This is a genomic window from Marinobacterium sp. xm-a-152 (genome assembly GCF_013282965.1).
GTDB lineage: Bacteria > Pseudomonadota > Gammaproteobacteria > Pseudomonadales > Balneatricaceae > Marinobacterium_E.
The window spans coordinates 1-93,819 of record NZ_WBYI01000013.1; the positions used below are offsets into that span (position 1 = coordinate 1).

93 protein-coding genes are annotated in these 93,819 nt (G+C 48.7%); 37 read left to right on the forward strand and 56 right to left on the reverse strand.

The window, feature by feature from the left end; all coding sequences use genetic code 11:
• The first annotated feature begins 327 nt into the window (after positions 1 to 327).
• Positions 328 to 1,332 carry a 6-phosphofructokinase gene (pfkA, locus tag XMA152_RS11665; protein ID WP_173482135.1) on the forward strand — a complete coding sequence of 335 codons (1,005 nt, stop codon included), beginning with the start codon at positions 328 to 330 and terminating at the stop codon, positions 1,330 to 1,332.
• Positions 1,333 to 1,338: 6 nt separating this feature from the next.
• Here pfkA and XMA152_RS11670 read toward each other — a convergent pair whose 3' ends face one another.
• Positions 1,339 to 1,980, reverse strand: a complete 642-nt coding sequence (locus tag XMA152_RS11670; RefSeq protein ID WP_173482136.1) for an MBL fold metallo-hydrolase — start codon at positions 1,978 to 1,980, stop codon at positions 1,339 to 1,341.
• Between the two features lie 14 nt (positions 1,981 to 1,994).
• Positions 1,995 to 2,879 (reverse strand): D-alanyl-D-alanine endopeptidase, encoded by an 885-nt coding sequence (gene pbpG / locus XMA152_RS11675; RefSeq protein ID WP_173482137.1) that lies wholly within the window; start codon positions 2,877 to 2,879, stop codon positions 1,995 to 1,997.
• A gap of 104 nt (positions 2,880 to 2,983) precedes the next feature.
• Between pbpG and XMA152_RS11680 the strand changes: the two genes are divergently transcribed.
• Together XMA152_RS11680 and XMA152_RS11685 are read left to right on the forward strand one after the other, a co-directional pair.
• Positions 2,984 to 3,862 carry an SIS domain-containing protein gene (locus XMA152_RS11680; protein WP_173482138.1) on the forward strand — a complete coding sequence of 293 codons (879 nt, stop codon included), beginning with the start codon at positions 2,984 to 2,986 and terminating at the stop codon, positions 3,860 to 3,862.
• A gap of 143 nt (positions 3,863 to 4,005) precedes the next feature.
• On the forward strand, positions 4,006 to 4,209 hold the full coding sequence (locus XMA152_RS11685) for a PA3496 family putative envelope integrity protein (protein WP_173482139.1): 204 nt from the start codon (positions 4,006 to 4,008) through the stop codon (positions 4,207 to 4,209).
• A 63-nt stretch (positions 4,210 to 4,272) separates the two neighbouring features.
• On the opposite strand, the gene XMA152_RS11690 is transcribed toward XMA152_RS11685, so the two are convergent.
• The 7 genes from XMA152_RS11690 to XMA152_RS11720 all read right to left on the reverse strand — a co-directional run bounded on the left by XMA152_RS11690 (position 4,273) and on the right by XMA152_RS11720 (position 11,236).
• Positions 4,273 to 5,253, reverse strand: coding sequence for a GlxA family transcriptional regulator (locus tag XMA152_RS11690; protein WP_371731475.1), 981 nt, complete (start codon positions 5,251 to 5,253; stop codon positions 4,273 to 4,275).
• A 121-nt stretch (positions 5,254 to 5,374) separates the two neighbouring features.
• Positions 5,375 to 6,712: a branched-chain amino acid ABC transporter permease gene (locus XMA152_RS11695; protein WP_173482140.1), complete on the reverse strand. Its 1,338-nt coding sequence runs from the start codon at positions 6,710 to 6,712 to the stop codon at positions 5,375 to 5,377.
• Positions 6,712 to 7,725: a branched-chain amino acid ABC transporter permease gene (locus XMA152_RS11700; protein WP_173482141.1), complete on the reverse strand. Its 1,014-nt coding sequence runs from the start codon at positions 7,723 to 7,725 to the stop codon at positions 6,712 to 6,714. The genes XMA152_RS11695 and XMA152_RS11700 overlap by 1 nt, the downstream gene beginning before the upstream one ends.
• 3 nt (positions 7,726 to 7,728) lie before the next feature.
• A complete protein-coding gene (locus tag XMA152_RS11705) occupies positions 7,729 to 8,433 on the reverse strand; it encodes an ABC transporter ATP-binding protein (RefSeq protein ID WP_173482142.1) in 705 nt (234 codons plus the stop codon).
• 6 nt (positions 8,434 to 8,439) lie between these two features.
• Entirely contained in the window at positions 8,440 to 9,210 is a 771-nt protein-coding gene (locus XMA152_RS11710) for an ABC transporter ATP-binding protein (RefSeq protein WP_173482143.1), read from the reverse strand.
• A 64-nt stretch (positions 9,211 to 9,274) separates the two neighbouring features.
• Complete coding sequence (locus tag XMA152_RS11715; protein WP_173482144.1) at positions 9,275 to 10,474, reverse strand: ABC transporter substrate-binding protein; 1,200 nt, start codon at positions 10,472 to 10,474, stop codon at positions 9,275 to 9,277.
• A 291-nt stretch (positions 10,475 to 10,765) separates the two neighbouring features.
• A complete protein-coding gene (locus XMA152_RS11720; RefSeq protein ID WP_173482145.1) occupies positions 10,766 to 11,236 on the reverse strand; it encodes an Lrp/AsnC ligand binding domain-containing protein in 471 nt (156 codons plus the stop codon).
• Between the two features lie 146 nt (positions 11,237 to 11,382).
• Here XMA152_RS11720 and putA point away from each other — a divergent pair, with 146 nt between their 5' ends.
• Positions 11,383 to 14,814 (forward strand): bifunctional proline dehydrogenase/L-glutamate gamma-semialdehyde dehydrogenase PutA, encoded by a 3,432-nt coding sequence (gene putA, locus XMA152_RS11725; protein ID WP_173483704.1) that lies wholly within the window; start codon positions 11,383 to 11,385, stop codon positions 14,812 to 14,814.
• An 82-nt stretch (positions 14,815 to 14,896) separates the two neighbouring features.
• Positions 14,897 to 15,754, forward strand: coding sequence for a DMT family transporter (locus tag XMA152_RS11730; protein ID WP_173483705.1), 858 nt, complete (start codon positions 14,897 to 14,899; stop codon positions 15,752 to 15,754).
• A gap of 4 nt (positions 15,755 to 15,758) precedes the next feature.
• Here the strand turns inward: XMA152_RS11730 and glmS are convergent, their stop codons facing one another.
• Positions 15,759 to 17,582, reverse strand: coding sequence for a glutamine--fructose-6-phosphate transaminase (isomerizing) (gene glmS, locus XMA152_RS11735; RefSeq protein WP_173483706.1), 1,824 nt, complete (start codon positions 17,580 to 17,582; stop codon positions 15,759 to 15,761).
• A 5-nt stretch (positions 17,583 to 17,587) separates the two neighbouring features.
• Positions 17,588 to 18,952, reverse strand: coding sequence for a bifunctional UDP-N-acetylglucosamine diphosphorylase/glucosamine-1-phosphate N-acetyltransferase GlmU (glmU, locus tag XMA152_RS11740; protein WP_173483707.1), 1,365 nt, complete (start codon positions 18,950 to 18,952; stop codon positions 17,588 to 17,590).
• Positions 18,953 to 19,050: 98 nt separating this feature from the next.
• Between glmU and XMA152_RS11745 the strand changes: the two genes are divergently transcribed.
• On the forward strand, positions 19,051 to 19,791 hold the full coding sequence (locus XMA152_RS11745; RefSeq protein ID WP_173483708.1) for a TrmB family transcriptional regulator: 741 nt from the start codon (positions 19,051 to 19,053) through the stop codon (positions 19,789 to 19,791).
• On the opposite strand, the gene XMA152_RS11750 is transcribed toward XMA152_RS11745, so the two are convergent.
• The 19 genes from XMA152_RS11750 to XMA152_RS11840 form a co-directional block, all read right to left on the reverse strand.
• On the reverse strand, positions 19,788 to 20,075 hold the full coding sequence (locus tag XMA152_RS11750; RefSeq protein WP_173482151.1) for a TIGR03643 family protein: 288 nt from the start codon (positions 20,073 to 20,075) through the stop codon (positions 19,788 to 19,790). The genes XMA152_RS11745 and XMA152_RS11750 overlap by 4 nt on opposite strands.
• 289 nt (positions 20,076 to 20,364) lie before the next feature.
• Entirely contained in the window at positions 20,365 to 20,790 is a 426-nt protein-coding gene (locus XMA152_RS11755; RefSeq protein ID WP_173482152.1) for a F0F1 ATP synthase subunit epsilon, read from the reverse strand.
• Between the two features lie 32 nt (positions 20,791 to 20,822).
• Positions 20,823 to 22,220, reverse strand: coding sequence for a F0F1 ATP synthase subunit beta (atpD, locus tag XMA152_RS11760; protein ID WP_173482153.1), 1,398 nt, complete (start codon positions 22,218 to 22,220; stop codon positions 20,823 to 20,825).
• Between the two features lie 37 nt (positions 22,221 to 22,257).
• Positions 22,258 to 23,121, reverse strand: a complete 864-nt coding sequence (gene atpG / locus XMA152_RS11765; RefSeq protein WP_173482154.1) for a F0F1 ATP synthase subunit gamma — start codon at positions 23,119 to 23,121, stop codon at positions 22,258 to 22,260.
• 75 nt (positions 23,122 to 23,196) lie between these two features.
• Complete coding sequence (gene atpA, locus XMA152_RS11770) at positions 23,197 to 24,741, reverse strand: F0F1 ATP synthase subunit alpha (protein WP_173482155.1); 1,545 nt, start codon at positions 24,739 to 24,741, stop codon at positions 23,197 to 23,199.
• A 15-nt stretch (positions 24,742 to 24,756) separates the two neighbouring features.
• The gene (locus tag XMA152_RS11775) at positions 24,757 to 25,293 is read right to left on the reverse strand and encodes a F0F1 ATP synthase subunit delta (RefSeq protein ID WP_173482156.1); all 537 of its coding nucleotides are present in this window, start codon (positions 25,291 to 25,293) and stop codon (positions 24,757 to 24,759) included.
• A 12-nt stretch (positions 25,294 to 25,305) separates the two neighbouring features.
• A complete protein-coding gene (locus tag XMA152_RS11780; RefSeq protein WP_173482157.1) occupies positions 25,306 to 25,776 on the reverse strand; it encodes a F0F1 ATP synthase subunit B in 471 nt (156 codons plus the stop codon).
• Between the two features lie 70 nt (positions 25,777 to 25,846).
• Positions 25,847 to 26,080, reverse strand: a complete 234-nt coding sequence (gene atpE / locus XMA152_RS11785) for a F0F1 ATP synthase subunit C (protein ID WP_169451839.1) — start codon at positions 26,078 to 26,080, stop codon at positions 25,847 to 25,849.
• A gap of 61 nt (positions 26,081 to 26,141) precedes the next feature.
• A complete protein-coding gene (gene atpB / locus XMA152_RS11790) occupies positions 26,142 to 26,963 on the reverse strand; it encodes a F0F1 ATP synthase subunit A (protein ID WP_173483709.1) in 822 nt (273 codons plus the stop codon).
• Positions 26,964 to 26,988: 25 nt separating this feature from the next.
• Positions 26,989 to 27,390 (reverse strand): ATP synthase subunit I, encoded by a 402-nt coding sequence (locus tag XMA152_RS11795; RefSeq protein ID WP_173482159.1) that lies wholly within the window; start codon positions 27,388 to 27,390, stop codon positions 26,989 to 26,991.
• A gap of 112 nt (positions 27,391 to 27,502) precedes the next feature.
• Entirely contained in the window at positions 27,503 to 28,369 is an 867-nt protein-coding gene (locus XMA152_RS11800) for a ParB/RepB/Spo0J family partition protein (RefSeq protein ID WP_173482160.1), read from the reverse strand.
• A 9-nt stretch (positions 28,370 to 28,378) separates the two neighbouring features.
• Complete coding sequence (locus XMA152_RS11805; protein WP_173482161.1) at positions 28,379 to 29,167, reverse strand: ParA family protein; 789 nt, start codon at positions 29,165 to 29,167, stop codon at positions 28,379 to 28,381.
• Position 29,168: 1 nt separating this feature from the next.
• Complete coding sequence (gene rsmG / locus XMA152_RS11810; protein WP_173482162.1) at positions 29,169 to 29,795, reverse strand: 16S rRNA (guanine(527)-N(7))-methyltransferase RsmG; 627 nt, start codon at positions 29,793 to 29,795, stop codon at positions 29,169 to 29,171.
• Positions 29,795 to 31,684, reverse strand: coding sequence for a tRNA uridine-5-carboxymethylaminomethyl(34) synthesis enzyme MnmG (gene mnmG, locus XMA152_RS11815; protein WP_173482163.1), 1,890 nt, complete (start codon positions 31,682 to 31,684; stop codon positions 29,795 to 29,797). Before mnmG ends, rsmG begins: the two co-directional genes overlap by 1 nt.
• 500 nt (positions 31,685 to 32,184) lie before the next feature.
• The gene (gene mnmE, locus XMA152_RS11820) at positions 32,185 to 33,552 is read right to left on the reverse strand and encodes a tRNA uridine-5-carboxymethylaminomethyl(34) synthesis GTPase MnmE (RefSeq protein WP_173483710.1); all 1,368 of its coding nucleotides are present in this window, start codon (positions 33,550 to 33,552) and stop codon (positions 32,185 to 32,187) included.
• A 78-nt stretch (positions 33,553 to 33,630) separates the two neighbouring features.
• On the reverse strand, positions 33,631 to 35,292 hold the full coding sequence (yidC, locus tag XMA152_RS11825; protein WP_173482165.1) for a membrane protein insertase YidC: 1,662 nt from the start codon (positions 35,290 to 35,292) through the stop codon (positions 33,631 to 33,633).
• Positions 35,293 to 35,298: 6 nt separating this feature from the next.
• Positions 35,299 to 35,685, reverse strand: a complete 387-nt coding sequence (gene rnpA, locus XMA152_RS11830; protein ID WP_173482166.1) for a ribonuclease P protein component — start codon at positions 35,683 to 35,685, stop codon at positions 35,299 to 35,301.
• Positions 35,686 to 35,709: 24 nt separating this feature from the next.
• Entirely contained in the window at positions 35,710 to 35,844 is a 135-nt protein-coding gene (rpmH, locus tag XMA152_RS11835) for a 50S ribosomal protein L34 (protein ID WP_173482167.1), read from the reverse strand.
• A 170-nt stretch (positions 35,845 to 36,014) separates the two neighbouring features.
• Positions 36,015 to 37,091 carry a TRAP transporter substrate-binding protein gene (locus tag XMA152_RS11840; protein WP_173482168.1) on the reverse strand — a complete coding sequence of 359 codons (1,077 nt, stop codon included), beginning with the start codon at positions 37,089 to 37,091 and terminating at the stop codon, positions 36,015 to 36,017.
• 342 nt (positions 37,092 to 37,433) lie between these two features.
• Between XMA152_RS11840 and XMA152_RS11845 the strand changes: the two genes are divergently transcribed.
• From XMA152_RS11845 to gyrB, 6 genes are all read left to right on the forward strand, one after another.
• Positions 37,434 to 37,997: a TRAP transporter small permease subunit gene (locus XMA152_RS11845; protein ID WP_173482169.1), complete on the forward strand. Its 564-nt coding sequence runs from the start codon at positions 37,434 to 37,436 to the stop codon at positions 37,995 to 37,997.
• Complete coding sequence (locus tag XMA152_RS11850; protein ID WP_173482170.1) at positions 37,998 to 39,467, forward strand: TRAP transporter large permease subunit; 1,470 nt, start codon at positions 37,998 to 38,000, stop codon at positions 39,465 to 39,467. It begins immediately after the preceding gene.
• Between the two features lie 279 nt (positions 39,468 to 39,746).
• The gene (dnaA, locus tag XMA152_RS11855) at positions 39,747 to 41,207 is read left to right on the forward strand and encodes a chromosomal replication initiator protein DnaA (protein ID WP_173482171.1); all 1,461 of its coding nucleotides are present in this window, start codon (positions 39,747 to 39,749) and stop codon (positions 41,205 to 41,207) included.
• A 25-nt stretch (positions 41,208 to 41,232) separates the two neighbouring features.
• Positions 41,233 to 42,336, forward strand: coding sequence for a DNA polymerase III subunit beta (gene dnaN / locus XMA152_RS11860; protein WP_173482172.1), 1,104 nt, complete (start codon positions 41,233 to 41,235; stop codon positions 42,334 to 42,336).
• A 45-nt stretch (positions 42,337 to 42,381) separates the two neighbouring features.
• Complete coding sequence (recF, locus tag XMA152_RS11865; protein ID WP_173483711.1) at positions 42,382 to 43,488, forward strand: DNA replication/repair protein RecF; 1,107 nt, start codon at positions 42,382 to 42,384, stop codon at positions 43,486 to 43,488.
• Positions 43,481 to 45,904, forward strand: a complete 2,424-nt coding sequence (gene gyrB, locus XMA152_RS11870; RefSeq protein WP_173482174.1) for a DNA topoisomerase (ATP-hydrolyzing) subunit B — start codon at positions 43,481 to 43,483, stop codon at positions 45,902 to 45,904. Before recF ends, gyrB begins: the two co-directional genes overlap by 8 nt.
• 128 nt (positions 45,905 to 46,032) lie before the next feature.
• On the opposite strand, the gene XMA152_RS11875 is transcribed toward gyrB, so the two are convergent.
• From XMA152_RS11875 to def, 8 genes are all read right to left on the reverse strand, one after another.
• Positions 46,033 to 46,617 (reverse strand): hypothetical protein, encoded by a 585-nt coding sequence (locus XMA152_RS11875; protein WP_173482175.1) that lies wholly within the window; start codon positions 46,615 to 46,617, stop codon positions 46,033 to 46,035.
• 114 nt (positions 46,618 to 46,731) lie between these two features.
• A complete protein-coding gene (glyS, locus tag XMA152_RS11880) occupies positions 46,732 to 48,783 on the reverse strand; it encodes a glycine--tRNA ligase subunit beta (RefSeq protein WP_173483712.1) in 2,052 nt (683 codons plus the stop codon).
• Complete coding sequence (glyQ, locus tag XMA152_RS11885) at positions 48,783 to 49,736, reverse strand: glycine--tRNA ligase subunit alpha (RefSeq protein ID WP_173482177.1); 954 nt, start codon at positions 49,734 to 49,736, stop codon at positions 48,783 to 48,785. Before glyQ ends, glyS begins: the two co-directional genes overlap by 1 nt.
• A gap of 102 nt (positions 49,737 to 49,838) precedes the next feature.
• Positions 49,839 to 51,287 (reverse strand): TrkH family potassium uptake protein, encoded by a 1,449-nt coding sequence (locus tag XMA152_RS11890; RefSeq protein WP_173483713.1) that lies wholly within the window; start codon positions 51,285 to 51,287, stop codon positions 49,839 to 49,841.
• Between the two features lie 7 nt (positions 51,288 to 51,294).
• Positions 51,295 to 52,689, reverse strand: coding sequence for a Trk system potassium transporter TrkA (gene trkA, locus XMA152_RS11895; protein ID WP_173483714.1), 1,395 nt, complete (start codon positions 52,687 to 52,689; stop codon positions 51,295 to 51,297).
• 7 nt (positions 52,690 to 52,696) lie between these two features.
• Positions 52,697 to 54,007 carry a 16S rRNA (cytosine(967)-C(5))-methyltransferase RsmB gene (gene rsmB, locus XMA152_RS11900; RefSeq protein ID WP_173483715.1) on the reverse strand — a complete coding sequence of 437 codons (1,311 nt, stop codon included), beginning with the start codon at positions 54,005 to 54,007 and terminating at the stop codon, positions 52,697 to 52,699.
• On the reverse strand, positions 54,000 to 54,932 hold the full coding sequence (gene fmt, locus XMA152_RS11905) for a methionyl-tRNA formyltransferase (protein ID WP_217364040.1): 933 nt from the start codon (positions 54,930 to 54,932) through the stop codon (positions 54,000 to 54,002). The genes rsmB and fmt overlap by 8 nt, the downstream gene beginning before the upstream one ends.
• 57 nt (positions 54,933 to 54,989) lie before the next feature.
• Positions 54,990 to 55,505 carry a peptide deformylase gene (gene def, locus XMA152_RS11910; RefSeq protein ID WP_173482181.1) on the reverse strand — a complete coding sequence of 172 codons (516 nt, stop codon included), beginning with the start codon at positions 55,503 to 55,505 and terminating at the stop codon, positions 54,990 to 54,992.
• A gap of 139 nt (positions 55,506 to 55,644) precedes the next feature.
• On the opposite strand from def, the gene XMA152_RS11915 reads away from it, so the two are divergent.
• The 6 genes from XMA152_RS11915 to XMA152_RS11940 all read left to right on the forward strand — a co-directional run bounded on the left by XMA152_RS11915 (position 55,645) and on the right by XMA152_RS11940 (position 62,581).
• Entirely contained in the window at positions 55,645 to 56,667 is a 1,023-nt protein-coding gene (locus tag XMA152_RS11915; protein WP_254448315.1) for a LysM peptidoglycan-binding domain-containing protein, read from the forward strand.
• Positions 56,668 to 56,720: 53 nt separating this feature from the next.
• The gene (gene dprA, locus XMA152_RS11920; protein WP_173482182.1) at positions 56,721 to 57,794 is read left to right on the forward strand and encodes a DNA-processing protein DprA; all 1,074 of its coding nucleotides are present in this window, start codon (positions 56,721 to 56,723) and stop codon (positions 57,792 to 57,794) included.
• Between the two features lie 32 nt (positions 57,795 to 57,826).
• Positions 57,827 to 58,387: an L-threonylcarbamoyladenylate synthase gene (locus XMA152_RS11925; protein ID WP_173482183.1), complete on the forward strand. Its 561-nt coding sequence runs from the start codon at positions 57,827 to 57,829 to the stop codon at positions 58,385 to 58,387.
• A gap of 15 nt (positions 58,388 to 58,402) precedes the next feature.
• On the forward strand, positions 58,403 to 59,323 hold the full coding sequence (hemF, locus tag XMA152_RS11930; protein WP_173483716.1) for an oxygen-dependent coproporphyrinogen oxidase: 921 nt from the start codon (positions 58,403 to 58,405) through the stop codon (positions 59,321 to 59,323).
• Positions 59,320 to 60,147, forward strand: a complete 828-nt coding sequence (gene aroE / locus XMA152_RS11935; RefSeq protein WP_173482185.1) for a shikimate dehydrogenase — start codon at positions 59,320 to 59,322, stop codon at positions 60,145 to 60,147. Before hemF ends, aroE begins: the two co-directional genes overlap by 4 nt.
• 64 nt (positions 60,148 to 60,211) lie before the next feature.
• Complete coding sequence (locus XMA152_RS11940) at positions 60,212 to 62,581, forward strand: Lon protease family protein (RefSeq protein ID WP_173483717.1); 2,370 nt, start codon at positions 60,212 to 60,214, stop codon at positions 62,579 to 62,581.
• Between the two features lie 121 nt (positions 62,582 to 62,702).
• Here XMA152_RS11940 and XMA152_RS11945 read toward each other — a convergent pair whose 3' ends face one another.
• Positions 62,703 to 63,245 (reverse strand): gamma carbonic anhydrase family protein, encoded by a 543-nt coding sequence (locus XMA152_RS11945; protein ID WP_173483718.1) that lies wholly within the window; start codon positions 63,243 to 63,245, stop codon positions 62,703 to 62,705.
• Positions 63,246 to 63,323: 78 nt separating this feature from the next.
• Between XMA152_RS11945 and prlC the strand changes: the two genes are divergently transcribed.
• The 3 genes from prlC to XMA152_RS11960 are packed head-to-tail and all read left to right on the forward strand — an operon-like array spanning position 63,324 to position 66,237.
• On the forward strand, positions 63,324 to 65,354 hold the full coding sequence (gene prlC, locus XMA152_RS11950) for an oligopeptidase A (RefSeq protein ID WP_173483719.1): 2,031 nt from the start codon (positions 63,324 to 63,326) through the stop codon (positions 65,352 to 65,354).
• A gap of 18 nt (positions 65,355 to 65,372) precedes the next feature.
• Entirely contained in the window at positions 65,373 to 65,654 is a 282-nt protein-coding gene (locus XMA152_RS11955; RefSeq protein ID WP_173482188.1) for a YheV family putative zinc ribbon protein, read from the forward strand.
• A gap of 1 nt (position 65,655) precedes the next feature.
• A complete protein-coding gene (locus tag XMA152_RS11960) occupies positions 65,656 to 66,237 on the forward strand; it encodes a DNA-3-methyladenine glycosylase I (protein WP_371813304.1) in 582 nt (193 codons plus the stop codon).
• A gap of 143 nt (positions 66,238 to 66,380) precedes the next feature.
• Here the strand turns inward: XMA152_RS11960 and XMA152_RS11965 are convergent, their stop codons facing one another.
• The 4 genes from XMA152_RS11965 to XMA152_RS11980 are packed head-to-tail and all read right to left on the reverse strand — an operon-like array spanning position 66,381 to position 69,742.
• Positions 66,381 to 67,712, reverse strand: coding sequence for an MATE family efflux transporter (locus XMA152_RS11965; protein ID WP_173483720.1), 1,332 nt, complete (start codon positions 67,710 to 67,712; stop codon positions 66,381 to 66,383).
• The gene (gene znuB, locus XMA152_RS11970; RefSeq protein ID WP_173483721.1) at positions 67,709 to 68,497 is read right to left on the reverse strand and encodes a zinc ABC transporter permease subunit ZnuB; all 789 of its coding nucleotides are present in this window, start codon (positions 68,495 to 68,497) and stop codon (positions 67,709 to 67,711) included. The genes XMA152_RS11965 and znuB overlap by 4 nt, the downstream gene beginning before the upstream one ends.
• On the reverse strand, positions 68,490 to 69,257 hold the full coding sequence (gene znuC, locus XMA152_RS11975; protein WP_173483722.1) for a zinc ABC transporter ATP-binding protein ZnuC: 768 nt from the start codon (positions 69,255 to 69,257) through the stop codon (positions 68,490 to 68,492). Before znuC ends, znuB begins: the two co-directional genes overlap by 8 nt.
• A complete protein-coding gene (locus XMA152_RS11980) occupies positions 69,254 to 69,742 on the reverse strand; it encodes a Fur family transcriptional regulator (RefSeq protein WP_173483723.1) in 489 nt (162 codons plus the stop codon). Before XMA152_RS11980 ends, znuC begins: the two co-directional genes overlap by 4 nt.
• Before the next feature lie 63 nt (positions 69,743 to 69,805).
• Here XMA152_RS11980 and znuA point away from each other — a divergent pair, with 63 nt between their 5' ends.
• Positions 69,806 to 70,762 (forward strand): zinc ABC transporter substrate-binding protein ZnuA, encoded by a 957-nt coding sequence (znuA, locus tag XMA152_RS11985; protein WP_173483724.1) that lies wholly within the window; start codon positions 69,806 to 69,808, stop codon positions 70,760 to 70,762.
• Between the two features lies 1 nt (position 70,763).
• Here znuA and XMA152_RS11990 read toward each other — a convergent pair whose 3' ends face one another.
• Complete coding sequence (locus XMA152_RS11990) at positions 70,764 to 71,336, reverse strand: DUF3750 domain-containing protein (RefSeq protein WP_371739806.1); 573 nt, start codon at positions 71,334 to 71,336, stop codon at positions 70,764 to 70,766.
• Between the two features lie 121 nt (positions 71,337 to 71,457).
• The gene (locus tag XMA152_RS11995) at positions 71,458 to 72,462 is read right to left on the reverse strand and encodes a GTP-binding protein (RefSeq protein ID WP_173483725.1); all 1,005 of its coding nucleotides are present in this window, start codon (positions 72,460 to 72,462) and stop codon (positions 71,458 to 71,460) included.
• A 95-nt stretch (positions 72,463 to 72,557) separates the two neighbouring features.
• Here XMA152_RS11995 and XMA152_RS12000 point away from each other — a divergent pair, with 95 nt between their 5' ends.
• Complete coding sequence (locus XMA152_RS12000; RefSeq protein WP_173482199.1) at positions 72,558 to 72,728, forward strand: DUF6435 family protein; 171 nt, start codon at positions 72,558 to 72,560, stop codon at positions 72,726 to 72,728.
• Between the two features lie 14 nt (positions 72,729 to 72,742).
• Here XMA152_RS12000 and XMA152_RS12005 read toward each other — a convergent pair whose 3' ends face one another.
• The 3 genes from XMA152_RS12005 to XMA152_RS12015 all read right to left on the reverse strand — a co-directional run bounded on the left by XMA152_RS12005 (position 72,743) and on the right by XMA152_RS12015 (position 75,589).
• Positions 72,743 to 73,558, reverse strand: coding sequence for an EAL domain-containing protein (locus XMA152_RS12005; RefSeq protein WP_254448316.1), 816 nt, complete (start codon positions 73,556 to 73,558; stop codon positions 72,743 to 72,745).
• Between the two features lie 36 nt (positions 73,559 to 73,594).
• Positions 73,595 to 74,926 carry an AarF/ABC1/UbiB kinase family protein gene (locus XMA152_RS12010; RefSeq protein ID WP_173483726.1) on the reverse strand — a complete coding sequence of 444 codons (1,332 nt, stop codon included), beginning with the start codon at positions 74,924 to 74,926 and terminating at the stop codon, positions 73,595 to 73,597.
• Positions 74,927 to 74,992: 66 nt separating this feature from the next.
• Positions 74,993 to 75,589 carry a transglycosylase SLT domain-containing protein gene (locus tag XMA152_RS12015; protein ID WP_173482202.1) on the reverse strand — a complete coding sequence of 199 codons (597 nt, stop codon included), beginning with the start codon at positions 75,587 to 75,589 and terminating at the stop codon, positions 74,993 to 74,995.
• A gap of 163 nt (positions 75,590 to 75,752) precedes the next feature.
• On the opposite strand from XMA152_RS12015, the gene XMA152_RS12020 reads away from it, so the two are divergent.
• The 14 genes from XMA152_RS12020 to XMA152_RS12085 all read left to right on the forward strand — a co-directional run bounded on the left by XMA152_RS12020 (position 75,753) and on the right by XMA152_RS12085 (position 85,722).
• A complete protein-coding gene (locus tag XMA152_RS12020; RefSeq protein WP_173483727.1) occupies positions 75,753 to 76,190 on the forward strand; it encodes a hypothetical protein in 438 nt (145 codons plus the stop codon).
• 238 nt (positions 76,191 to 76,428) lie between these two features.
• Entirely contained in the window at positions 76,429 to 77,622 is a 1,194-nt protein-coding gene (locus tag XMA152_RS12025) for an integrase arm-type DNA-binding domain-containing protein (RefSeq protein WP_173483728.1), read from the forward strand.
• Entirely contained in the window at positions 77,612 to 78,289 is a 678-nt protein-coding gene (locus XMA152_RS12030) for a hypothetical protein (RefSeq protein ID WP_173483729.1), read from the forward strand. The genes XMA152_RS12025 and XMA152_RS12030 overlap by 11 nt, the downstream gene beginning before the upstream one ends.
• A gap of 122 nt (positions 78,290 to 78,411) precedes the next feature.
• On the forward strand, positions 78,412 to 78,606 hold the full coding sequence (locus tag XMA152_RS12035) for an AlpA family transcriptional regulator (protein ID WP_173483730.1): 195 nt from the start codon (positions 78,412 to 78,414) through the stop codon (positions 78,604 to 78,606).
• Complete coding sequence (locus tag XMA152_RS12040) at positions 78,606 to 79,607, forward strand: helicase RepA family protein (RefSeq protein WP_173483731.1); 1,002 nt, start codon at positions 78,606 to 78,608, stop codon at positions 79,605 to 79,607. Before XMA152_RS12035 ends, XMA152_RS12040 begins: the two co-directional genes overlap by 1 nt.
• A gap of 431 nt (positions 79,608 to 80,038) precedes the next feature.
• Positions 80,039 to 80,338: a hypothetical protein gene (locus XMA152_RS12045; protein WP_173483732.1), complete on the forward strand. Its 300-nt coding sequence runs from the start codon at positions 80,039 to 80,041 to the stop codon at positions 80,336 to 80,338.
• 430 nt (positions 80,339 to 80,768) lie between these two features.
• A complete protein-coding gene (locus XMA152_RS12050) occupies positions 80,769 to 81,092 on the forward strand; it encodes an SHOCT domain-containing protein (protein ID WP_217362119.1) in 324 nt (107 codons plus the stop codon).
• Between the two features lie 10 nt (positions 81,093 to 81,102).
• Positions 81,103 to 81,453, forward strand: a complete 351-nt coding sequence (locus XMA152_RS12055; RefSeq protein ID WP_173483733.1) for a hypothetical protein — start codon at positions 81,103 to 81,105, stop codon at positions 81,451 to 81,453.
• A gap of 24 nt (positions 81,454 to 81,477) precedes the next feature.
• A complete protein-coding gene (locus XMA152_RS12060) occupies positions 81,478 to 81,903 on the forward strand; it encodes a MerR family transcriptional regulator (RefSeq protein ID WP_173483734.1) in 426 nt (141 codons plus the stop codon).
• Positions 81,890 to 84,142 carry a heavy metal translocating P-type ATPase gene (locus XMA152_RS12065; protein ID WP_217364041.1) on the forward strand — a complete coding sequence of 751 codons (2,253 nt, stop codon included), beginning with the start codon at positions 81,890 to 81,892 and terminating at the stop codon, positions 84,140 to 84,142. Before XMA152_RS12060 ends, XMA152_RS12065 begins: the two co-directional genes overlap by 14 nt.
• A 35-nt stretch (positions 84,143 to 84,177) precedes the next feature.
• A complete protein-coding gene (locus XMA152_RS12070) occupies positions 84,178 to 84,528 on the forward strand; it encodes a cupredoxin domain-containing protein (RefSeq protein ID WP_173483736.1) in 351 nt (116 codons plus the stop codon).
• Positions 84,529 to 84,572: 44 nt separating this feature from the next.
• Positions 84,573 to 84,779, forward strand: coding sequence for a DUF2933 domain-containing protein (locus tag XMA152_RS12075; protein ID WP_173483750.1), 207 nt, complete (start codon positions 84,573 to 84,575; stop codon positions 84,777 to 84,779).
• Between the two features lie 32 nt (positions 84,780 to 84,811).
• Positions 84,812 to 85,162, forward strand: coding sequence for a hypothetical protein (locus XMA152_RS12080; protein WP_173483737.1), 351 nt, complete (start codon positions 84,812 to 84,814; stop codon positions 85,160 to 85,162).
• Positions 85,163 to 85,266: 104 nt separating this feature from the next.
• A complete protein-coding gene (locus XMA152_RS12085) occupies positions 85,267 to 85,722 on the forward strand; it encodes a cytochrome c (protein WP_173483738.1) in 456 nt (151 codons plus the stop codon).
• A gap of 140 nt (positions 85,723 to 85,862) precedes the next feature.
• On the opposite strand, the gene XMA152_RS12090 is transcribed toward XMA152_RS12085, so the two are convergent.
• The 8 genes from XMA152_RS12090 to XMA152_RS12125 all read right to left on the reverse strand — a co-directional run.
• Positions 85,863 to 86,947, reverse strand: a protein-coding gene (locus XMA152_RS12090; RefSeq protein WP_173483739.1) for an IS3 family transposase whose coding sequence is annotated in 2 segments (ribosomal slippage) — positions 85,863 to 86,686 and positions 86,686 to 86,947 — 1,086 coding nt in all. Because the reading frame shifts where the segments join, the coding sequence is not laid out codon by codon here.
• Between the two features lie 65 nt (positions 86,948 to 87,012).
• Complete coding sequence (locus tag XMA152_RS12095) at positions 87,013 to 87,906, reverse strand: copper resistance D family protein (protein ID WP_173483740.1); 894 nt, start codon at positions 87,904 to 87,906, stop codon at positions 87,013 to 87,015.
• Between the two features lie 49 nt (positions 87,907 to 87,955).
• A complete protein-coding gene (locus XMA152_RS12100; protein ID WP_217362121.1) occupies positions 87,956 to 88,303 on the reverse strand; it encodes a copper resistance CopC family protein in 348 nt (115 codons plus the stop codon).
• Positions 88,304 to 88,340: 37 nt separating this feature from the next.
• The gene (locus XMA152_RS12105) at positions 88,341 to 88,754 is read right to left on the reverse strand and encodes a cytochrome c (protein WP_173483741.1); all 414 of its coding nucleotides are present in this window, start codon (positions 88,752 to 88,754) and stop codon (positions 88,341 to 88,343) included.
• A gap of 42 nt (positions 88,755 to 88,796) precedes the next feature.
• Positions 88,797 to 89,522: a cytochrome c biogenesis CcdA family protein gene (locus XMA152_RS12110; protein WP_173483742.1), complete on the reverse strand. Its 726-nt coding sequence runs from the start codon at positions 89,520 to 89,522 to the stop codon at positions 88,797 to 88,799.
• A 10-nt stretch (positions 89,523 to 89,532) separates the two neighbouring features.
• A complete protein-coding gene (locus XMA152_RS12115; protein WP_254448318.1) occupies positions 89,533 to 90,924 on the reverse strand; it encodes a multicopper oxidase family protein in 1,392 nt (463 codons plus the stop codon).
• Positions 90,924 to 91,724, reverse strand: coding sequence for a DsbA family protein (locus tag XMA152_RS12120; RefSeq protein WP_173483743.1), 801 nt, complete (start codon positions 91,722 to 91,724; stop codon positions 90,924 to 90,926). Before XMA152_RS12120 ends, XMA152_RS12115 begins: the two co-directional genes overlap by 1 nt.
• A gap of 1,127 nt (positions 91,725 to 92,851) precedes the next feature.
• A partial coding sequence (locus tag XMA152_RS12125; protein ID WP_217364042.1) for an Ig-like domain-containing protein occupies positions 92,852 to 93,819 on the reverse strand: 968 nt, incomplete at its 5' end.

Below are 93,819 nucleotides of genomic sequence, written 5' to 3' on the forward strand. Positions count from 1 at the left end.
AAAAACATTACGCTAAATGAATTCACATATAGGTTGCTTGTCTTGTTAAGCTTTTGTGCTCAACCTCAACAAGCGCCCACACGCATTACCTGATTAATTGTTAAAGAGCGTGCCACCGATCTCTTGGTGGCTGCTTGAGTACTCGTCTCAAGCGAGGTGCGTATCTTACCGATATTAGACTTAGGGTCAACGCCTATTTTGTTTTTTTTTCACTTTTTTTAAAAAAAGATTAAAACTGATCATTAACTGTACAAAAGCCCCTATTTTTTGCTCATTTTTTACCCAAATTATCGCTAGTATTCAGGGATAAGCACTTTTGGACTCTTTATGTATCAGTTACCTCAGTACTCCCACATTACTTCCTTTTCTAAAGTTGCCATCTTAACCAGTGGCGGAGATTCACCTGGAATGAATCCTGCTATTCGGGCATTGGTTAGAACGGCGACCTCTTTTGGTATTGAGGTGATCGGTATTCATCGTGGATATGCAGGATTGCTGAATGAGGAGTTCGAAACACTTAATTCCAAAAGTGTCAGTGGACTCTGTCATAGAGGGGGAACCTATCTAAAGAGTGCTCGCTGTCTTGAGTTTCATGAACCGGCCACACGACAACGCGCTTTCGATATTCTCTCGAAGCACGGCATCGAAGCATTAATTGTCATTGGGGGTGACGGCTCACTTTCAGGTGCCCATGCACTCTATCAAGAGTTCTCCATTCCCGTTATTGGTCTACCAGGCACCATTGATAATGATATCTATGGTACTGATGACAGTATTGGGTTTGATACCGCTGTAACGACCGCCGTCGAAGGCATCGATAAAATCAGTGATACTGCCTATTCACATGATCGTCACTTCTTAGTTGAGGTAATGGGGCGTAACTACGGCCTGCTTGCCTGTCATGTTGCCATTGCCGCCGGCGCGGAAATGGTCATTGTTCCCGAACACCAGTCTGATATTACCGATATCAGCCAACAGCTGGCACAGCGACGCAAAGAGGGCATTGGCTCCAGTGGCATTATTGTCGTCGCTGAAGCTGGAAAGAGTGGCTGGTCTAATCAACTCTCTGAAGAGATGAGACAGCTAGGTGAAGACCCTAGAGTCTGTGTTTTAGGTCATCTGCAGCGTGGTGGAAAGCCAACAGCGCATGACCGCCTGCTTGCTGCTACGCTGGGTAACTGCGCCATTCATACACTGCTTGAAGGGAAAACGGATGTGATGGTGGGGGTAACAAAAGGTGCAGTGAGCACCACACCCCTAGAAGCCGTCATTACCCAGAAGAAGGGGTTGCCCGTTGAAGTGATGGACCTCATCAACGAGCTACAACACTAAGAATCACTAGCCCCAGCGATCGGCCACAAAGGGGTTGGTGAGTCGCTCATCACCAAAGGTCGATTCAGGACCGTGCCCCGGTATAAAGCGGATATCATCGCCAAGAGGAAACAGCTTCTCTTTAATAGAGCTGATTAACGTTGCATGATCACCCTGTGGGAAGTCGGTACGACCAATCGAACCCTTAAACAGGACATCGCCCACTTGAGCAATTTTTGCCTTACGATCAACAAACACCACATGCCCTGGGGTATGACCCGGACAGTGAATGACATCCAGTGTGATATTACCAACCATAACGGTGTCACCATCATTGAGCCACTGATCCGGCACAAAGCCCTGCACCTGCTGAAAACCAAACATCTGACTCTGCTGCTCTAACCCTTCGATCCAGAACAGATCAGCTTGCTGGGGGCCAATGATCTTAACATCCATCGATTTTGCTAGGGTGGCCGATGCACCGGCATGATCAATATGGCCGTGAGTCAGTAGAATCTTCGTCAGCGTCACGCCCTCTTCTTCGATTGCAGCCATGATTTTTTGCAGATCACCACCTGGGTCCACAACGGCCGCCTCTTTAGTCTCTGTACACCAGAAGAGAGTGCAGTTCTGTTCAAAAGGGGTGACGGGAATGACACGATAAGCCATAGCTACCTCTGGGATCAGCGCGATGCTGTCATCAATGATTTTAATTTCTGATCTCGGTAATTCGCAGCACCTCTTGGTACCTTGCCGCTGCTACCCTTTTCAAGCCAACGTTTGATGCGTTGCGCATCGGCTAGGTGGGTGCGTTTACCGTAGGAGTCCAATAGGACAATGCCTAGATTACGACCTTTGATGCGTGTTTTAAGAACCAAACACCGGCCTGCATCATCGGTATAACCGGTTTTACTGATCTGAATGGACCAACTCTTTTTATTAACCAAGGTATTGGTATTAAAAAACGCCATGGCCGTGCGTGGCCGTTTAAAGATCACATCACGTTTAGAAGAGGTCGTTACTTTGGAGAGAGTTGGATAGAGACTCACCGCCTCCAGCAGACGCATCAGATCACTTGCAGTAGAGACGTTCTTTTCGGAGAGTCCGGTAGGCTCCTGGAATCTCGTGTTGGTCATACTCAAGCCCTGTGCCGTCCAGTTCATATTATCGATGAACTGCTTAGCACCGCCAGGGTAAGCGTGAGCCAAAGTGGCCGCTGCGCGGTTTTCCGATGACATCAAAGCGATGTGTAGTACATCTGCTCGCGGAAGATTACTTCCAACACGAATGCGAGAGTGAACATTGCGCATCTCCGGTATCTGATTCACTTCAATCGTGATCCGCTCCTTCATCGGAAGGCGGCCATCTAAAGTTACTAATCCTGTCATCAACTTCGTCAACGACGCGATCGGTTGAACGCGATCGGCGTTGCGCTCATAGAGCACCTCTTGCGTGTCTAGGTCTTTGATCATAACACTGACAGAGGCAAGGTCTAGTTTAGCGGGGTCAGGGGCTGCCACAGCCGTCGCGCTAAATAGAACAAAAAATAGGGTAAAAATAGATCGCATGAACCAACAAATCCTAATATCTGTTATTAGGATACCGAAGCTACTGCAAGATTTGTATGCCTTGATATACTATCTCGCAACACTCTATAGAAATGGATCCTAGCGTGAACTCAGCTAACCTTCTTAAACAGATCAGCGATGCCAAAGCCAAGCTGCGTAAATCAGAACAGAAAGTGGCTGATTACGTTCTAGCACAGCCGAATGACATCATTCATATGCGTATTGTTGATCTGGCATCAGAAGCGATGGTCTCTGAGCCAACGGTGGTTCGTTTCTGTCGAGCGCTTCAATACGATGGGTTCCAAGATTTTAAGCTGACCTTAGCGCAAGCGCTGGCCAGTAACTCAACCTTCGAACAGTTCTCAATGAACCATGACGACACCGTTCTAGAGTTTAAGCACAAGATCTTTGACTCAATGATGGGTAATCTGGTCGAAGCACGAGAGCAGTTAGATGACCGAGCGCTAGAGGAGGCCATTCAGGCGATCGCTTCAGCGCGTCGAGTGGAGTTCTATGGCCTGGGTGCATCTGCGCCGGTCTGTGCCGATGCACAACACAAACTCTACCGCCTTAAGATCTCTGCAGCCGCCTATTCAGATCCTCACATGCAGACCATCTCAGCCGTCACACTTGGCGAAGGGGATGTGGTGGTTGCCATCTCACAAACGGGTACCACCAAGGACCTTCTACACAGTGTCAAGCTTGTTAGAGATACTGGCGCAACCGTTATCACGCTCTGCCCAGCCAACACCCCACTAGCTGAACTGGCAACCATACCGATCTTTATCGACGTAGAAGAGGACAAAGACCTAAGTACTCTGATGTCATCTCGCGTGGTCCACCTTGTTGTCATCGACGTAATAGCTGTTGGAGTTGCGATGCGGTTGGGACCTAATGCCGTCGAGCATCTTAAGACGATCAAACGCAGTCTTAGAAGTCTTCGTCAAAACGATCGTCGCCTGATGATGCGCCGACCTGACTAACGCATTTTACGTTTCACTTTTTCGTAACACTTTTTTACGACAATCGTCGCGGTTGCATTACTGAGACGCTTTCAGTAAAAAGAGATTAGAACAGTGTAGCCATGAGCGATCCGTTCATGGACGTTTGCTTAGGAGGTTGACCTATGCTGATTCGTGAAGAAGAACTAGATCCAGTAAAAACTCAAATTTTTGATCTGCTTGTGGGCTTCGAAGAGGAGAAGACGCAAGAGGAGCAAAAGTGTCAATCACAGCGACTGCTTAATGCTCGCAGAGCCATAGAGCAGCGTCGCGAAGAGCAAGAGCTCTCGACCTATTTCAATGAAGAGAGTTGGTTCGACGAAAAATAGTCGCAACCGCTCACAATAAAAAGAGAGATCGAGGCAGAGCCTATTGGAAATTTGATCTCTCTTTTACGCTTTTTCACCCAGTTCAATCATGCGGTGCACACCCGTTCTTGCCTCTCTTGGCGTCAATCCAAACTGCTTTTTGTAACAACGTGAAAAATAGCTAGTGGATGTAAATCCCGCTTTTTTCGCAACCGTTTGAATCGGAAGACGAGTCGCCTTCAACTGCTGACGTGCAAACTCAAGACGCAAACTCATGTAGTAGTTTGTCGGTGATGAGTTCAGGTGCTGTCTAAACAGTCGCTCCAACTGTCTGGTTGAGAGCCCAACTCGATCGGAGATCTGCTCACAACTTAGAACCGGTTGAATGTGCTCACGCATCAACTCCAGCGCTTGTGTCAGGCGAGGGTGACTGCCGTGTTGGCGAAGCTGCAGCTTCATACGCTGCTTATCATGAGCAGGACGGATGTTGGGGTGAATACAGTGCTCAGCGACTTGGTGGGCTAAAGATTCACCATGGCGAATCGTAATCAGCTGAAGAATCATATCCAAACCCGACAAACCACCAGAACAAGTCATCAGGTTGCCATCAATCTCATAAAGCTCTTCACTGACGTTAAGATCTGGGTAGAGCTCCGTCAGCTGATCACGCTCCTCCCAGTGGACCGTACAGGTTTTACCCTCTAACACACCGGCTTCAGCCAATAACAGAGAGCCCGTCGAGGTTGCACCTAAACTGATACCATTGCGAACCAAATTCTGTAGCCAATCGTTCAAGTAGGTTTCGGACTCTTGTTGAGCACCGATACCGCCAACCACCAACATACGATCAATCGATTCTGTATCGTTCATGCGACGTGTCGGTTGGAAACGCATACCTGTCGAGCAGGTAACGGTCTGATCGGCTGGACCATAAAAGTGCCACTCATAAAGAGTTTGACCACTTAACTGGTTCGCAAGACGCAGCGGATCAATCGTCGCCGCAAAGGAGATGATCGAGAAACCGGGCATTAGGAAAAAGCCGAAGTGTTCTGGTTTCTGCTGCACAATTGACCTACAAGTAATAAAAGTTATTACCCTAGTCTACGCTAGTTGAGAAAAGATAGGTCACAAAAATGAAAATGGGGCCGGACTAGAAGCCCAACCCCACTCATAGTAGTGCTATGAATCAGTGCTTACGAGCCGTTCGCTCGGGGATTAATCCCTCTGGGGCATATCGTAATGCAATCAGAAGCACGATACCGACCGTCATCAGACGCATGTGAGCGGCACTGTCCATCAAGTGCAGACGTAGCCAGTGAGTTGGCTCCATGAAAGAGGTTAGGGTATCCACTAACCAAAGACCAATCGGCTCCGCTTCGATCCAGAAGAACCAGATGAAGAAACCGCCCAAGACTGCACCCCAGTTATTGCCCGAGCCACCAATGATCACCATGACCCAAATGAGGAAGGTGAAACGCAATGGCTGGTAACCAACCGGTGTAAACTGACCATCCAGAGTCGTTAGCATTGCACCAGCAAGGCCAATAACCGCTGAGCCAATCACAAAGATCGTCAGGTGACGTTTAACAACATCCTTACCCATTGCGGCAGCGGCTACTTCGTTGTCACGAATAGCGCGCATCATACGACCCCAAGGTGACTTAAGTGCCGTCTCAGATAAGTACATCAAGATCGCAATGACAACGATAAACAGCCCTGCGTAACATACTTTAACGAATAGAGACGAGGCCTCTGCCACTTCCATACCCCAGTCTGCAGCAAATTGCTGGAACCAAGTTGCCTGTTGTAGATCCACCTCATAAGGAACCGGACGAGGTAGACCGTTGACGTTTTTAACACCGCGTGTCAGCCACTCTTCATTCTTAATGAAGTAGAGAACGATCTCAGAAATACCCAGCGTTGCAATCGCTAGGTAGTCAGAGCGAAGCCCCAAAGCAACTTTACCAATGACGTAAGCCGCACCGGCCGCAAACACCATACCCACAGGCCAAGAGAGGATGATTGGCAGACCTAAGCCACCAAGATATCCAGTCACTGAGGGGTTAACCGCTTCGATTGCTTCAACGGAAGGGAGGAAAAATAGACGCATCAGGGCATAACCCACAGCTATGATGACAAACAGCATCCAATAGCCAGTCTTCTTACTCTTAGCCCCAAACTGTTTCCACGCCAGGATCGACACGAAAATGGTCGCAATTAGAATCAACAGGCCGACTAAAATGCCCTGACCACCCGCAGCACGCGCCTCTTCAACCGGTGGCATAGAGACCAGAACCGCGGCCAAACCACCCAGTGCTGCAAAGCCCATCACACCAACGTTAAAGAGACCGGCATAACCCCACTGCATGTTGACACCCAGTGACATGATGGCACTGATCAAACAGAGGTTAAGAATGGTAAAGGCGACAGACCACCCCTGACCCACACCGACGATGACAAGCAGAAGCGCCATCACCGAGTAGAGAATCGGAGTGCGATATTGATTAAAAAATGTCTGATTCATTACAAGGTCTTCCCACTAAAAATACCGGTAGGTCGCACAATCAGTACGATAACCAAGATGATGAATGAAACCGCAATCTTGTAATCGGTGCCCAACAGCTGAACCAACGAATCAGGTTGGAAACTATCAGGCCCCAAGTAGGTTACGACTTTCTTGTAGGCGAAGGTGACGGCAATCTCTGAGAAGGCGATCACGTAACCACCCGCAATGGCACCCAATGGGTTACCAACCCCACCGACAATCGCTGCGGCAAAGATTGGTAAGAGCAGCTGCATAAAGCTGAATGGTTTAAAGCTCTTATCCAATCCGTATAGAGTACCGGCAATGGTCGCTAGCGCACCCACAAGGATCCAGGTAATCATCACGACACGATCTGGGTTGATACCCGACAGCAGTGCTAGATTTTCGTTGTCTGAAAAAGCACGCATCGATTTGCCGGTACGTGTTTTGTTCAGGAACCAGAACATGGCAGCTACCACAATAATCGCAGTAATAATGGTCACCGCTTGAGTCATCTTAAGAGCCAACCCTTCATCAAGGCCCGTCGCACGTTTGAAATCACGCGCCGAGAAGATGAAACGAGTTCCGTCAAAGAAGATCTGATCGCCAGGACCGATAATGAATCGCACCAGACCACCGATAAAGAACATCAAACCGATTGAGACAATCAGGAAGATCACCGGACTCGCCTTGCGCTGGCGGTGATATTTGTAAACGGTTTTATCAAGGATCAACGAGAGTGCGACAGCACCGGCAATACCCAAAGGTAGCGCCAGCAGGGCTGTTGGCAGCGGTGCAATAGAGACACCCAGCGCCTGTAAACCCCAGGTACCAAAGATGGTGATCATGGTACCAAAAGCCATCATTTCACCGTGTGCGAAGTTGGAGAAACGCAACACACCGTAGACCAGAGTGACACCCAGTGCACCGAGCGCCAACTGACTGCCGTAAGTCAGTGCAGGAACAAGAATAAAGTTAGCCAGAACAATTAGGGCATTAATAAAGTCAGTCATCGATTAACCCCCCAAGAACGAGCGACGAACATCAGGGTTAGCCAACAACGCTTCGCCTGTATCTGTGAATCGGTTAGAGCCTTGCACCAGCACGTAGCCTTTATCGGCAATCTCTAGCGCCTGTTTCGCATTCTGCTCAACCATCAAAATCGCTACACCTGTGCGAGCAATCTCTATGATGCGATCAAATAGCTCATCCATCACAATGGGTGATACACCGGCTGTGGGCTCATCCAGAAGCAGAACCTTAGGTTGCGTCATCATGGCACGACCCACCGCGACTTGCTGGCGCTGACCGCCTGAAAGCTCACCGGCTGGTTGGCGACGCTTCTCTTTCAAAATGGGGAAGAGTTCATAAACCTGTTCAATCGAATCGGAGATATCATCTTCACGTATGAAGGCGCCCATCTCAAGATTCTCTTCAACCGTCATCGAGGTGAATACGTTGTGGGTTTGAGGCACAAACCCCATCCCTTTAACCACACGCTCTTCAGGTTTAAGGTGGGTAATGTCCTCACCATCAAACATCACCTGGCCTTCTCGCAGCGGCAACATGCCAAAGGTAGCCTTCATTGCCGTCGACTTGCCAGCACCGTTAGGGCCAACGATAACCGCGATCTCACCTCGATCCACACCAATGGTGCACTCTTTGAGGATATCCGCAGCACCGTAGCCGCCGGTCATACTCTGACCTATTAAAAAACTCATGTACGCTTACCGCTTATGTTTCAAACCGGTACCGAGGTAAGCCTCGATCACCTGCTCATTGTTCTTAACTTCATCAACCGTACCCTCGGCTAAAACAGTACCTTCCGCCATACAGATAACCGGGTCACAAAGACGCGCTATGAAGTCCATATCATGCTCAATCAGGCAGAATGTGTAACCGCGCTCCTGATTCAGCTTTTTAATCGCATCGCCAATCTTGTAGAGCAGCGTACGGTTTACACCGGCACCGACCTCATCCAAGAAGACAATTTTAGGATCCACCATCATGGTGCGACCCAGTTCCAGAAGCTTCTTCTGGCCACCTGACAGGTTGCCAGCCAGTTCATCTGCAACGTGACCAATCTCTAGAAAATCGATCACCTCGTCCGCTTTCTCACGCACACGCTGCTCGTCAGCACGCACTAGATCTTTGCGGAACCAGGTATTCATTAAGCTTTCGCCAGCTTGATTAGGTGGTACCATCATCAAGTTTTCGCGAACCGTTAATGAAGAGAATTCGTGAGCCAACTGGAAGGTGCGCAATAGACCCTTACCAAACAGCTCATGTGGCTTAAGTCCGGTAATGTCTTCACCATCAAGGGTGATGCGACCTGAAGTGGGCGAGTGGTGGCCTGCGATCACGTTAAACAGCGTCGTTTTACCTGCACCGTTTGGACCGATTAGACCGGTAATTGAGCCCTTCTTAATGTGAAGGGACGCGTCATTCACGGCATGAACACCGCCAAAGCGCTTATGGAGATTTTCTACAACAATCATAATGCTCAAATGTAAAAACGGCTCGAGATTCAGTGAACCCCGAGCCTGTTTTATGCGCTATCGCTTAGCGGTAACGAACAGTTGTGTTCTGCTGGTCTTTAACCAGAATCTCACGGTAGCTACCTGCTGACTCACCGCCGCCGATCAACTCAACCGCAGTCGCACCAACGTAGTCAATCTGACCGCCGTTAGCTAGGATCTCAAGACCTTTCGCTAGCTCACCTGGGTAGATTTTCTCGCCTGGAGCGTTTGCGATTTCAAAGACGTGATCTTTAACGACTTTAGAATCTTTAGTGCCTGCTGCCTGCATCGCTAGAAGCGTCATAGCCGCTGCATCGTAAGAGTAGTCAGAGTATGGGCCAGGTGCCGCACCGGTAGCCGCAGTGAACATCTCTTTGTAAGAGTCTGATCCAGGGCTGTCAGTACCTGGAACCGTACCGATTGAACCGTTTAGATCCGGACCGATTGCAGCTGTTAGGCTGTCACCGATCATCGCATCAGGTAGGAAGAAGTGATCAAATGCACCCGCATCTAGAGATGACTGAATGATGCCTTTACCACCTTGGTCAAGGTAACCAGCAACCACTAGGATGTCACCACCTGCCTGAGCAAGAGCACCCACTTCCGCACCGTAATCGCCTTTGCCATCTTCGTGTGGAGTGTTGATAGTCACTTTACCGCCAGCCGCTTCGAAGTTTGACTGAATGCTGTCCGCTAGGCCTTTACCGTAATCGTTGTTGGTGTAAGTCATTGCGATCGACTTGTAACCTTTCTCCTGAAGCATTTCAGCAATTACTTGGCCCTGACGAGCATCAGATGGTGATGCACGGAAGAAGTAACCGTTATCTTCAAGAGTTGAAAGCGCTGGTGAAGTCGCTGAAGGAGAGAACAGAAGAACACCGTTTGGCATCGCTACGTTCTGTAGGATTGAGATCGTTGCACCAGAACAAAGAGCACCCACAATCGCATCCACTTTCTCAGCTGAGATTAGACGCTCAGCGGCTGCAGCGGCAGCAGAAGCATCAACACAGGTTGAGTCAGCACGAACTGGAGTAACCTTAGCACCACCAAGAAGCTTGCCGCTATCAGCAACTTCTTTCATAGCCATCTCTGCACCTGCAGCCATATCAGCAGCAAGTGATTCAGCAGGACCTGTAAAGCCTAGAGCAACACCAAGACGAACTTCGCTTGGCATGTGGCTGCCAGCTTGCGCCGCACCCGCGATCATTGAAGCTGCAGCTACAGCCAATGCTAATTTTTTCATTCTCTTCTCCTTATAATGAAACATCACACCACTTTATCGATTAAGTAGTAGCGATCAGTGTCTGCAGTTTTTCAACTGGCAACGCATTAACATTATCGAATGTTGACCATTCAGACAACAGATTTCAGTTACGTATTGGTCAGACCATCTGATCAATTGATGGTTAATCAATTATAGAACAGACCTGATGGGTGATTTTGCCTATTTATTGAACAGAAACTGGAAAATATTCTTTTTATTCATATTATAAAAATCAATTTTCCTAGAAATTAGAGAAATTTAGGTGATTTGCTAACCATCAAAGACTTGGCCATGCTCTTTAACAGCCTCCATACAGACAAAGGTAGAGGTACTAGAGACATAGGGTAGCTCTGAAATAGTTTCACCCAGAACCTCTCGATAGCTCGCGATATCGCGTGTACGCACTTTAAGGATGTAATCAAAGTCTGCAGCCATCATATGGCACTCCTCTATTTCAGACACAGCGCCAACTGCATCATTAAATGAAGCAAGAGCAGCAGCCCTGGTGTCACTGAGCTTAACCTGCACAAAGGCAATATGATTAGTATCGAGCAGTCCGTAATCCATGATTACGGTATAGCCACGTATCACTCCATTGCTTTCTAGCCGCTTCATTCGAATTTGGCAGGGGGTTTTAGATAATCCCACTCTATCAGCCAACTCAGTGACCGTTATCCGCCCGTTTTGCTCTAAGGTTTTTAATATCGCCAAATCATAATTATCTAAAGACACATTAGTCATATCGCCTACCAATAAAATTATTTAACTATTAGTTATCTAAATTAAAGCAAATAATAAGTTTTAAAGTCTATATATACCTATAAAAATAGACAGAAGCCCTATAAGTCTAAATCTATAATTGCATTATCAATTTAGAGGGGCTAAACATGAACGCTCAAAACACACACATCCAGATACCCTATTGCGACCAATCAGAATTAGATCAACTGCAACAGCTCATCGAGAAAGAGCAACTTCTGCAGTGGGTCACGCCTGACCTCCAGACAGTGGCGAGCAACCTAGTCACTGCGATTCGTAACAATTTTAAGCCGTCTATCCTTGAGCAATTCCTTCGTGCTTATCCTTTAGACACGCAAGAGGGACTATCGTTGATGACTTTGGCTGAGGCCTACCAACGCGTACCGGACAAACAGACGGCTAACGAACTGATTATTGATAAGCTCGCTAACCGCGACTGGTCCGTTAAAACGGCGCAGACCAGTGCACTTGTTCGCGGCGCCAGCATGGGACTGCAACTGGGCAGCGCTAGCCTCAAGATGAAACCCCTTCGCAGCGCAATACTCGCCGCGATGCGAATCGGAGTGGGTGCAGGTATGCGGCTGATGGGTCGTGCCTTCGTCCTAGGTGAAAGCATTAAAAGCGCCCAAGAGCGCGCCGGCAAACTTGAGTTCCAAGGTTACACTTTCTCTTACGATATGCTGGGTGAGGCGGCTTATACTCAGGCCGACGCCGATCGCTATTTCAATTCATACCGCAACGCCCTGCTAGCACTGATCGAGCAGTCGAAATCAACCCAGATCGAAAAGAATCCAGGCATCTCAGTAAAGTTGTCGGCGCTGCATCCGCGTTACGAGCTATTCAATGAGGACGAGGCAGTTACCCAATTAAGTGAGCGCATGCTGTCACTCTGCTCACTTGCTAAGGAGCACAATATTGGCCTCAATATTGATGCTGAAGAGTGCGCACGCCTTGAGATATCGCTCGATATCATTCGCAACCTGATTGAAGCGCCTGAGCTTTCCGGTTGGGATGGTCTGGGTATTGTTGTGCAAGCTTACAACCGCAAAGCTTATTCGGTACTGGATCAACTCTACGCTTGGGCAGATCAGAGCAATCGCAAACTGATGGTGCGTTTGGTTAAAGGTGCCTACTGGGATACCGAAATCAAACTTGCGCAGGAGCAAGGGCTGGACCATTTCCCGGTGTTCACCGCAAAGCATCACACCGATGTCAGCTACCTCGCCTGTGCGCGCAAACTGGTGCGTTACGGCGACCGCATCTACCCACAATTTGCTACTCACAATGCCCAGACAGCAGCCTGTGTACTCAACTGGGCCAAAGAGGCCGGCATTGCATTCGAAATGCAACGTCTTCATGGCATGGGAGAGGCGCTGCATCAAGAGCTCTTGGAGAAGCACCAGACAGGTTGTCGTATCTATGCGCCCGTGGGAACGCATAAAGATCTACTCGCCTACCTAGTGCGTCGTCTGCTTGAAAATGGAGCCAACTCCTCATTTGTTAGCCAGCTTGCTGACGAGGCTATCCCGCCACAGCAGGTCGTTGCGAGTCCGGTGCATCAGAAACTCATCGAGCAAGCGGTAACACCCGGCAGCGCAATATTCACTGATAGGAGTAACTCTCGCGGTTTTGACCTTGGCGAACAGGCAGAAGTCGATGCGCTTTTAGCAAGCCGCTCACTCTTTATGCAGACAATTTGGGGCGAGACAGGTGACGTCCCTGTTGTAGAGCCTTACTCGCAAGAGCTATTGGGGCACTATCAAACGACTGATCTGAGCTCAGTCGATCAGCTGTTCAATCAGGCCAAGGTTGCCCAAACGGCTTGGGCAGACAAGCCACTCAAAGGAAAACTCTTGCGACAGATCGCAGATCTTTATGAACGCGACACTCCTGAGTTACTCGCTCTACTGGCCAGAGAAGCAGGAAAGACTCTTGCTGATGCAATCAATGAAATTCGTGAAGCGGTCGACTTTCTGCGTTATTACGCCGATGAGAGCGACGGACTTGATCAACAAACTGAGGCACGAGGTGTGGCTGTCTGCATCTCACCTTGGAACTTCCCGCTGGCGATCTTTACCGGTCAAATTGCGGCTTCTGTTGGTGCCGGCAATGCGGTGTTGGCTAAACCGGCCGAACAGACCAGTTTAGTCGCTCGCAAAGCGATAGAACTCTGGAAAGAAGCGGGCATGCCAACTGACCTAGTAAAACTTGTGTTCGGAACAGGCGCACAACAGGGTAATGCACTGGTCTCACACCCAGACGTGAACGCAGTGATCTTTACCGGCTCGACAGCCACAGCGAAACGTATTGAGAAGGCACTTGCGCATAACGCTGCGCCAGATACTCTGCTGGTCGCTGAAACTGGCGGCCTGAATGCGATGATTGCCGATGCATCTGCGCTACCAGAACAAGTGGTTAAAGCGGTTATGGCATCAGCCTTCCAGAGCGCCGGCCAGCGCTGTTCAGCGCTGCGTATGCTCTACGTCCAGCGAGAGGTTTACCCGCAGATCCTCGAGATGATCACCGGCGCCATGGCGCTGTTAAAGGTGGGCGATCCAAGCGAACTGAAGTGCGATGTGGGTCCTGTTATTGATGCTACAGCTGCGCAAGCGTTGAATACTTATATTGAAGAACAACGCTCAAGAATTGTGTATCAAACTAAAACTCAAGAGCTCGACGGTCATTTTGTTACACCAACCTTGCTTGAAGTTGATGGTATCCATGATTTGGACTTCGAGCGCTTTGGCCCGATTTTACATATTGCTCCATACAATGCGGATCAACTTGATGATGTGGTCAACGATATTAACGCGCGTGGATATGGCCTAACCTTCGCAATGCATTCACGCATACAGAACAGAACTGAGCGGCTCTGTGCTGAACTCAACGTGGGGAACTGCTACATCAACCGCAACCAGATTGGGGCTATAGTCGAGTCTCAGCCTTTTGGCGGGGAAGGTATGTCAGGGACCGGACCTAAAGCGGGTGGGCCAAACTATCTCGTCAATCTAACACAACCGGAGACAATTGAGAGTCAGTATCAACCTAACCCCTTAGACCTGCTATCAGCAGAACAGGTGCAATCAGCATGGCAGACTCTGCGATCTCAATTTAAACCTCTTGCTCGTGAACTTCTAACACAATGCCCTAGTGTTACGGGTGAAGATAATCAGCTATTCACATCAGCTAGAGGTTATTGGTTAGTCGCTGGCGACGAGCAAGCTTGGCAGCAAGCCATTGCAAGTGCATCAACCGGCAACCCAACGCTACTGCTAACCAAAAAGATTCCTGACAGTGACATCATGAAAGATCTACCCATTATCTGTTTGGCCGGCGATCTGGATCCAGGACTGTTAACTGAGCTTGCAGACTTGGCAGGCGTATCTGTTAGCGCTCACGAAGCGTTATGTAAGCAGATTCGTATTACTCTCAGTCAAAGGGAGGGGGCGATCATTCCACTTCTCAAGTCTAAAGGGCACTCGGTTTACCACCGTAAAGAGCAACATATTTGCGAAGACACCACCGCTTCAGGGGGAAATGCAGCACTGCTAATGAGTTAATAGTATCGTTAACTCAAGACAGGCAAGGGGGTGATTTGCTATAACTCTTCAGTAGATTATCCCCTAGGTATCAAAGCCCATCATGCAACCATCAACCATCGGTATTCTGTTCTGTTTAGCGTCCATGTTGTCGTTTGCTATTCAGGACATCATCACTAAACACCTGCTAGTAGGGGGTTTGCCCCTAAGTCAGTTGTTACTGGTGCGATACCTGTTTTTTACCCTGTTTGCCGTCATGCTTGCCGGAGGGTTGCGGCAATCTGTTGTGGGACTTAAATCGGCACAGCCGATGCTGCAGCTGGGTCGTGCGGCGCTGTCGATTACCGAGATAATCTTTATTAACCTGTCATTCACGCTGATGTTGGTGGCAAAGGTACACGCGATCGTCGCGCTTTTTCCCCTGATTACGTTGGTTATGGCGCGATTTATCCTGAAAGAGGAACTGACGAGAAGAAGGGTGATAGCGGTTTTGATCGGTCTTACCGGTGCGATGATTATCATTCAGCCGAGCAGTGCCGGTATCTCGATCGAGTTACTGATGCCGCTGAGTGGCGCCATTGCATTAGCCAGTTTCTCGATTCTAACCAAATACCTGAGTGGCAGAGATGGATTCAAAACACACACCCTCTACATGGGGCTAGTAGGTTTGGTGCTGGCGCTGCCATTTGGCCTGTTTCAGTGGATTCAGCCATCGACAGAGCAGAGTGCACTGCTAATCGCATTAGCCATTATGAATATTGGCTCCCAGCTTTTTTACATTAAAGCGATGGACTATGCAGATGCGAGCACCCTGCAGCCGTTTAACTACACGCTGCTACTCTTTGCCACTCTGGCTGCATTAATTCTACTGGGCGAGGTACCCACACTGATGACGCTACTTGGCGGCGCCATCATCGTTGTGGGTGGTTTGATTGCCATGGGGCGGTTAGCCCCAAGGTAGTTTGCTACTCTACGGTTACTGATTTCGCAAGGTTGCGGGGTTGGTCGACATCGGTGCCTTTTAGAACAGCTACATGATAAGAGAGTAGCTGAAGAGGAATGGTGTAAACCAGCGGTTCTAACCAGAAATCGACAACGGGCAGTTCAATGACATGAATACCCTCTTCCTCTTGGATAGTACCTTCTTCCGCGAAGACAAATAGCTCACCGCCACGCGCTCGAACTTCTTGAAGATTCGCTTTCAGCTTATCCAGCATGTCGTTACGCGGGGCAACGGCAATGACCGGCATCTCTTTGTCGACCAGAGCCAGTGGACCATGCTTTAGCTCACCGGCAGGGTAGGCTTCAGCATGAATGTAGGAGATCTCTTTGAGCTTAAGTGCGCCTTCCATTGCAACTGGATAGAGCGCGCCTCGACCTAGGAAGAGCGAGTGGTGCTTCTCAGCAAACGCTTCTGACATCTTCTGAATCTGATCATCCAAGCCAATCACTTGCTCCAACAGTGAAGGGAGCTGGCGCAACGAGTGCATGATCTTCGTCTCTTGATCGTCGCTTAATCCTTGGCGACGCGCCAATGCAACGGTCGTCAGCATCAAAGCGACTAGCTGAGAAGTAAATGCTTTGGTTGAAGCCACACCGATCTCTGGACCGGCCTGCGTCATCAGAGAAAGTTGTGATTCACGTACCAGCGAGCTACCAGGAACGTTACAGATAGCTAATGAACCCGCCACTCGAGATTGAATATCACGCAGTGCGGCCAAGGTGTCAGCGGTCTCACCCGATTGAGAAATCGTCAGCAATAGAGTGCCTTCGGGTACAACGGCTTTGCGGTAACGAAACTCAGATGCCACCTCTACCGAACATGGCAAATTAGCTAATTCTTCGATCCAGTAACGCGCCACCATACCGGCATGATAGCTAGTACCACAGGCAAGAATTAAAACCTGCTTAGTGTTATCAAACAGTTCTGCAGCCTCTGCACCAAAGCACTGCTCAAGAAGACGATCTCCGGTTAAACGACCTTCAAGCACATCCGCCATTACAGTCGGCTGCTCATAGATCTCTTTCATCATAAAGTGCTTAAATTCGCCTTTTTCAGCTGCACTTGCTGAGTGCTCGTAACGCGACACTGCTCTCTCAACCGATTGACCTGTCGCATCCCAAACACGAATCTCATCACGAGTCAGGCAGCCAATATCGCCATCTTCAAGAAACATGAAACGGTCTGTAACAGGAAGCAGTGCAAGCTGATCGGATGCGATAAAGTTTTCGCCAATGCCAACACCAACAACCAGCGGACTGCCTTTGCGTGCGGTATAGAGCTGGTCTGGTAGATCCTTGTGTACCACGCCCAAGGCGAATGCACCCTCAAGACGGGCGATGACTTTTGGCAACGCTGCAAGAAGTGAATCTTCTGATTTAAGAAGCTTAGCAAGTAAGTGAGCGATTACTTCTGTATCAGTCTCAGATGAGAATTGAAAACCATCAGCAAGCAATTCAGCTTTTAGCTCTTCGAAATTTTCGATGATACCGTTATGAACAACAGCAACACTATCTCCTGACATGTGCGGGTGAGCGTTGTGCTCTGCAGGCACACCATGAGTGGCCCAACGCGTATGCGCAATGCCAAGTGTACCTGTGATCGGTGACGCTTCTTGAGCATCCTTAAGAGCCTGTACTTTGCCAATACGGCGTAGACGATTCACAGATTGACCATCATGAATGGCCATGCCCGCTGAGTCATAGCCGCGATACTCCAATCGACTAAGACCCTCTAATAGAATACCGCTGACCTGGCGTTCAGAGACTGCACCTACAATACCGCACATAACGATTAACCTTTCTTTATTGGGCGTTTCCAGCCCGAAATATTTCTCTGCTTACCACGTGCAACGGAGAGCTGATCCTCTTCCACTTTACTGGTAATGGTGGAGCCTGCACCGATGGTTGCTCCTGCTCCCACTTGCACGGGTGCAACCAATGAGCTGTTTGACCCAATAAATGCGCGATCACCAATCTCGGTCAGGGATTTGTTCACACCGTCGTAATTACAGGTAATGGTGCCGGCACCAACATTTACCTCTTCACCGATCTGTGCATCGCCAATGTAAGAGAGATGGTTCAATTTAGACCCTTGACCAACCAGAGCTTTCTTCGTCTCAACAAAGTTGCCGACTTTCACTCCAGCAGCAAGTTGTGAGCCAGGACGGATACGAGCAAAGGGGCCCAACTGACAAGCCTCGGCAATAACAGCACCATCAATGTGGGTGTTCGCAAGAATCTCTACACCGTCACCGATAATCGAATTTTTAACGCTGCAATTGGGCCCAATCACAACGTTTGAGCCAATGCGTACCTCGCCTTCTGCAACGAAGTTAACGTCAATGTGGCTATCTTGCCCTACCCTCAGTTGCCCTCGCACATCGAATCGAGCTGGATCAGCCAAGGTAACACCAGCATCCATCGCAGCATTGGCCTGCTGAAGTTGATACCAACGCTCTAATTCAGCGAGTTGTCGACGATTATTCACACCCTGTACTTCGAACTCAGATGTAGGATGAAGTGCCTGAACCGTTACACCCGACTCCGCCGCCATTGCGATCAAATCAGTTAGGTAGTACTCACCCTGTGCGTTATCGGAAGAGAGTTGCGGCAACCATTCGTTTAGATGATCGGTTGGCATCGCCATAATGCCAGTGTTCACTTCAGTGATCGCCAATTGCTCTTCATTGGCATCCTTCTGTTCCACTATACCCACAACATCGTTAACCGCACTTCGAAGAATACGGCCGTATCCCGTCGGATCGTCTAGGTTAACGGTCAGAAGCGACACTTTACCCGTTTGAGCGACCTGTACCATCTGCTCTAGCACACTCGCCGGCGTTAATGGCACATCGCCGTAAAGCACTAGCGTAACACCGCCTGCACGAAGACCCGCTGAGGCCTGTGCAACGGCATGGCCCGTGCCTAGCTGCTCAGCCTGTGTATAAAATTGGCAAGATAGATCGGACAACGCCTCTTTAACCTGATCCGCACCATGGCCAACCACAATATGCATCGCGCTGTTGTTTAACTGACTCGCTTGATCAATGACGTGCTTTACCAGCGATTTTCCTGCCAAAGGGTGAAGGACTTTAGGGAGTTTAGATTTCATACGGCTGCCTTGACCGGCCGCAAGAATGACTACATCTATCGACATTAACGGGTGTTTCCAAAAACAAAATTTATCCACTTGACGATACTTTAACCTAAGCGCACACTGCTGCAAGGTTAAATGTCATAAAAAAATTGACAAATATGGATAATTCGCTGTTTTTAGAGATCGGTCTTAGCGACCGTGACGTCTCAATCTACAAGGCCCTGCTAGCGCTTGGCCCCAGTTCGATTCGTACCATTGCTGAGCGTGCAGGGGTCAATCGCGGCACAACCTATGAAGCACTGAAGCAGATGCAGGCGTTAGGTGTGGTCAGCTATCTGCCAAAAGGTAAGCGCCGCATCTTCACAGCACGTGAGCCTGAAGTGTTGGTAGAACTGGCTGAAGAACGCCGTAAACGCTTAGATCTCGCTGTTGAAGAGTTAAAGCGTCGTGTCATACCCGAGCTGCATCAACTCTCGCCTGATTTTAGCGCAGCCAATGTTCAGTGGTATGAGGGTGACGAGGGGATTGAGCAGGTACTCAGAGATATCCTTAACAGTGTTAGCTCAAACCCTGAACCGATCTACTCTGTCTTCTCATCAAAACCGATTCGAAAGCACCTCTACCGCCCTTTCCCAAACTTCACGGCGCAGCGTGTTGCTCGAAAGATCAAGGTACGGGTTATTGCGATTGGGGATGGGGGTGAAAGTGCTGATCTGTCAGAACGTAAATGGATCAAAACCGAGGGGCCAGTAGACGCCGCTTATATAGCGATCTATCCACCAAAAATTGCCATCATCTCTTTAGCGTCTGATAACTACCCAACTGCGGTGGTTATCGATTCAAGTGAAGTAGCAGCAGCACAGCAGATCATATTCGATACACTCTGGCGCCTGCTTTAACGTTTAGGCTTACTAACCATCTTGTACTGGCGAGAGCAGTAGCCGCGATCAATCCCTTCTGGACGCTTTTTAAGATGTTTAGTGTTGCGACCAGAGACCCGTTCACGCCACATACGAAACGAACTGGGCTTCATCTCACGCTGCATCAACTTGATTACTTGTGGCTCTGACAAGCTGTACAACCCCTCAATCGCTTCAAAGGGTGTGCGATCTTCCCAAGCCATCTCAATGACTCGCGAAATCGCCTCTTCTGACAGGCCGGCGTGTGCTAGCTTTTGTGACATCTAAACCTCTGAAAAATAAAGCAGGTGTCGTTGTGTACGCCAGCGTATGTGTTTTAGTTCAGATGAGAGGTAGCTTATGAGTGCAGATGACAGGCTGAATGCCTGTCACTGTGTACTAAACCAGCTACGGAGTGACCGTGACAGGCTTTCAGCCTGTCATCGGCTTTGTCAGCGTCTACCAGAGACTGTAGCGTAACTCCTGAGTCGTGTCAGACTAAAGGTCAGACACGGTGCTTTTTCAAAGCACAAAAAAAGGCAGCCGAAGCTGCCTTTTTTGATCGTGTAGATCTTATTTGCCGAGTTTGCGGCGAATTGCATCGAGGGTACGAAGCTGTGCAGCTGCTTCAGCAAGCTGAGTCGCAGCACGTGAGTATTCGAACTCACCCTGCTTGTCAGCCATTGCTTGTTCAGCATGCTTCTGTGCTTCTACAGCGGTTGCTTCATCAAGGTCACCCGCACGAAGTGCAGTATCAGCCAACACAGTAATCTTGTGTGGTTGAACCTCTAGGAAGCCACCAGATACGTAGAAGATATCCTCTTCACCGCCCTGCTTGCGAAGCTCGACAGGGCCTGGTTTGATTTCCGACAAAAGCGGAGTGTGACCTGGGTAGATACCCAGCTCACCCAGGCTACCTCTCACAGAGACGAATTCGATAAGGCCAGAGAAGATCTCTTCCTCAGCACTTACGATGTCACAATGAACAGTCATAGCCATTTCAATTACCTCTTCAGGTTCCGCTTAAGGGATTACATGCCTTTGGCTTTTTCGACTGCTTCGTCGATGCCGCCAACCATGTAGAACGCCTGCTCTGGTAGAGAGTCGTATTCACCGTTCAGGATGCCTTTAAAGCCACTGATAGTGTCTTTAAGAGAGACATATTTACCTGGTGCACCAGTGAAGACTTCTGCTACGAAGAATGGCTGAGATAGGAAACGCTGGATCTTACGAGCGCGTGCTACCGTCTGCTTATCTTCTTCAGAAAGTTCGTCCATACCTAGGATCGCGATGATGTCTTTAAGCTCTTTGTAGCGCTGTAGGACACCCTGCACTTCACGTGCAGTCTCGTAGTGCTCAGAACCGATTACTAGCGGATCAAGCTGACGAGAAGTAGAGTCTAGTGGGTCTACCGCTGGGTAGATACCTAGCTCTGCGATCTGACGAGACAGTACGACTGTTGCGTCAAGGTGCGAGAAGGTTGTCGCTGGTGATGGGTCAGTCAAGTCATCCGCTGGTACGTATACCGCCTGGATAGAAGTGATCGAACCAGTCTTAGTCGACGTGATACGCTCCTGAAGTACACCCATCTCTTCTGCAAGAGTTGGCTGGTAACCTACCGCTGAAGGCATACGACCTAGCAGTGCTGATACCTCTGTACCCGCAAGTGTGTAACGGTAGATGTTGTCGACGAATAGAAGTACGTCACGACCTTCGTCACGGAACTTCTCAGCCATTGTAAGACCAGTCAACGCTACACGTAGACGGTTACCTGGTGGCTCGTTCATCTGACCGTAAACCATCGCTACTTTCGACTTGTCGAACTGCTCAACGTTTACTACGCCTGCTTCCTGCATTTCGTGGTAGAAGTCGTTACCCTCACGAGTACGCTCACCTACACCTGCGAATACAGATAGACCAGAGTGCTGAGTTGCGATGTTGTTGATCAACTCCATCATGTTTACGGTTTTACCTACGCCGGCACCACCGAACAGACCGATCTTACCACCCTTAGCGAAAGGACAAACAAGGTCGATTACCTTGATGCCTGTCTCAAGCAGTTCGTTAGTCGCTGCTTGGTCTGCGTAAGAAGGTGCTTTACGGTGAATTGGGTAACGCTCCTCTTCACCGATCGGGCCACACTCATCGATTGGGTTACCTAGTACGTCCATGATACGACCTAGGGTCGCTGTACCTACAGGTACAGATACTGGAGCACCAGTGTTTACAACGTCCAGACCACGGCTTGCACCTTCAGTCTGACCCATTGCGATAGTACGTACGACACCGTCACCCAGCTGTTGCTGAACTTCTAGTGTCAGGTTGGTTTTAGTGACGTTTAGTGCGTCATAAACCTTCGGTACATCTTCACGTGGGAATTCCACGTCAACGACTGCACCGATAATCTGAACAATACGTCCGCTACTCATGTTCGGATCCTCTTAACTTATTAGCCTGTTAACTGCTTTAAACAGCAGCAGCACCACTTACGATTTCAGAAATTTCCTGTGTAATCGCTGCCTGACGCGCTTTGTTGTAGATCAACTGAAGCTCGTCGATTAGGTTGCCGGCGTTGTCGGTTGCATTCTTCATTGCCAACATACGCGCTGCCTGTTCACAGGCGTTATTCTCAACAACTGCTTGGTACACCATTGATTCAACGTAACGAGTCAAAAGACCTGTTAGTAGATCACGAGCATCTGGCTCGTAGATGTAATCCCAGTGGTGGTTGAGAGTGTCGTCGTCTTCTTCAGCCTGAAGGGGCAGAAGCTGTTCAATAGTCGGCTTTTGCGTCATGGTGTTAACGAACTCGTTCGATACCACGTATAGACGGTCAAGTTTGCCTTCGTTGAAGCTATCAAGCATCACTTTTACTGAACCGATTAGCGCTTCCAACTCTGGTGCATCGCCTAGGCCGCTTGTTGCTGCCTTAACGTTACCGCCGTAGTTACGGAAGAAGCTAACTGCTTTACCACCAATTGCACAGAAATCGATCTCGACATTCTGTGAATTGAACTCCTTCATTTTGCCAATAGCAGCCTTGAACAAGTTAACGTTCAGGCCACCACAGAGTCCGCGATCAGAACCGACAACAATGAAACCTACTCGTTTCAGGTCGTTGTTCTGCATGTAAAGGTGTTTGTATTCAGGGTTAGCTTTCGCTAAGTGCTGAATCACACCACGGATACTGCGTGCGTATGGACGAGAAGACTCCATGCGATCTTGGGCACGGCGCATCTTAGATGCAGCAACCATTTCCATGGCGCTGGTAATCTTACGTGTGCTACCGATACTCGCGATCTGCGTCTTAATCTCTTTTCCGACTGCCATAAATCCGCCTCTATTCCTTGACTTAGTATCGGCTGAACAGAGTCTGTTCAGCCGTTCTGCTCATAACTCGAGCGCTTACCAAGTCTGGGTAGATTTGAACTTCTCGATGCCAGCTTTGAATCCAGCAGCGATTTCGTCATTGTAATCGCCTGATTCATTCACTTTAGCCATCAGGTCAGCATGCTCCGAGTTGAAGTATGCAACCAATGCAGCTTCGAATGCACCGATTTTGTTCAATTCTACGTCGCTCAGGAAGCCTTCGTTCGCAGCGTACAAGCTCAAGCCCATCTCAGCGACAGACATTGGAGAGTACTGCTTCTGCTTCATCAGTTCTGTAACGCGCTGACCGTGCTCTAGTTGTGCACGAGTCGCTTCGTCAAGGTCTGAAGCAAACTGCGAGAACGCTGCCAATTCACGGTACTGTGCAAGTGCTAGACGTACACCGCCACCCAATTTCTTGATGACTTTAGTCTGAGCCGCACCACCTACACGTGATACTGACAGACCTGCGTTGATCGCAGGACGAATACCTGAGTTAAACATACCAGTTTCAAGGAAGATCTGACCGTCTGTGATCGAGATAACGTTGGTTGGTACGAACGCCGAAACGTCGCCACCCTGAGTCTCGATTACAGGTAGAGCAGTCAATGAACCTGTTTGTCCTTTAACTTCACCTTTAGTGAACTCTTCTACGTAGTCAGCGTTAACACGCGCTGCACGCTCTAGTAGGCGTGAGTGTAGGTAGAATACGTCACCTGGGTATGCTTCACGACCTGGTGGACGACGAAGAAGAAGTGAAATCTGACGGTAAGCCCAAGCTTGTTTAGTTAGGTCATCGTAGATAATCAGTGCGTCTTCACCGCGGTCACGGAAGTACTCACCCATTGCACAGCCTGCGTATGGAGCAAGGAACTGCATTGCTGCAGGATCTGCTGCACCCGCTGCTACAACGATCGTGTGATCCATTGCGCCGTGCTCTTCAAGCTTACGTACTACGTTAGCGATAGTAGACTGTTTCTGGCCCACTGCTACGTAGATACATTTGATACCAGTACCTTTCTGGTTGATGATCGCGTCGATCGCAATTGCCGACTTACCGATCTGACGGTCACCGATGATCAACTCACGCTGACCACGGCCGATTGGTACCATTGCGTCGATCGCTTTCAGACCAGTCTGAACTGGCTGATCAACAGACTGACGAGCGATAACGCCTGGCGCTACCTTCTCTACTGCGTCTGTGATTTTTGCGTCGATAGCACCTTTACCGTCGATTGGGTTACCTAGTGCGTCTACAACGCGACCAAGTAGCTCAGGACCTACTGGTACTTCAAGGATGCGGCCAGTACATTTAGCCGTCATGCCTTCTTTAAGACCTTGGTAATCACCAAGAACTACGGCACCGACAGAGTCACGCTCAAGGTTAAGCGCCATACCGTAGACGCCACCAGGGAACTCGATCATTTCGCCGTACATTACGTCAGCTAGACCGTGGATCAGGATGATACCATCGGATACGCTAACGATTGTGCCCTCGTTACGGGCTTCTGAAGACACATCAAGTGACTCGATGCGCTTCTTGAGAATCTCGCTGATCTCAGATGGATTCAGTTGCTGCATTTCTATTCCTCATTCTCAGGAATTCATCGCTTCGGCCAGTTTCGCAAGTCGAGCACGAACCGAACCGTCGATCACAAGGTCGTCTGTACGAACAATCACACCGCCTAGGATAGACTTGTCTACCTGTGCAGTGACTGCTACTTCACGACCCAACTTGGTGCTAAGCGCCTTAGCCAATTTCTGCTGCTGTTCATCAGCAAGATCGAAGGCAGTTGTCAGATCCACTTCAATTGAAGCTTCCTGAGCTGACTTCAGCTTTTTGAACTGTGCAGCGATCTCTGGCAACAGAGCCAAGCGCTGATTTTCTGCCAATAGAGCCATAAAGTTTTGGCCCGCTTGGTCGATGTCGCCTTCTAAAAGGCCATTCAGCGTCCCAGCTTTCTGCTCAGACGTTAGGGCTGGGTTTGCCAGCACCTGGGCTACTGTCGCATCCGCTACACAAGAGGCAGCGATTGACAGCATGTTAGCCCACTGATCGAGGCTGCCCTTGCTAGCTGCATATTCAAATGCAGCTTTTGTGTAGGGCCGAGCGACTGTATTGAGTTCAGCCATCGTAAACCTCGCTTAAAGCTCCGCAGCTAGTTTTTCAACTAACTGTGCGTGTGCTTTCTCGTCAACAGAGGCTTCCAGAATTTTTTCAGCGCCAGCTAGTGCTAGTGCTGCAACCTGTGCACGAAGAGCTTCCTTCGCTTGGTTGATCTCTTGTTCGATTTCCGCTTCAGCAGCAGCTTTAACGCGATTAGCTTCTTCGCGCGCTTGCTCTTTAGCTTCGTCAACAATCTGGTTAGCCCGCTTGTTGGCCTGTTCAATGATGGCAGCTGCTTGCTCTTTAGATTCGCGCAGATTATCTGTCGCTTTCTCTTGAGCTAGCTTCAGATCGCGCTCAGCGCGTTCTGCCGCATCAAGACCATCTGCAATCTTCTTCTTACGTTCAGCCAGTGCACTTGTTAGTGGTGGCCATACGTATTTCATACAAAATACGACGAAGATGAAGAACGCGATAGCCTGACCAATGATGGTGAGATTGATATTCACGCCATTATCCTCGCGGTTGTCTGATTAAAAGTAGTGAAACCCATGGGGTATCTAGTTAAAAAACTACTTGTTAGCCAGCAACAGCGAACAGTACGTATAGACCAAGACCAACACCGATCATAGGAACAGCGTCGACAAGACCCATTACGATGAAGAACTGAGTACGTAGTAGTGGGATCAGTTCTGGCTGACGAGCAGCACCTTCAAGGAATTTGCCACCTAGAACGCCGATACCGACCGCAGCGCCTACAGCGCCTAGACCCATCATCAGTGCACCAGCAATGTACAGCAATGCCATTTCCATCGTTTTTCTCCGATTTAGTTAATTTAAGGTTATTACAGTTAGTAAACTCTTGTTATTCCGCTTAGTGATCTTCGTGGGCCATCGCCAAGTAGACGATTGTTAGGACCATAAAGATAAACGCCTGAAGCGTAATAACTAGAATGTGGAAAATTGCCCATGGAACCGACAGGATCCATTGAGCCCAGAACGGCAGCAGTGCAATCAGGATGAAGATCATCTCACCTGCGTACATGTTACCGAAAAGACGTAGTGCCAATGATACTGGCTTAGCCAGTAGACCAACCACTTCTAGGAAGAGGTTGAATGGCAGCAACCATTTGCCTAAAGGCTGGAAGCTAAGCTCTGCTAGGAACCCGCCAAGACCTTTCTGCTTGATGCTGTAGTAAAGAATAAGTGCAAAGACGCTCAACGCCATACCCGCGGTCGCGTTTACGTCAGTCGTTGGAACCACTTTCATGAAGTAGATACCCATCTCTGCTGCTAGGAATGGAATCCAGTCAACGGGAACCAAGTCCATGGTGTTCATTAGGAAGATCCATACAAAGATGGTCAACGCCAATGGAGCGATGAGTGCATTTTTGTAGTGGAAGATACTCTTCACGTTGTCATCGATGAACTCGATGATGGTTTCTACAAAGTTTTGAGCGCCGCCAGGTACATCACTTGTCGCACTTTTAGCCACCTTACGGAAGAACCACACGAACGCTAGACCAAGAGCAATCGACCAGAACATTGTGTCTACGTTGATCGCCCAGAAGCCCATCTCAGCAGCTTCTTGCGCACTGTGCGCAAAGCCAAGACCGTTAACAGGGTGGTTACCAAAGGTAAGGTTGGTTAAGTGGTGAGCAATATACTCTGAGGAGGTAACTGTTCCAGATGCCATTCTCAGTTTCTCTCTTTATCGAAGGTTAAGAATCCGTTTTAACGCCGAACTGCATGATCAGATTACTGACCTGAAGCAGAATCAACATCGCAAATAAGGAAAAAACACTGATGGGTTTTACCAGCACAAACGCCAGTGAAAAACTGATGGCCATCAATGCCATTTTCCATATTTGACTCGCATACAACTCTGCGAGTGTCCCTTGTGCAGACCCCTGTGTCTGCTTGTTAAAGTGCTTGTTTGCGAAATAGGCGTTAGGAATCAAGTAGATTAAACCACCTATAAGCATTGAGTACGCTGCTACAAAATCAATAAATACAGCGACTGCACTTAGCACTAACAGGATGCCTGACTGATATTTCAAAACGGTGAAATATCGAGCTTTCGCCCTATCAGAACGCTTACCAATGAGGTTTGGATTCATCATCTTTGCCCAAAAGTAGTGCGTTTATCCCAACTAATGCGGGCGCAATTGTAGGTGAAAAGGGAATAAGCATCAAGCACAGAGTAGTCTAACTATGACTAAGGTCTTGTTCGCTTTAATCGCGAAGTTGTTTAACGATCGCTTTTAGCTCTTTAGCATCATTGTAGCTGATCACAATCTTACCCTGACCCTTTGCGTTTTCGCTCAGCGTCACTTTGGTAGATAGCAGTCGAGTCAGATCTTCAACGATACGCTCATGCTTGCTGGTAAGCTCTGGCTTCGCTTTAGGCTCCGTTGGATTTTGCAAAGTGCGCACCAATAACTCAGTCTGACGAACCGATAGGCCTTTAGCCACAACCTCTCGACCGGCATCGATCTGTAACGCTTCCGTGAGAGGCAGTAGAGCACGCGCATGACCCATCTCAAGGTCTCCATGCTCTAACATACGTTTGACTTCGTCGGTCAGGTTAAGAAGACGCAGAAGGTTGGCAACGGCGGTGCGCGATTTTCCAACGGCATCAGCCACCTCTTGCTGTGACAGTTCAAACTCCTGCTGAAGGCGCTGCAGGGCTATGGCCTCTTCGATCGGGTTTAGGTTTTCACGTTGAATGTTTTCGATGAGTGCCATCGCAATGGCCGCTTCATCAGGAACATCTCGAATGACAACAGGCACACGCTCTAAACCAGCCATCTGGGCTGCACGCCAGCGACGCTCACCCGCGATGATTTCAAAATTATCACCACCGATAGGTCGCACCACAATCGGCTGCATAATGCCTTGCGCTTTAATCGAAGCGGCTAGCTCTTCAAGCGCTTGAGGCTCCATATCACGGCGCGGTTGGTAACGACCACGACTTAGGCGCTCAACCGCCAGTTCAGTGAGTTGCGTAGAGTCACTCGATTGGTCGTTCGCGACAGTCGCTGCAGAACCGGAAAGTAGGGCGTCTAAACCACGACCCAATCCACGACGTTTAGTGCTCATTTCAACTCCTTAAGAAACCGCTTGGGTTTGCTCTTTATCGGTACGGCGAACCAGTTCACCCGCCAGTGCCAGGTATGCAATCGCACCTCGAGAATTTTTATCGTACATGATCGCCGGTAGACCGTGGCTGGGGGCCTCTGCTAAACGGACATTACGTGGAATGACTGTACGGTAAACCTGATCACCAAAATACTCTAGGAGATGATCAGAGACATCCTTGGTCAAACTCATGCGTGGATCGAACATGGTGCGCAAAATACCCTCAATCTTCAGGCGAGGGTTTAGACGTTCATGGATCTTATCGATGGTGCCCACCAGTGCACTGATCCCTTCGAGAGCATAGTATTCACACTGCATAGGTATAATAACCCCGTCAGAGCTGGCCAGTGCATTCACCGTTAGCAAACTCAGAGAAGGTGGATTATCGATCAGAATAAAATCGTATTGGTCAGCCACAGCATCGAGCGCCATCTTCAGACGAAACTCTCTACGTGTCATCTGCAGAAGTTCAACTTCAGCCGCCGTTAGGTCGCCATTGGCACCTAACACGTCGTAACCCACTTCTAAATTGGTGATGATCGACTCTTTGGCGCTCGCTTGATCGGTTAAAAGCTCATAGACCGAGAGAGTAAGATCATGCTTGTCGACACCAGAGCCCATGGTCGCATTACCCTGAGGATCCAGATCGATGAGCAGAACGCGCTTATGCATAGCAGCCAGTGATGCCGCTAAGTTCACGCTGGTGGTGGTTTTACCGACTCCACCTTTCTGATTGGTGACCGTTAAAATCTTGGCCAACTTACACTCTCCCAATTTTCAACAGGTGTCGCTCTTCATCAAGACCGGGCACTTGAAGGGGGTAACTCTCGATTAAATGGTACTGATTTGGCAGATCTGCCAACTCCTGATCAGGATAACGGCCTTTCATCGCAAGAAACAGACCCTGATCGGCTAATAGCTCAGCGCTTAACGTTACCATATCTTCGATAGAAGCAAAGGCCCTAGAGGTAACTTGTTGGAAAGTACGACCGGCAAACGCCTCAACCCGACCATGAACCACCTCTAAATTCGATAGATTCAACTCAACTTTTACCTGATGCTGAAACCGAGTTTTTTTACCGTTGCTGTCCAGAGTAACAACTGGCATATCAGGATTAAGAATGGCCATAGGAATTCCAGGTAACCCAGCACCACTACCGACGTCGATAAGGTCGGTTTTTTCTACGTAGGGCGCAATCGCGACACTGTCCAAAATATGTTTTATCAGCATCTGTTTTGGATCGCGTATCGCCGTCAGATTGTAGGTTTTGTTCCATTTCTGTAACAACGCTAAGTAGGCCAACAGCTGCTCAACCTGTAATTCAGATACAGACAGGTTTAACCGACTTAGACCTGACTCTAAATCGTTTTTTGGATTGTAATCCATTAACTGGCCGCCTTAGCTTGAAGCTGAAGTTTCTTCAAATGAACCAATAACAGCGAGATAGCCGCTGGCGTCATGCCCTGAATCCTTGAAGCCTGAGCAATAGTCACCGGGCGGACATGCTCTAGCTTAGATTTTAATTCGTTTGAGAGACCACCAACGGCATCATAATCGAAGTCCTCAGGCAAAGAGGTATTCTCTTGACGACGCATCTGATCAATCTCTTGCTTCTGACGATCAATATAACCGGCGTACTTGATCGAGATCTCAATCTGCTCTTCAGCCGCCGCCTCAATCTCAACCTCAGAAGGTTTAATGGATTTGATATCGGCATAACTAAGTTCAGGACGTTTTACCAGATCAGCAAGGTTGTACTCACGTGCCAAGGGTGAACTCAGCTTGGGTTCCAATGCAGCCGCTTCTGCTGACTTTGGTTGAATCCAAGTCGATGAGAGTCGTGCCATTTCACAATCAATCTGATCGCGTTTAGTCGAGAAGGCGGTCCAGCGATCATCACCAACCACACCCAGTTTGCGGCCGATCTCGGTCAAACGAATATCCGCATTATCTTCTCGCAACACCAAACGGTATTCAGCACGGGAGGTGAACATACGGTAGGGCTCTGATGTGCCATGCGTAATCAAATCATCAACCAAGACACCGATGTAGGCTTCGTCACGACGCGGATACCACTGATCCTGATCCAGTGCACGAGCAGCGGCATTCATACCGGCCAACAACCCTTGTGCGCCCGCCTCTTCGTAGCCTGTTGTGCCATTGATTTGACCGGCAAAGTAGAGACCAGAGATCACTTTGGTCTCAAGTGTGTGTTTCAAATCCTGAGGATTGAAATAATCGTATTCGATGGCATAACCCGGACGTGTGATATGAGCGTTTTCAAAACCGCGCATTGAACGGATGACCTCAAGCTGCACATCAAATGGCAAACTGGTTGAGACACCATTTGGGTAGAGCTCGTGCGTGGTTAACCCTTCCGGCTCAACGAAAACCTGGTGGGAGTCTTTGTCCGCAAAGCGGTGAATCTTATCTTCAATGGAAGGGCAGTAACGCGGTCCTATCCCTTCAATAATCCCAGAGTACATCGGCGAGCGATCAAGGTTATTTCGAATAATCTCGTGTGTCCGCTCATTGGTATGCGTGATGTAACAACTGATCTGTTCTGGTTGGTCACTCGCCTGGCCCATAAACGACATGATAGGCGTTGGTGTATCACCAGGTTGTTCTTGCATCACTGAGAAATCGACACTGCGTGCGTCAATTCGTGGCGGTGTACCCGTTTTGAGACGGTCAACGCGAAGAGGATACTCACGTAAACGCTCTGCGAGTCGTAATGAAGGCGGATCACCGGCACGACCACCCTGATAATTTTGCATACCAATGTGAATCAAACCGCCAAGGAAGGTACCTGCTGTTAAGACAACGCTGTTTGCAAAGAAACGAATGCCAGCTTGGGTCACAGCACCGCGAACTTCATCATTTTCTACGATGAGATCATCGACCGCCTGCTGAAAGATATCGAGGTTAGGTTGGTTTTCAAGAATCGAGCGGATGGCTGCTTTGTAAAGAATACGATCCGCTTGTGCACGTGTGGCACGCACAGCGGGACCTTTGCGTGCATTAAGCGTTCTAAACTGAATACCGCCCTTATCGGTAGCACGAGCCATCGCACCATCCAGTGCATCAATCTCTTTAACAAGATGACTCTTACCAATACCACCGATGGCCGGGTTACATGACATTTGACCCAGTGTCTCAATATTGTGAGTCAATAGCAGGGTTTTAGCCCCTTTACGTGCTGATGCTAATGCCGCTTCAGTGCCAGCGTGACCGCCACCAATAATCAACACGTCATAACGATCTGGATAATCCACTCTCTACCTCTTAGCTGCCTTTTCAAACCTAGACAGAAATATGGCGCGGATTATACCTAGGGATTGCCATTGAAGAAATGGTTAAAAAATAGCCAACCTGCTGTTTGTAGAGTGAGAGTAGATAAATAAAAAATAAAATAAATATATAAAGAGAGTTTATTATTTTTAATATTATTTAAGTAGGCTGATTTCTGTTATTAACTGATTAAAAATCAATAAAAACAGTAGTTTGTAGAAATTATAACCCGCTTATAAAGCGCGAATAGCTTGAACATTTGTTGTGTGTGAGTTGTGTATAAGTAGGCTAGTTATACACAATTTATTTTATTCACAGTTTAATCGTCCAATTACTCGGGGTTAGTCTGACAGTTTTTCCACAATCGAAGAATTATTACCGCGTTTTGTGAGCTATTCTTTGGATAACTATTGAATATATCCACAACAGATGCTCAGCATTCGCCTTTTATCTGTGAGTAACTCTATTTTTGGATTGTGGAAAACTATTTACCGATACAGAAAGAGCCGAAAATCTTTCCAAGCAGGTCATCCGCTGAAACTTTACCGGTTATTTCACCTAACACCTGCTGTGTCTGCCTCAGATCTTCCGCCAGAAGTTCACCAGCACCTTGGGTATCTAACTGCCAAAGACCGGTGTTTAATAGCTCCTGTGCTTGTTCTAGAGCCTCCATATGGCGTCTACGCGCCATAAAAGCGCCTTCAGCATTGCCTTGATAGCCCATAATGGACTTTAGATGCTCCCGAAGCAGATCAATGCCTTGCTCATCTTTGGCTGAGAGTCTAATCAGTGTGTTTTCACCCTGTTGTTCAAGACTAGTACTCTCGTCTGTTAGGTCGATTTTATTGCGAACTAAGGTGACATGGCTCAGATCACCGTTGAGTTTTTCGACCATCTCAGGCCACAGCGTTTGCGGATCCGTTGTCTCTGAGTGGCTAGCATCCACGAGCATTAAGATACGATCAGCCGTTTTGATCTCCTGCCAAGCGCGATCAATACCGATCTGTTCGACTCGATCAGGTGCATCACGTAAGCCAGCGGTGTCGATAATGTGCAGTGGCATGCCATCAATGTGTATCTGCTCTCTCAAGACATCTCGTGTTGTCCCCTCAATGTCGGTGACAATTGCTGAATCACGCCCCGATAGCGCATTGAGAAGACTCGATTTTCCGGCATTAGGACGGCCAGCAATCACGACAGTCATACCCTCTCTCATTAAACTGCCTTGCTGCGCTTGGCTCTGAACCTGATTGAGTTGCTCAATAATGTTGACCAGATCACCACGCACTTTGCCGTCGCTTAAAAAGTCGATCTCTTCATCAGGGAAGTCGATGGCTGCTTCTACATAGATGCGCAGGTTGGTTAGCTGATCGACCAATTGATCAACTTCACGCGAAAAAGCGCCTTGCAGTGATTTTAACGCACAGCGAGCTGCCTGTTCTGAAGAGCTTTCAATCAGATCAGCAATGGCTTCAGCTTGAGTGAGATCGAGCTTATCGTTTAAAAATGCTCGTTCTGAGAATTCACCTGGTCTAGCCATGCGAGCACCTAGCTCAATGGCGCGGCGAATGATGAGATCGATGACAACGGGACCACCATGACATTGAAGTTCGGCAACATCTTCACCGGTGAAGCTATTGGGTCCAGGAAAAAGCAGGGCGATGCCTTCGTCGATTTGATGATCCGCTTCATGAAAAGGGGTGTAGTGAGCGTAACGGGGTTTGGCTTTAAACCCGATAAATGCTTCCAGAATTTCAGCAGACTTAGGCCCTGAAAGACGAACAATACCGACGCCCCCTTGGCCAGTGGCGGTTGCTTGTGCAACGATCGTATCTTTATTGCTGCTGATCATCTGAAGTCTTTCTCCAATCAATAAAAAGGGCTCCGAAGAGCCCTAGTGTGTCGCGTGGGGATTTAAGCTGCAAGTTGCTTATTTAGAATCACCCGCTTCGATCTGTTTGTTGATTACATACTGCTGTGCAATCGATAGGACGTTGTTCACCAACCAGTATAGAACCAGACCCGCTGGGAACCATAGGAAGAAGAAGGTGAAGACGATTGGAAGCATCTTCATGATCTTCGCCTGCATTGGATCTGGAGGCGTTGGGTTCAGCAGCTGCTGAATGAACATGGTCGCACCCATCAAGATAGGCATGATGAAGTAAGGGTCCATCTGCGACAGGTCTTGGATGTAACCAATGAACGGCGCGTGACGGATTTCAACCGCTTCCATCAATACCCAGTAAAGTGCGATGAAGATCGGCATCTGAGCAACGATAGGAAGACAGCCACCGAGAGGGTTGATCTTCTCTTTCGAGTAGAGCTTCATCATCTCCTGAGACATCTTCTGACGATCATCACCGTAGAGCTCTTTAAGACGAGCCATCTCTGGACCGAACTTGCGCATTTTTGCCATCGATTTGAACGCTTTAGCGTTCAAGTGGAATAGGGCAGCTTTCACCAAAATCGTGACACAGATGATGGCAAGACCGTAGTTACCAACGATCGAGTAGAGCCACTTAAGAACCATGTAGATCGGTGAAGCGATGAAGAAGAGAATACCGAAGTCGATCGTAAGATCTAGGTTCGGAGCGATCTTCTCCAGCTGATCAGTATCTTTAGGACCCGCATACAGCGTTGCCGAGATCTGGCCTGTCTGGCCTGGAGCAACAACAGCAGAGGGTGCTAAGAAACCAGCAATGTAGTTACCGTTAAGCTGACGGGCCTGGTAGGTGTACTCTTGACCTGGATTAGGGATCCAAGCACTCATGAAGTAGTGCTGAATCATTGCAACCCAACCGTCTTGGCTCTTCTCGCTGTAACGGCCATCGTCGTCGATATCATCGAAGCTGACTTTGTTGTAGTTGTTCTCTTGAGTTGAGAACACTGGGCCTAAGTAAGACTGCATACCCATATCAGTAGTTTCTGAAGGATCAGCACTGCGATCACGCTTAAGTTGACCGAACAGAGTCGCTTGCCAGTTTGAGTCACTGTTGTTGGCAATCAGGTAGTCCATCGCAATGGCGTTGCTACCGCGTGTGAACGTGAATCGCTTGGTAATGGCTACGCCGTTATCGACTAGGTTCAGATCTACAGCCAGTGTGTCGGCACTGCCCATGTCGTAGCTAGCTTCAGCGACAGAGTAGAGTGGACGACCCTCTTTAGAGGCATCTGGGCCGTTAGGGCCAACTAAACCTGATTGAGCAACATAGGTACGGTTAGCGTTCTGCTCAAGCAGAACCAAGGGATCTTCGCCTTCCAACGTCGCTTTATGATCAAGCAGTTTGACTTCAATGATGTCACCACCGCGTGGATCGATCAGAATGCCGAACTTATCAGTGGTTACACTGACCAGATCACCTGTTGCTGCAGCCAGTGTGGACGTTGCTGCACCTGCGGTTGGTAGATCAGCTTCGGCTGCTGGCGCTGCGCTTGGCAGGTCGTTACCTGCGGCTGGCTGGTAAGCTGAAACTGATTCAGTTTGAGTTTGTTGTGCTGCGACGGGAGTGTTGTAATCAGCATTCCACTGGAGAACCAGCATGTATGAGATTAGACCGAGTGCGCCGAGTAGAATGACTCGCTGTATATCCATGGCGAATTAACCATTACCTTTATTTGAGGTTTGAGCTTTTAAAGCCTGCTTGTTTAAACGTTTCCAACTTTTCGCTATGAGCGCATGTAATTGCTCGTTTTCCAGCTCATCAATTCCACGTCGAGATAAAACAACAATGTCGACATTAGGGAGCTGATGCTGATTAAAACGAAAAGACTCGCGAATGATACGACGAACCCGGTTTCGATTCACGGCTCTGCGAATATTTTTTTTGGAAAAAACGAATCCGATGCGGGGATGATCAGATTGGGAGTGGCGGGCAAGAATCAGTAGATGAGTATCACTGACCTTAAAATCGGCTTTGTCGAATACCCTTTTGAAATCACCGCCAGTTAAAAGTCTTAACTGGCGAGGGTATTCGAACTCAGCCATTTGGCATTCAGCAAGTCCGCTTAATTATGCAGACAAGCTAGCGCGGCCGCGTGAACGACGACGAGCAAGCACTTTACGACCGTTTTTAGTAGCCATACGAGCACGGAAACCGTGGTTGCGCTTACGCTTTAGTACGCTTGGTTGAAATGTTCTTTTCATTGCCTTGTCCTACTTACAAGTCATTTATACGTCACAGATGTTGTATGGACATCTGCCTAAAAATCGAGACGCAAAATTCTATAGAAATCGCTAAGCAGTTGCAAACCTTTTGTTTGCTATCCATAAAAAAACCAGCCCGAGAGCTGGTTTTTTATCAGCTAAACGAGCTATTAGCGCATTTTACGCTGCATGTAGCCGTCTAGAGGACCTTCTGAAACAGACATCCACTGGTTCTGGTCTTTCTGGAACGCAGCCATGCTGTCGTAGATGCGTTTGAAGTCTGGGTGTTCAGCAGAAAGCTCTTTGTAAGTTTCCTGTGCAGCTTCCCAAGCAGCATCCATTACGTCTTTCGGGAAGACCTTCATCTTAGTACCACCCGCTAGGATAGTCTTAAGTGCTTCTGGGTTCTTCGCATCGTAGAAGGCAGTTGTCTTAACGTTTGCACGCTCAGCTGCTGCTGCAACAATGTTCTGGTACTCAACTGGTAGAGCGTCGAACTTCTCTTTGTTGATGTAGACAGAAAGGTTTGGAGCCGCTTCCCACCAACCTGGAGTGTAGTAGTACTTAGCAACCTTGTTGAAGCCCATCTTCATGTCATCGAATGGACCAACCCATTCAGCTGCATCGATAGTGCCTTTCTCTAGTGATGGGAAGATATCGCCACCCGGGATAGACTGAGGCACAACGCCTAGCTTCTCGATGATCTTACCGCCCATACCACCGATACGCATCTTCAGACCCTGAAGATCGTCTAGTGATTTAACTTCTTTGTTGTACCAACCACCCATCTGTACACCCGTGTTACCTGATGGGAATGGAACGATGTTCGATTTAGCGAAAAGCTCTTTGATCATTTCGCCGCCACCACCGAAGTTGTACCAAGCTTGGAACTGACGGTAGTTAAGGCCGAAAGGAACGGTTGTATCTAGAGCGAATGCTGGGTTTTTACCGAAGTAGTAGTATGACGCTGTGTGACCTGCTTCGATCGTACCGTCTGATACTGCGTCAAAGATCTGCATAGTGCCTACGATTTCGCCCGCAGGGAATACACGAATCTTGAATTTACCGTTGGTCATCTTCTCTACTTCTTCAGCGAAGTAGACACCGCCCATGTAGAAGCCGATACCTGGAGGTACAGCCGACTGTAGGCGCCAGTTAAGTTCTGGAAGCTCAGCAGCTGAAGCTGCAGTTGCTGCTGAAACGGCTGCTGCTAGTACAGCACCTTTAAACAGATCTCTACGTTTCATGATATTTCCTTGTGTTTGCCTTTTCGGCGTTTATTGTTAGTTAGGACACAGCTAATACTAGCTATAACCAGCCACCATGCAAGAGTATTAATTATTTGCCTGAATCAACCTGCTACTTTGGTCTAACTAATCAGGTGATCTGGTAGGACCAGTTAACCCTTAAATTTCTCTTTGATGGTTCAAACATGGCCATTTAATAGGCTTTTCGATCTGAAATTAAGACTTAAGTCTATATCTATCGTTTGTTCTGGTATGACCAGTTGCAACCTCTTCTTGTACCACACTTGAAAACCGGTCACACTGCGAGGCTATAACAAATAGATCAGAGAGCGTGTTTAAGGAATGAAAGCTTTACTGAAATTCTCAGCGGGCATTGATGCAATCAATGGCTGGGTTGGCAACTACATTAAATGGTTAATTCTTGCAGCGGTATTGGTCAGTGCAGGTAACGCAACAACTCGTTATCTGTTCAGTATCGCGTCTAATGCAATGCTGGAGTTGCAGTGGTACCTGTACGCTGCTGTGTTTACGGCGGCAGCGGGCTATGTGCTTAAACTAAATGAGCACGTACGCATCGATGTGGTGAGTCAGCGCATCTCACCAAGAGCCCGCAACTGGATTGACGTTATTGGTCTGCTCTTCTGTGTGATGCCGGTCAGCCTCTACATCTGCCTACAATCCATTCCCAATCTTTTAGAGACCTATGCTAACCAAGAGGTGAGTCAAAATGCGGGTGGCCTGCTGCGTTGGCCAGTGCGTGCAATGATTCCTCTCGGTTTTGGTTTGTTATTCATCCAAGCATTCAGCGAATTGATTAAGCGCTGGGCTTTTCTAAAAGGCTATATCGAAGATCCGCTGAGTAAAGGTGGTCACGTAAACATGGACGACGAGCAGGAGACGGCGTAAATGGAATTTCTAGCGGATAACATCGCGCCGATTATGTTCGGCACTCTGATCATCTTCCTTCTATCGGGCTTCCCAGTTGCGTTTAGTTTGGCAGCTAACGGCATTCTGTTTGCGATCATTGGTCATGAGCTTGGTCTATTGGATTGGGTGCTGCTTCAGGCAATACCTGAACGTATCTACGGCATTATGCAGAACGACACTTTGCTGGCGATTCCGTTCTTCACCTTCATGGGGATTATCCTGCAACGCTCAGGCATGGCAGAGGACTTGCTTGAATCGGCAGGGCAGTTGTTTGGGCGAGTACCGGGTGGTCTTGGTTATGCTGTCATTCTTGTCGGTGCGCTCCTCGCGGCAACGACGGGTGTTGTGGCAGCATCGGTGATTTCAATGGGCCTTATCTCCTTGCCGGTTATGATGCGATACCGTTATCACTACCCGACAGCGGCGGGTCTTCTGACCAGTGCCGGCTCGCTGGCACAGATCATCCCACCTTCACTGGTGTTGATCGTACTGGCCGATGTGCTTTCACTGTCAGTTAAAGATGCTTACATGGGTGCTATGCTACCGGCGGCAATGGTTGTGAGCTTCTTACTTCTATACATGTTCGCATTGTCGATCTTCAAACCGGCGATGGTTCCACCACTGCCAGCAGAGGCGCGTACTCTTCAGGGCACCAAGCTGATGGTGTCGGTTCTGACCGCGATGCTGCCACCGATCATTTTGATCTTCTTGGTATTGGGAACCATCTTCGTTGGTTGGGCAACACCGACCGAGGGTGGGGCAATGGGTGCTGTGGGGGCTCTATTGCTCTCGATCATCCGTCGTCGTCTGACGCTGGAGGTTATCAAAGGGGCTCTGGACTCAACGGCCAAACTGTCGACCTTCGTCATGTTTATTTTGGTTGGTTCATCTATCTTTGCTCTATCCTTCCGAGCAGTAAACGGTGACCTATGGATTGAGCACCTGTTTAGCTTTATCCCTGGTGGTGAGCTTGGCTTTGTTCTATTTGTCAGCTTATTGGTATTCGTACTCGGCTTCTTTATCGACTTCTTCGAGATAGCATTCATCTTGATGCCACTAATTGGCCCGGTTGCGGCAAACATGGACATCAACATGGTGTGGTTCCTCGTCGTGGTTGGATTGAACATGTCGATGTCGTTCTTAACACCTCCCTTTGGCTTTGCACTCTTCTACCTGCGAAGTGTGGCTCCAAAGAGCGATTACAAGGATGAGATTACCGGTCGTTTGGTACATGGCATGAAGACCATGGAGATCTACCGAGGGGCTATTCCATTCATCCTGATTATGCTGACATCACTGGCGTTGATCATCATCTTCCCAGAGATAGTGACCTACAATCTTGATGCACCTTTGGATGTTGATCTGGATACGATAGAGATCACTATCGATGGTATGGGTGGTGGTGACGACCCATGGGGCGCTGACGCGTCGGACCCATGGGCTGAGTAATACTATCTACGTTGAAAAGGCTGCTTCGGCAGCCTTTTTTGTGCCTGTTTTTACGTTGATTGTCAGTTTTTTGTGAATAAGTCTGTTTATAACTTATGAAAAAGCTGTCATTTAGTTGTTAAGTTCTGGAAAAAGTCGGATATAGGTCAAAGGTTGTGAGGGCTTGTAACCTATTGATTTAAAAACCTTGCAGCTATTTATCTGAAAATTCTGTGGATAATTGCACCCATTGGGGATAAGATTCAACCATACTTCTAAAAACCCACTGGGACTCAACAAATGTTTCAAGATCTATGGCAACAATGCCTAGAAACGCTAAAAGATGAACTGCCGTCACAGCAGTACAACACTTGGGTTCGCCCATTGCGTTTGGATCTAGAGACCGAGTCGCACATTGTTCTACTGGCCCCAAACCGTTTCGTAAAGGATTGGGTCGCGGATAAGTTCGTTACCCGCTTTCAAGATGTCGTTGAACGCTTGAGTGGTGAATCTGCGCCACTTATCGAAATAAGCATAGCAGGGTCCGTTGCCTCACCCGTCACTCGTACTCGACCAGAAGTGGCTCGAGCAAAGCCAATGCGTGTTGAGGCTCAAGAGTCCCAAGCTGAATTCACGTCGACCTCTATTGTTGCCCCCTCTACTGATATTATTCAGCCTGAGCTTGAGGTTCAGCCAGAGGTGATGGAGCGAACGGTGCAGGTCGAGGGTGGTTTGCGCCATCAGACCAGTTTAAACCCCAGCTTTACGTTCGAATCCTTTGTTCAAGGTAAATCAAACCAGCTAGCCTCTGCTGCGGCTCAACAGGTGGCCGATAACCCGGGTGGTGGTTACAACCCACTCTTTATTTATGGTGGTGTCGGCTTAGGTAAAACTCACTTGATGCATGCTGTGGGTGCAGAAATGCTTAAGCGTAATCCCAACGCTAAGATTGTCTACCTGCACTCAGAGCGCTTCGTAGCCGATATGGTTAAAGCACTTCAGCTGAATGCGATTAATGACTTTAAGCGCTACTACCGCTCGGTCGATGCACTGTTGATCGATGACATTCAGTTCTTTGCCAACAAGGATCGCTCGCAAGAGGAGTTCTTCCACACCTTTAATGCGCTACTTGAAGGTGGCCAGCAGATGATCTTGACCAGTGATCGCTATCCTAAAGAGATCGGTGGCATGGAAGAGCGCTTGAAGTCTCGTTTTGGTTGGGGTCTAACCGTGGCTATTGAGCCGCCAGAACTTGAGACGCGCGTCGCTATTCTTATGAAAAAGGCGCACGAAGCGCGAATTAAGCTTCCAGATGATGCCGCCTTCTTCCTTGCACAGAAGATTCGTAGTAATGTCCGAGAGTTAGAAGGTGCTTTGAAGCGAGTTATAGCGAACGCTCACTTCACTGGTAGTCCGATCACCACGACCTTTGTCAAAGAGTCGCTGAAGGATCTACTGGCATTACAGGACAAACAGGTTAGTATTGATAACATTCAGCGAGTGGTGTCTGAGTACTATAAGATCCGTGTAGCCGATCTTCACTCAAAACGCCGCAGTCGCTCAGTCGCTCGTCCAAGACAAGTTGCTATGTCTTTGTCTAAGGAGCTTACTAACCACAGCCTACCAGAGATAGGCAACGCATTTGGCGGTCGAGATCACACCACGGTCTTGCACGCGACACGAAAAATTAAAGAGTTGCGTGACAGCAATGCTGAGATCGCAGAAGATTACAAAAACCTGCTTCGTCATTTGACGACCTAACTGACAGACTGAGATAGGAATACGCATGAGATTCGTCATCACTCGTGAGGCTTTGATTAAACCACTACAGCTTGTTGCCGGCGTGGTTGAACGCAGACAGACACTGCCTGTGCTCTCGAACATTCTGATGGTGGCTGAGGGTGATCAACTTTCACTAACCGGTACCGATCTCGAAGTCGAGTTGGTAGGGCGCGTGCAGCTTCAAGAGCCGGCACAACCAGGTTCAGTGACCGTTCCAGCACGCAAGCTGATGGATATCTGTAAATCGCTCTCTGATGACGCTCGTATCGAGATGGAGTTGAGCGGTCAGAAGATGATCATCAAGTCGGGTCGTTCTAAGTTCTCACTAACAACCTTGGCGGCGTCTGAATTCCCGAATGTTGAAGATAGCCCACAAGCCTTCGAGTTAAGCTTGCCACAGTCAGAACTGCGTCAGTTGATCGAAAAGACAGGCTTCTCTATGGCGCAACAGGATGTCCGTTATTACCTAAATGGCATGCTACTGGAAGTAAGTGAAGACTCACTTCGTTCGGTTGCGACCGATGGTCACCGTCTGGCTACTTCGGCTTCTGCAGCGGATGTGCCAGCGGGTGGTGCGCATCAGATCATCGTGCCTCGTAAAGGTATTCTTGAGCTAGCTCGATTACTCCAAGGTGGTGACTCACCGGTTACACTGGTTATTGGTGCATCACACATTCGTGCCAATGTCGGTGACTACACCTTCACGTCGAAGCTGGTTGATGGCAAGTTCCCTGACTACCAACGAGTGATCCCTAAAAACGGTGACAAGGTCGTTCTTGGTGATCGCCAAGAGCTGCGTCAGGTATTCCAGCGTATTGCGATTCTATCGAACGAGAAATATCGAGGTGTGCGTCTGACGCTCAGCGATGGCTACCTTAAAGTGACGGCAAATAACCCAGAGCAGGAAGAGGCAGAAGAGACTGTAGCTGTTGAGTACGAAGGTCCTTCGATCGATATCGGTTTCAACGTTAACTATCTGCTCGATGTACTCTCTATTCTTGGTTCCGATGTGGTTCGTTTCACCTTAGCTGATGCAAACAGCAGTGCGCTGATTCAAGGCTTCGATGATCCAAACTCAACCTACGTCATCATGCCAATGCGCATGTAATTAACGCTTCAATAGAGGCCGTCCCTAGGGCGGCCTTTTCTGTTTATGCGCATCAAGCGACTACAACTCTCTAATCTTCGATCCATTCAATCCCTGGCCTTTGATGCGTCAGCGGATATCAACATCATTCACGGTCAAAACGGCAGCGGCAAAACCAGTATTCTGGAAGGTCTTCACTTCTTGTCTGTGGCCCGCTCATTCAGAACGCACCAGAGCCGATATGTCATCTCTGAGGGCCAACAACAACTGACCTGTTTTGCGAAGATTGAGGGTGAATCTGATTCCGGTGGTCTAGGTGTTGAACGAACCCAGCAGGGCGATGTGCGTGCCCGTTTCAGAGGTGAAGAGATCGACTTAACGGCCCTTGCTGGCTTAGTCCCGATGCAGGTGATCGACTCTGAAAGTTTCACACTTTTAGACGGTTCACCGTCTGTTAGACGACAATTTATCGATTGGGGTGGATTTCACCATTCTACGGGGTTTATTTCCGTCTGGAGAGGCTTTCAAAGAGCGTTAAAACAAAGGAATTCACTGCTAAAACGTGGTAATATTGATCGGTCGTTACGCGAGGTTTGGGATAGAGAATTTATCCTTCACGCAGAACGACTTACAGAGCTTCGAAGCGCTTATGTTGATGCCCTTTTACCGCACTTTACAGGCATTGCTGAGCAGTTGGTTCGAGAGGTCGTTACGGATCTACGTTTTAGCCCGGGTTGGGACAGAGATCAGGATCTACAGACTCTGTTAAATGAGAGTTTTGAACGTGATATGCGTCAGGGATTTACCTCCCTTGGGCCACAGCGTGCTGACCTTAAATTCAAGGTTGGAAGTCGCAGTGCCGCTGAGCACTTATCACGAGGCCAGAAGAAATTGGTCGTTAGTGCACTTAAACTTGCGCAGGGTCAGCTCTACGAGGCTACCCGAGGTCACTCCTGTATCTACTTGATCGATGACCTCCCTGCTGAGTTAGATAAAGAGCACCTGGCAACGTTTTGCTCGTTCTTGAAACAGAGCAACAGCCAAAGTTTTGTAACCTGTGTTGAGCCAAGCTCAATGCTAGAGGTATGGGGCGCAACTACTGACGGTGCCCTATTGAACGTCGATTCAGGTCAGTTAACTGCAAAGCAGACATTTGGAGAGATCTATGAGTGAATCAAACCAAGATTACGATTCGTCCAGTATTAAGGTTCTTAAAGGCCTTGATGCCGTGCGCAAGCGCCCAGGGATGTATATCGGTGATACCGACGACGGTAGTGGTTTGCATCACATGGTGTTCGAGCTGGTCGACAACGGCATTGATGAGGCACTCGCAGGTTTCTGTAGTGAGGTGGGCGTAACCATCCATGCTGACGAGAGTATTACCGTCAGCGATAATGGTCGCGGCATTCCGACGGATATCCACGAAGAGGAGGGTGTCTCTGCGGCCGAGGTTATCATGACGGTCCTCCACGCCGGTGGTAAGTTCGATGACAACACCTATAAAGTCTCAGGTGGTCTTCACGGTGTTGGTGTGTCGGTGGTAAACGCCCTGTCGACTGAGCTGCGTTTGACCATTCGTCGTGCTGGTCAGGTTCACGAGCAGGTTTACAACCACGGTGTACCGGCAGAGCCTCTAAAAGTGATCGGTGAGACGGATACCAGTGGTACGATCGTGCGCTTCTGGCCTAGCCCTGAAACCTTCACCAACATCGAGTTCCAGTACGACATTCTTGCTAAACGCCTTCGTGAACTCTCATTCCTTAACTCAGGCGTTCGTATTCGTCTTAAAGATGAGCGCTCTGGCCGTGAAGAAGTCTTTGAATACGAAGGTGGTCTAGCTGCCTTTGTTGATTTCCTTAACCAGAACAAATCGCCTATTAACAGTATCTTCCACTTCAATGCGATGCATGAAAATGGTGTTGGCGTTGAGGTCTCTCTACAGTGGAATGACTCATTCCAAGAGTCGATTCACTGTTTTGCCAACAACATCCCACAGCGTGATGGTGGTACCCACTTATCGGGCTTCCGCGCCTCCTTGACGCGTGGTTTGAACAGCTACATAGATTCTGAGTCGTTAAACAAAAAAGGCAATGTCAGCACCAGTGGTGATGACAGTCGTGAAGGTCTAACGGCGATCATCTCTGTTAAAGTGCCAGATCCTAAATTCTCTTCACAGACCAAAGATAAGCTGGTTTCGTCTGAAGTTAAGACAGCAGTCGAGCAGTTGATGGCAGAGCACTTCAATAACTACTTGCTAGAGAACCCATCTGAAGCGAAAGCGGTTGTGCAGAAGATGATGGATGCGGCGCGTGCCCGTGAAGCCGCGCGTAAAGCGCGTGAGATGACGCGTCGTAAAGGTGTGTTGGATATCGCTGGTCTACCGGGTAAATTGGCAGACTGCCAAGAGAAAGATCCGGCACTCTCTGAACTCTACTTGGTGGAGGGTGACTCGGCGGGTGGTTCTGCTAAGCAGGGCCGTGATCGTCGAACTCAAGCCATCCTTCCGCTTAAAGGTAAGATTCTTAACGTTGAGAAAGCACGTTTTGACAAGATGCTGACTTCAGCTGAAGTCGGTACTCTGATTACTGCACTAGGGTGTGGTATCGGCCGAGATGAGTTCAACGTTGAAAAACTTCGTTACCACAGCATCATTATCATGACCGATGCGGACGTCGATGGATCTCACATTCGTACCCTTCTATTGACCTTCTTCTTCCGTCAAATGCCAGAGTTGATTGAGCGTGGCTACATCTACATTGCTCAGCCGCCTCTGTACAAAGTGAAGAAGGGCAAGCAAGAGCAGTACCTAAAAGATGATGAAGCGATGGATATGTACCTGCTTCAAGGTGCTTTGGAAGGTACTTCACTCTATCCTGCTGAAGATGCGCCTGCTATCACTGGTGCAGCGCTTGAGACGCTATTTGGTCGCTACCGTAAGGTGATGGCAATGATCAACCGTCTCTCGCGAATCTACCCAAGCCAGGCTTTGATGCAGTCACTCTATGTTCCGCGTTTGGCGGCCGATTCGCTGGGTGATAAAGCGACGGTAGAGGGTTGGGCTAAAGAGCTACAAGCTAAGCTAGATTCTATTGTTACGTCGGGTTCAGAAGTCTACACAGTGGATGTTGAGTACGACCAAGAGCACAGCTCTTATGTGCCGGTGGTTAATGTATTGCTTCACGGTATTACGAATGCGTTCCGTTTTGAGGCTGACTTCTTCCGCTCTAAAGATTACGACTTGATCGTTGATCTTGGGGCAGAGCTTTCTGGTCTGTTAGCGGATGGTGCTTACCTTCAGCGTGGCGAACGTCGTATGGATGTGACAGAGTTGGGCGAAGGCATTGAATGGTTGATGGGTCTTGCGCGTCGCGGCAGTAACATTCAACGCTACAAAGGATTGGGCGAGATGAACCCTGATCAGCTTTGGGAAACAACCATGGATCCTGATGCGCGCCGCATGCTTAAAGTGACGATCGAAGATGCTATCTCTGCTGATCAGTTGTTTACCACGTTGATGGGTGATGAGGTTGAGCCTCGTCGTGACTTTATCGAGTCCAACGCACTGAATGTCTCTAACCTAGATGTTTAATGTTTAGTGTTTTAGAGAAAGGGCGCCTATAGGCGCCTTTTTAATTTGTTTCACGTGAAACAAACTCCTTGTTTCTATTTCTAAGTTTCAATCTTATTTGATAAAAAGTTTCACGTGAAACATTTGAATCAATCGTCGCTAAATTCACTGTGCATCGCTTGAGTGAATCCGTCCATTGAAAATCTAATAGTAAAATCAGAACTAGACTTCGGTTGATAGTCGATGAACGTATGGCTTTCAAACATGTTTAAAAGTAGCTGGTTGTCATTTGGGATGGTCGGTGTGACAAATTGAAGATCGGCCCGCTTATCGTCACAACTGGCAGTAAAAGAGATAGGTATCTGATTGACGAGTGAGTGATAAATAGAAGGGCTGCTAAGGCAATCACTGACGCTGAGAATGAAGCCGGTTGTTAGAGCTCCATCCGTGTCATCACCAAAATACACCGCATATTTATCAAATTCATTAATGCTTCGGTGGAGATGTGTCGCAGAGAGAGGCTTGTTAAGCATATTAAATGGAATCATTTCGAACCCAATATAACTGTTCAAACCAAGTGCATATTTGATCTCTTCACCATTCGGGTGCTGGTTAAAAATGATAATTCGATCATCCTCATTGGTTATGGGTTTATCTAGGAAAAGTGTGTAAAACACTAAAAGGCCAATAATGAAATAGGCGATGGCGGTGAGTTTGGGATTAACTTTTTGCATCTTGCATCCTTGCAGTCAGTGGTTTGATTCAACACTATGCAAAGTAGTAGAAAAGCAGATATTTACAAATAAAAAACCCGAGCAGTGCTCGGGTTTTTTGATGGCCAATTAAGTTTAGCCAGCCAATTCGGAGATATCGGCGATTCCACCAAATAGCTCTTTAAGTTGTTGCAGCATCGCAAGACGGTTTTGCTTAACGTCAGCGTCATCTGCCATGACACGAACCTCTTCGAAGAAGCGGTCGATTGGCTGACGAAGATCAGCTAGAGCTTGAAGAGCGCCCTGGTAATCGCCTTCACCTGTCATTGATGCAACTGAACTGCTTAAACCCTTGAGTGCTTGAGCAAGCTCTTTTTCAGCCTCATCAGATAGCAGTGCATCGTTGATAGCGGTAGACGGTGTAGAATCTAGTTTCGCAAGGATATTACCAACGCGCTTGTTGCCAGCAATCAGTGCTGAGGCCGCTTCAAGTTGTGTAAAGGCCGCAACAGCATGAGCACGACGCACAAAGTCTAATGGTTTGCTTGGGCGAAGACCGTGGATCGACAGGTAGATCTCAGCGCTAATGCCCTCTTCTTCAAACCAGAAACGGAAGCGTTCCAGCATGAATTCAAAGACATTATCAGCAGCACTGTCCAAAGCAGGGAGTGCTTGGTAGTTTGATGCTGCAGTCTGAAGAAGCTCTTTAAGATCAAGATCTAACTCATGTTCAACGATAATACGAAGCACGCCCAATGCTGCACGACGCAGTGCAAATGGATCTTTAGAACCTGTAGGCGGCTGGTTGATCGCAAACAGACCGACTAGTGTGTCCAAGCGATCTGCCAAGGCTACAGCAATGCCCGTTTTAGAGGCAGGTAGATCGTCACCGGCAAACTTTGGCATGTACTGCTCGTAGATCGCCTGTGCAACTTCTTGCTCTTCACCATCGTGCAGTGCGAAGTGGTAACCCATAAGGCCCTGAAGCTCTGTGAACTCATAAACGGTATCTGTTAGCAGGTCACACTTAGCAAGTTGTGAAGCACGAGCGGCAAACGCTTCATTACCGCCAATCAGTTTGGCAATGGCAGTGGCCGTTGCTTCAATGCGAGCAGCTTTGTCGGCGACTGTGCCAAGCTCGTTTTGGAATACGACACTCTTTAGCTTCTCTAGGCGATCAATAAGAGGCGCCTTCTTGTCCGTTTCAAAGAAGAACGCAGCATCAGCTAGGCGAGGGCGAATCACCTTCTCGTTGCCTGCAATCACCTGCTGAGGATCTTTAGACTCAATGTTTGAGATCGTAATGAAGTACGGCATCAGCTTGTTGTTGCTATCGACAAGGTGGAAGTACTTCTGGTTCTCTTTCATTGAAAGGATTAGGACTTGCTCAGGTACCTCAAGGAAGCGCTCTTCAAAACGTCCAGCCAATGCAACAGGCCATTCGTTCAGTGCACAGACTTCGTCCAGAAGATCTTCGTCAATCTCAGCAGTTCCGCCAATACGAGCAGCTTCAGCTAGCACTTGTTCACGAATCATTTCACGACGCTCAGCGAAGCTAGCCACAACTTTACCGGTGTTACGAAGCGTGGCAGCGTATTCACCTGCAGTCATCAGCTCAATATCATGTGGGTAGTGGAAGCGGTGGCCACGTGATTTACGGCCAGAAGTGACCTCAAGTAGAGTACAAGGCAGAACCTCATCACCCAGCAGCGCAACGATCCATTTAACAGGGCGAACAAACTCAGTACGGCTAGCCGCCCAACGCATACGCTTAGGAATCGGCAGGCCGCTCAAAGCGGTCTCAAGCATTCCTGGTAGAAGTTCTGAGGCAGGTTTGCCAACCTCAGTACCGCGGTAGACGTAGTAGTCACCCTTGTCGGTATTCTCAATGACAAGGTCTTCAAGAGAGACACCGCAGCTGCCAGCAAAACCTTTAGCGGCCTGTTCAGGTGCTTTTGCAGAGGGGCCGCGTTTTTCAATGTTACGATCAGGCTGTTGGCTGTCTAGCTCTTTAACCAATACGGCCAAGCGACGTGGAGCAGCAAATAGCTCTAAAGATGAAAAGTTAAGCTGAGCATCGTTCAGTTGAGCCGTGAGGCTTTTACCCAGTGCGTCTGACAGAGAGAGAAGTGCACCCGGTGGTAGCTCTTCAGTACCCAGTTCAAATAGAAAATCTTGATTACTCATTACTCGGCTCCCTCCAGTGATGCTAGGACCTCTTGGCGAATAGACTCTTCTGCCATTGGGAAACCAAGCTCTTTACGCTTGTTGTAGTAAGCTTCGGCAACACCGCGAGCTAAGGTACGAACACGAAGAATGTAACGTTGACGCTCAGTCGCAGAGATCGCGTGACGCGCATCCAGTAAGTTGAAGGTATGCGATGCCTTCATGACCTGTTCATAAGCCGGTAGCGGTAAGCCGACATCCAGCAGTTTTTGACACTCTTTTTCGTAGTGCTCAAAGTTGCTGAATAGGTGTGGCACATCGGCGTATTCAAAGTTGTAAGTCGACTGCTCGACTTCATTTTGGTGGAATACATCGCCGTAGGTTACAACAGTACCGTCCGGTGCCTTAGACCAAATCAGATCGTACACACTGTCTACCTCTTGAACGTACATTGCTAGACGCTCTAGACCGTAGGTGATTTCGCCAGTGACCGGGTAACACTCAAGACCGCCAACCTGTTGGAAGTAAGTGAACTGAGTGACTTCCATGCCATTCAGCCAGACTTCCCAACCAAGACCCCAAGCACCCAATGTAGGTGATTCCCAGTTGTCTTCTACAAAGCGTACATCGTGTGTCAAAAGATCAAAGCCAAGACGCTCAAGCGAACCAAGGTAGAGCTCTTGGAAATTGTCTGGGTGAGGCTTCATCACAACCTGAAATTGGTAGTAGTGTTGAAGACGGTTTGGGTTCTCACCGTAACGGCCATCGGTTGGGCGTCGGCTTGGTTGAACGTAAGCTGAGTTCCAGCTCTCTGGGCCGATAGCACGCAGAGTGGTAGAAGGGTGGAAAGTACCAGCACCCACTTCCATATCCAGTGGCTGAACAATTACACAGCCTTGCTCGGCCCAATACTGTTGTAGGGCAAAGATAAGACCTTGGAAGGTGCTTACATCAGGTTTGACAGTGTCGGTCACGACAGAAGTCCTCGGCTAGGATTTTTTGCAAAAAATTAGCCGAGAATTATACAGCATTCCTTAAGAATTTAAGAGGGGCGTAACCCTATCCATTTAATAGGGTTATCGGCGCCAGAAAGCCGGTGTTAGTAGGACTAATAAGGTAAATACCTCAAGACGTCCAAGCAACATCGCAAAGACCAGAATCCATTTGGCGGTATTCGGTATGTCACCATAGTGTGCCGCAACATCACCAAGGCCTGGGCCAAGGTTGTTGAGCGTAGCGCCCACTGCCGACCATGCCGTTACTTGATCCAGTCCAGTGGCTAGCAGAGCTACCAGCATCACCACAAAGACGATCAAGTAGACCGAGAAAAACCCCCAAACCGCTTCAAGCACTTTATTTGAAATTGGGCGTCTTCCCAACTTCACTGGCATGATTGCGTTCGGGTGAATCAGGCGCACAATTTCACGGTAACCCTGTTTTAGAATCAGCAGTAGACGTATCTGTTTCATGCCACCACCGGTCGATCCTGCACAGCCCCCGGCAAAGGCTGCCAAGAAGAGTAAGAAGGGCAGCATGGCGGGCCAGTGTGCAAAGTCCGCGACGGCAAAGCCGGTCGTCGTTGCAATGGAGACAACCATAAAGACCGCTTTGCGCAGCGCCTCAATCGATTCATAGGTACCAGTAAAGTCGAGCACAAACAGCGTAAACAGCGACAGGCTGATCAGAGAGAAGAGGTAGAACTTGAACTCTGGATCTGAGAAGTAGTGGGCGACACTGTGCTGTCTCCAAGCGGCAAAGTGAAGGCCGAAGTTGATCCCCGAAAGCACCATAAAGAGTACACAAATCATCTCGATCAGTGCGCTGTCATAGAATCCAATACTGGCATCGTGTGTTGAGAACCCGCCAATGGCAACAGTAGAGAAACTGTGGCCAATCGCATCGAACAGCTCCATTCCTGCCGCCCAGTAGCCCAGTGCGCAGGCAATCGTCAGCGTCAGGTAGATGTTCCAAAGCGCTTTGGCAGTTTCGGTGATTCTAGGTGTCAGCTTTGAATCTTTTACCGGGCCAGGTGTTTCAGCGCGGTAGAGCTGCATCCCACCGATGCCCAGCATTGGCAGTATCGCGACGGCTAGTACGATGATACCCATACCACCCAACCACTGCAGCTGCTGTCGATAGTAGAGCAGGGACTTGGGAAGCGTATCCAGTCCAGTAATCACTGTTGCCCCTGTTGTTGTCAGACCAGAAACGGCCTCAAACAGAGCGTCGGTAAAGGTAAAGTTTGTTTCGGCCGAAAAGTAGATAGGTAACGAACCGAAGAAGCCCAGTACCGTCCAGAATAGAACGGTAATTAAGAATCCGTCGCGTGTTCTAAGGTCTTGGCGGACTCGCATGAAGGGGAGCCAGATTAAGAAACCGGTACACAGAGTGACGAAGAAAGCCCCAACAAATGCTTGAATATTGCCATCGTCGTAGATCATCGAGACGAGGGCTGGCGGAAGCTGAGTGATGCTGAATATCATCAACAGCAGGCCAAGTATTCTGAGAATCACTTTGAAGTGCATGGGAGCCTCAGAAGAAGGTTAGGCCGACGGTAAAGAGCTTCTCTACCTCGCCAATTTGACGGTTATCGATAAGGAACAGAATGACGTGGTCGCCATCTTCAACCACGACGTCATCGTGGGCAATCAATACCTGGTTGTCTCTCACAATGGCACCGATGGTCGCACCCGCGGGTAGCGCAATATCCTCAATGGCGCGCCCAACTACTTTAGAGCTTGACGGGTCACCGTGGGCGATCGCTTCAATCGCTTCTGCTGCACCACGTCGCAGTGAGTGTACCGCTGCTACATCGCCGCGACGTACGTGGGCTAGTAGGGCACCAATGGTGGTCTGTTGTGGTGATATGGCAATGTCGATAACGCCACCCTGTACAAGGTCAACATAGGCCGGGTTGTTGATCAGCGTCATCACCTTTCTGGCGCCTAGACGTTTAGCCAGCATAGATGCCATGATGTTGGCTTCGTCGTCGTTGGTTAGGGCACAGAAGACATCGACATCATCAATGTTCTCTTCGAGAAGCAGTTCCGAATCAGAAGCGCTGCCGTGCAGAACAATGGTGCGGTTCAGATCGCGTGCCAAATGGTTGCATCGATCTAGGCTTCGCTCAATCAGTTTGACCTGGAAGTCATCCTCAATCGATTCGGCTAGTCGGAATCCGATGTTGCCACCCCCGGCAATCATGATGCGTTTGTAAGGGTTATCTAATCGGCGCAGTTCGCCCATAACCGAACGTATATCGCCGGCAGCTGCAATAAAGAAGACCTCATCGTCCGCCTCAATGACCGTGTCACCGGTTGGAATAATAGGACGATCCTGTCTGAAAATGGCTGCCACACGAGTATCGACATTGGGCATGTGTGCTCTGAGCAGGGCAATCTCTCGTCCCACCAGTGGGCCACCGTAATAGGCCTTAACAGCAACCAATTGCGCAGCGCCATCGGCAAAATCGAGAACCTGAAGGGCGCCTGGGTGATGGATCATCCGAGCAATGTGTTGTGTCACCAAGTGCTCAGGGCTGATCAATACATCAATTGGGATGCCGGCAACGTTGTTCTCTTTCTGTGAATTGAAGAGCTTACCTTCAGAGTAGTTGTAAGCTTGATCCCGAACACGGGCAATCAACTTTGGCACGCGAAAGTGCGACCAAGCGACCTGACAGGCAACCATATTGATCTCGTCTGAGTTAGTTACTGCGATCAACATGTCGGCATCTTCTACGCCAGCGCTATGCAAAATAGTTGGCAGCGAAGCTTGGCCTTCAACCGTACGAATATCGAGGCGGTCGGCAAGTTCTCTGAGTCTTGGGCCATCGACATCAATGACAGTAATATCGTTGGATTCACTGGCGAGGTGCTCTGCTAGAGAGCCACCCACCTGTCCTGCACCCAGAATAACAACGTTCATGTAGCGCTTAAGCCTCTTCTATTCGCTTAATGCGGGCGTAGTAGAAGCCATCATGGCCTCCATTTTGTGGAAACAGCTGTCGACCAGCAGGTCTCTCTATGCCCCATTCTGCGACTATTTTGCACTCTTTCGCATCTGAGTGCTCTTTCAAAAATCGTTCGACAACACGCTCGTTCTCTTGTGTGAACACTGAGCAGGTTGCATACAGCAATGTACCACCAGGCTTGAGCATATCCCATAGGTTATTAAGGATCTCAAGTTGAGTGGTTGCTAGACCCAGCAGATCTTCATTACGACGCAGTACTTTGATGTCTGGATTACGACGAATGACACCGGTAGCACTACAGGGTGCATCCACCAGAATGCGATCGTAGGCGTCACCGTTCCACCAGTCCCGTTGTGCGGCATCACCGACAATGACACTCGCACTCTGCTCTAGTCGTTCTAAATTCTCTTCGATGCGCGCTACTCGTCGAGGCTCTAACTCCAGGGCATCGATCTCAATATCATCTTCCAATTCAAGAAGGTGGCAGAGTTTTCCACCGGGTGCGGCACAGGCATCGAGTATGCGTTCGCCCGCTTTTACACCAAGCAGTTCTGCAGCGAGTTGTGCCGCTTCATCCTGAACCGAGACCTGCCCCTCTGCAAACTGTGGCAGCTTATCCACAGAGCAGGGCGTCGTTAGGTAGATGGCATCGCTTGAAAACAATCCAGCGGTTGCTTCGATTTCTGCACTGTTCAGTATCTCAAGGTAGGTACCACGATCGCTTTTCGAACGATTGACCCGCAGGCACATTGGTGGGCTCTGATCGTTTTCGGTCATTATGCTTTGCCAGTGATCGGGCCAGTTGTGCTTGAGTTTTGCGATCATCCACTCTGGGTGATTCCAGCGGCCAGTCTCGGTCTGCTGGATATCAGCTTCTAAACTATCCTTTTCACGCTGGTAACGACGCAGTACGGCGTTCAACAGTTTGGCGGCCCAAGGCTTACCCATCTGCTTAGCGCCTTCAACGGTTTCGTTGATGACAGCATGTTCAGCCGTCGAGAGATGTCTCAATTGGTAGAGCGCGCTCAACAGTAGGGCAAAGACGTCAGTGTCCTCTTCTCTAAAAGGCTTGCGCAGACACTCACGGCTGAGCGCTTCAAGCTGTGGATAGAAACGAAGCGTGCCGTAGCAGATCTCTTGAAACAGAGCGCGGTCACGAGGTTCAACTCGAGAGAGCATGCCTGGCAGTCGGCTAGAGAGTGAACCGTTGTGTTGTAACAGCTGCGATAGAAAAACAGCCACTTGCACCCTTAGGTTAGCGGTATTACTCAAAGTGCATACCCTCTACAAACGGGTGGTTGTTTGAATTGAGTAGTGCCGACGCTTCAGTGGCGCGACCGCCTGGCATCTGAATGGTTTTGATTAGCAAAGAGCCTTCGCCACACCCGATCAGGACACCCTGTTTATCGGCTTTGATCAGAGCGCCAGCATCACCGGCTTCTGATTGTGCTTCCGCTCTCCAGATGCGTACGCTTTTATCATCAAGGATTGTGTAAGCCACTGGCCAAGGAGAGAGGCCGCGAACCTGACGGGCGATCGCGTCTGCCGACTCAGTCCAGTCGATTTTACCTTCAGCTTTCTCAAGCTTATTGGCGTAGTTAGCTAACGCATCGTCTTGAATTTCTGGAGTTAACTCGCCTGCTAACAGTGCAGGTAGTTGCTCAACCAGCATATTGGAGCCGAGTACTGCTAATCGATCATGCAGTTCTCCGCTACTCTCCTGTTTATCGATTGGCGTAAACACCTTAGCCAGCATAGGCCCAGTATCCAGCCCAGCCTCCATCTGCATCAGCGTCACACCGGTCTCTTTGTCACCTGCCAGCAGTGCACGGTGGATCGGAGCAGCACCACGCCAACGCGGTAGAATAGAGGCGTGTACGTTAACGCAACCCAGTTTTGGTGTATCCAATACAACCTGCGGCAGTATCAAACCGTAGGCAACAACAATCATTAAATCAGCGTCGATCGCAGCCAGTTCCGCTTGAGCCGCTTCATCACGCAGTGAGAGTGGTTGAAACACGGGAATATTTGCTTGCAGTGCAATCTGCTTAACGGGGCTCGCTTGTAACTTCCTACCGCGGCCCGCTGGGCGATCGGGTTGGGTATAAACGGCTACCACATCAAAGCCGGAGTCGATCAGAGCCTGTAGATGAGACGCGGCAAAATCTGGGGTTCCGGCAAAAATAATTTTAGACAATTCGATATCCTAAAATGAAACAGGCTTGCCAAGGTGAGCGGCAAGCCTGTCTGATCTTTAAGCCTGAGCGGCCTCTAATTTATGTTTCTTCTCGAGTTTTCCGCGGATTCGATCACGTTTTAATCGAGAGATATGGTCAACAAATAGCTTACCATTCAGATGATCCAGCTCGTGCTGAATACAGACCGCTAGCAAACCGTCAGCAATTAACTCATAAGGTTCGCCATCACGACCAATCGCATTCAGCTTAACGCGCTCTGGGCGAACGACGTTTTCGTAGAAGCCAGGGACAGAGAGGCAACCCTCTTGCATCTGTTCAGTCTCGTCGGTTAACACTTCAAAAGAGGGGTTAATTAGAACCAGTGGCTCATTGCCCTCTTCGGATATATCGATTACGACGATCTGTTTATGAATATTGACCTGTGTTGCGGCCAGACCAATGCCCGGAGCGTCGTACATGGTTTCAAACATGTCATCGATGATCTTGCGTACCTCATCATCGACCGTCTCAACCGGTTCAGCAATGGTGCGAAGGCGCGGGTCTGGGAACTCTAAAATTTTAAGCAGTGCCATACCGTTTAGTGATCTCTCTCAATCGGATAACTAGTAACATTGTTAATATTGTCTATTATACCTATTAGGACTCTGTTTGCATGTGGTACACGTTAAGCAGTGCAATCGAATAGATAAGCGTCAAACGCTGAAGGATAGTATGTTTAAACGGATAAAACAGATCGCTGCCGTTGCATTAGGTATAACCTCTATGCTGGCGCAAGCTGACACCATCAAGTTGGCGCAAGATGCCCCCTCGGAATACACCGTTGTTAAAGGGGATACCCTGTGGGATATCTCCGCGCGTTTTCTCAAAAGCCCTTGGCTCTGGCCTAAGGTTTGGGAAGTAAACTCGCAGATCTACAACCCTCATCTGATCTATCCTGGAGATGTCATCTACCTCTACTGGGAAGATGGTGAGCCACGCCTAGGTCGTAAACCAGGTACTCTGGTATTAACGCCTGAGGTTAAAGTCGTGCCACGCGAAGAGGCTATCGCTTCGATCCCTCTGCGTGATGTACAAGCCTTTCTCAATGATAGCCGAGTGGTTGATAATCAAATGTTAGCGGATGCGCCCTACGTGCTGGGTGGTAAAAACCAACGCATCCTCGCTGCCAATGATGATCGAGTCTATGTTCGAGGTGAGTTATTAGATGACAGTCGTCAGCAATCTCTCTACCGTCCTTTGATCGAGTATGTAGATCCCAACACCGGTGAGTCTTTAGGTTATGAGCTACACCGCGTCGCTGATGCGCTGGTACGTGGTTCTGAAGGCGACACAATCAGTGTTGATATTCGCAACAGTACTGAAGAGGTGCGTTTAAAAGATATTCTGATTCCAACCGGCGAAGCGCCGTTGGTGACTCGGTTTATGCCGCGCCCGGGTCCAGAGCTCGAAAATGTTGAAGTCATCGCCGTATTAAATGGCGTTGCCAACATTGGTCAGTTTAACAGTGTCACAATCAATGCTGGCGAGCGCGAAGGAATCGAACCAGGCAGTGTCTACGCGATCTACAATCGTGGCGAAGAGATTCGTGACCCTAAAACAGGTGAAAAACTTCAACTACCAGCCGAGCGTGCCGGTGAGTTGATGGTCTACAAAACCTTCGACAAGGTCAGTTATGCACTGGTGATGCGTGCAACCGAAGTGATTCAGGTTGGCGACCCGCTTCGTCAGCCTTAACGTCACAATATTAGACAATCGCTGCACATGGATGTGCAGTGTCAGGAGCAAGGATGCCAGCCGAATCGATCGACTGGGTTGCACTGCGCCTTTTGGCTATGCGACCCGCTTCCAATTTAAAATTCATTCAACACACTGACTGGCCTGATCGGCTAAAAGACTCTAAGTGCTTAATAGAGCAGTTGGAGCTTTTTAACGAAAGTCAGTTCGCTGTCAGGCAGATAAAGTCACTCTACGATCATGCCGAAAAGCATCTAAATGTCATTAAAAACATAGATTGTGACGTTATCTGCTTTGAAGATAGCCGTTATCCCGAATTGCTTAAATCGATCTACGATCCGCCTGTGGTACTCTTCTCAAAAGGCAATGTGCAAGCATTGAGCGACCCTCAAGTCGCTATGGTGGGTGGGCGAAAATCATCCAGCTTGGCCCGTGCAACCGCACAGCGATTTGCTCAAGAGTTAACCCAATCGGGCGTACATGTCACCAGTGGATTAGCCATAGGCATTGATCACGCAGCTCATCTCGGCGCAATACAAGCCGGCCCCGGTTCAACAATCGCCGTTATGGCAAACGGCCCAGATCTGGTTTATCCACAACGGCATCAACGGCTGGCCCAGCAGATATTGGACTCAGGCGGGCTGTTAGTCACTGAGCAGTTGCCCGGTATCCAGCCCAGGCCCTACCTATTTCCAGAGCGTAATCGCATCATCAGTGGTATGAGTTTGGGAACCTTAGTCGTTGAAGCCACTATTAAGAGTGGATCACTGGTCACAGCTCGTTTGGCGCTGGAGCAGGGGCGGGAGGTATTTGCTATACCGGGTGCGATTACCAACGAACTGGCAAGAGGCTGTCACCATCTAATTAAAGAGGGAGCTCAGTTGGTTGAAACGGTCTCCGAAATATTGGCGTCACTCTATCTACCGCTTACTACAGATCGTGTTGAGACGCCGCCCATTGAGTCTGAGGATCCCATAATCCGTGCACTGCATCAGCAGCCGTTAACTGCCGATCAGCTTGCAGCAAAGCTCAGTATTCCGATTGGGCAGCTTCAACGTCTGCTCGTGGAACTAGAAATCTCAGGAATTATTGGCCGAGAGGGAGCCCGTTACGTCGTTCTTCGGTAGAATAGCGTTTTTTCCAAAGTAAGATTCTGATTATGGTGAATGATTGGAGCATTAAACAGGCCGTAGAAGTGGTCCAGCAGGGTGGCGTAATTGCCTATCCTACAGAGGCGGTTTGGGGGTTAGGTTGTGACCCTTGGAACGAGCATGCCGTGAAACATCTGTTAGCGGTTAAACGCCGCCCTATGCATAAGGGCTTAATATTAGTGGCAGCCAATATTGGACAGGTTGAACCACTGCTGCAGAATCTGACAGCCGAGCAGCGTCAGGTTGTTGAGGCAAGCTGGCCTGGACCCAATACCTGGTTGATACCGGATACCGACGAGATGATCCCTGAGTGGGTTAAAGGCCAGCACAGCTCTGTTGCTGTTCGTGTCTCTGCACATCCCATCGTGCAGGCGCTCTGTAACCGTGCCGATATGCCGTTGGTATCAACCTCGGCTAACCCCTCATCTGCAGTACCTGCAAAGAGTAAGTTGAGAGTAAGTACTTACTTTGGAAATAGAATTAATTATCGTGTTCAGGGCGCATTAGGCGATTCGGATCGACCATCCGTGATTCGTGATGCACTGACTGGACAGACCCTACGAGTTTAGAGACGGAGATTGCGAATGAGCAAACCGAGCGTAGCAGAAGTAAAAGCCTTCTTAATGGATCTTCAGGATCGTATCTGTAATGAACTGGCAGCAGCCGATGGTGGCGCTGAGTTTGTTGAGGACTCTTGGGATCGACCCGAAGGCGGCGGTGGCCGAAGCCGAGTCATTACCAACGGTGCGGTGTTTGAAAAGGGCGGCGTTAACTTTTCGCATGTTCACGGTAATCAGATGCCTGCATCGGCAACTGCGCACCGTCCTGAGCTTCAAGGCCGTAACTTTGAAGCGATGGGTGTCAGCCTTGTGATGCACCCTAAAAATCCTAAAGTGCCGACCTCACATGCCAATGTTCGTTTCTTCATTGCGGAGAAAGAGGGCGAAGAGCCAGTTTGGTGGTTCGGTGGCGGATTTGATTTGACCCCTTACTACGGCAATGAAGAGGATTGTGTTTTTTGGCACCAAGTGGCTAAAGACGCTTGTGACCCTTTTGGGGACGATGTCTACCCACGCTATAAAAAGTGGTGTGATGACTACTTCTTCTTGAAGCATCGTGGTGAGCCTCGCGGTATCGGCGGCCTCTTCTTTGATGACCTGAATGAGTTGGGTTTTGATCAAAGTTTTGCGCTGATGCAGTCCATTGGTAATGCCTACACTAAAGCCTATGTACCGATTGTCGAGCGCCGTCGTGATGAGAGTTATGGTGAAGCCGAGCGTGATTTCCAATTACACCGTCGCGGCCGTTACGTTGAATTCAACCTAGTGTTTGACCGTGGCACTCTGTTTGGATTGCAGACCGGTGGCCGAACCGAATCGATTCTGATGTCGCTTCCACCGGAAGTGCGCTGGGACTACAACTGGGCGCCTGAACCCGGTACAGAAGAGGCGCGTTTGACCGATTACTACCTGCAATCTAGAGACTGGTTAGGCTTAGAAGCATGATCGATCAGTACCGAGTGACAGGCAATCCGATCAAACATAGCCTGTCACCCAGAATTCATAGCCACTTTGCTCAGACAACGGGTGAGTCTCTGAACTACACCGCTCAGCTGTTAGAGGCGGATACCTTTACGGACACGCTGAGGGTTCAACTGACCTCTGGAGAGATCAAGGGCTCTAATGTGACCCTGCCGTTTAAAGAGCTGGCTTGGCAGCTTGCACAGGAGCGCACGGCGCGCGCAGAGACAGCCGGTGCAGCCAATACTCTCTGGTTAAATGAGCAGGGCGAAATTTGTGCTGATAACACCGACGGCATTGGTCTGTTAACTGATCTAAAGAACAACTTGGGTTTGGAATTGGCGGGCAAACGCGTCTTGATACTGGGTGCAGGTGGTGCTGTGCGTGGTGTCATTCAGCCGATGTTAGAAGCTCAGGTTGCTAGCGTTGTGATAGCGAATCGCACGGTATCAAAAGCTCAGGTTATTGCCGATGTCTTTGCGGGCGCTCCCGTTTCTGCTTGCGGCTATGATGACATTACAGGGCCTGCTTTCGATCTGATCGTCAATGGCACCTCGGCCAGTATTGGTGGTGAGTTGCCCCCTGTGCCTGCTGAAGCGATCGATGCCAATAGTTGTGGTTATGACATGATGTATGGTGCTGAACAAACACCATTTTGTGCCTGGTGCGAACAGCATGGAGCACGTGCCATAGACGGTCTGGGTATGTTGGTTGAACAAGCGGCAGAGTCCTTCGCAATTTGGCGAGGGGTAAAACCCGAAACAGCCGAGATTCTTAATCAGCTCAGATCCGAACTGCAACACAAATAGCATTGACTTAGAGGGGGGAGCGCTTCAGTCTAAGGGTATCAATTCGCTGTATTGGATGCCCCGCATGGAAAAGCTAGCCCCGCTCTCAGTCGATCAACTCTACCGTACCTGCGATACCGATCTTCTCCCGTTTAAAACCACCGATAACCTAGAGGGCTTCGCCGGCTTCTTTGGTCAAGATCGTGCGCTTGAAGCGATGGAGTTTGGGGTAGGTATGAACCGCCCCGGCTACAATCTGTTTGTGATGGGTAACCCGCACACAGGGCGATTCTCTTTTGCGATGGAGAATCTGCGTGAGGCAGCCAAAAGCCAATCCAAGCCATACGATTGGTGTTACCTGAAGAACATCCAAGACACCCGTCATCCACAAGCGCTGCGCCTCCCAGCCGGTAAAGCCGTTAAGTTGCAGCACGATCTTAGTAAGCTTCTTAACCGTGTCGTCACTGAGCTGCCTGCTGCCTTTGAAAGTCCCGCCTATCAGCGTGAAAAATCTAAGATTGAACGTGACTTCAACCGTCTCTATGACAAAGCAGTAGAGACGGTCGAGAAGCAGGGGCGTGAATACTCCATCGCCGTTTATCGTGATGCGGGCACGATTGGATTTACGCCCGTAGCGGAAGGGCAAGCCATCGATGAGGCGGTCTTTTCGGCGCTTCCGGAAGAGATCCGTGACGCCTTTTCAACACACATATCCGAACTGGAAGAGCTGCTTAATGAGCAACTGACAGAGATGCCACGCTGGCGCCGTGAGGCCGCTGAAGCACTGCGTTACCTCGATCGTGACACCGCTCGTCACGCAATTAAACCCCTGTTTGAAGAGGTGCGAGGTGAATATTCAAACCTGAAGGGGGTGAACAGCTACCTTGAAGATGTAGAGCGTGATCTGATTCGTAACGCCGGTGAGATGATTGCGGAGGGGATTTTTGAGAACAAATCCGAGACGGCTCGTCGCGAATTCATGAACGAGAACTACGGTCTTAATCTGCTCGTTGATAATGAGAAGACCAAAGGTGCGCCAGTGGTCTATGAGGCGCACCCAAGTTATGAAAATCTGTTTGGACGCATTGAGTACAACAGTGAAATGGGTGCTATGATCACCAACTACCGTCTGATTCGTCCGGGTGCACTGCATCGAGCCAATGGCGGTTACTTGATCATTGAAGCGGAAAAACTCTTTGAGCAACCCTTTGTCTATGGCGCCTTGAAGCGAGCGTTAAAAGCGCATGCGATTCGCATCGAAAACCCAGTCAGTGAGTATGCCGGTATCAGCACCGTAACGCTCTCACCTGAGGAGATCGATCTGGATGTGAAGATCGTCCTCATTGGCGCCCGTAACATCTACTACCTCTTGCAAGAGCTCGATCATGACTTCGAAAAGATGTTCCGTGTTGTGGTCGATTTTGAAGAGGATGTCGAGCGCACACCGGCGACCATTCGCCAGTACGCCCGTCTAATGAGCACGCTGGCCAAAGAGGAGAAGCTAGCACCGTTAACTCGTGAAGCGGTAGCGCGACTGGTTGAGCACTCCTCTAGACTGGCGGGTGATCAAGATCTTCTATCGGCGCATATCGGTGAATTAGTCGATCTACTCTGTGAAGCGGACTACCGTCGCGCTAAATCGAATGACAAATACATCGATGCGGCACACGTCGACGCGGCACTGTCGTCCAAAGAGCGTCGAACCGGGCGCCTCTCTGAAAAGATCCAAGAGGGTATTACCAACGAGACTGTTCTGATCGACACGGATGGTGAAGCAATCGGTAAATCCAATGGTTTGACGGTACTGCAGGTTGGTGATGTTAGCTTTGGTTCGCCGGCACGCATTACCGCAACGGTTCACCCCGGTAGTCGTGGCATCGTCGATATTGAGCGTGAAGTCACGCTCGGCCAACCGATTCACTCAAAGGGTGTGTTAATTCTGTCCGGTTACTTGGGTCACCGTTACGCTAAAGAGTTCCCGTTAGCGATCTCGGCCAGCATAGCGATGGAGCAATCCTACGGTTATGTGGACGGTGATAGTGCCTCAATGGCGGAGATCTGTACCCTGATCTCAGCGTTAACGCACATACCGATCAAACAGCAGTTCGCGATGACCGGATCCATCAACCAATACGGTGAAGTTCAGGCGATTGGTGGTGTTAACGAGAAGATTGAAGGTTTCTATCACCTCTGTGAGTCTCGCGGTTTAACCGGTCGACAGGGTGTGATTATTCCCAAAGCGAACGTCCGCAACTTGATGCTGAAACAGGAAGTGGTGGATGCCGTGAAAGAGGGGCTCTTCTCAATCTACTCTGTCGCAACCGTTGATGAAGCACTCGAGCTGCTAATGGGTCGCAGCGCTGGCAAAGAGAAAGCCGACGGCGTATTCACCCAACGCTCTATTGGTGCTGAAGTTGTTAAACGCTTGCGTGAGTTGTCTAAAGCGAAGGCTTAGTCTCTGCCGTTTCTTAGAGTGGGGTCAGACCACAGGTCAGACCCCTGTTGGAGTCTTCTCGCAGAGGAGACGATGAGATATCGCCTCATTTCGCTTCGCTCAATAAAGCTCCAGCAAATTTTTAATTTGCCCAATCCTCGGCCAGATGCTCATTCTTCAGCTTCACATAGTTGGCAGCAGAGTAGCTGAAGTAGCTCATCTCTTTTTCGGTCAGGTCGCGAACTGCTTTGGCAGGGCGGCCCATGTAGAGCTTGCCACTCTCTAGACGCTTACCTGGCGGTACAAGCGCGCCGGCACCGACAACGACATCATCTTCAACGATTGCGCCATCCATTACCGTCGCTGACATACCAATCAGGACACGGTTGCCTATGGTGCAGCCGTGCAGCATCGCCATGTGACCGATGGTCACTTCATCGCCAATAATCAACGGATAGCCGTCAGGATTATAGCTGCTGGCATGAGTGATGTGCAGGATTGCCCCATCCTGAACATTGGTGCGAGCGCCGATACGAATATGGTTCATATCGCCACGGATCGCTGTCAGCGGCCAAACGGATGCGTCATCACCCAGCACCACATCCCCAATGACAACCGCACTGGGGTCAACAAAGACCTTATCACCTAGGGTTGGGGTGATACCTTTAAAAGGACGTAGTTTCATATCGCATTCCTTGAATAACTGATCCGCTCACCCCATTGTATAGTAAAGCGTATAGAGTTTTTGATCTCGGAGAGACCGATGAGTAACCCACTGTTAGAACCATCTTCACTGCCACAATTCAGTACCATCAAACCTGAGCATGTTGTTCCCGCCGTCGATGAGCTATTGCAGCGTAACCGTGAGCGTATTGCAAAGATGACTGAACAACCACTGATGGATTGGCAGAGTTTAGTGGGTGAACTGGAACAGCTAAATGATGAATTAGCTCAAGCCTGGTCTCCGGTCTCTCATCTCAACGCCGTGGCGAATACCGATGAGATGCGCGAAGCGTACAACGCCTGCCTACCTAAACTCTCTGAATACTTTACTGAGCTTGGCCAGAATAAAAAGCTCTATGAAGCGTACGAACAATTTAGTCAAAGTGCGGCCTTCTCTGAACTTTCAGATGCCCAAAAGAAAGTGATTACTAACTCACTTCGTGACTTCCGTCTAGCGGGTATTGGTCTGCCAGAAGAGAAACAAAAACGTTACGCCGAGCTGCAACTAAAACTCTCTGAGTTGACCACTAAATTCTCTGAGAACGTCTTGGATGCAACGCAGGGTTGGACCAAGCATGTTACCGATGAGACCGAGTTAGCTGGGTTGCCCGATCATGTCCTTGAAGCGGCTAAGCAGGCGGCTGAAAGTGAACAGTTAGAGGGCTGGGTGCTAACACTCGACTTCCCTGTTTATCATGCCGTGATGCTGCAGGCTGATAATCGTCAGCTGCGTGAAGAGTTCTATACGGCCTATGCGACTCGTGCTTCTGATCAGGGGCCAAAAGCGGGTGAGTGGGATAACACCGATCTCATTGAGCAGATCCTGACCCTGCGCCTTGAGTTGGCGAAGTTGCTTGGGTTTACCAATTACGCGGAATATTCACTGGCCACTAAAATGGCTCAATCTACCGATCAGGTGGTGAACTTCCTTGAGGACTTAGCAGCTAAAAGCCGTCCTCAAGCCGCTAAAGAGTTAGAAGAGCTGACCGCTTTTGCTCAATCAGAAGAGGGTATGAGCGATCTGCAAGCTTGGGATATCACCTACTATGCAGAGAAGCTGAAACAGCAACGCTTCAACATTTCCCAGCAAGAGCTGCGTCCCTACTTCCCACTCCCTAAAGTGTTGGATGGGCTGTTCGCAGTAACCGAGCGCCTCTTTGGTGTCAGCGTTACTGAACTGAAAGAGTTTGATACCTACCATGACGATGTTCGACTGTTTGAGTTGAAGCGTGATGGTCAGGTACTCGCAAACTGTTACCTAGATCCATTTGCTCGTGCCGGTAAACGTGGTGGTGCATGGATGGATGACTGTCGTGTTCGCCGTAACATCAATGGTGATATTCAACTGCCCGTGGCGTATCTAGTCTGTAACTTCACGGCGCCGTTAGAGGGCCAGCCTGCGCTACTAACCCATGATGAAGTAACGACACTGTTCCACGAGTTTGGCCACGGTCTGCATCACATGCTGACGCAAATGGAACATGCCGATATCAGTGGAATTAATGGCGTGGCCTGGGATGCTGTCGAACTGCCCAGTCAGTTCATGGAGAACTGGTGTTGGGAGCCAGAAGCTCTGGCACTGATCTCAGGCCACCATGAGACAGGTGAGCCTCTGCCAGAAGATATGCTGAATCGCATGCTCTCGGCTAAGCATTTCCAATCGGGCATGTTAATGGTGCGTCAGCTTGAGTTTTCGCTGTTCGATTTCATACTTCATCGTGATTTTGAGCCTGGTCAAACGTCAGTTCAGTCTGTTTTGAACCGTGTTCGTGAACAGGTGGCGGTATTGAATCCACCTGCATTCAACCGTTTCCAGCACAGCTTTAGCCACATCTTTGCAGGCGGCTATGCAGCCGGCTACTACAGCTATAAATGGGCTGAAGTTCTATCGGCCGACGCGTTCTCGCGTTTCGAAGAGGAGGGTATCTTTAATCAGGAGACTGGTGCATCCTTCCGAACTGAAATCCTTGAGAAGGGCGGCTCTAAAGAGCCAATGGAGCTATTTGTCGCGTTCCGTGGCCGTGAACCTGAAGTGGATGCTTTGCTTCGCCACTCAGGTATTGCCGCTTAATTAAGCGAAGGAGCTGCTATGAAACCAGTTAAACGCTTTGTCGCCGGTGTTGTCTGTCCACGCTGTGCCGCTATGGATAGTACACGAATGTATCGCGACGAAGAGCGTGAGTATCGTGAATGTGTTAAATGCGGGTTTGAAGACAGCATGCGCCTTGACGGCCGTCCAGAGCCCAAAGAGCTTGAGACCCGAGTCTCTAAAGAGGGTGTGGATCCGTTAAAGAATACGCCAGCAACGGAAGTAGAAGCTCAGCCGCTGCAGTTCTTTACTAACCCTAATTTGCAGAAAAAGGACCACTGACGTGAGCCAAGATGCTGATATCTGTGGCTGGGCACGTCAGTCTGAGATAGAGCATCGTTACCACGACCAAGAGTGGGGTTTACTGCGAACTGATGACCGAACACTGTTTGAGTTTATGGTTCTAGAGTCCGCACAAGCGGGTTTAAGCTGGCGCACCGTATTAAATAAACGGCAAGGCTACCGTCACCACTATCGTAATTTTGAACCCGAGCTCGTGGCTCAGTTTGGGGAGAAAGAGATAGAGGCGATGCTGGCTGATGCCAGAGTCATTCGTAATCGCGCCAAAATCGAAGCCTCTATTAATAATGCCAAGCAATTTTTGGCTATTTCGACGGAGTTCGGTGGTTTTGCGAAATACTTGTGGTCGTTTATGGAGAGTAAAGTGATCGTGAACAGACCCAAAACGCTAGCCGATATACCTGCAGAAACCGATCTCTCAAAGCAGATTGCGAAAGACCTTAAAAAACGCGGCATCCGTTTCTTCGGCTCAACCATCGTCTACGCCTACCTTCAGGCCACCGGCTTCGTCAACGATCACCTAGAGACCTGCCCCGCCTACCAGCGCTGCATCGATCATCTGTAGGAACGAATTGCCGCAGGCAAACAGTGACGCAGAGATAGTCGTGTCAGGCTGAAAGCCAGACACGGGGACTTTGTGGCGGGTCTTGTTGCAACGGTGTCTGGCCTTCAGCCTGACACCACCTTCAAATGTTATTTAGGATTGGATTACGCCTTAAACCAAACCCCACGCTGGTTATAGCGGTGGAAAATCCAGAACCCCATCAATGCTCTGACCAAAAATGCCGCGGTGAATGATAACCATAGGCCGGTATTACCTAGATCTTGTGTTAGCCACCAGAGGGGTAAAAACGTGCCAAACACAGTGACGACCATGATCTGCAGCATCGCTTTAGATTGAGTCGTGCCGACAAGAACACCATCTTGGAAATAGCTCCATACAGCGATCAATGGAAGCACCCAGATAAAGATCAAATAGTCCTGTGCGACATCCAATACCGATTCAATGTCGGTCATCAGGCTCAGAATAGAGTGCCCACCCAACATAAACGTGAGTGTAAGCCCCAGCGCAAACAACAAGGACCAGAGAGCTGAACTCTTCATGGCGCGGTAGAAGTTGTATCGATCCTTGGCACCCGCATAGCGACCACAGATCGCCTCAGCAGCGTGGGCGAATCCATCGAGAGCGTGCGAGATCAGCATCAAGAAGTTCAACAGGAGAGCATTAGCCGACAGTATATCCGTTCCAAGTCGCGCACCTTGTGAGGTGAAGAAAGCAAACATAAAGAGCAGTGACGCGGTCCGAACAAATAGGTACTTATTCACGGTAAAAATCGCGCGATAGGCTGACAGTTGACGAAGTGAGTTTGGCAAAATTGCACCATCAATCAGGTTTAGATGGCGCTTCATCAGCAGTAACCCAAGAACCACACCGGTGTATTCAGCTATCAGTGTTGCACTGGCTACACCCTCTGCGCCCCAGCCGAAACCGAGCACAAACAGCAGATCTAACACCAGATTCGTCAGGTTGACGACGGTCATAATGATCAGGGGTGAGCGTGTATCCTGATTACCGACAAACCAGCCCACTAAGACGTAGTTGAACAGCGCCGCTGGAGCACCGTAGATACGAATATCGGCATAGCTTCGAGCGGTTTCGTGGACATCGGAATCGGCACCCATCCACTCTAAACCCAAAGTGAGTATGGGGATTTGTGCTAGCCACATAAGGCTGCCGAGCCCCAGTGCGATCAGGGTTGCTTGCGCTAAAAAGGTCCTATTTGCATTGCCATCTTGGCGTCCCACAGCCTGTGCAATTAGCCCAGTCGTTCCCATTCGCAAGAATCCAAACGCCCAGTAGATGGTGGTAAACAGTGTGGCTCCAATGGCCACCGCCCCTAAATGCTTCGGATTATCCAAATGGCCGACAACGGCGCTATCGACAAGGCCTAGAAGGGGAACGGTGATGTTGGATAGCAGCATCGGCCAGGCCAGCGCCCAAACACGCTGATGCATGCTCCAATCATTCAGTTGAATCATGCCCGTGCCCGGGGTGCGAAGAAGATCAATAAGAAGATCACCAGTGCGCAGACAACGACACTTGGGCCCGCTGGAGTGTCCGCAAACCAAGAGAGCGCAATGCCTCCAACAACCGCGATAGACCCAAGCATACTGGCAAAGATAGCCATCTGTTCAGGCGTGGCAGACATACGCCGCGCCGCTGCAGCCGGCATGATCAATAGAGAGGTAATGAGGAGCACACCAACCAGTTTCATCGCACCGGCAATCACCATGGCGATTAACAACATTAGGGCGAGTCTATAGCGAGCAACCTGAATCCCCTCTACTTGGGCCAGCTCCTCGTTAATTGTGATAGCGAGCAGAGGTTTCCAAAGCCAGTAGATCGCGGCTAAGACAGCTATGCCTCCCAACAGAATCCACTTAAGGTCTTCGGGAGTGATCGCTAATAGATCTCCAAACAGGTAGGCCTGAAGGTCGATGCGCACGTTATCCAACAGTGATATGGCGACCAGACCCAATGATAGTGCACTGTGCGCCATAATCCCCAACAACGTATCGGTGGCTATCCAGTGTTGGCGTTGCATCGCGACTAAACCAAGCGCCAGCGCTACACAGCAGAGTACGACGGCTAGGCTCAGGTTGATATCAAACAGAATGCCCAGTGCGATGCCGAGTAGAGCTGAGTGAGCTAAGGTGTCACCGAAGTAGGCCATACGGCGCCACACCACAAATGCACCTAAAGGGCCGGCAACAATGGCGACTGATAGGCCGGCAATCAGCGCATAGATGATGAAATCAAGCATGATCACCCCCACAGCAGTCACCTTCAACGACGTTACCATGCATATCATGGCTATGGTTGTGATGGTGATTATAGAGCGCTAGTGTTGACGCGTGAGAAGCGCCAAACAACTCTATGTAGGCAGGGTCTGCGCTGACGGCTTCTGGATGTCCCGAGCAGCAGACATGTTTGTTCAGACAGACGACGTGATCGGTCGATGACATAACCAGATGCAGATCGTGTGAAATCATTAACACACCGCACTTTCGTTCTTTACGGATATCCGTGATCAGCCGATAGAGTTCGGTTTGACCATTAATATCGACACCCTGAACCGGCTCATCCAGCACCAATAGATCGGGGTTTCGTAATAGAGCCCTAGCAAGAAGGGCTCTCTGCATCTCACCGCCGGAAAGATCATGAATCGAGTAATCGACCAGGTGTTCAGCACCCACCGAAGCCAAGGCAGCCTCGATGTCGTTTTGGTTGTAGCCATGTGGAATCTGCAAAAAGCGTTTAACCGTTAATGGTAGTGTCCGATCGATCTGAATTTTTTGCGGCATATACCCGATGCGCAGGCCCGGTTTCGTCCAAACAGTGCCTTCGGTCGGTTTCACCAGTCCAAGTAACACCTTTACCAGCGACGACTTACCTGCGCCGTTGGGTCCGATCAGTGTGGTGATGCAGTCGTTATGCAGTGGCAGGTTTACATTGTTGAGTACCGATTTATTACCAAAGCGCAAACTGACCCCGTCTAATCTAGCCAGATCTGGATTACTCATGATTCACTCCCACGACAATCGCTGCAAAGACCTAACAGCTCGATATTCTCTTCCTCAAGCTGAAAGCCGTGCGTATTAGCGACTCGGTTAAAGCTCTCTTGGAGTTCACTGGTCTCAATTTCGGCTGCGGTTTTGCACTCTCTGCAGATCATAAATGCCGATGGATGCGGGTGTTCTGGATTTGAGCAACCGACAAATGCGTTGAGTGAACCGATTTTGTGAATGAGCCCCAACTGATGCAAAAAATCCAATGCCCGATAGACCGTCGGTGGCGCTGAGTTAAAGCCCGCGTCAGCCAGCGCGGGTAACAACTCATAGGCACCCAGTGGCTTATGGGAGCTCCAGACGAGTCGTAACACTAACTCGCGAATAGGAGTCAGACGCTGGCCACTCTCTTGGCAGATCGCCTTGGCGTTATCTAACGCACCACTGACGCAGTGATCGTGGTTGTGGTCTGAATTGAATGCGTCGTTGATTTCAAGCATGCTTTATCTCAATTATTGTTATATTATAACAATACATTTTCTGGTTTATAGGCATTGTACCCAATGACACACAAATTTACCGCTTCTGTTGCTACCTCTCTCTTACTAGCATCCACTCAAGCTCAAGCCGATACTGTGATGGCCAGTGTTAAACCGCTGAGCCTTATTACTGCCGAACTCTTAGTCAATGTTGCCGAGGTTGATACTCTTCTGCGAGACGGTGCCTCCCCGCATGACTTTGCCCTGCGTCCCTCCGATCGTAAGCGACTGAACAATACAGATTTATTGATTTGGGTCGGCCCTGACATAGAACCCTATCTAGAGAAAGTAATCGATGCTTCTAAGGTTGAGCATTTAGCGATGCTTGATGAGCATGCAGAGCATGGTGAAGATGATCATAGAGATCCTGATCATGAAGAGGAGCATCATCACGATGAACACGAAGGCCATGAACATGAAGAGGAACATCACGATGCTCATGATGAGCATGAAGGTCATGATCATGCCGGTCTGCACCCTTGGCTAGATATCGAGACCGTTGAGCACTTTGCGGAAGAGCTGTCGGTTGAACTTCAGCACCACTTTCCTGCTAAAGCCTCACAAATCAAAGAGAACGAGACCGCTTTCTTAGCGTCACTGAAACAGTTCGAAAGCCAAGCAAAAGAGCAATTAGAGCCCGTTCACCAAAAGGGCTTTCTGGTTTTCCATGACGCCTACGATGGCTTTGTGAATCACTTTGATCTTAACCAGGTTGGCTACTTCACAGTCAGCCCCGAACTTAAGCCAGGTGCCAAACATTTAGCCGAACTTCGTGAGACGTTGGAGCATAGTGGCGTTTCATGTGTCTTTAAAGAGCCACAGTATCGACCTGCTTTGATCGACTCGATTACACGAGGATTTGAAGTTCATGTCGGTGAACTGGACCCGTTGGCCTCCGATGTTGCTCTCGCGCAAGGAGCATACGTCAACTTCATGCAGGGCTTGGTCGATGAGTTCACGGAGTGTTTAGCTAAACGCTGATTTAATCTGCATACCCTGAACCAAACGCTTTAAAAGGCATCTTCAAACCGAGCTCAGGAACCTGCTGACCAATCCATGCAGGAAAGGTATTACTGTTAGGGCCGGGAAAGAGAGTGTATTCGTTAGCCCAAGGGTAGCGTTTGGCTGCTTCGTCAATTTTAGGAATTAAGTGTTCTGCTTCAGCGCCGCGAATGTCCAAAATGAGCTCTGGTTTAGAGTTATACCAGTAGCGATCAGGGATATCCTGTTTGATTTGTAGGGCAGGTAATCCGCGTCCGGTGCGCCAACCGACAACGTCGTAAACGGTGTAGTGTTGTGCATTTTTCTGCTTGGTAGAGATCCATGTATGCACTGCAAAGTAGCCACGCACACCGAACAGATCTGCACCGTATACTTGGATAACTGCCTCAGGGTGCTCACTGGGTAGCGGTGCGATTTCAGCACTATCGCGTTTTGCGGTTCGCCAATCTTGGGTGCTACAACCGGCTAAAAAAGCGGCTATAAGAAGCGTCGCTAATGGTTTAACCATACTTTTTAATGAGGTTTGGTCGTGTTTGGTTTTTGCACTGCCCAAGGTTTTCCATTACAGGTTTTACGGTTTGGGCAGTTAGGTAGACAGCCGCGGCAGGGAAGTGGTGCATTGTTGCTCATAAAAATCTCCTTTCAGACATTTACGCCCAACAAAGCAAATCAGGTCATTCACTATCGACTGCGCAGTGTAAAATCTGTGATTCCCAGCCATCATCAAGACGCTTGGCAATCATCTCAATGCGACTCTCCTCACACGCATCGATTGCGAGCTCTTTTAGGGATCCATCCGCTAGGTTATAGCCAAATAGCCCCTCATTGGTGATAAACACCGCTTTCATTCGCTCAACCTCTAAGCCCGATAAGAAGAGATAGAGTTTGGAGCGATCAAACTGGTATCGCTGATCAAATCGCCACCCAACACTTAAGAACCCATCGCCTTGGTTTTCTGCTTTAAGAAAGCCAATTTCAGGGAGAGGCTGTTCGCTTGCCAGAACTGATTGGTGCGAATGGTGATGGTGTGCATGAGCAGCCTTAGCATGGGTGCTGCCAGACAGCAGGCTAGGGTCGAGCTGACCCTGTTCGGTAAACGCGAGTGGTTTGCTTGGGGAAAAATGCTCGTCTATATACTGTGATAGACGCTCTTTATCTCCCTCATCGTAAAGATCTTGTTTATTACCAATAACGACATCGGCAATCGCAATTTGCTGATTAAAGGTCTCATGCGTTGTATAGCGTTCATCTTTAAGCTGGCGCGCATCAACCAGTGTGATGATCTTTTGAATTGAAAGAACGTCCTGATAGTGCTCATTGGAGAGAACTTCTAGCACCTCTTTAGGGTGGCCCAAGCCAGTGGGTTCAATCAGAAGGCGATCGGGCTTAGCTTTTGCGAGCAACATGTTCAGAGCGATCTGCATCGGCAACCCTGCTGCACAACACATACAACCGCCAGGTACTTCCCTTATGAATATTCCCTGCTCTTCTGAGTATTGGCCTTGCATCAAGCTACCATCGATACCGATCTCGCCAAACTCATTAACCAAGATGGCCCAGCGTTCATTTTTTGGTTTGTTCTGCAGTAAGTGAACAATGGCAGAGGTTTTACCGGCTCCTAGAAACCCTGTAATGATATTGGTGGGGACAGCTTTAATCGTAGTGTTATCGTTTAGCATCGAATAAATCATCTATTGATGGTGTGACTGAGGATATTAATACCAAACCTATTGAATGTCTGTTGCGTAGAGAAGACAAACTTGGGAGATTAGAGATGTTTGGTTTATTTAAGAAAGATCCATTAAAGAAGTTAAAAAAAGAGTATGCAGAGCTAACAGAGCAGGCGATGCAGTTGCAGCGCAATGGGGATATTGCCGGCTACTCACAGCTAACCAGCAAAGCTGAGGCTACCTATAAAAAGATCCAAGAGTTAGAGAATCAATAACGCTTGGATTAGTGTCAGAGGTGGTTTAATTCTTCAGTTTTAAGCAGTGTTTCAAAAGCAGGCTTTGCGAATAGGAATCCTTGTTGGTAGTGAATTCCCAAACCCTCTAGTGTCTGTTTCTCTTCAACGGTTTCCACACCTTCCGCAATGATCTGAATACCGAGATCATCACACATCGTTTTCACCGACTTAATAATGGCAAAGCGTGTCTTTGAGTGGTCAATTTCATGGATTAGCTGGATATCGAGCTTGATCAGATCAGGCTTAAATTCCGTCAGCATATTTAAACCTGAGTACCCAGAACCAAAATCGTCCATAGCGGTCTTAAAGCCCTGCTCCTTATAGAACTCAATCGTTCGTTTTAGGTGAGCAATGTCGTCGACACGCTCAGTTTCGCTGAACTCAAATATCAATCTTTTGGGATCAATCGAATAGACTTTTGCCGCTTCAAGCGTGGTGCGAATACACAGCTCAGGCTTATAGATAGCCCTTGGCATGAAGTTGATACTGATCAGCGACTCATCGTCAAAACGCGACGCAATCTCAATGGCTTTAACTCGACAAGTTTGGTCAAAACGATAGAGGTTTTGTTTATTAACCTGTTCAAAGACTGATACTGCACCTTCGCCGTTAAGCCCCCTTGCCAGTGCCTCTTGGGCAAAAATAGTCTGATGGCGAAGATCAACAATGGGTTGGAAGGCCATAGTGAAATCAAAGCCCAACACTTCACCATTTAGGCACTGTTTACAGCCCAATTTTGAGTAGTCGATCGGTGTTATGACCTTGTCACTTAGCATCTTGAATACCAAATCTGAGATTAGATTCAGCATAGTTCAGTCTGTTAATGCCTTCAAATAAAAACCTTATTAACCACTAATTTGTTGATAGATAGTTCGTGTATCAACAACAGCCTTGTGCTTTGCGGCCATTAGATAAAGCCCTGCCATTTTACGATGTAAAAACAGCACATCGGCCGGTGGGGTATGCCACGCATCTGGGTCTTTACTAACACTCATACCAATCTCATGGATGCGTTTAGCAATATCACTCTGAGCAAAATGATAAGGCGTTGCTGATCTGAGGGGTTCTGCGGCAATGGTAAAGATATCGATAACCGCTGCTTTGTTTGCCACATCGGTACCATTTTTGAAAAACCCAAGCACCTCCAATGCCGCTTCAAGGCCTGCTCGGTTTTGATCAATGGCCTGGTCTATGGCCTGTTTGTAACGATCGACAAACTGAGGGTTAAATGACCTTACGGCACCAAAATCGAACAGAATCAATTTGCCGGTGTCTGGGCAAACATGAAAATTAGCCGGATTGGGGTCAGTCTGCATTAAGTTCATCTGCAGGAGTTCAGTAAAGAATAGTTCCAGCATCAGCCCCATGATGCGGCTGGCATCCTCTGGGTGATCTTTTAGCCACTCTTCAATGCCCACGCCCTCTACAAAGCTCATCGTCATGATGTTAGTTTCCGAAAGCTCAGCGAAGTAAGTTGGCATTATAAGATTTTTACTGATGCTAAAATTACTGATCTTGCCGGAAAAATCAGTCAAATGCCTTGATTCTGCGTAGTAATCAGCCTCTAAGTGAAGCTGGCGCCTTGCTTCATCAACCAATTCATCTATATCCAGCCCTTTGGGCAGTAAACCGCTTAGCCTGAGCAGTGAAATGACGTTATCTATGTCGCTGTCGATGCTCTGTGCCACACCGGGGTATTGGATTTTAATTGCTAATTCATTGTTATCCAGAGTTCGTGCTTTGTGGACCTGCCCAATAGAAGCGGCGGCAATGGGGTCGAACGAAAAATAGTTAAACTGATCCATCCAATCAGTGCCCCAGCTCGACTCAAGCGTATGTATGAGCTGAGTCTTAGGCATGATGACGCCTTGCGACTGTAGCCTAGCTAGGACAGCTGCCAGCTCAGGCGGGAGTAGGGTTCCAGCATCCATCGAGAGCAGTTGACCCAATTTCATCGCTGCGCCACGCATCCGAGCCAGTTTATCGGCAACATCACCCATATTTTTAGGTGTTAAAACCAGCTCATTCAAAGAGGGTGCTTCACCTTTTATCCAGCGTTTAGAGCCCTCTGTTAAGACGTTTCCAGCAAGTTTTGTAGCTAATCCGCCCATGCTTAATAGGCGTGATGCTCTGCTTTTGGGGACGGGGGAGGCAGTGGTTAAGGTTTTCTCATTCATGAAGTGGCGTACGTGAACGATAAACCTTCAGATCGAAACCTTTAATCAGGTTTGAGTAACGGTGGCCTAGAACGGCCACCAAGATGATTTAAGACGGTCGCGACAACCTTGCAGCTGACTGCCATACATTCGCGCATTGGCATCGACCTTTTTAGCAACACCAATTAACCAGGCTTTTTTATTGAAGGTCTGTTTCTTCCAGCCGCCGTGGCCTTCGTGATATGCAAGGTATTGGTTGTAGGCGTCCCATTTAGAGATACCCAAAGTGCGTTGTGAGATGCCGGCGTACCAACCCATAAAGTCGACAGCGTCGGCATAGTTCTCTCGGCTTGCCCAGAATCGGCCCGTTTTACTTTTGTACCAATCCCAAGTGGAGTCCTTTGCTTGTGCATACCCGTAAGCTGAAGAGATCCGCCACCACATTGGCACCCCTAAAAAGGTATCTCGTGGCGGTGCTGCATCGTGCTTAAAGCTCGACTCCTGGCGCATAATCGCCAACTGAACCTGCATCGGAAGCCCCCACTTCTCTTCCGCCGCCATCGACGCTTTGTACCAGTCAGGCTTCTCATTAAAAATGTAACAGGCGTTCTCAACATTGCGCGGAGGCGAGGTTGCGCAGCCAGCTAGCAACAGCACAGAAAACAGAGCAATAAAACGTGTCATAACAACTCTTAATTTAAACATTTGACTAGGAGAGGCTAGCACATCTTGGTTTTGCTAGCAGCGGTAATGCCGTGATGCGGCCTTTCTAATCTGTAAATGGGTGACTCATTGTTTTATAGGAATTTGCGACTACGCTTAAATTATTAGCAAATTGGAGATTGTTATGATCATTCGCACAGTTTTAGCCTCGCTTCTCTCTATCTCATTATTGTCAACATCCTCGCCGGCGACTGCAGAAAAAGGGAAAGAAAAGCCTGAACACCACCAAGAGAAAGCCAAGAAAAATAAAGCACACAAAACAGGTGCCGCCAAGCAGGAGGCTGTCGATCAGCTTGTTAAGGAGTTAGGGCTAAAAAATCGTGGCCAGCTTCATAGGTTATTGGGCGGATTAAACTCAACTGATATCACCACCATCACAGCCAGTGATATCCCGACAAGCAAACTCAAACAAAGAGTCATGGATGGTGATCAATCTGAAGAGACAGTTGATCAAATTCGAAAACTAAACAGGGCGGCCATTACCTTGCTGGGGAAAGAACCTGCAACGTCAGAAGAGATTGCTCAATCAATGGCTGACGTTCTTGAGTTGTTGAGTGATTAGTAGCTTGGCCAACAAGAGTACTGTTATCGCTCAGAAACAAAAAAGGCCTGCAACATCTGCAAGCCTTAAAGAATGGTGCCTCGAGGCGATTACGAACAGAGATCCTGTGAGGTCCTATATAGTATTAATAACAATAACTTATAGTAATTTTACGTCTTCTATTGTCCTGTAAGATTCATTGAAATACCGTATCAAAAACGGTATCGTTTACGGTATCAGACGGTACAGGACAACAAAAGTGAAGCGTGTTTTATCAGATGCAAAGGTCAAGAATCTAAAGCCCCAAGAGAAGGGCTATAAGGTCACTGACGGAGGTGGGTTGTATGTCTACGTTACCAAAACTGGAACAAAATCCTTCCGGTATGACGCGAAGATAGACGGTAGTCGAAAGACAATTACGTTTGGCACGTATCCTGCCATGTCACTCGCAGAAGCTAGAGAAGAGCATGAGAAGGCACATGCACTAGTTGCTAAGGGCATTAATCCAAAAGACGCTACACCAGAGAAGAATTGCTTCAGCTATTACTCGCATGAGCAAATGAAGACTCTAGATCTAAGAGGGTCTACATATACGAAGCGAATAGGTCGAATGGAGAAGTATCTCTTCCCTGTCTTAGATAAAAAAGATGCGACACAAATCACAGCACAGGATCTAAGCCAGCTTCTTAAACCCATAGCCGAATCTGGTAAGCGTGAAACAGCACAACGTTTAGCGATCTATTGCCGCCAGACATTTGATTACATGATCGGTCTACAGTTAATTGAAAACAATCCAGCTGATACCGTTAGACGCACGCTGCCGAAAGTTAAGGAAACGCGGAATTTTGCCCATTTAACCAAGGTGGAGGATTTGGCGTTATTCCTGAAGGCAATCGATACCCATGCAGGTGATTACGCAGTTAAGAAGGGACTGCAGTTTATGTCCCTGGTGTTTCTACGTCCCCACAACATCAGGTTCTTAAGATGGAAATATGTCGACTTTGCGAACAAGCTAATTACATTTCCACCAGAAGAGATGAAGACTGATCGAGAGCATAAGGTTCCATTGTCTAAGCAGGCGGTTAGTATCCTAAAGGACATGAAAAAACTAACAGGTAAGTTCGAGTATGTGTTCATGAGCTCTGTAAGCATCAACTCTAATAAACAACCTATGACTGAGAACACCCTTAACGTAGCGATCACTAGGTTGATCAACCCTAATATTGGCGAGCAGTTTGGAAGAGGTTTCATTACTTCGCATGGCATAAGGCATACCGCCAGCACACAACTCAACGAGCTAGGTTACAATCCCGATGTAATTGAAATGCAGCTAGCTCATGCTCCTAAGGATCGGATCAGGGCTGTTTATAACAAAGCAGAGTACATGCCTGAGCGAACTAATATGATGCAAGAGTGGGCAGACTATTTGGATGAACTTAAAAATGCAGCTTGATGATTTAACTCCACTCGCAGTCTACTGTGAAAAAGAAAAGCTAACCTACCGCCAAGTTCTAGCAAAAGCTTTAGCTGGCAAAGCTGAAATCTACTACGTATTTGATCGCTGGGCTGAAGTCACTTACGTACTCGAAGAGGACTTCATCAACGGCACTGTAACTGATAAAAACTTCCGCGAGGCACCTAGCTGTATTGAGTATGCGTACAACATTTGTGACTTCATTCTACTTACCGATGGTTATCTGAAAGGCTTATGGAAAGCCGAAAATGACGGCAATAACAGACTCTACTTTGAAGAACTTTTTGATCTAGGCACCCCTGATGGTTATGTACTAGCTTGCTTAAATCGTGAAGCCGATGATGAGGCCATCACTGACAATCTATTTATCAACCCAAATCCAGCTACATCCATTGCTAAAGATCTGGTTTCAGAAAACACCCTAGCAAAACCATCTACAACTGCTCTAAAAGTGATTGGCTTGTTGATGCATCACCTAGCCAAGAGCCCCAAATACGCTTCAGGCACAACCCCCAATAAGAGCCAAATTAAAGAGCTGTTATTAGAACTAGCTGTGGAGCTGGACGTAAATAATTACGGCCTTAGCAAAGTAGATGAACGCCTTCTTGCGGATGCAATGAAGTATCTGGAGACTCAGAAGAACTAATTAGGAATTTCCCCACCTGGGGAATCCTCTTACCCCACCTGTGAGGGAGCAAAACCTCTAAAAATTTGTAATGCACCTACGCCGAACGAACGGCGCAACTTAAAAAGGAAAAGGTGCATATCATGCCTAAACTACTAAAGCTCAAAGACGTAATCGCCGCTACCGGCCTTTCACGTTCATACATCTACGCTCTTGCTCAGCAAGGTGCATTCCCAAAACCAATCAAACTTAGCGAACGCTCAAGCGCATGGGTTCAATCTGAACTAGAAGAGTGGATTGATAGCCGCATCGCCCTTCGTGATCAGGAGGTAGCGTAATGACTAGTTTTAACACCACACCATACAACTTCATCAAACTTGATGAGCTTTATTGCCAACCATTGGAGATCGATTGGATTATTGAAGACATCATGCCAAGCAATTCTGTAGGGATGATTTACGGCCCCTCAGGTTCTGGAAAGTCACACGTCATTCTCAGCATGGCCGCTATGATCGCCAATGGTCGTGACTGGTTCGATAAGGAGACTGAGCAGGGAAATGTGTTAGTCATGGCTGGTGAGGGCTTACCAGGCCTCTCTCGCCGCCTATTAGCTATCGAGAAGGAGCATAACCTAGCTATCGATCAGCAAAAGCTGCATGTCTCAAGCAGGGCCATAGGCTTAGACACTGATAACGGTTATAAACAGGTACTGCAGGCGATTGAGGAGCTAGAGACGCCACCCAAAGTCATCTTTATTGATACCTTATCGCGCCATCTGATGGAGAGTGGTGAGAACAGCAATGACGATATGGCTAGATTCATTAACAAGTTAGAAGATATCCGACTCATGTATGGCTGTACTATTATTTTGGTCCACCACACAGGCAAGTCTACTAACCAAGGCGCCAGGGGAGCATCTGCTCTAAAAGCAAACGTGGACTTCAGTTTTGAAGTTTCTGGCCAAAACAAAAAGTGCCGGTTCTCTTGCGACAAGATGAAAGACGCTGATGATGCGATCCCATCTAAATACTTCGAGATCAAGGCAGTCGATCTAGGTCTAATTAGCAGCAAAGGTAAACCAATTACTGGAGCCTGCGTTGTTGGTTCAACAACGCCTATTAGCCTCAAAATTATCAAGCAAAGCAAAGAAGATATAGCTCTAGCTTGCTTCACTACAGATAAGAAAGAGTGGCAACGCGCTTATGTTCAGACTTGCACTGACCCAATTAGCGACGAATCAAAGGGCAAGCAGTATCGTGAAGCTCGCAAAAACCTAATATCTGATGGCAAGGTTTTAGAAAACGAAGATGGTAGCTACTCACTTACTGAAGCAGCCTAAAAGAAAAACGGACGGATGGATATTCCTTAAGGAATATCCGTCCATCCGTTTTTATGATTAACCATATAGAGATGTTGAACAGGCTCAATTCGAAGATTGTGCTTGTGAAGGTATCAAGCAAGCGAAGCGCGGTAGCTAGGTGTGATCCACTCTCTAGTTCACAGATTCCTGCCACTCTTAAAACACAGCCATTTGATATGTGTACAGGGGGGTATCTCTAGTGAATATATTTTTTCTATAAGTAATATCTCCAGAATCAACGCGAGCATTTTTTCATATAGCCGGTTCTGGGCAGTACTGAAGGAGATCTAGGGGAATACTGTGAGGGCAGTTAAATTTTAAAAGTGTAAACGCGCAATTGCGCACTTTTAACGTTTTTGTTTTACGATAAAACCAATTCAGACTTGCGGCCAGATGATCTAGAAGACTTCATGCAAACACTTATTGAAACACCCAACCTAGGTTCGGTAACAATTTCAAAAATGGTAATCAATTTCTTCATTAAGCAGAGAGATGATGGAGACGTTTTAGCAGCTACTAATGAAGTGACCGAGATACTGCAAAGCCAAGAGATAGATCAGTTAGTAACACCAATACCCTCACCAGGTCTCGAGTTCTGGGTACATCGATCAAGCTCACTGGTGTTTACTGCACTGCCTAAGGATGGATACAGACTAGTTTCCATGGTCCTCAAAGGGGATATGTCTGACTTTGTATTCGATACAGAATAGAGCTCTGTTATCTGTACGCTCATGTACGTCAAAACATGTTCTGTGTAGAAGCTTGTATGTAAAGGTTGGGGGATGGGTACGCGAGAGCTAGGTGTATGGTCGTGTACGCAAATCAGAAGGGCTAGTTTTGGTGTATGTACCAGCAACAATGAGGGGCTATTACCGGCACTTAGGCGTCATTTGCAACGGAACGCCAGATGGCGGTTAAGCGCACATTTCAGCCGTTACAGGTTTGTGATGATTTCTCTATAGCAGACGGAAGGCATCCAAACCGTAGATCTGCCGGAGTCGGCACAAAGCAGACGTCCAACCTTCATAAACCTCAACAGTTTTTTGAGTCAAGGCCCTTGACCTGTGAGTTAGACACAGGCTTATAGTCAAAATATAAACACTCTGATTAGTTTTAGACGAATCGATAAAGGAGATGATTATGTTTTATCGACAACTTACTTTTCTAGTTTCATTTGCGACTGCCAGTAGGAACTTATATGCAGACGGTCTTAATGGATTAAATCAATTCGATCATTCGATGATAGGGAGTATGGGGATGTTTGGCTGGTTTGGAATGTTGCTATTTTGGGGAGTCCTATTTTTTGTTGCTGTTTTGATTGTTCGATCGCTTCTACCTGGTAATTCTAAGCAAAAAAACAGCTCTGCAATGGAACTTCTAAATGAGCGATTTGCCCGAGGTGAAATTGATGAAGAGGAGTTCGCTAAGCGCAAACTCTTACTAAGTGACTCAGAGTCTCAGTAAGGGAGGCAACATGGATACACACAATACCGGGATAAATGAAGCGTTTCTTGTAAAACGAAATCTAAAGCTGACTGGGCTAACGGAACAGAAAATAGAGGTATTTACTCCAGAAATCCGAGTGATTAGAGGAATCGATACCGTCGAGTTTGACGCAACACGAGAGAGGATAAGAGTGTCATATGATGCATCCGTTACAAGTATAGATTCAATCCTAAAGATTCTTAAACAATACAGCGTCGAACCTAACAATGGCTGGTGGAACCAATTAAAACTGGGCTGGGATCGACAAATCGATCAGAACGTCAGCGACAACGCAAAGCACGTCCCTCATTGCTGTAGTAAGCCCCCACCAGGACATTAACCGAGATATAAAAAGGAGTCTTCCATGCAGGTAAATGAAGTTGCAAAGCTACTCTCTATCACGCCCGATACAGTTAGGTTTTACACGCGCTCCGGTCTCCTGAAACCTCAGATCAATCCAGACAATGGGTACAAACACTACAGCTCATCAGACATCAACCGGCTCAAGTTTATCCTGGCCGCGCGCAGTCTTGGATTCAGCATCGATGATGTTAGAGAGATATTCGCGCGGACCGATCATCAGCATTCGGCCTGTGGTTTGGTTAGGGACATTATCAACCAGCGCCTAGAAGAGACTGAAGCGAGGTTTCGTGACATGGTCGCGCTAAGAAACCGCATGATTGCAGCTTCTAAAACCTGGAACGAGATGGAAGACCAATCTCCGACCAACGAGTCGATTTGCCACCTCATTGAAACCTTTGCAGAGGATGAAGCTAATGAACAGCACTAAGGTCGCGAAACATCCAATTATTCTGAATATTCAAGGTGCCAGTTGCGCCGGATGCGTCGCCAAAATCGAAAAATCTTTGAAAGCGGTACCCGGGGTAACTTCGGCTGAGATGAACTTTGCTGACCGCACCGCGACTATCGAAGGCGACGTAGCATCCGACACGCTGATAGATGCGGTTACTCAGACAGGGTACGGTGCAAAAGAGTCTGAAAACGAGTCGGAGGCTGACAGCCTGGCGGAGAAAGAAGCCGCTGACGCGCAGTACTACCGCCAACTGATGCGCAACGTCCTGGTCTCCTTGAGCATCGGTGTGCCGCTAATGATCTACGGGCTGTTTATTGGTGAAATGTCTGTCACCACCGGCACGGAGAGACTCGTTTGGGGCATTATCGGCCTGGTTACTCTGGCAACAATGGTGCTCGCCGGTCGTGGTTTCTATATCGGCGCCTGGAAGGCGTTTCGTACCCACTCAGCCAATATGGATACATTGATCGCACTCGGAACAGGAGCCGCCTGGCTGTACTCCTTTGCTGTAGTGACTGCACCCTCGCTTTTCCCAGAAATGGCACGGCACATCTACTTTGAAGCGACAACGATGATCATTGGTCTGATCAATCTGGGTCTGGCACTGGAAGTGAAAGCGCGGGGACGCACCTCGGAAGCGATAAAGCGGTTGATCGGCCTGCAACCCAAAACAGCCCGAGTCCTCCGTGGTAATGAAGAGGTTGATATCCCTATCGATGATGTTGTTATGGGCGACAAGCTACGCGTTCGCCCAGGCGAAAAGATTGCCGTAGATGGCCGCGTTGTCGAGGGGCACTCCTCCATTGATGAATCGATGCTGACTGGTGAGCCTATTCCCGTCGTCAAAGAGGTTGGTGATGAGATCATAGCCGGCACACTAAATAAAAGCGGTTCGCTGCTCTTTGAAGCGACGCGTGTGGGCAAGAACACCGCGCTGTCGCAGATTATCGCTTCAGTTAGAAAAGCGCAGAACTCCAAACCGCCGATTGGACGCCTTGCCGATAAGATCAGCGAGTACTTTGTACCCGCGATTATGATCATCGCCATCGTCAGCGCGCTGATCTGGGCCAACTTTGGACCCGAACCCACCATTGCCTTCGCGATTATCTCAGCGACAACCGTACTGATTATCGCCTGTCCCTGTGCGCTTGGGCTGGCAACACCGATGTCCGTCATGGTTGGGATGGGTAAAGCGGCTGAGGCGGGTGTACTGATCCGCAACGGGGAAGCGCTGCAAACCGCCTCTCAGATCACGGCGATGGTCCTTGATAAAACCGGCACTATCACTGAAGGAAAGCCAGCTGTGACCGATATTTTACCGTTAACGGACCTCGACAAAGCAGATCTGTTAGCGCTGGTCGCCAGCCTTGAGACTGGTTCAGAGCATCCACTGGCAGAAGCGATTGTCGAAGCAGCAAAAGCGCAAAGCCTGAGCCTGGAGAAAGTCACAGATTTTCACGCGCACTCCGGTCAGGGCGTCTCTGGCAAAGTCAGTGGGAAAACGGTGTTACTGGGTAACGCATCATTTATGAAGCATAACGAGATCGACGTCAGTGCTCAGGTCGATGAAGCCCAGCGCCTGGCCAGTCAGGCGAAAACGCCGATGTTTATTGCAATCGACAATCAGTTCGCGGGAATTGTTGCCGTCGCTGATCCTATCAAAGCTGATTCCAAACTGGCCATTCAGCGCCTGCAAGCTCAGGGCATGAGGGTCATTATGCTAACCGGTGATAACAGTGCAACGGCTAAAGCCGTAGCCGCCCAGGTGGGTATCGATGAATATCATGCCGAAGTGATGCCTGAGGATAAGCTTGCCCATATCGAAGCACTGCAAATGGCGGGTGAGATTGTCGGCATGACGGGGGATGGTATTAACGATGCACCGGCGCTTGCTAAGGCTAACGTGGGCTTTGCGATCGGCACCGGTACGGATATTGCGATCGAGAGCGCGGATATCACCCTAATGCGCGGTTCACTTCACGGACTGGCCGATGCCGTTGCAGTCAGCAAGGCGACCTTGCAGAACATTAAACAGAATCTGGTGGGCGCATTTATCTACAACGTTGCGGGCATACCGATCGCTGCGGGCCTGCTGTACCCAATCTTTGGCGTACTACTCAGTCCAATTATAGCCGGTGGCGCGATGGCCTTTTCGTCTCTAACGGTCGTCACCAATGCCAATCGATTGCGCCTGTTTAAAGCGCAGCAGCATTAATTTTTAGGCGCTAAAGCGCTGGGGAGGAGTAACCGATGATACTCATTAACATAGCAGGCCTAGTACTAATCGGGCTGATTATTTGGTGGTTCTGGCTCTACAAGCCTGTCGCCTCGGTTGCGTCAGAGAAGCAGACCATAAAAGTCGCTGACGGTGTGTATACACCCGCACATATCAAGATACCGGCAGGCAAACCTGTAACGCTCAATTTTTTGCGCGAAGATAAAGCGCCCTGCTCTGAAATGCTGCTGGTACCAGACCTCGCCATTAGCGAATCGCTACCGATAAACAAGGTAAAAGCGATCCATATTCCGGCGAGCCCTGCGGGTAACTACGCGTTTCATTGTCAGATGCAGATGTACCGCGGGGATATCACGGTTGAATAGTCTGATAGGTCAAGGAGGTAATGATGAATAAGAAGTTCTGCTGCATGGGGCTGAGCATAAATAAATGGCTACTCATCACGATCGCGGCGATCGGTGGCTACTATTTGTTTAGCGAACATCAAACACACCTGATTGAGTATTTACCCTTTCTAATTTTTTTACTCTGCCCGCTAATGCATCTGTTTATGCATCGCGGACACAACCACTCTCATAAGAGTTCGGTTGACAACCAAGATAGCAAAACGTTTTAAATTTTAAGTAACTACCTTAGAGGAAAATTATCATGAGAAAACTAATCACCATTCCAGCGTTCGTCTTCGCAGTTTCAGCCACTTCATTAACATTCGCCAATGAGGATCATCACAAGGGGAGTGAAGCCAATCCAGCCTCGATGGATCAATCAAGCGAAATGATGGATCCGGAACACTGCGACGAAATGATGACTCAAATGGAGAAGATGCATGAAATGATGGCTCAACATATCGATATGATGAAACAAAATATGGATATGATGCGAGAGTCAGGTATGGGTAATAATATGCGTGCTAACGGCATGAAGCTTGACGAAGAGATGATGAATATTGAAGAGATGCCAGCTGGTGGCAAAGATACAATGATGAATCACAGTAAGTAACCTCTACTTCTTGGGCTCTGAGGTTGTTGTTTCAGATAATCAGAGCCCCTATAAATACACTTATAAGCACTAAAGAAGTCAGTAAAGATGCTATCTGGTGAATTATGAACAATGGAACAAAAATTGGGCTAGCAGCCGTTGTAGTGGTGTTAGGAACCACCGCTGCATTCCTTCTGACGAACAGTGCTCAGGGCAAAATTCCTTACACTGATGCTAAGGCGGTGAGTGCTGGGAAAACGATTTATCAAAACGAGTGTGCTAGTTGCCACGGTGTCGATCTGAAGGGAGAGCCTGATTGGCAGAAGCGTGACGATAACGGCTATCTTCCAGCGCCGCCGCACGACGAAACGGGACACACCTGGCATCACGATGATGCGCTTCTGTTCCAGTTAACCAAAGAGGGTGTGCAGTCGATCGCCGGCGCGGATTATAAGTCAAAGATGCCGGCTTTCGCCGGTAAGCTGACCGATGAGCAGATTTGGGAAGTTTTGGCGTACATCAAAGCCCAGTGGCCTCAGGAGATAGCACAACGGCACACCGAGATTTTCAAAGATAAATGATCGTCTGGGCTATCACGGACGCATCAGTTAAGCGGTCCCACTAAAGTGGTTAAAACAGTTGTTATTGCAAAGATTGATGCTCCGATAATCTTCTCCAAAAATGTAATCCCCCCATTTTTAACGGGAGGTTTCAGTAGAGCTTAGGCTGCTTTTAACAGCCATCGTGGTGGTACACCGCCAATAGCGGTATTTGGTCTTTCATTGTTGTACTTCCAAAGCCACTGTGTGGCAAGTAACTGTGAATGCTCAACAGACTCAAATTGATGCAGATCGAGCCATTCATGTCTCGCCGTTCGATTGAAACGCTCAATGTATGCATTCTGAGTTGGCTTACCAGGCTGGATATACAGCATCGTTATTTGGTTCTCTGTAGCCCAGTTAATCAGAGGTCCAGAAAGTAGTTCCGGACCGTTGTCGCATCGTATGGCTGCTGGCTTACCTCGCCATTCAATGACCTGTTCCAGTGACCGAATCACACGAGCGCTTGGCAGCGACAAATCTACATCGATCGCAAGCCCCTCTCGATTGTAGTCATCCAGGACATTGAAGGTGCGCAGCTTTCGTCCATCCATCAACGTGTCACTCATGAAGTCTACTGACCAGACTTGGTTCGGTGCTGTCGGGACGCTGAGAGGCTCAGGTCGATCACGATGTAAACGCAGACGCGGCTTTATACGCAGATTGAGCTCAAGCTCTCTGTATATCCGGTAAACGCGCTTGTGGTTCCATGTGTAGCCCTTCACGTTACGTAGATAGAGGTAGCAGAGTCCAAAGCCCCATCGCTTATTGGCCTCCGTCAGCCTCAAGAGCCAATCAGCGACTAGAGCATTCTCGGTCGACAGTTTGCTTTGATATCGATAACAGGTCTCACTGATACCCATACACCGACAGGCGATCCTTATGGAGACACCATGCCTCTCTACAGCCGCCTTGGCCATCTCTCGCCGTTGAGATGGCTTTACAGCTTTCCCTCAAGGGCTTCCTTGCGGATCTCAGCGATGATGCGCTCCTCTGCGTACATTTTCTTGAGACGCACGTTCTCCGCTTCTAGTTCTTTGAGGCGCTTCATCATCGAAGCATCCATACCGCCGTACTTCGCACGCCACTGATAGATAGCGGCTGTACTGACGTTGTGTTCGCGAGCAAGTTCCGGGATTGATACGCCGGCTTCATGCTGCTTCAAAATCGCCATGATCTGGCTTTCGGTAAAACGTGACTTCTTCATAGATCGCTCCTGATTCTCTGATCATAAAACGCTCTACTTAAAACCCCAATTATTTTTCGGGGGAATTACAGTCCCACTAAAGTGGTTAAAACAGTTGTTATTGCAAAGATTGATGCTCCGATAATCTTCTCCAAAAAGATAGAACGCTTCAATACACCCGCATCCTGAGTGTGTTGAAGCCGGGGTACCAAGACCAGTTTATGAATCGCGGCCAGCGATAAGATGACCGCCACCAGAGCGACTTTAACCAGAAGTAAAATGCCATAATCGCTGGTAAATAGATTCGCCCAGCCAGTCAGCTGGTAGCTCATGTATACGCCACCGGCAAGCAGCAATAGCACAGCCGTTACTGCTAGCTGACCGAAACGATCAAGTAACCGGTACGCTTCGCTAAATTCCAGGCGATGACAGGCCAACCATAGCGGATAGAGCGAGCCCATCCACCAGGCCGTTAAAACGACATGCACCGCCAGGACAAGCTGAAAAACCAGATGTTGTTCAACTGCATGCCCTGCCTCACTGAAGGAAAGCGCCATAAGCACCATACCGGCCAGCACAAAGAGCCCTTCAATCAATCCAAGCTCAATACGTTGCTCACGGTTCCCGCTGCGAACTAATGCTAGAAACAGAAGACCTGCAAGAATCATTAGCAAACCGATGCTTCTTAGAAACAGTGCTTCACCCAGCGGCGACTCCCACATAAATCCGATCATATCGGGATCGAACATCCCGCTTAAGCCTTCGTCATAGGCCTCGCCCACCCGGACCAGAAAATGCAGAATCGCAGCACTGACCGCTAACAGCGTCGCTATCAGGGAATAGCGCATCAGCACCGGTCTGAGCACAATCTGTTGCTGCATCATCCACAGACTGGCTGAACCACCAATCGCGGCCGCAGCGCCGAGATAAAGTAACCAGCGCGTACCAAAAACAAGACCGTCCCAAACAATCAATTCCATACGTTAACTCCCTTTACTAGCTTTCTTATGGCTACCCTACTTTGTAGAGTTACTCCTGCTTAAATCCAAAATCTCCCTTCATCATATGCCCATCCTCACCCATGGCCTTCCATTGAACGGTATAACTACCGGGTTGTAGTGCTTGAAACATCGACTCAAAGTGAGTCCCTGCTTCCGTCGAACGCGCAAAGTTAACCGGTACGGAGTTCTCATTTGAGTCGAGTACTTTGATACTGATCAGCTTCGTAGGATTCTTGAAGGTCAGCTCTACACGATCTGTCGGCGCCGACATTGACGCGCCATTGGCCGGAAAGGTTTCATGCATAACGCCATGCGCGAATAGGTTGGTAGACAGCACCATAGCTGAGCTTAAAAGCAATAATTTCAATCGTTTCATCTCTGTTCTCCTGATTTAGTTTGGATGTACCCGCCAATTACATATTGTGTGCCCGACGCTCCACGCCATTTTGTGTCTGAACCTCGCGAATAAATTCGATCACGGCCATGGTTTCTGCAAATCCAATTTTCTCCTGAGCAGGCATATCTCCGTATGGCCAATGATGCGCTCGGACGCCGTGCTTGATTGCATTCACTATCGCCTGATTGGAGTGGTGTCCGGGATTATAGATATCATGAATGAGTGGCGGTCCCTTCTGTGAGCCTGAACCGTTCTCCCCGTGACAGGCTGCACAGGTACCGTTAAAGACTTTCTGCCCAAATTCAGCACGGCCCGAAAGTTCCCCGACGGTCACGTTAACATGCCCGTCGCGATGGTCCGCATTGGCCATCGCGCTCACGCCTAATGCGGCGGTGAAAAAAAGATTCTTGAATAGCTGTTTAGTGTTCATGTTAATTTTTCTCTTATTTATTTCCTAAGTTGTTGTATGAAATTATCCGACGGTGCCTAAAACCGGGAACGCATCCATCACCCAAACCGCAAAGAGCGTCAACCGCCCGGTAACCATGGCAATCCCCATAATCACCATTGTGATACCGGCACCAACGTAAAGATGACGACTGAATCGCGCTAAGCGAGCCATCCTCTTTTTAAAGGTACCCATAAACATCGCAACCAGCAGAAACGGTATAGCGAGCCCAAGCGCATAAAATGTCAGAAGAATCACAGCACCCTGAGGATCAGCATTTAAAGAACTCAGGGTGAGAATAACTGCCAATATTGGACCAATGCATGGAGTCCAACCCAACGCAAACGAGATTCCCAATATAAAGGCTGTCGTTGGGTTTGCTGAGCGGATCACAGGATGCAGTCGAATATCACGGTACAACCAGCTCAGCTTTAGAACTCCTGTCATGAAAAGCCCAAATACGATAACCAAACTACCTCCGACGAGGTTGGCCTCGTATCGATACTCGGTAAGCATCTGTCCCAGAAAACTGGTACTGGCACCTAAGGATACAAATACGATAGAGAAGCCCATCACAAAAAACAGGCTAAGCACCATATGAGGCCAGTGGTGCTCGGAGTGGCTTTTGTCGCCAGAACCTGCAACAAATGAGAGGTAGCCGGGCACGAGCGGCAGCGTACAGGGTGATAGGAAGGATATAATTCCGCCGGTAAAGGCGGCCAGCACGCCTAATTGGGTGAGGTTTTCCATTACATCTCCCTCAACCAATCACTTTGATCCAGCTAACCATGCCCGCCGCCTGATGCTCTATCATGTGACAATGAAGCAGCCAGCTACCGGGCTTACCCGCAACAAAGCGAATTCGGGCTGATTCACCGCTATCCATCAGCAGCGTGTCATGCCACAAATCGGGGTTGTATCGCGCCAGATCAGCTTTGAAATGGTGTCCATGCAGATGCATGCCATGTGCCCAACCGGTGTTGTTGATAATCTCTATCTCAACCAGTTCACCCGAGCGCGCCTCAAGTAAGGGTTCAAGCGGTCGGTTTGCCACACCGTTGAACGCCCAGATCTGCTTGTGCTGGATCAACTCCTGCATACTCATCTGCTCCCCGTTATAGACAGCCTGAGTCATTGAGCCCATGGCTCCGCCAGTCATGTCGAGCACCACCTTGTGATCCGGCATTTGATCGGGTGATATCTCGTCTATAGGGTTAGCCGGTAAGCGGTTGGGAGACTGCACTCGCTTCGATTCATGCAAACCCTCTACCTGAAGATAGGCCATCTCGATGGGAGCTCTATCCGTGGGCATCGTCACGGATAGCTGGCCTTCTGCATCTCTGGGAATATCCAAGATAAGATCGTATCGCTCGGCCGGTGCCATCACCAACGTTTGTGTAACTTGCATCAAGTTAGCAAGCGGCTGACCGTCTTTGGCTAGGATCCAAGCAGGAACTTCCGGCAGATCGACAGCAAAGATGCGCGCATTTGCGGTGTTCAGTAGCCGTAAACGCACGCGTGATCCTGCTTTTACGGTAAAGCTTGGCTGTACCTCTTTATTGATCGTCAGAAAGTTGCCTAGCCGACCACCGTGCGCCCACTCATGAAGACTCCCAAGACTCTCCGTATCCAGTTGCCCTTCATTGTTCAAGCGCCAGTCATCGATAACCATTAGGATATCCTGATCGGTATCTGAGGCCATCTTCTCTTCTACGACTACGGGAAGGTATAGCCCCCGAGCCAACTGTTCGTACGTTTTGTGATGCGAATGCGCCCAGAAGGTTCCGGCATCTTCGGGCGTAAAGCGATAGGTAAACGTGCCGCCGGGTGGAATCGGCTCCTGGGTCAAACCACTCACACCATCCATTGCGTTTTCAATTCGTAATCCGTGCCAATGAAGAGTGGTGGGCTCGGGGAGTTGATTGACCACCTCAATCTCCACCGGTTCCCCTTGTGTGATGGTTAATTGGGTATCGCTTAGCCCCCAGAGATCAACAGGCATCTCTGATTCAGGAATCCAATTCCGCTGCTCGGGCCTTAACTCCAACCGAAAACGACGCACCTCTGTGACTGACTGAAGCACAGCCAGAACGGGCTGAGCGAATACGCTCATGGCCGCTAGGCGCACAAAGTCTCTGCGGTTCAGCTTCATCAGCGAGCCTCTTTCATCTGAGCAAGTATTTGTTCCAGTTTTTGCAGAGGCTGTGCGCCACTGACTGGAATCACATTACCGTTACGATTATCCCGCAAGAAATTACCCGGCGTTCCGCTCACGCCTGACACCACGCCGTTCTGGTAGTCTGCCTCGACTTTGTCTGTGAATCGTCTTTCGGTTATACAAGCGATAAAAGCGCCACGATCCAGCCCGATCTCTTCAGCAAGTGGAACCAGGTTCTCTACAGGGAAACCTTTCCCGTTGGAGGTCGTTCGTTCATAGATAAGGTCTGAAAACTGCCAAAACGCATCAGATCCGCCCACCGCAGCCGCACATTCAGACGCTTCAGCCTGAGCTTGGGCACCCGGGTTATGGAAATCGAGCGGGAAGTGTCGATACACCCAGTTTACGTCTGGATGTTTCTCGATAAACTCGATCGCAGTAGTATGAAATCGTTTACAGAAAGGACACTCGTAATCGGAGTACTCAATCAGCGTAAAGTCCGCATCCTCACGTCCGCGAATGTGATCCCTAGCAGGATCTACAGCTGCTAGATTCTTGGCTGCTTGCTCCAACGCCTGACGTTCTCGATCTGCTCTCGCCTCATTCTGTTTAGCAATGTAGCGATTGATTGATGCTTCAACCACTCTGTCAAAGTCATCGCTATTTAGATACTCGCTGATGCGCTGATCAACTATACGTTCGATTTCATCGCTGTTATCGATTGCGTATACGGGGGTAATCGCTACAGATAAAACCACCAAGCTATATAGCACGGGCTTTAAAAAACGGTTCATCAATATTCTCCGAATAATAGAAAAGCGCCGACACACGTCGACAGTTACTACTTAGAAATATATAAATTTCGGAGTTATGAGCGCGGCGGAGGGACAGTTATCAAATAATGCCCGGAGAGTGTCGAGGGCACTGAAGTTAGGAAGGACGGCACATCAGCTAAGCTGATGCGCGAATCAACGGGAAGTAGAGTTGTAGCAATCAGGCTGGTGCAGACGGAGGAGCACCTAGGTGATTGTTGATTACAACAGCCATGCTGCCCAGCGTGCTGACTCATATGAAGAGATGACGACATCATCTCAGTCATTTCTACACTAGACACATCAGCTGTGCTCAGTGAGCCAAATCCCAACAGCAAAAATGACAACAATGTAGAAATAAGCAGCTTCATCACTCTAGTAAATACGTATACATCTGAATAAAACAGTTCTTTTTGATTATAAAGCTATAAATCTGACTGAAAACTGAACTGCTGAACTTATGAGATACCAAAGGGTTCAACTTGTCTTATTTATCCATAAAAACGTCTGCTTAACCGATACATTAGATAATGCTAACGGTCCAAGTAGGGCCAAAACTAGCCGGCCAGCAAAAGACACGATATGGCTAAGAAGGGTCGTGAGCCGCCTCCCAACAGTCAGCTGAATACTACAATCTCTTGGCTGCCGTTAAGGTAACTAGGAGCCTCTTTAAGCCGACTATTATTGATTGAAGGATTTATTGCTCTAACAAGCATATTCTGCGGTAGAGGAGCTTTCAGGAGCTCTCGCAGATCTTTTAAATCAGCCCTCTCTTCTAACCAAGTATTTGCTTGGTTTGAATCCAGAAGGGCAGGGCGTGTCGAAGTCCTCAGAAGTCCAGTAAAGCCCTCTAAAAACCAATCACAAAAACGGTATTATTTACGGTATCAGAAACAAAAAAGCCACGTAATCATTTGATTTACATGGCTTAATTGAAATGAGATGGTGCCTCGAGGCGGAATCGAACCACCGACACGAGGATTTTCAATAATCACATGGAAGTATAAATTCCATTAAATTCAATATGTTACTGGGGCGTCCGTTGCGTGACTTGCATAACAGAGCATAACGAATCAGGACTTATTTACGCAAAAGTCCGATACCTTGCCTTAAAGCAATTCCGGTAGGCTCCACGATAAATCAGAGTCGCCAGGTGCAACTACGTAGAGTTCTGTTATCCGAGAATCAAATATAAACTCGCTGTTGCCGTTTTCATCTACAATGCGTGCGTCCGGTGCATCAGTCAGTCCGACGATGATCCTTAGTGAAGATATAACATCGCTTATCGTAATATCACCATTGCCGTCATTATCTGCCGCTGCTTTCTCGAACCCAGATAGCTCAGTTAAGCCGACTATGTGGCGTAGCTGAGAAATTACGTCACTAATGGTAACGGCCGAGTCCGTAGAGATTTGAACACTCCCAGTTACTTTTTGATCTATTGCCCGGAGCTCTGTCAGATCAGAAATGTACTGTGCACCATCGGCCGCATTTATAACTGCAGAACCTTGGGTGAGTAGTTGCTGATTCGTTGTAAAAATTGGAATGGTATCCGGGACAACGTTAATACTAATGATTTGAGTAGCGGTATAACCCGCGTCATCGGTAATGGTCACTACAAAGCTATCGTTACCGTTGAAGTTCGCAGTTGGGGTATAGCTCCAAGCGCCTGATATTGAATCAATTGAAGCGGTGCCGTTTGACGGGTTCGCATGTAATGAAAAGTAACTGCCATCGGTCAGCCCGTCTTCGTCTGTGACAGAGAGAATACCTGTAATCGCATGAGTCCCCTCAGTACCAGATCCACTCGTACCCGAAATTACTTGTGTAGGATCATCCACGTTAGCAATGGCCGAACTCGCAGCGCTGGTAAAGGTGGTCTCACCGCCTAATGCATCGGTGGTGGTGGCCACAACGCGCAGATACTTGCCGACCTGGCTCTGATCCGAGGCGATGGTGTAGGTCGCGTCAATCTCATCCGTTAGGTCCGTCCATACGCTACTGCCATCATCCGAAATCTGCCACTGGTAGGTCGTAGATGTAATCGTACCGTCTACATCGACAAGGTTGGTGAAAG

Excerpts from the sequence above, each read along its gene's own strand:
- XMA152_RS12020 (WP_173483727.1), top strand. The coding sequence starts at position 75,753 with ATGATCATTCGCACAGTTTTAGCCTCGCTTCTCTCTATCTCATTATTG.
- XMA152_RS12050 (WP_217362119.1), top strand. The coding sequence starts at position 80,769 with ATGTTTTATCGACAACTTACTTTTCTAGTTTCATTTGCGACTGCCAGT.
- XMA152_RS11940 (WP_173483717.1), top strand. The coding sequence starts at position 60,212 with ATGGAAAAGCTAGCCCCGCTCTCAGTCGATCAACTCTACCGTACCTGC.
- atpB (WP_173483709.1), bottom strand. The coding sequence starts at position 26,963 with ATGGCATCTGGAACAGTTACCTCCTCAGAGTATATTGCTCACCACTTA.
- XMA152_RS11730 (WP_173483705.1), top strand. The coding sequence starts at position 14,897 with ATGCAACCATCAACCATCGGTATTCTGTTCTGTTTAGCGTCCATGTTG.
- dnaN (WP_173482172.1), top strand. The coding sequence starts at position 41,233 with ATGAGATTCGTCATCACTCGTGAGGCTTTGATTAAACCACTACAGCTT.
- def (WP_173482181.1), bottom strand. The coding sequence starts at position 55,505 with ATGGCACTGCTTAAAATTTTAGAGTTCCCAGACCCGCGCCTTCGCACC.
- XMA152_RS12055 (WP_173483733.1), top strand. The coding sequence starts at position 81,103 with ATGGATACACACAATACCGGGATAAATGAAGCGTTTCTTGTAAAACGA.
- XMA152_RS11695 (WP_173482140.1), bottom strand. The coding sequence starts at position 6,712 with ATGAATCAGACATTTTTTAATCAATATCGCACTCCGATTCTCTACTCG.
- dprA (WP_173482182.1), top strand. The coding sequence starts at position 56,721 with ATGCCAGCCGAATCGATCGACTGGGTTGCACTGCGCCTTTTGGCTATG.
- XMA152_RS11995 (WP_173483725.1), bottom strand. The coding sequence starts at position 72,462 with ATGCTAAACGATAACACTACGATTAAAGCTGTCCCCACCAATATCATT.
- XMA152_RS11845 (WP_173482169.1), top strand. The coding sequence starts at position 37,434 with ATGAAAGCTTTACTGAAATTCTCAGCGGGCATTGATGCAATCAATGGC.
- XMA152_RS12065 (WP_217364041.1), top strand. The coding sequence starts at position 81,890 with ATGAACAGCACTAAGGTCGCGAAACATCCAATTATTCTGAATATTCAA.
- XMA152_RS12000 (WP_173482199.1), top strand. The coding sequence starts at position 72,558 with ATGTTTGGTTTATTTAAGAAAGATCCATTAAAGAAGTTAAAAAAAGAG.
- XMA152_RS12005 (WP_254448316.1), bottom strand. The coding sequence starts at position 73,558 with ATGCTGAATCTAATCTCAGATTTGGTATTCAAGATGCTAAGTGACAAG.
- znuB (WP_173483721.1), bottom strand. The coding sequence starts at position 68,497 with ATGCTTGATTTCATCATCTATGCGCTGATTGCCGGCCTATCAGTCGCC.
- mnmE (WP_173483710.1), bottom strand. The coding sequence starts at position 33,552 with ATGATCAGCAGCAATAAAGATACGATCGTTGCACAAGCAACCGCCACT.
- XMA152_RS11925 (WP_173482183.1), top strand. The coding sequence starts at position 57,827 with ATGGTGAATGATTGGAGCATTAAACAGGCCGTAGAAGTGGTCCAGCAG.
- XMA152_RS11890 (WP_173483713.1), bottom strand. The coding sequence starts at position 51,287 with ATGCACTTCAAAGTGATTCTCAGAATACTTGGCCTGCTGTTGATGATA.
- XMA152_RS12060 (WP_173483734.1), top strand. The coding sequence starts at position 81,478 with ATGCAGGTAAATGAAGTTGCAAAGCTACTCTCTATCACGCCCGATACA.
- prlC (WP_173483719.1), top strand. The coding sequence starts at position 63,324 with ATGAGTAACCCACTGTTAGAACCATCTTCACTGCCACAATTCAGTACC.
- rnpA (WP_173482166.1), bottom strand. The coding sequence starts at position 35,685 with ATGGCTGAGTTCGAATACCCTCGCCAGTTAAGACTTTTAACTGGCGGT.
- XMA152_RS12100 (WP_217362121.1), bottom strand. The coding sequence starts at position 88,303 with ATGAAACGATTGAAATTATTGCTTTTAAGCTCAGCTATGGTGCTGTCT.
- XMA152_RS12015 (WP_173482202.1), bottom strand. The coding sequence starts at position 75,589 with ATGACACGTTTTATTGCTCTGTTTTCTGTGCTGTTGCTAGCTGGCTGC.
- XMA152_RS12030 (WP_173483729.1), top strand. The coding sequence starts at position 77,612 with ATGCAGCTTGATGATTTAACTCCACTCGCAGTCTACTGTGAAAAAGAA.
- glmU (WP_173483707.1), bottom strand. The coding sequence starts at position 18,952 with ATGTCGATAGATGTAGTCATTCTTGCGGCCGGTCAAGGCAGCCGTATG.
- XMA152_RS11775 (WP_173482156.1), bottom strand. The coding sequence starts at position 25,293 with ATGGCTGAACTCAATACAGTCGCTCGGCCCTACACAAAAGCTGCATTT.
- XMA152_RS11795 (WP_173482159.1), bottom strand. The coding sequence starts at position 27,390 with ATGATGAATCCAAACCTCATTGGTAAGCGTTCTGATAGGGCGAAAGCT.
- gyrB (WP_173482174.1), top strand. The coding sequence starts at position 43,481 with ATGAGTGAATCAAACCAAGATTACGATTCGTCCAGTATTAAGGTTCTT.
- XMA152_RS12010 (WP_173483726.1), bottom strand. The coding sequence starts at position 74,926 with ATGAATGAGAAAACCTTAACCACTGCCTCCCCCGTCCCCAAAAGCAGA.
- XMA152_RS11850 (WP_173482170.1), top strand. The coding sequence starts at position 37,998 with ATGGAATTTCTAGCGGATAACATCGCGCCGATTATGTTCGGCACTCTG.
- atpG (WP_173482154.1), bottom strand. The coding sequence starts at position 23,121 with ATGGCAGTCGGAAAAGAGATTAAGACGCAGATCGCGAGTATCGGTAGC.
- XMA152_RS12095 (WP_173483740.1), bottom strand. The coding sequence starts at position 87,906 with ATGGAATTGATTGTTTGGGACGGTCTTGTTTTTGGTACGCGCTGGTTA.
- XMA152_RS12075 (WP_173483750.1), top strand. The coding sequence starts at position 84,573 with ATGGGGCTGAGCATAAATAAATGGCTACTCATCACGATCGCGGCGATC.
- XMA152_RS12080 (WP_173483737.1), top strand. The coding sequence starts at position 84,812 with ATGAGAAAACTAATCACCATTCCAGCGTTCGTCTTCGCAGTTTCAGCC.
- hemF (WP_173483716.1), top strand. The coding sequence starts at position 58,403 with ATGAGCAAACCGAGCGTAGCAGAAGTAAAAGCCTTCTTAATGGATCTT.
- XMA152_RS11715 (WP_173482144.1), bottom strand. The coding sequence starts at position 10,474 with ATGAAAAAATTAGCATTGGCTGTAGCTGCAGCTTCAATGATCGCGGGT.
- XMA152_RS11875 (WP_173482175.1), bottom strand. The coding sequence starts at position 46,617 with ATGCAAAAAGTTAATCCCAAACTCACCGCCATCGCCTATTTCATTATT.
- XMA152_RS11700 (WP_173482141.1), bottom strand. The coding sequence starts at position 7,725 with ATGACTGACTTTATTAATGCCCTAATTGTTCTGGCTAACTTTATTCTT.
- pfkA (WP_173482135.1), top strand. The coding sequence starts at position 328 with ATGTATCAGTTACCTCAGTACTCCCACATTACTTCCTTTTCTAAAGTT.
- XMA152_RS11720 (WP_173482145.1), bottom strand. The coding sequence starts at position 11,236 with ATGACTAATGTGTCTTTAGATAATTATGATTTGGCGATATTAAAAACC.
- dnaA (WP_173482171.1), top strand. The coding sequence starts at position 39,747 with ATGTTTCAAGATCTATGGCAACAATGCCTAGAAACGCTAAAAGATGAA.
- znuA (WP_173483724.1), top strand. The coding sequence starts at position 69,806 with ATGACACACAAATTTACCGCTTCTGTTGCTACCTCTCTCTTACTAGCA.
- XMA152_RS11955 (WP_173482188.1), top strand. The coding sequence starts at position 65,373 with ATGAAACCAGTTAAACGCTTTGTCGCCGGTGTTGTCTGTCCACGCTGT.
- znuC (WP_173483722.1), bottom strand. The coding sequence starts at position 69,257 with ATGAGTAATCCAGATCTGGCTAGATTAGACGGGGTCAGTTTGCGCTTT.
- XMA152_RS12110 (WP_173483742.1), bottom strand. The coding sequence starts at position 89,522 with ATGGAAAACCTCACCCAATTAGGCGTGCTGGCCGCCTTTACCGGCGGA.
- glmS (WP_173483706.1), bottom strand. The coding sequence starts at position 17,582 with ATGTGCGGTATTGTAGGTGCAGTCTCTGAACGCCAGGTCAGCGGTATT.
- XMA152_RS12035 (WP_173483730.1), top strand. The coding sequence starts at position 78,412 with ATGCCTAAACTACTAAAGCTCAAAGACGTAATCGCCGCTACCGGCCTT.
- XMA152_RS11965 (WP_173483720.1), bottom strand. The coding sequence starts at position 67,712 with ATGATTCAACTGAATGATTGGAGCATGCATCAGCGTGTTTGGGCGCTG.
- rpmH (WP_173482167.1), bottom strand. The coding sequence starts at position 35,844 with ATGAAAAGAACATTTCAACCAAGCGTACTAAAGCGTAAGCGCAACCAC.
- atpE (WP_169451839.1), bottom strand. The coding sequence starts at position 26,080 with ATGGAAATGGCATTGCTGTACATTGCTGGTGCACTGATGATGGGTCTA.
- putA (WP_173483704.1), top strand. The coding sequence starts at position 11,383 with ATGAACGCTCAAAACACACACATCCAGATACCCTATTGCGACCAATCA.
- XMA152_RS11915 (WP_254448315.1), top strand. The coding sequence starts at position 55,645 with ATGTTTAAACGGATAAAACAGATCGCTGCCGTTGCATTAGGTATAACC.
- XMA152_RS12105 (WP_173483741.1), bottom strand. The coding sequence starts at position 88,754 with ATGAACACTAAACAGCTATTCAAGAATCTTTTTTTCACCGCCGCATTA.
- XMA152_RS12040 (WP_173483731.1), top strand. The coding sequence starts at position 78,606 with ATGACTAGTTTTAACACCACACCATACAACTTCATCAAACTTGATGAG.
- XMA152_RS11685 (WP_173482139.1), top strand. The coding sequence starts at position 4,006 with ATGCTGATTCGTGAAGAAGAACTAGATCCAGTAAAAACTCAAATTTTT.
- XMA152_RS11670 (WP_173482136.1), bottom strand. The coding sequence starts at position 1,980 with ATGGCTTATCGTGTCATTCCCGTCACCCCTTTTGAACAGAACTGCACT.
- XMA152_RS11710 (WP_173482143.1), bottom strand. The coding sequence starts at position 9,210 with ATGATTGTTGTAGAAAATCTCCATAAGCGCTTTGGCGGTGTTCATGCC.
- XMA152_RS11705 (WP_173482142.1), bottom strand. The coding sequence starts at position 8,433 with ATGAGTTTTTTAATAGGTCAGAGTATGACCGGCGGCTACGGTGCTGCG.
- XMA152_RS11750 (WP_173482151.1), bottom strand. The coding sequence starts at position 20,075 with ATGTCACAAAAGCTAGCACACGCCGGCCTGTCAGAAGAGGCGATTTCG.
- XMA152_RS12115 (WP_254448318.1), bottom strand. The coding sequence starts at position 90,924 with ATGAAGCTGAACCGCAGAGACTTTGTGCGCCTAGCGGCCATGAGCGTA.
- XMA152_RS11840 (WP_173482168.1), bottom strand. The coding sequence starts at position 37,091 with ATGAAACGTAGAGATCTGTTTAAAGGTGCTGTACTAGCAGCAGCCGTT.
- yidC (WP_173482165.1), bottom strand. The coding sequence starts at position 35,292 with ATGGATATACAGCGAGTCATTCTACTCGGCGCACTCGGTCTAATCTCA.
- XMA152_RS11800 (WP_173482160.1), bottom strand. The coding sequence starts at position 28,369 with ATGAGCACTAAACGTCGTGGATTGGGTCGTGGTTTAGACGCCCTACTT.
- XMA152_RS12120 (WP_173483743.1), bottom strand. The coding sequence starts at position 91,724 with ATGAACCGTTTTTTAAAGCCCGTGCTATATAGCTTGGTGGTTTTATCT.
- atpD (WP_173482153.1), bottom strand. The coding sequence starts at position 22,220 with ATGAGTAGCGGACGTATTGTTCAGATTATCGGTGCAGTCGTTGACGTG.
- XMA152_RS11755 (WP_173482152.1), bottom strand. The coding sequence starts at position 20,790 with ATGGCTATGACTGTTCATTGTGACATCGTAAGTGCTGAGGAAGAGATC.
- pbpG (WP_173482137.1), bottom strand. The coding sequence starts at position 2,879 with ATGCGATCTATTTTTACCCTATTTTTTGTTCTATTTAGCGCGACGGCT.
- glyS (WP_173483712.1), bottom strand. The coding sequence starts at position 48,783 with ATGAGTAATCAAGATTTTCTATTTGAACTGGGTACTGAAGAGCTACCA.
- aroE (WP_173482185.1), top strand. The coding sequence starts at position 59,320 with ATGATCGATCAGTACCGAGTGACAGGCAATCCGATCAAACATAGCCTG.
- recF (WP_173483711.1), top strand. The coding sequence starts at position 42,382 with ATGCGCATCAAGCGACTACAACTCTCTAATCTTCGATCCATTCAATCC.
- trkA (WP_173483714.1), bottom strand. The coding sequence starts at position 52,689 with ATGAACGTTGTTATTCTGGGTGCAGGACAGGTGGGTGGCTCTCTAGCA.
- XMA152_RS12070 (WP_173483736.1), top strand. The coding sequence starts at position 84,178 with ATGATACTCATTAACATAGCAGGCCTAGTACTAATCGGGCTGATTATT.
- atpA (WP_173482155.1), bottom strand. The coding sequence starts at position 24,741 with ATGCAGCAACTGAATCCATCTGAGATCAGCGAGATTCTCAAGAAGCGC.
- rsmG (WP_173482162.1), bottom strand. The coding sequence starts at position 29,795 with ATGGATTACAATCCAAAAAACGATTTAGAGTCAGGTCTAAGTCGGTTA.
- XMA152_RS12085 (WP_173483738.1), top strand. The coding sequence starts at position 85,267 with ATGAACAATGGAACAAAAATTGGGCTAGCAGCCGTTGTAGTGGTGTTA.
- XMA152_RS12045 (WP_173483732.1), top strand. The coding sequence starts at position 80,039 with ATGCAAACACTTATTGAAACACCCAACCTAGGTTCGGTAACAATTTCA.
- XMA152_RS11745 (WP_173483708.1), top strand. The coding sequence starts at position 19,051 with ATGGATAATTCGCTGTTTTTAGAGATCGGTCTTAGCGACCGTGACGTC.
- XMA152_RS11945 (WP_173483718.1), bottom strand. The coding sequence starts at position 63,245 with ATGAAACTACGTCCTTTTAAAGGTATCACCCCAACCCTAGGTGATAAG.
- XMA152_RS11980 (WP_173483723.1), bottom strand. The coding sequence starts at position 69,742 with ATGCTTGAAATCAACGACGCATTCAATTCAGACCACAACCACGATCAC.